Origin of the sequence: Nitrosococcus wardiae, assembly GCF_004421105.1 — a bacterium.
In the GTDB taxonomy this organism is placed as follows: domain Bacteria; phylum Pseudomonadota; class Gammaproteobacteria; order Nitrosococcales; family Nitrosococcaceae; genus Nitrosococcus; species Nitrosococcus wardiae.
Genome location: NZ_CP038033.1, coordinates 57,672 through 172,213, shown reverse-complemented (window position 1 = coordinate 172,213; position 114,542 = coordinate 57,672). Strand labels below are relative to the sequence as shown.

General features: G+C 51.2%; 110 protein-coding genes and 2 tRNA genes (2 of these 112 cut by a window edge). 87 read left to right on the top strand and 25 right to left on the bottom strand.

Going from position 1 to position 114,542, the window contains the following annotated elements:
• The 3 genes in view from E3U44_RS00840 to sufT are tightly spaced (at most 12 nt apart) and all read left to right on the top strand, a layout consistent with a single transcriptional unit that may run on beyond the window.
• On the top strand, nt 1-1,083 hold the 3' portion of the coding sequence (locus E3U44_RS00840) for a cysteine desulfurase (RefSeq protein WP_134356222.1). 180 nt of this gene lie to the left of the window's left edge; only the last 1,083 of its 1,263 coding nucleotides appear in the window; the start codon falls outside the window, past its left edge; it ends in the stop codon at nt 1,081-1,083.
• The gene (gene sufU / locus E3U44_RS00835; RefSeq protein ID WP_134356221.1) at nt 1,080-1,532 is read left to right on the top strand and encodes a Fe-S cluster assembly sulfur transfer protein SufU; all 453 of its coding nucleotides are present in this window, start codon (nt 1,080-1,082) and stop codon (nt 1,530-1,532) included. Before E3U44_RS00840 ends, sufU begins: the two co-directional genes overlap by 4 nt.
• Before the next feature lie 12 nt (nt 1,533-1,544).
• A complete protein-coding gene (gene sufT / locus E3U44_RS00830) occupies nt 1,545-2,090 on the top strand; it encodes a putative Fe-S cluster assembly protein SufT (protein WP_134359613.1) in 546 nt (181 codons plus the stop codon).
• A gap of 6 nt (nt 2,091-2,096) precedes the next feature.
• On the opposite strand, the gene rfaH is transcribed toward sufT, so the two are convergent.
• Both rfaH and E3U44_RS00820 read right to left on the bottom strand, forming a co-directional pair.
• The gene (rfaH, locus tag E3U44_RS00825) at nt 2,097-2,615 is read right to left on the bottom strand and encodes a transcription/translation regulatory transformer protein RfaH (RefSeq protein ID WP_134356220.1); all 519 of its coding nucleotides are present in this window, start codon (nt 2,613-2,615) and stop codon (nt 2,097-2,099) included.
• Nucleotides 2,616-2,693: 78 nt separating this feature from the next.
• A complete protein-coding gene (locus tag E3U44_RS00820) occupies nt 2,694-4,184 on the bottom strand; it encodes a mannose-1-phosphate guanylyltransferase/mannose-6-phosphate isomerase (RefSeq protein WP_134356219.1) in 1,491 nt (496 codons plus the stop codon).
• A gap of 251 nt (nt 4,185-4,435) precedes the next feature.
• On the opposite strand from E3U44_RS00820, the gene cysC reads away from it, so the two are divergent.
• The 9 genes from cysC (at nt 4,436) to E3U44_RS00775 (ending at nt 14,928) form a co-directional block, all read left to right on the top strand.
• Entirely contained in the window at nt 4,436-5,065 is a 630-nt protein-coding gene (gene cysC, locus E3U44_RS00815; protein ID WP_134356218.1) for an adenylyl-sulfate kinase, read from the top strand.
• Entirely contained in the window at nt 5,062-6,474 is a 1,413-nt protein-coding gene (locus tag E3U44_RS00810) for an MBL fold metallo-hydrolase RNA specificity domain-containing protein (RefSeq protein WP_134356217.1), read from the top strand. The genes cysC and E3U44_RS00810 overlap by 4 nt, the downstream gene beginning before the upstream one ends.
• A 109-nt stretch (nt 6,475-6,583) precedes the next feature.
• Complete coding sequence (locus tag E3U44_RS00805) at nt 6,584-8,017, top strand: oligosaccharide flippase family protein (protein WP_134356216.1); 1,434 nt, start codon at nt 6,584-6,586, stop codon at nt 8,015-8,017.
• A complete protein-coding gene (locus E3U44_RS00800) occupies nt 8,014-9,120 on the top strand; it encodes a glycosyltransferase (protein WP_134356215.1) in 1,107 nt (368 codons plus the stop codon). Before E3U44_RS00805 ends, E3U44_RS00800 begins: the two co-directional genes overlap by 4 nt.
• A 34-nt stretch (nt 9,121-9,154) precedes the next feature.
• On the top strand, nt 9,155-10,294 hold the full coding sequence (locus E3U44_RS00795; RefSeq protein WP_134356214.1) for a glycosyltransferase: 1,140 nt from the start codon (nt 9,155-9,157) through the stop codon (nt 10,292-10,294).
• A complete protein-coding gene (asnB, locus tag E3U44_RS00790) occupies nt 10,294-12,288 on the top strand; it encodes an asparagine synthase (glutamine-hydrolyzing) (RefSeq protein ID WP_134356213.1) in 1,995 nt (664 codons plus the stop codon). Before E3U44_RS00795 ends, asnB begins: the two co-directional genes overlap by 1 nt.
• Before the next feature lie 4 nt (nt 12,289-12,292).
• The gene (locus tag E3U44_RS00785; protein ID WP_134356212.1) at nt 12,293-13,429 is read left to right on the top strand and encodes a glycosyltransferase family 4 protein; all 1,137 of its coding nucleotides are present in this window, start codon (nt 12,293-12,295) and stop codon (nt 13,427-13,429) included.
• A gap of 158 nt (nt 13,430-13,587) precedes the next feature.
• Nucleotides 13,588-14,457, top strand: a complete 870-nt coding sequence (locus tag E3U44_RS00780) for an MraY family glycosyltransferase (RefSeq protein ID WP_240761681.1) — start codon at nt 13,588-13,590, stop codon at nt 14,455-14,457.
• Between the two features lie 141 nt (nt 14,458-14,598).
• Nucleotides 14,599-14,928, top strand: coding sequence for an HU family DNA-binding protein (locus tag E3U44_RS00775; protein ID WP_134356210.1), 330 nt, complete (start codon nt 14,599-14,601; stop codon nt 14,926-14,928).
• Nucleotides 14,929-14,973: 45 nt separating this feature from the next.
• Here E3U44_RS00775 and ygfZ read toward each other — a convergent pair whose 3' ends face one another.
• Nucleotides 14,974-16,017, bottom strand: coding sequence for a CAF17-like 4Fe-4S cluster assembly/insertion protein YgfZ (gene ygfZ, locus E3U44_RS00770; RefSeq protein WP_134356209.1), 1,044 nt, complete (start codon nt 16,015-16,017; stop codon nt 14,974-14,976).
• Nucleotides 16,018-16,217: 200 nt separating this feature from the next.
• Between ygfZ and sdhC the strand changes: the two genes are divergently transcribed.
• Genes sdhC through E3U44_RS00740 form a run of 6 tightly spaced genes read left to right on the top strand, consistent with a single transcriptional unit; the run spans nt 16,218 to nt 20,067 of the window.
• Nucleotides 16,218-16,595, top strand: a complete 378-nt coding sequence (sdhC, locus tag E3U44_RS00765) for a succinate dehydrogenase, cytochrome b556 subunit (RefSeq protein WP_134356208.1) — start codon at nt 16,218-16,220, stop codon at nt 16,593-16,595.
• Nucleotides 16,592-16,921 carry a succinate dehydrogenase, hydrophobic membrane anchor protein gene (gene sdhD / locus E3U44_RS00760; RefSeq protein WP_134356207.1) on the top strand — a complete coding sequence of 110 codons (330 nt, stop codon included), beginning with the start codon at nt 16,592-16,594 and terminating at the stop codon, nt 16,919-16,921. Before sdhC ends, sdhD begins: the two co-directional genes overlap by 4 nt.
• Nucleotides 16,918-18,681 carry a succinate dehydrogenase flavoprotein subunit gene (gene sdhA / locus E3U44_RS00755; protein WP_134356206.1) on the top strand — a complete coding sequence of 588 codons (1,764 nt, stop codon included), beginning with the start codon at nt 16,918-16,920 and terminating at the stop codon, nt 18,679-18,681. Before sdhD ends, sdhA begins: the two co-directional genes overlap by 4 nt.
• A 23-nt stretch (nt 18,682-18,704) precedes the next feature.
• On the top strand, nt 18,705-19,400 hold the full coding sequence (locus E3U44_RS00750; RefSeq protein ID WP_134356205.1) for a succinate dehydrogenase iron-sulfur subunit: 696 nt from the start codon (nt 18,705-18,707) through the stop codon (nt 19,398-19,400).
• A 12-nt stretch (nt 19,401-19,412) separates the two neighbouring features.
• Entirely contained in the window at nt 19,413-19,661 is a 249-nt protein-coding gene (locus E3U44_RS00745; protein WP_134356204.1) for a succinate dehydrogenase assembly factor 2, read from the top strand.
• On the top strand, nt 19,624-20,067 hold the full coding sequence (locus E3U44_RS00740) for a protein YgfX (protein WP_134356203.1): 444 nt from the start codon (nt 19,624-19,626) through the stop codon (nt 20,065-20,067). Before E3U44_RS00745 ends, E3U44_RS00740 begins: the two co-directional genes overlap by 38 nt.
• Before the next feature lie 18 nt (nt 20,068-20,085).
• Here E3U44_RS00740 and nadB read toward each other — a convergent pair whose 3' ends face one another.
• On the bottom strand, nt 20,086-21,723 hold the full coding sequence (nadB, locus tag E3U44_RS00735; RefSeq protein WP_134356202.1) for an L-aspartate oxidase: 1,638 nt from the start codon (nt 21,721-21,723) through the stop codon (nt 20,086-20,088).
• Between the two features lie 184 nt (nt 21,724-21,907).
• Here nadB and rpoE point away from each other — a divergent pair, with 184 nt between their 5' ends.
• From rpoE to era, 10 genes are all read left to right on the top strand, one after another.
• Nucleotides 21,908-22,498 (top strand): RNA polymerase sigma factor RpoE, encoded by a 591-nt coding sequence (rpoE, locus tag E3U44_RS00730; protein WP_013031787.1) that lies wholly within the window; start codon nt 21,908-21,910, stop codon nt 22,496-22,498.
• A gap of 56 nt (nt 22,499-22,554) precedes the next feature.
• Nucleotides 22,555-23,121 carry a sigma-E factor negative regulatory protein gene (locus E3U44_RS00725; protein WP_240761680.1) on the top strand — a complete coding sequence of 189 codons (567 nt, stop codon included), beginning with the start codon at nt 22,555-22,557 and terminating at the stop codon, nt 23,119-23,121.
• Nucleotides 23,105-24,166 carry a MucB/RseB C-terminal domain-containing protein gene (locus E3U44_RS00720; RefSeq protein WP_134356200.1) on the top strand — a complete coding sequence of 354 codons (1,062 nt, stop codon included), beginning with the start codon at nt 23,105-23,107 and terminating at the stop codon, nt 24,164-24,166. Before E3U44_RS00725 ends, E3U44_RS00720 begins: the two co-directional genes overlap by 17 nt.
• Nucleotides 24,159-24,623: a SoxR reducing system RseC family protein gene (locus tag E3U44_RS00715; protein ID WP_134356199.1), complete on the top strand. Its 465-nt coding sequence runs from the start codon at nt 24,159-24,161 to the stop codon at nt 24,621-24,623. Before E3U44_RS00720 ends, E3U44_RS00715 begins: the two co-directional genes overlap by 8 nt.
• 126 nt (nt 24,624-24,749) lie before the next feature.
• The gene (locus tag E3U44_RS00710) at nt 24,750-26,165 is read left to right on the top strand and encodes a DegQ family serine endoprotease (RefSeq protein WP_134356198.1); all 1,416 of its coding nucleotides are present in this window, start codon (nt 24,750-24,752) and stop codon (nt 26,163-26,165) included.
• A gap of 129 nt (nt 26,166-26,294) precedes the next feature.
• The gene (gene lepA / locus E3U44_RS00705; protein ID WP_134356197.1) at nt 26,295-28,091 is read left to right on the top strand and encodes a translation elongation factor 4; all 1,797 of its coding nucleotides are present in this window, start codon (nt 26,295-26,297) and stop codon (nt 28,089-28,091) included.
• An 82-nt stretch (nt 28,092-28,173) separates the two neighbouring features.
• A complete protein-coding gene (gene lepB / locus E3U44_RS00700) occupies nt 28,174-28,995 on the top strand; it encodes a signal peptidase I (RefSeq protein WP_134356196.1) in 822 nt (273 codons plus the stop codon).
• Between the two features lie 18 nt (nt 28,996-29,013).
• Nucleotides 29,014-29,388, top strand: coding sequence for a DUF4845 domain-containing protein (locus tag E3U44_RS00695; protein WP_134356195.1), 375 nt, complete (start codon nt 29,014-29,016; stop codon nt 29,386-29,388).
• Nucleotides 29,385-30,080, top strand: a complete 696-nt coding sequence (gene rnc / locus E3U44_RS00690; RefSeq protein WP_134356194.1) for a ribonuclease III — start codon at nt 29,385-29,387, stop codon at nt 30,078-30,080. The genes E3U44_RS00695 and rnc overlap by 4 nt, the downstream gene beginning before the upstream one ends.
• Nucleotides 30,073-30,993 (top strand): GTPase Era, encoded by a 921-nt coding sequence (gene era / locus E3U44_RS00685; RefSeq protein WP_166804977.1) that lies wholly within the window; start codon nt 30,073-30,075, stop codon nt 30,991-30,993. The genes rnc and era overlap by 8 nt, the downstream gene beginning before the upstream one ends.
• A gap of 9 nt (nt 30,994-31,002) precedes the next feature.
• Here era and E3U44_RS00680 read toward each other — a convergent pair whose 3' ends face one another.
• Nucleotides 31,003-31,908, bottom strand: a complete 906-nt coding sequence (locus E3U44_RS00680; protein WP_240761679.1) for an HDOD domain-containing protein — start codon at nt 31,906-31,908, stop codon at nt 31,003-31,005.
• 214 nt (nt 31,909-32,122) lie between these two features.
• Here E3U44_RS00680 and alaC point away from each other — a divergent pair, with 214 nt between their 5' ends.
• The 3 genes from alaC to thrC all read left to right on the top strand — a co-directional run bounded on the left by alaC (nt 32,123) and on the right by thrC (nt 35,852).
• Nucleotides 32,123-33,304, top strand: a complete 1,182-nt coding sequence (gene alaC, locus E3U44_RS00675) for an alanine transaminase (RefSeq protein WP_134356193.1) — start codon at nt 32,123-32,125, stop codon at nt 33,302-33,304.
• A gap of 34 nt (nt 33,305-33,338) precedes the next feature.
• Nucleotides 33,339-34,649: a homoserine dehydrogenase gene (locus E3U44_RS00670; protein ID WP_134356192.1), complete on the top strand. Its 1,311-nt coding sequence runs from the start codon at nt 33,339-33,341 to the stop codon at nt 34,647-34,649.
• A 90-nt stretch (nt 34,650-34,739) separates the two neighbouring features.
• Nucleotides 34,740-35,852: a threonine synthase gene (thrC, locus tag E3U44_RS00665; protein ID WP_134356191.1), complete on the top strand. Its 1,113-nt coding sequence runs from the start codon at nt 34,740-34,742 to the stop codon at nt 35,850-35,852.
• On the opposite strand, the gene E3U44_RS00660 is transcribed toward thrC, so the two are convergent.
• The 6 genes from E3U44_RS00660 to E3U44_RS00635 are packed head-to-tail and all read right to left on the bottom strand — an operon-like array spanning nt 35,842 to nt 43,407.
• Nucleotides 35,842-37,545 (bottom strand): ATP-binding protein, encoded by a 1,704-nt coding sequence (locus E3U44_RS00660; RefSeq protein WP_134356190.1) that lies wholly within the window; start codon nt 37,543-37,545, stop codon nt 35,842-35,844. The two genes, thrC and E3U44_RS00660, sit on opposite strands and share 11 nt — an antisense overlap.
• Nucleotides 37,542-38,006 carry a response regulator gene (locus E3U44_RS00655; protein WP_134356189.1) on the bottom strand — a complete coding sequence of 155 codons (465 nt, stop codon included), beginning with the start codon at nt 38,004-38,006 and terminating at the stop codon, nt 37,542-37,544. Before E3U44_RS00655 ends, E3U44_RS00660 begins: the two co-directional genes overlap by 4 nt.
• A gap of 2 nt (nt 38,007-38,008) precedes the next feature.
• Nucleotides 38,009-39,913 carry a sensor histidine kinase gene (locus E3U44_RS00650; protein ID WP_134356188.1) on the bottom strand — a complete coding sequence of 635 codons (1,905 nt, stop codon included), beginning with the start codon at nt 39,911-39,913 and terminating at the stop codon, nt 38,009-38,011.
• A gap of 32 nt (nt 39,914-39,945) precedes the next feature.
• Nucleotides 39,946-40,827 (bottom strand): carbon-nitrogen hydrolase, encoded by an 882-nt coding sequence (locus tag E3U44_RS00645; protein ID WP_134356187.1) that lies wholly within the window; start codon nt 40,825-40,827, stop codon nt 39,946-39,948.
• Nucleotides 40,828-40,871: 44 nt separating this feature from the next.
• On the bottom strand, nt 40,872-41,915 hold the full coding sequence (locus tag E3U44_RS00640; RefSeq protein ID WP_134356186.1) for an agmatine deiminase family protein: 1,044 nt from the start codon (nt 41,913-41,915) through the stop codon (nt 40,872-40,874).
• Between the two features lie 16 nt (nt 41,916-41,931).
• Nucleotides 41,932-43,407: an SLC13 family permease gene (locus tag E3U44_RS00635; RefSeq protein WP_134356185.1), complete on the bottom strand. Its 1,476-nt coding sequence runs from the start codon at nt 43,405-43,407 to the stop codon at nt 41,932-41,934.
• 113 nt (nt 43,408-43,520) lie between these two features.
• On the opposite strand from E3U44_RS00635, the gene E3U44_RS19780 reads away from it, so the two are divergent.
• From E3U44_RS19780 to E3U44_RS00620, 4 genes are all read left to right on the top strand, one after another.
• Nucleotides 43,521-43,940, top strand: coding sequence for a UDP-2,3-diacylglucosamine diphosphatase (locus E3U44_RS19780; protein WP_240761678.1), 420 nt, complete (start codon nt 43,521-43,523; stop codon nt 43,938-43,940).
• The gene (locus tag E3U44_RS19775; protein ID WP_240761677.1) at nt 43,931-44,344 is read left to right on the top strand and encodes a UDP-2,3-diacylglucosamine diphosphatase; all 414 of its coding nucleotides are present in this window, start codon (nt 43,931-43,933) and stop codon (nt 44,342-44,344) included. Before E3U44_RS19780 ends, E3U44_RS19775 begins: the two co-directional genes overlap by 10 nt.
• Nucleotides 44,345-44,818: 474 nt before the next feature.
• Nucleotides 44,819-46,111, top strand: a complete 1,293-nt coding sequence (locus E3U44_RS00625) for a PAS domain-containing sensor histidine kinase (protein WP_166804976.1) — start codon at nt 44,819-44,821, stop codon at nt 46,109-46,111.
• On the top strand, nt 46,104-46,631 hold the full coding sequence (locus E3U44_RS00620; protein ID WP_134356183.1) for a response regulator transcription factor: 528 nt from the start codon (nt 46,104-46,106) through the stop codon (nt 46,629-46,631). The genes E3U44_RS00625 and E3U44_RS00620 overlap by 8 nt, the downstream gene beginning before the upstream one ends.
• On the opposite strand, the gene hemW is transcribed toward E3U44_RS00620, so the two are convergent.
• Genes hemW through rph form a run of 3 tightly spaced genes read right to left on the bottom strand, consistent with a single transcriptional unit; the run spans nt 46,623 to nt 49,145 of the window.
• Nucleotides 46,623-47,780 (bottom strand): radical SAM family heme chaperone HemW, encoded by a 1,158-nt coding sequence (hemW, locus tag E3U44_RS00615; protein WP_134356182.1) that lies wholly within the window; start codon nt 47,778-47,780, stop codon nt 46,623-46,625. The genes E3U44_RS00620 and hemW overlap by 9 nt on opposite strands.
• Nucleotides 47,781-47,818: 38 nt before the next feature.
• Nucleotides 47,819-48,421 (bottom strand): RdgB/HAM1 family non-canonical purine NTP pyrophosphatase, encoded by a 603-nt coding sequence (gene rdgB / locus E3U44_RS00610; protein WP_134356181.1) that lies wholly within the window; start codon nt 48,419-48,421, stop codon nt 47,819-47,821.
• 4 nt (nt 48,422-48,425) lie between these two features.
• Complete coding sequence (gene rph / locus E3U44_RS00605; RefSeq protein ID WP_134356180.1) at nt 48,426-49,145, bottom strand: ribonuclease PH; 720 nt, start codon at nt 49,143-49,145, stop codon at nt 48,426-48,428.
• 343 nt (nt 49,146-49,488) lie between these two features.
• On the opposite strand from rph, the gene E3U44_RS00600 reads away from it, so the two are divergent.
• The 4 genes from E3U44_RS00600 (at nt 49,489) to mtnC (ending at nt 51,831) form a co-directional block, all read left to right on the top strand.
• Nucleotides 49,489-49,851, top strand: a complete 363-nt coding sequence (locus tag E3U44_RS00600; protein WP_134356179.1) for a hypothetical protein — start codon at nt 49,489-49,491, stop codon at nt 49,849-49,851.
• Nucleotides 49,852-49,984: 133 nt separating this feature from the next.
• Entirely contained in the window at nt 49,985-50,611 is a 627-nt protein-coding gene (locus E3U44_RS00595) for a methylthioribulose 1-phosphate dehydratase (protein ID WP_206054860.1), read from the top strand.
• Complete coding sequence (locus E3U44_RS00590) at nt 50,608-51,150, top strand: 1,2-dihydroxy-3-keto-5-methylthiopentene dioxygenase (RefSeq protein ID WP_134356178.1); 543 nt, start codon at nt 50,608-50,610, stop codon at nt 51,148-51,150. Before E3U44_RS00595 ends, E3U44_RS00590 begins: the two co-directional genes overlap by 4 nt.
• Before the next feature lie 3 nt (nt 51,151-51,153).
• On the top strand, nt 51,154-51,831 hold the full coding sequence (gene mtnC, locus E3U44_RS00585) for an acireductone synthase (protein ID WP_134356177.1): 678 nt from the start codon (nt 51,154-51,156) through the stop codon (nt 51,829-51,831).
• On the opposite strand, the gene pap is transcribed toward mtnC, so the two are convergent.
• Nucleotides 51,828-53,306 carry a polyphosphate:AMP phosphotransferase gene (gene pap / locus E3U44_RS00580; protein ID WP_134356176.1) on the bottom strand — a complete coding sequence of 493 codons (1,479 nt, stop codon included), beginning with the start codon at nt 53,304-53,306 and terminating at the stop codon, nt 51,828-51,830. The genes mtnC and pap overlap by 4 nt on opposite strands.
• Before the next feature lie 607 nt (nt 53,307-53,913).
• Here pap and E3U44_RS00575 point away from each other — a divergent pair.
• From E3U44_RS00575 to E3U44_RS00500, 16 genes are all read left to right on the top strand, one after another.
• On the top strand, nt 53,914-54,390 hold the full coding sequence (locus tag E3U44_RS00575) for a hypothetical protein (protein WP_240761676.1): 477 nt from the start codon (nt 53,914-53,916) through the stop codon (nt 54,388-54,390).
• 138 nt (nt 54,391-54,528) lie between these two features.
• Complete coding sequence (locus E3U44_RS00570) at nt 54,529-56,919, top strand: phosphoketolase family protein (protein ID WP_134356174.1); 2,391 nt, start codon at nt 54,529-54,531, stop codon at nt 56,917-56,919.
• 92 nt (nt 56,920-57,011) lie between these two features.
• Nucleotides 57,012-57,866, top strand: a complete 855-nt coding sequence (locus tag E3U44_RS00565) for a YicC/YloC family endoribonuclease (protein WP_240761675.1) — start codon at nt 57,012-57,014, stop codon at nt 57,864-57,866.
• Nucleotides 57,867-57,954: 88 nt separating this feature from the next.
• The gene (locus E3U44_RS00560; RefSeq protein WP_134356172.1) at nt 57,955-60,354 is read left to right on the top strand and encodes a type I restriction-modification system subunit M; all 2,400 of its coding nucleotides are present in this window, start codon (nt 57,955-57,957) and stop codon (nt 60,352-60,354) included.
• A complete protein-coding gene (locus E3U44_RS00555; protein ID WP_206054859.1) occupies nt 60,347-61,693 on the top strand; it encodes a restriction endonuclease subunit S in 1,347 nt (448 codons plus the stop codon). Before E3U44_RS00560 ends, E3U44_RS00555 begins: the two co-directional genes overlap by 8 nt.
• Nucleotides 61,693-63,162, top strand: a complete 1,470-nt coding sequence (locus tag E3U44_RS00550) for an ATP-binding protein (protein ID WP_134356171.1) — start codon at nt 61,693-61,695, stop codon at nt 63,160-63,162. The genes E3U44_RS00555 and E3U44_RS00550 overlap by 1 nt, the downstream gene beginning before the upstream one ends.
• 308 nt (nt 63,163-63,470) lie before the next feature.
• On the top strand, nt 63,471-64,892 hold the full coding sequence (locus E3U44_RS00545; protein ID WP_134356170.1) for a DUF262 domain-containing protein: 1,422 nt from the start codon (nt 63,471-63,473) through the stop codon (nt 64,890-64,892).
• On the top strand, nt 64,885-66,843 hold the full coding sequence (locus E3U44_RS00540) for a DUF262 domain-containing protein (protein ID WP_134356169.1): 1,959 nt from the start codon (nt 64,885-64,887) through the stop codon (nt 66,841-66,843). The genes E3U44_RS00545 and E3U44_RS00540 overlap by 8 nt, the downstream gene beginning before the upstream one ends.
• A 3-nt stretch (nt 66,844-66,846) precedes the next feature.
• Nucleotides 66,847-69,879, top strand: coding sequence for a type I restriction endonuclease subunit R (locus E3U44_RS00535; RefSeq protein WP_134359608.1), 3,033 nt, complete (start codon nt 66,847-66,849; stop codon nt 69,877-69,879).
• Nucleotides 69,880-69,982: 103 nt separating this feature from the next.
• Nucleotides 69,983-70,594, top strand: coding sequence for a guanylate kinase (gmk, locus tag E3U44_RS00530; protein WP_134359607.1), 612 nt, complete (start codon nt 69,983-69,985; stop codon nt 70,592-70,594).
• Between the two features lie 80 nt (nt 70,595-70,674).
• Complete coding sequence (rpoZ, locus tag E3U44_RS00525; RefSeq protein ID WP_134356168.1) at nt 70,675-70,935, top strand: DNA-directed RNA polymerase subunit omega; 261 nt, start codon at nt 70,675-70,677, stop codon at nt 70,933-70,935.
• Nucleotides 70,936-70,979: 44 nt separating this feature from the next.
• The gene (spoT, locus tag E3U44_RS00520; protein WP_134356167.1) at nt 70,980-73,133 is read left to right on the top strand and encodes a bifunctional GTP diphosphokinase/guanosine-3',5'-bis pyrophosphate 3'-pyrophosphohydrolase; all 2,154 of its coding nucleotides are present in this window, start codon (nt 70,980-70,982) and stop codon (nt 73,131-73,133) included.
• 36 nt (nt 73,134-73,169) lie between these two features.
• Nucleotides 73,170-73,556, top strand: a complete 387-nt coding sequence (locus tag E3U44_RS00515) for a RidA family protein (protein WP_134356166.1) — start codon at nt 73,170-73,172, stop codon at nt 73,554-73,556.
• Entirely contained in the window at nt 73,531-75,669 is a 2,139-nt protein-coding gene (gene recG / locus E3U44_RS00510; RefSeq protein ID WP_134356165.1) for an ATP-dependent DNA helicase RecG, read from the top strand. Before E3U44_RS00515 ends, recG begins: the two co-directional genes overlap by 26 nt.
• A 46-nt stretch (nt 75,670-75,715) precedes the next feature.
• The gene (ubiA, locus tag E3U44_RS00505; protein ID WP_134356164.1) at nt 75,716-76,576 is read left to right on the top strand and encodes a 4-hydroxybenzoate octaprenyltransferase; all 861 of its coding nucleotides are present in this window, start codon (nt 75,716-75,718) and stop codon (nt 76,574-76,576) included.
• A gap of 156 nt (nt 76,577-76,732) precedes the next feature.
• Nucleotides 76,733-77,581: a thermonuclease family protein gene (locus E3U44_RS00500; protein ID WP_166804975.1), complete on the top strand. Its 849-nt coding sequence runs from the start codon at nt 76,733-76,735 to the stop codon at nt 77,579-77,581.
• Here the strand turns inward: E3U44_RS00500 and E3U44_RS00495 are convergent.
• Entirely contained in the window at nt 77,578-78,291 is a 714-nt protein-coding gene (locus E3U44_RS00495; protein ID WP_134356163.1) for a ComF family protein, read from the bottom strand. The genes E3U44_RS00500 and E3U44_RS00495 overlap by 4 nt on opposite strands.
• Before the next feature lie 51 nt (nt 78,292-78,342).
• On the opposite strand from E3U44_RS00495, the gene bioB reads away from it, so the two are divergent.
• The 6 genes from bioB (at nt 78,343) to E3U44_RS00465 (ending at nt 84,122) form a co-directional block, all read left to right on the top strand.
• A complete protein-coding gene (gene bioB / locus E3U44_RS00490) occupies nt 78,343-79,380 on the top strand; it encodes a biotin synthase BioB (protein WP_134356162.1) in 1,038 nt (345 codons plus the stop codon).
• Nucleotides 79,381-79,388: 8 nt separating this feature from the next.
• Entirely contained in the window at nt 79,389-80,546 is a 1,158-nt protein-coding gene (bioF, locus tag E3U44_RS00485; protein WP_134356161.1) for an 8-amino-7-oxononanoate synthase, read from the top strand.
• Complete coding sequence (gene bioH, locus E3U44_RS00480; RefSeq protein ID WP_134356160.1) at nt 80,543-81,310, top strand: pimeloyl-ACP methyl ester esterase BioH; 768 nt, start codon at nt 80,543-80,545, stop codon at nt 81,308-81,310. Before bioF ends, bioH begins: the two co-directional genes overlap by 4 nt.
• 23 nt (nt 81,311-81,333) lie before the next feature.
• On the top strand, nt 81,334-82,263 hold the full coding sequence (gene bioC / locus E3U44_RS00475; protein WP_134356159.1) for a malonyl-ACP O-methyltransferase BioC: 930 nt from the start codon (nt 81,334-81,336) through the stop codon (nt 82,261-82,263).
• 13 nt (nt 82,264-82,276) lie between these two features.
• Nucleotides 82,277-83,014, top strand: coding sequence for a dethiobiotin synthase (bioD, locus tag E3U44_RS00470; protein ID WP_134359605.1), 738 nt, complete (start codon nt 82,277-82,279; stop codon nt 83,012-83,014).
• Nucleotides 83,015-83,474: 460 nt separating this feature from the next.
• A complete protein-coding gene (locus E3U44_RS00465) occupies nt 83,475-84,122 on the top strand; it encodes an MlaC/ttg2D family ABC transporter substrate-binding protein (RefSeq protein ID WP_240761674.1) in 648 nt (215 codons plus the stop codon).
• A 27-nt stretch (nt 84,123-84,149) separates the two neighbouring features.
• Here E3U44_RS00465 and E3U44_RS00460 read toward each other — a convergent pair whose 3' ends face one another.
• Nucleotides 84,150-86,219 (bottom strand): NAD(+) synthase, encoded by a 2,070-nt coding sequence (locus E3U44_RS00460; protein WP_134356158.1) that lies wholly within the window; start codon nt 86,217-86,219, stop codon nt 84,150-84,152.
• Nucleotides 86,220-86,789: 570 nt separating this feature from the next.
• Here E3U44_RS00460 and E3U44_RS19770 point away from each other — a divergent pair.
• The 12 genes from E3U44_RS19770 (at nt 86,790) to E3U44_RS00400 (ending at nt 97,949) form a co-directional block, all read left to right on the top strand.
• Nucleotides 86,790-87,449: a phosphoribosyltransferase gene (locus E3U44_RS19770; protein WP_134356157.1), complete on the top strand. Its 660-nt coding sequence runs from the start codon at nt 86,790-86,792 to the stop codon at nt 87,447-87,449.
• Nucleotides 87,450-87,530: 81 nt separating this feature from the next.
• Nucleotides 87,531-88,193: a dienelactone hydrolase family protein gene (locus E3U44_RS19765; RefSeq protein ID WP_240761847.1), complete on the top strand. Its 663-nt coding sequence runs from the start codon at nt 87,531-87,533 to the stop codon at nt 88,191-88,193.
• Between the two features lie 38 nt (nt 88,194-88,231).
• The gene (locus E3U44_RS00445) at nt 88,232-88,564 is read left to right on the top strand and encodes an ATPase (RefSeq protein ID WP_134356155.1); all 333 of its coding nucleotides are present in this window, start codon (nt 88,232-88,234) and stop codon (nt 88,562-88,564) included.
• A 3-nt stretch (nt 88,565-88,567) separates the two neighbouring features.
• Entirely contained in the window at nt 88,568-89,722 is a 1,155-nt protein-coding gene (locus E3U44_RS00440; protein ID WP_134356154.1) for a V-type ATPase subunit, read from the top strand.
• A 20-nt stretch (nt 89,723-89,742) separates the two neighbouring features.
• Nucleotides 89,743-91,722: a V-type ATP synthase subunit I gene (locus E3U44_RS00435; protein ID WP_240761673.1), complete on the top strand. Its 1,980-nt coding sequence runs from the start codon at nt 89,743-89,745 to the stop codon at nt 91,720-91,722.
• A gap of 26 nt (nt 91,723-91,748) precedes the next feature.
• The gene (locus E3U44_RS00430) at nt 91,749-92,201 is read left to right on the top strand and encodes an ATP synthase subunit C (RefSeq protein WP_134356153.1); all 453 of its coding nucleotides are present in this window, start codon (nt 91,749-91,751) and stop codon (nt 92,199-92,201) included.
• Nucleotides 92,202-92,594: a V-type ATP synthase subunit F gene (locus tag E3U44_RS00425; protein WP_134356152.1), complete on the top strand. Its 393-nt coding sequence runs from the start codon at nt 92,202-92,204 to the stop codon at nt 92,592-92,594. It abuts the gene before it with no gap.
• Complete coding sequence (locus tag E3U44_RS00420; protein WP_134356151.1) at nt 92,591-93,244, top strand: V-type ATP synthase subunit E; 654 nt, start codon at nt 92,591-92,593, stop codon at nt 93,242-93,244. Before E3U44_RS00425 ends, E3U44_RS00420 begins: the two co-directional genes overlap by 4 nt.
• Nucleotides 93,237-95,018 carry a V-type ATP synthase subunit A gene (locus E3U44_RS00415; protein WP_134356150.1) on the top strand — a complete coding sequence of 594 codons (1,782 nt, stop codon included), beginning with the start codon at nt 93,237-93,239 and terminating at the stop codon, nt 95,016-95,018. Before E3U44_RS00420 ends, E3U44_RS00415 begins: the two co-directional genes overlap by 8 nt.
• Entirely contained in the window at nt 95,015-96,430 is a 1,416-nt protein-coding gene (locus E3U44_RS00410) for a V-type ATP synthase subunit B (protein ID WP_134356149.1), read from the top strand. The genes E3U44_RS00415 and E3U44_RS00410 overlap by 4 nt, the downstream gene beginning before the upstream one ends.
• Entirely contained in the window at nt 96,430-97,044 is a 615-nt protein-coding gene (locus E3U44_RS00405; protein ID WP_134356148.1) for a V-type ATP synthase subunit D, read from the top strand. The genes E3U44_RS00410 and E3U44_RS00405 overlap by 1 nt, the downstream gene beginning before the upstream one ends.
• A gap of 140 nt (nt 97,045-97,184) precedes the next feature.
• Nucleotides 97,185-97,949: a BON domain-containing protein gene (locus E3U44_RS00400; protein WP_134356147.1), complete on the top strand. Its 765-nt coding sequence runs from the start codon at nt 97,185-97,187 to the stop codon at nt 97,947-97,949.
• Between the two features lie 85 nt (nt 97,950-98,034).
• Here the strand turns inward: E3U44_RS00400 and E3U44_RS00395 are convergent, their stop codons facing one another.
• On the bottom strand, nt 98,035-98,610 hold the full coding sequence (locus tag E3U44_RS00395) for a BCAM0308 family protein (protein ID WP_134356146.1): 576 nt from the start codon (nt 98,608-98,610) through the stop codon (nt 98,035-98,037).
• A gap of 351 nt (nt 98,611-98,961) precedes the next feature.
• Here E3U44_RS00395 and E3U44_RS00390 point away from each other — a divergent pair, with 351 nt between their 5' ends.
• The 4 genes from E3U44_RS00390 (at nt 98,962) to E3U44_RS00375 (ending at nt 101,434) form a co-directional block, all read left to right on the top strand.
• Entirely contained in the window at nt 98,962-99,234 is a 273-nt protein-coding gene (locus E3U44_RS00390; RefSeq protein WP_013031868.1) for an HU family DNA-binding protein, read from the top strand.
• Between the two features lie 11 nt (nt 99,235-99,245).
• Nucleotides 99,246-99,321, top strand: a tRNA-Val gene (locus tag E3U44_RS00385).
• Nucleotides 99,322-99,341: 20 nt separating this feature from the next.
• A tRNA-Asp gene (locus E3U44_RS00380) sits at nt 99,342-99,418 on the top strand.
• A 102-nt stretch (nt 99,419-99,520) separates the two neighbouring features.
• Complete coding sequence (locus tag E3U44_RS00375) at nt 99,521-101,434, top strand: SurA N-terminal domain-containing protein (protein WP_134356145.1); 1,914 nt, start codon at nt 99,521-99,523, stop codon at nt 101,432-101,434.
• Between the two features lies 1 nt (nt 101,435).
• On the opposite strand, the gene E3U44_RS00370 is transcribed toward E3U44_RS00375, so the two are convergent.
• A complete protein-coding gene (locus E3U44_RS00370) occupies nt 101,436-102,647 on the bottom strand; it encodes a dicarboxylate/amino acid:cation symporter (protein ID WP_134356144.1) in 1,212 nt (403 codons plus the stop codon).
• Nucleotides 102,648-102,742: 95 nt separating this feature from the next.
• Nucleotides 102,743-103,522: an enoyl-ACP reductase FabI gene (locus E3U44_RS00365; protein ID WP_134356143.1), complete on the bottom strand. Its 780-nt coding sequence runs from the start codon at nt 103,520-103,522 to the stop codon at nt 102,743-102,745.
• 125 nt (nt 103,523-103,647) lie between these two features.
• On the opposite strand from E3U44_RS00365, the gene E3U44_RS00360 reads away from it, so the two are divergent.
• The 4 genes from E3U44_RS00360 to E3U44_RS00345 all read left to right on the top strand — a co-directional run bounded on the left by E3U44_RS00360 (nt 103,648) and on the right by E3U44_RS00345 (nt 106,988).
• The gene (locus E3U44_RS00360) at nt 103,648-105,837 is read left to right on the top strand and encodes an ABC transporter substrate-binding protein (protein WP_134356142.1); all 2,190 of its coding nucleotides are present in this window, start codon (nt 103,648-103,650) and stop codon (nt 105,835-105,837) included.
• Between the two features lie 302 nt (nt 105,838-106,139).
• Complete coding sequence (locus E3U44_RS20245) at nt 106,140-106,271, top strand: hypothetical protein (protein ID WP_276321950.1); 132 nt, start codon at nt 106,140-106,142, stop codon at nt 106,269-106,271.
• A 262-nt stretch (nt 106,272-106,533) separates the two neighbouring features.
• On the top strand, nt 106,534-106,770 hold the full coding sequence (locus tag E3U44_RS00350; protein WP_206054858.1) for a type II toxin-antitoxin system HicB family antitoxin: 237 nt from the start codon (nt 106,534-106,536) through the stop codon (nt 106,768-106,770).
• Nucleotides 106,770-106,988 carry a type II toxin-antitoxin system HicA family toxin gene (locus tag E3U44_RS00345; protein WP_134356140.1) on the top strand — a complete coding sequence of 73 codons (219 nt, stop codon included), beginning with the start codon at nt 106,770-106,772 and terminating at the stop codon, nt 106,986-106,988. Before E3U44_RS00350 ends, E3U44_RS00345 begins: the two co-directional genes overlap by 1 nt.
• 215 nt (nt 106,989-107,203) lie before the next feature.
• Here the strand turns inward: E3U44_RS00345 and E3U44_RS00340 are convergent, their stop codons facing one another.
• Nucleotides 107,204-107,473: a hypothetical protein gene (locus E3U44_RS00340; RefSeq protein ID WP_134356139.1), complete on the bottom strand. Its 270-nt coding sequence runs from the start codon at nt 107,471-107,473 to the stop codon at nt 107,204-107,206.
• Nucleotides 107,474-107,535: 62 nt separating this feature from the next.
• Nucleotides 107,536-107,826, bottom strand: a complete 291-nt coding sequence (locus E3U44_RS00335) for a hypothetical protein (RefSeq protein WP_134356138.1) — start codon at nt 107,824-107,826, stop codon at nt 107,536-107,538.
• A gap of 445 nt (nt 107,827-108,271) precedes the next feature.
• Between E3U44_RS00335 and E3U44_RS00330 the strand changes: the two genes are divergently transcribed.
• The 5 genes from E3U44_RS00330 to E3U44_RS00300 all read left to right on the top strand — a co-directional run bounded on the left by E3U44_RS00330 (nt 108,272) and on the right by E3U44_RS00300 (nt 112,275).
• On the top strand, nt 108,272-109,483 hold the full coding sequence (locus E3U44_RS00330) for a hypothetical protein (protein ID WP_240761671.1): 1,212 nt from the start codon (nt 108,272-108,274) through the stop codon (nt 109,481-109,483).
• Between the two features lie 138 nt (nt 109,484-109,621).
• Entirely contained in the window at nt 109,622-110,485 is an 864-nt protein-coding gene (locus E3U44_RS00325; protein WP_206054857.1) for a restriction endonuclease, read from the top strand.
• 453 nt (nt 110,486-110,938) lie between these two features.
• On the top strand, nt 110,939-111,169 hold the full coding sequence (locus tag E3U44_RS00310) for a hypothetical protein (protein WP_134356135.1): 231 nt from the start codon (nt 110,939-110,941) through the stop codon (nt 111,167-111,169).
• Nucleotides 111,170-111,336: 167 nt separating this feature from the next.
• The gene (locus tag E3U44_RS00305) at nt 111,337-111,888 is read left to right on the top strand and encodes a GNAT family N-acetyltransferase (RefSeq protein WP_134356134.1); all 552 of its coding nucleotides are present in this window, start codon (nt 111,337-111,339) and stop codon (nt 111,886-111,888) included.
• A gap of 48 nt (nt 111,889-111,936) precedes the next feature.
• Entirely contained in the window at nt 111,937-112,275 is a 339-nt protein-coding gene (locus E3U44_RS00300; protein WP_134356133.1) for a tRNA-binding protein, read from the top strand.
• 85 nt (nt 112,276-112,360) lie between these two features.
• Here the strand turns inward: E3U44_RS00300 and E3U44_RS00295 are convergent, their stop codons facing one another.
• From E3U44_RS00295 to E3U44_RS00285, 3 genes are all read right to left on the bottom strand, one after another.
• On the bottom strand, nt 112,361-112,771 hold the full coding sequence (locus tag E3U44_RS00295; RefSeq protein WP_134356132.1) for a type II toxin-antitoxin system VapC family toxin: 411 nt from the start codon (nt 112,769-112,771) through the stop codon (nt 112,361-112,363).
• Nucleotides 112,768-113,010, bottom strand: coding sequence for a FitA-like ribbon-helix-helix domain-containing protein (locus E3U44_RS00290; RefSeq protein ID WP_134356131.1), 243 nt, complete (start codon nt 113,008-113,010; stop codon nt 112,768-112,770). The genes E3U44_RS00295 and E3U44_RS00290 overlap by 4 nt, the downstream gene beginning before the upstream one ends.
• A 428-nt stretch (nt 113,011-113,438) precedes the next feature.
• Nucleotides 113,439-113,705 carry a hypothetical protein gene (locus E3U44_RS00285; protein ID WP_134356130.1) on the bottom strand — a complete coding sequence of 89 codons (267 nt, stop codon included), beginning with the start codon at nt 113,703-113,705 and terminating at the stop codon, nt 113,439-113,441.
• 109 nt (nt 113,706-113,814) lie between these two features.
• Here E3U44_RS00285 and E3U44_RS00280 point away from each other — a divergent pair, with 109 nt between their 5' ends.
• Nucleotides 113,815-114,542, top strand: partial view of a ribonuclease T2 family protein gene (locus tag E3U44_RS00280; RefSeq protein ID WP_134356129.1) — the 5' portion only. Its footprint extends 286 nt past the window's final position; the window shows 728 of its 1,014 coding nt (coding positions 1-728); it begins with the start codon at nt 113,815-113,817; its stop codon lies off the right edge, out of view.

Here is a 114,542-nt window from a genome sequence, read left to right as displayed (position 1 = left end):
TATCAGTGGGATAACGCCAATATCCACCGTGCTGTGCATCAGCTCAGCGAACGGGCCACCCAGGCCTACGAGGCGGCGAGGAATAAAGTGCAGCGCTTTATCAATGCTGCCCAGCGGGAAGAGATTGTGTTTGTGCGGGGGACGACCGAAGCAATCAACTTAGTCGCCCAGAGTTTTGGTCGAAATCGGTTGCAAGCCGGTGATGAAATCCTGCTCTCCCATATGGAACATCACTCTAATATTGTACCGTGGCAGCTTTTGTGCGAGCAGACTGGGGCGGTGCTCAAAGTGGTCCCTATCAATGATGCCGGTGAATTGCTCCTAGATGAATATGAAAAACTTTTGTCGCCCCGCACTCGCTTAGTCACTATGGTTCATGCTTCGAATGCTTTGGGGACCATCAGTCCGGTGCGGGAGATCATTGAATTGGCCCATGCCCAAGGAGTCCCGGTGCTGCTCGACGGGGCTCAGGCGGTTCCCCACATGCCAGTGGATGTCCAGGAACTGGACTGTGATTTTTACGCTTTTTCCGCTCATAAAATGGTAGGGCCTACGGGAATTGGTGTACTTTACGGGAAACGGGAGTGGTTGGAAGCTATGCCCCCTTATCAGGGAGGGGGAGATATGATCCTGTCGGTGAGCTTTGACAAAACCCTTTACAATGATCCCCCCTATAAGTTTGAAGCAGGGACGCCCCATATCGCTGGAGCCATTGGTCTGGGTGCGGCGGTGGATTATCTGGAGGCGCTAGGGATGGAGAATGTAGCCATCTATGAGCAAGAGCTTTCTGCCTATGCTGCAGAAGTTTTGGCCCAGATCCCTGGGTTGCGTTTTATAGGGACTGCCCAAGAAAAAGTGGGGGTATTATCCTTTGCCTTGGAGGGGGTTCATCCCCATGATATCGGAACCATTCTTGACCATGAGGGTATTGCCATCCGTACGGGCCATCATTGCGCCCAGCCGGTGATGGATCGCTTTGGTGTTCCGGCAACGGCAAGGGCTTCTTTTGCGCTTTACAATACCAAAGCTGAAGTGGATGCCCTGGCTGCTGGGATCAGGCGCGTAAGGGAGTTATTGGGATGAATGAACTGAGAGATTTATATCAAGAAGTTATTTTGGACCACCGAAAAAAGCCGCGGAATTTTCGTCCCATGGAGGACGCAGATTCTCAAGCGGAGGGTCATAATCCCTTATGTGGAGATCAGATTACCATCTTTCTTAAAGTACGTAATGGCGTGATTGAAGATGTGAGCTTTCAGGGCGATGGTTGTGCCATTTCCATGGCTTCGGCATCTTTGATGACTGAAGTGCTAAAGGGTAAGACTCCCCAGGAGGCTGAAGATTTGTTTGGCAAGTTTCACGACTTGGTGACCGATAATGGGACTCACCGTGGTGAAGGGGCCTCCTTGGGAAAATTGGAGGTGTTGGCTGGAGTTAAGGAATTCCCCATGCGAGTGAAGTGTGCAACCCTTGCCTGGCATACCTTGCATGCAGCCCTAGAGCATAAAAACCAGGTAGTGACCACGGAATAGTTCGAGATGGATATGTACAATCGTGACCCCATTGTCCTCAATCGGGACTGCGAAGCAGTACTCGTGCCGATGGCGGATAAGGTGATTATTCCCAAGGATACGGAAGTGATGATCGCCCAGGATTTGGGGGGTAGTTATACCGTTTATGTTAACGGGAGCCTGGCTCGGATAGCTGGTAAAGATGCTGATGCCTTGGGTTTGGAGCCGGTAGAACCGCCAACATTGCCTGAGGAAGCCTCCGATGAGGAGCTTGAAAAGCTGGCTTGGGACCAGATGAGGACCTGTTTTGACCCTGAAATTCCCATCAATATCGTGGATCTGGGCTTGGTTTATGAGTGTACAATTTCCTCCTTGCCTGATGGTCAAAAGCAGCTAGACATCAAGATGACCTTAACTGCTCCCGGCTGTGGGATGGGCGGGATTCTAGTGCAAGATGTGAAGGAAAAAGTTGAGGCTATCCCCGCTGTTGAGGTGGCTAATGTAGAATTGGTTTTTGATCCCCCTTGGAATCAAAACATGATGTCTGATGCTGCCAAGATCCAGACCGGTATGTACTAATGAGCTTTAAGAGTGCTCCAGCCAGTTTTCGTTCATCTCGGTTTTAATTTGCCTCCCCATGATTTCCAGCAAAACCTGGGCTCGCTCCTTCCCACTGGAAGCTAGCCAGATGCCTTCATGCCCGGCTAGGGGTCCTTCTTCGATACGGATTTTTTGCCCCGGTTGAAAGCTGCGGCTTGGCAGGTCATGGATGCCATCAGGTGACTCATGGGCTTGTAATTCTTTGATTAGCGTATCTGGCACCTGAGCCGGCTCATCTCCAAAGCGGACCAGAGCAGTAACTCCGATGGTAGAACGTATCGAGCTCCAGTTGTCCTTTTCTTTGTCCAGATGAATGAATAAATAGCGAGGAAAGAGTGGTTCGACCACCGTAACGCGCCGGTGAGCACGGCGCCGAACCTGTCGCACCAGGGGTAGATAAGTCTCAAATCTTTGGCGCTCAAGGTTTTCCTGAGCTAAGCGTTCTTGCCGTGGCTTACACCAAACCAGATACCAAGATCTTTTATAAGAAGGAGTGGATTCCATTTCTGAACTACCTGCTTAGCCAGTGCAACGCTATCTATGATTTATAGTCTACCACCATTACCATCATGGCTTTTGGATTCAGAGTTTGTCCAAGGGTGCATTACCCGCCCGGCCGTAATGGTCTTCGAAACGAACGATATCATCTTCTCCTAGATAACTACCTGACTGAACTTCAATAATCTCTAAAGGTAACTTGCCAGGATTCTCCAGGCGATGCTGAATACCTATGGGGATATAAGTCGATTGATTTTCAGAGAGCAGGGTAGTTTCATTACCTCGAATTACACGTGCGGTTCCTCTGACGACGACCCAATGCTCGGCCCGGTGATGGTGCATTTGTAAAGATAGTGAAGCGCCAGGATTTACCGTGATCCGCTTAACTTGGAAACGGGTGCCACAATCGATGCTCTCATAACAGCCCCAAGGGCGATATACTTTTCGGTGCTTGATATATTCTTCTCGTCCTGCTTCTTTGAGTTTTGCCACTACATTCTTGACGTGTTGGGCGTGCTCCTTGTGGACTACGAGTACCGCATCCGGTGTTTCAATGACCATGAGGTCTTTAAGGCCAATACCGGCGACCATACGGTGTTCTGATAGGATCAAGGTATCTTGGGTCTCTTCAAGGTAAACGTCACCCCGTACCATATTGCCATTCTGATCCCGTGGGTTGGCTTCTAGCAGGCTAGGCCATGCCCCTACATCGGACCAACCTGCGTCTAGGGAAACGACGGCAGGAGGGTGGGTGGTGTTCTTAGCAGTAAGCCTCTCCATCACTGCATAATCGATAGAGTTGCTAGGACAAACTTCAAAAGCAGCGGGTTTTATTCGGAAAAACTCACCATCTTGGGTCCCTCCTGTTATGGCCTGACGGCAGGCTTGCTCGATCTCGGGAGCATGGGTTGAAATCTCTTCTGTCCATACTGATGCCCGGAGCATGAACATACCGCTATTCCACAGGTGGTTAGCCGACTGCAAGTAGCGCTGGGCGGTCTCCTGATCCGGTTTTTCCACAAAGGCCTTGAGGATAAAAGCGTGGGGAGCAAACGCTGAAGCAGCGGCCTTTTGGGGTAATGGTTGACCCATCTCAATATAGCCATAGCCGGTTTCGGCCCGAGTGGGAACGATACCAAAGGTCACCACATAGCCGCTTTGGGCCAGCTGATACCCTGCTTGAACAGCGGCTTGGAAGGCGCCGATATCGGCGATAACGTGGTCTGCCGGCATCACCAACAAAATACAATCGTCCTCTGCTTCCAAAACCGAAAAGGCAGCCAAGGTAAGGGCTGGTGCGGTATTGCGGCCAAAGGGTTCCAAGATGAGTTGGCGGGGTGCCACCCCGATTTGCCGCATTTGCTCGGCAACTAAGAAACGGTGCTCTTCATTGCATACCACTAGAGGAGCGGGCAGCGGAGTATCGAAGGCACTGCCGTTAAGTCGGGTGACGGTGTCTTGGAGCATGGTGCGGTCCCCAACTAAGGGCAGGAGCTGTTTCGGAAAATGCTCCCTGGAGAGCGGCCAAAGGCGTGTTCCTGAACCGCCTGAAAGTATCACGGGTTGCAGGCGCATAGTTTTATATCCTTAAAATTGTATCAACCGAGTGGCCGCCGCATTATCACAGATGACTTGCGAATGCGTTTAAGCCCCTATTCTGCCAATGGACACTATCGTACCTCCATCTTGTTTAAAAGTTTAGCGTTTCTAGCCGTAAAAACTTTAAGAAATTGGTTGACAATGCCATAGTCGGTTAATACTGTTCATGTTATGCACCTTCCTAAGGAAGGGATATTTGAGCATAAATTTTATGGAATTAGAGAATCATGTCCTCGAATAATACAGTGTGGCACAAACCGCTGGTGATGCGAGCGGATCGAGAACAGTTAAACGCTCATAAGAGCGCGATTTTATGGTTTACGGGTCTTTCTGGCGCAGGTAAATCCACCTTAGCTCACGCGGTGGAGGCCCGGCTTTTCCAAATAGGATGCCGAACTTTTGTGTTTGATGGTGATAATGTGCGCCACGGCCTTTGCGCTGATTTGGGTTTTTCTGAGCAGGACCGATCCGAAAATATCCGCCGTATTGGAGAAATGTGCAAGCTTTTTGTAGAAGCTGGGGTCATTGCTCTGACCGCATTTATCTCCCCCTTTCGGCACGATCGTCAGCGGGTGCGTGACTTAGTGACCGAGGGCGATTTCCTAGAAATCTATTGCCAAGCTTCTCTTGCCGTCTGTGAACAGCGAGATGTGAAGGGTCTTTATAAACGGGCTCGTGCCGGAGAGATTCCAGAATTTACCGGAGTGTCCTCACCCTATGAAGAGCCAGAAAAGCCAGAATTGGTGGTCGATACGGGTTTTCAGGCTGTAGAAGAAAATGTAGAGATGGTTATCAATTTGCTAAAATGCCGGGGCATTATCCGGGAGGGAGCGGTTAGACCAGTGGCTCAAATGTGACCTCGGGGGTCTGGATTAAGCATCATGGGGCCATTACAGGGGTGACCGGCTCCTGCCATGAACTTTTTATTGATCCTCATTGCTCGGTGCTCATTGATTGTGGCCTTTTCCAAGGGGTTGAGGCTTCTCCTGAAGGGGCCTCAAGTGAGGCTTTGGAGATTGATTTCGATCTTTCAGCGGTACAGGCTCTGCTAGTGACCCACTGTCATATCGATCATGTGGGTCGCATTCCTTATCTTCTAGCGGCGGGTTTCGAGGGTAAAATCTATTGCTCTGAACCTACGGCAGTGTTGCTTCCGCTGGTCCTAGAAGATGCGGTTAAAGTAGGGTTTACCCGCAATAAGGGGTTGATTAGACGCTTTCTTAAGGTCTTGAAGAGTCGAATTAAGCCTGTGGTTTATGGGCGCTGGGTAAAAATACCAGGCAACCATAAGGCAGCTTCTCTGCAAGTGCGCTTCCAGCCGGCGGGACATATCCTGGGCTCGGCTTACATTGAATGTAAGGTGGCGAATGGGCGTCAACAGGCGACCACAGTACTATTTTCTGGCGATCTCGGAGCGCCTTATGCCCCCCTTCTTCCCGCTCCCAAGCCTGCTTACGGTAGCGATATCCTGATTATCGAAAGCACTTATGGGGATAAGTTTCACGAGGGTCGCCAAGAGCGACATGCCCAACTACAAGGGGTCATTGAACGCTGTTTCCGCAATCGAGGTATGGTGCTTATCCCTGCTTTTAGTATTGGCCGTACCCAGGAATTGCTCTACGAGCTGGAACAGGTTATCTATCGCTTTGAAGATCGGGAAGTGGCTTCAGGGCTGCGGTGGAGGGACCTGGAAATAGTGGTCGATTCGCCTCTGGCTAATCGTTTTACTCGGGTTTACCGAAAACTTAGCAAATTCTGGGATCAAGAAGCGAAAAGGGTAAAAATCCAAGGCCGGCATCCTTTAGCCTTTGAGCAACTGACTACCATTGGTAGCCATGAGCAACACTTGGCCACGGTCGCTTACCTGGCTCGAAATCCACGTCCGACAGTGGTGATTGCTGCCAGTGGGATGTGTGCCGGCGGCCGCATTGTCAACTATTTAAAGGCTTTGGTAGAGACCCCCAAGACGGATATTGTTTTGGTGGGCTATCAGGCGGCAGGCACTCCAGGTCGAGCTATTCAGCAATATGGCCCTCAAAACGGCTATGTTGAACTGGATGGACAACGTTACACCGTCAATGCCCAGGTGCACACCTTAGCAGGCTATTCAGCCCATGCGGATCAAAAAGATCTGCTGGGCTTTGTCCGGAGAATGAAAAAAAAACCAAAAGAAATTCGTATCGTCCATGGGGAACAAAAAGCTAAAGTGGCCTTGTCAAGACAACTTCAGCGACTCTTACCTCAAGCACAAGTGAAGATACCTTGAGGGGCCATTCGCAGCTTTTTCTAAGCCTATGTTCCCTCTTTCCCACCTAAAGGACAATAGCGCCTCTGGTCTATGTTGTTGAACCTGCTGAAAGGGGCATCGACTCTCTATGCTGCTACAACATAGCGCTTTATATACCCTTGCCCGGGGTCTGCCTGGACTGATTAATTTTGCTGCCCTAGCCATTTACACTCGCCTGCTTGCCCCCGAGGAATACGGTCACTATGCCCTCGTTATTGCGGCGGTAGGCCTTGCCAATGCGGTCCTGTTTCAGTGGCTGAACTTAGGGCTCCTGCGATATCTGGTGCGGTATCAAGATCGCAAACCGATATTTCTTTCTACCCTGGTGGCTGGCTATCTGGCGGTGGTGCTGCTCAGCGCAATGCTAGGGCTGGTTTTATGGAGTTTCTGGCCAGAGGCCAAGATGCGTGCATTGATTGGTTTGGGGATCCTTTTTTTATGGGCCCAAGCCCTCTTTGACGCTAATCTACAGATGGCTTCCTCTCAGCTGACTCCCCAGCGCTATGGGTTGTTGGCTATCACCAAGTCACTGATTTCGCTCACCTTAGGCGGCGCCCTTGCCTGGTGGGGATGGGGTGCTGCCGGCGTTCTCTGGGGACTCATTGGTGGTCTCATTCTTGCCGTCGTCCTCTGGGCACGGGAGGAGTGGCGCCATCTGAGTCCCCATAATATTGATAAAAGGCTAATGGGACAGCTACTTTCCTATGGCCTCCCCCTGACGGCCACTTTTGCCCTGACCTTTGTGGTGAGCAGTTCCGACCGCTTGCTACTGGGATGGTTGCAGGGGTCCCATTCGGCGGGGCTATATGCGGTGGGTTATGACCTGCCTAACCAGACTCTGGGGGTATTGATGATGGTTGTCCATTTGGCTGCTTATCCCCTTGCCGTTCACGCATTAGAACAGAAAGGGCGGGGAGCCGCGCAAGTGCAGTTGAAAAAAAATGCAATCGGTCTTTTAAGTATCGCCTTGCCTGCTACCGTGGGTTTGGTCCTTTTGGCGCCCAACATCGCCCAGGTAGTGCTCGGTGTCGAATTCAGAAAAGCCGCCGTGGCGCTCAGCTTCTGGATTGCACTTGCTTCACTCCTTGCCGGTATCAAGGCCTATTATTTTGATTTGGCTTTCCAGCTTGGCCAGCGCACCATCGTGCAAGTTTGGATTGCGCTAGTGGCGGCCACCATCAATTTGCTCTTAAACCTTTGGTTGATTCCTAAGCTCAGTATCATGGGCGCTGCCTATGGCACCGTCTGTGCTTATTTGTCGGCATTAGTGTTGAGTATGGTGCTAGGACGACGCTATTTTAAATTGCCTATTCCAGGATACGAAAGCCTGAAAGTGCTTGGTGCCACGCTTGTCATGGGGTTCGCCCTTTGGCCATTACTCTCCCTAGAAGGGCTAATGGGACTTAGCATTCAGGTTTTTGTCGGTATGGTTAGTTATGGGCTTTTTGTTTTGGTGTTCAATGTTGCCGACAGTCGTACCCTGCTATTCAATCGCCTCTTCCCTGAGCGGCGCATTCTATGAGCAAAACCCAGCGTCTCGCTTTATTTTTGCCTTCTTTGTATGGCGGTGGTGCGGAGCGGATGATGTTGACCCTGGCGGGAGGATTTGCTGAGCGGGGCTTGCTTGTTGATTTGGTCCTAGCTAGCGCAGAAGGACCCTACCTTAACCGAGTCCCCGAGGCGGTTCGTGTGGTGAATTTGGGGGCCTCCCGGGTGATAAGAAGCCTCCCAGATTTGGTGCGTTATTTGCAGCGGGAGCAACCTCAGGCCCTGCTTTCAGCTTTGGACCACGCTAATCTTATCGCTTTATTAGCCAAGCGGTTGGCAGCCTCCAAGGCAAGTTGTGTGGTCAGTGTGCGTAGTACACTCTCCGTTGAACAGCGCCATAGCAAGGTTTGGCGGGCCCGCTTTATTCCCTGGCTCATCACCCGCTGGTATCCATGGGCTAATAAAATTGTGACTGTCTCTCAGGGCGTTGCTGAGGACTTGATCCAGACTACGGGTCTGGCCCCTGAGAGGATTCAAGTTATTTATAATCCCGTGGTGATCCCCGATTTGCTGATCCAGGCTCAAGTCCCTATCCATCACCCCTGGTTGGGAGCCGATCAGCCCCCGGTGATTCTTGGGGTGGGACGGTTGACTGCGGCGAAGGATTTCCCGACCCTGATCCGGGCCTTTGCTCGGGTCCGGGAACAGCGTCTGGCACGGTTGATCATTCTTGGCGAAGGGGAGGAGCGCCCAAAATTGGAGGCACTAATCAGGACGCTGAATCTTCAACAGGATGTGGCCTTACCTGGTTTTGCGCACAATCCTTATGCTTATATGAGCCGGGCAGCAGTGTTTGTGTTGTCCTCGGCTTGGGAGGGTTTGCCAGGAGTTCTAATAGAAGCCATGGCAGTGGGCACACCGGTGGTTGCCACCGATTGCCCGAGTGGGCCCGCTGAAATTCTCCATGATAGAACCTATGGGCCTCTGGTTGGAGTGGGGGATGATATCCATATGGCAGAGGCAATGATTGATATTTTAGAGGGCAGGGGCCCCACAGCCTCGGTATTGCGGGGGCGGGCTGCAGACTTTAGCCTAGAGGCGGCAATTACCACCTATCTTGAGGCCCTTAATCTTTAAAAACGCCTCTCTCCTGGAGGAATAGTGGCATCGTATGGTAAACACGGTTCATATCATCACGGGATTAGATGTGGGAGGGGCAGAGAAAGCTTTATTTCGGTTGCTGGCAAAGCGAACTGCACCGTACTTTAACCCCAGCGTGATTTCTTTGTTGGAGAAGGGGGTTGTGGGTCATCAGCTCCAATCTCTCGGGATTCCGGTATATTCCCTGGGGATGAGGCGGGGTCTTCCAGGACCCAGAGCTTTGATTCGTCTGTGTGGCCTGCTCAAAAAGCTCGCTCCCGATCTGATTCAAGGCTGGATGTATCATGGCAACCTAGCGGCCACCGCGGCAACCTCTTCTCTAGGGCTGGAAATCCCGGTGCTTTGGAATATTCGGCAGTCCCTCTATGAACTGTCCAAGGAACGCAGGCTTACCCGGGGGGTGATTTATGGGGGGGCATGGCTCTCCGGGAGGCCACGCCTTATTCTCTATAATAGTAAAACCAGCGCTTTTCAGCATGAGGCGATTGGATTTAAGCCTGAGAAGACCCGGATTATCCCCAATGGTTTCGACTGTACCGAATACCAACCTGACAGGATAAGAAGGAAGCAGGTCAGGCGTGAGCTAGCCATTTCCCCCCCTACCGTCTTGATTGGATTGATTGCCCGCTATCATCCCATGAAGGACCACGCCAATTTTCTTCGGGCAGCCGCAGAACTCATAAGGGGAGGAGCGGGAATGAGGGTTGCTTTTCTATTAGCGGGGCGGGGTATCGATCCGTCCAATGGATCGCTGATCAAGCTTATTCGCCAGTTAGATTTAAGCTCAAAGGTCATTTTGCTGGGGGAGCGGCAGGATGTTCCTAGATTAATGCCAGCATTGGATATTGCCACGGTGGCATCAGCGTGGGGTGAGGGGTTTCCTAACGTGCTGGGCGAGGCGATGGCCTGCGGCATACCCTGTGTCGCTACAGATGTGGGTGATTCTGCTTATCTCATTGGCGGTATGGGTAAAGTGGTGCCGCCCAGAGATTTTCGGGCTTTAGCTGCTGCCTGGCAGAACTTAATCGCAGCCGGGGTTAAGGGTCGCAAACAATGGGGAGATAAAGCGCGTGGACGCATCATTGAGCATTTTAATCTTTCGGAAATTGTGCGCCAGTACGAAAAATTGTACTTGGAAGTGACCTCTTAATGTGTGGCTTTGGAGGATTCTATGATTCTTTGCTACCGGCGGATCGGGCTGAGCATATCCTCACCAAAATGGCTTCGCGCCTGGTCCATCGTGGACCTGACGATCAAGGGATCTGGCTGGAACAGGAGACGGGCATTCATCTCGCCCATAGGCGTTTGGCAGTGGTGGATCTTTCTGCCAGTGGTCACCAGCCCATGCAGTCTGCTAGTGGCCGCTATGTCATTGTCTTTAATGGGGAGGTGTATAACTATCAAACACTCCGGACGGAGCTAGAACAGAGAGGAACTCAGTGGCGTGGCCACTCGGATACGGAAGTTTTGCTCGCAGGGATCGAAACTTGGGGCGTAGATGAAACCCTGCGGCGCTGTGTGGGGATGTTTGCCTTGGCTCTTTGGGATAGAAAGGCGCGGGTGCTTTATCTTGCCCGGGACCGGTTGGGGGAGAAACCCTTATATTATGGTTGGATGAAGGGGGCCTTCCTGTTTGGCTCCGAACTTAAAGCGTTAAAGGTGCATCCGGCCTGGCAAGGGGAGATAGACCGGCAAGCGGTGACGCTTTTTATGCGCCATAATTATATCCCCACCCCTTTTTCTATCTACAAAGGGATTTACAAGCTTCCGCCAGGATGTTTTCTAGCTATGCCCTGGGAAGCGTTAACGACGGGCAAGGCCCCCTTCCCCTTTCCAGAAAAGGAGGGCACAGGAGGTCAGATGATTGCGCCACGGGCCTATTGGTCTGCCTGGGAGGTGGTGGAAAACGGGGGCGCAGCCCCTTTTAGGGGCAGTGATGAAGAGGCCATCGCTGAGTTGGAGGATCGGCTACGGGAAGCTGTGACCGGTAAGATGGTAGCCGATGTCCCCCTGGGGGCCTTTCTCTCTGGAGGAATTGACTCCTCTATGGTTGCCGCCCTCATGCAAGCTCATAGCAGTCAGCCTGTTAAAACCTTCTCCATTGGTTTCCATGAGCAGGGCTATAATGAAGCGGTTCATGCCGCCCAAGTGGCCCACTATTTAGGCACCGATCATACCGAGCTTTATATCAACCCCCAGGAAGCCATAGCCGTCATCCCTCAGCTTCCGATCATCTATGATGAACCTTTTGCCGACTCTTCTCAGATTCCCACCTTTCTAGTTTCCCAATTGGCACGGCAGCATGTCACTGTGGCTCTGTCTGGGGATGGGGGGGATGAGCTATTGGGGGGGTATAACCGTTATTTCTGGTGTAGGCGGATCTGGAGCACGGTGAGGCGGATTCCTCGCTTTGCGCGCCAAATCGCTGCCCAAGGATTGCGGATTCCCCCACCCCGGGTTTGGAATCGGGTTTTTGCAAGTGCGGGTCCTTTTTTACCGGCCCGGCTTCGACAAGTCCATCCGGGCGATAAATTGCACAAGCTGGCAGCCATTTTGGCCTCGGATTCTCCTGCGGTTATTTATGAGCAGCTCATTTCACAATGGCAAAGCCCTAGTAGCATTGTCATCCATGGCTCCGAAACTTCCGGTATTGCGGATAAAGTTTGGTCTCATCTTGCAGTGACCGATCTTACTGAGCGTATGATGTTCCTGGATCTGATGACCTACCTTCCTGATGATATCCTGACGAAGGTGGACCGGGCGAGTATGGCGGTGAGTTTGGAAGTCCGGGTTCCATTGCTGGATCATCGCCTGGTGGAGTTTGCTTGGCGCCTTCCGGTAGGGCTGAAGGTGCGGGATGGGGCAGGCAAGTGGATGTTGCGCCAGATATTACACCGCTATGTCCCTAAGGAACTGGTAGAGCGTCCGAAGATGGGTTTCGGGGTTCCTATTGACATTTGGTTGCGTGGACCGTTGCGTGACTGGACGGAGGATTTGCTCGATGAAAGCAAACTCAAAAGAGAAGGGTATTTCCACCCTGGGCCTATCCGCAAAAAATGGGAAGAGCATCTCACTGGGCGGCGTAACTGGCAATATCCCCTCTGGTGTGTCTTGATGTTTCAAGCATGGTTAGAAGCACAGTAATTTTGTGTACCGCCTTCTTTTTGTTGTTAATGAGGCTGCTTTTTTCCTTTCTCATCGCTTGCCCCTTGCCCAGGCAGCTAGGCAAAGGGGATACGATGTCCATGTGGCCACCCCGGAATCTGGGGCAGTGAAGGAAATTCAGCAGCAGGGTTTTTCTTACCATCCTATTCCCCTCAATCGACAAGGCCGGAATCCAGGGAAGGAAGCGGGAGGATTTATTGCTCTCTATTTTCTTTATCGGCGGTTAAGGCCCGATCTGGTCCATCATGTCACCCTCAAGCCGGTCCTCTATGGCGGTATAGCTGCGCGTTTAGCCCATGTACCTGGAGTGATCAATGCGCTCACCGGGTTGGGGTATACTTTTATTACTCCCGGTTGGAAAGCGGCTTTTTTGCGCCATGGCCTTAAAACTGTCCTTCGGTTAGCGCTGGGACACCACAACGGCTGCACCATATTTCAAAACCAAAATGATCGTTCCCTCTTTGTTAAAAGCGGGATAGTCGCTGAATCTGCGACAGTGTTGATCAGGGGTTCAGGGGTGGATATGGTCGTCTATGCCCCACGTCCGGAACCACTCGGTACACCGCTCGTGCTATTGGCATCACGGCTGCTTTGGGATAAAGGAGTGGGCGAGTTTGTTGAGGCAGCTCGCCAGCTTCGGACAAAAGGTGTACAAGCCCGTTTTGTGTTAGCAGGCGCTCCAGATCCGGGAAATCCTACTGCTGTGCCGCCAGAAATTTTACAGGCATGGGAAGCGGAAGGGATAGTTGAATGGTGGGGCCACCGGGATGATATGCCAGAGGTGTTCGCTCAGGCTAATCTGGTTTGTTTACCCTCTTACCGAGAGGGTTTGCCTAAGGTGCTCATTGAAGCTGCGGCTTGTGGTCGGGCTATTGTGGCGACGGATGTTCCCGGTTGCCGAGAAATTGTCCATCATGGCATCAATGGTTTGCTGGTCTCGGCACGAGATAGCCATAGTTTGGCTCGTACCCTGCAAATATTGATCGAAGATCCGACTAGGCGTAGATCGATGAGCAGGGAAGGGCGGGCATTGGCGATGGCAGAGTATTCGGTAGAGCAGGTCATTGAACAGACCCTTAAATTGTATGCTGGATTATTATCGAAGGGAGCCAGGATATAAATATTAATGCCTATTGGTTTCTAGCTTCGCTGTTGGTCTTTTTCTTTTTATCCTTGGGTTGGGTTGGCTGTTTTCGTCACTACGCCTGGGGTAAGGGACTCCTGGATGTTCCTAATGCACGCTCTTCCCACCAGAGACCTACCCCGCGGGGAGGGGGGATGGTGTTTGTGGTGCTATGGTTGGGAGCCGTTCTGTTGACATGGATGATGGGTGAACTACCTTCCGGTACCGCACTTTTTTTATTGCCAGGGGGCATTCTAGTAGCGGGAATTGGCTACGGGGATGATCTTTATAATTTAAGCCCTCTGTGGCGTGCCCTGGTGCATCTTATTGCTGCTTTAATCGCGGTTTATTTTTTATGGGCTGTAGACGCTAATCCCCATTGGGAGATGTTTTCCTGGTCGGCGTTAGGGGTGTTGGGCGCTATTTTTGCCATAGTTTGGTCTATTAACCTCTTTAACTTCATGGATGGTACTGATGGTCTTGCAGGCATGGAGGCTTGTTTTGTTTTCAGTGTTGGGGGGGAGTGGTTGTGGCAGGCAGGGGCATACGGTTATGCCTATCTGGCTTGGGTGTTGGTGGCTGCAGTCGCTGGCTTTCTGGTATGGAATTGGCCTCCTGCAAGAATTTTTATGGGAGATGGGGGCAGTAGTTTTCTAGGTTTTCTGATTGCTGCTTTTGCCCTTGCTGGACAAGTTTGCTGGGATATTCCGATTGTGCTGTGGATGATGATCTACGGTGTGTTCTGGTTTGACGCCACGGTGACTTTGCTGCGCCGGATTTTGGCCGGCGAGCGTTGGTATACCGCCCATCGTTCCCATGCCTATCAGCGGTTACACCAGGCCGGATGGCCTCATCGTAAGGTGCTTTTAGCTGTTGGCGGCGTCAATACAAGTTTAGTCGCTGCAGCCCTGTGGGCAAATGCGAACCGGGAGGCCCTACCCTGGGTATTTCTCGCCACACTGATGTTTCTTGGGGTGGCCTACGGCGGAATTGAACGTTTACGCCCCATGTATCCAAAAGAATGATTTGTGTTTCTTACTTCCTTGATTTGGGATCAGTGTCACGTCCCTCGGGTTAAGTACTGGCTAGTATCTAACTGACGGTTTATTGGAACGGGTATTGGATTTGATGAAATAATGATCCCGCTAGGGCGGTAAGGAGATAACATGAAAAAAATTATCTTGTCCCTTATGTTGATGATGGTTTCGCTCTCTGTCTATGGGGTTGGCGATAAGGAATTAGCAGGGCGCATTGCAGACCAAACTGGTCTGGCGCCAGACCAGGTAGAAGAAATTCTTGCCGCCTTCAAGAAACAAGTGATTGCCGATTTAGCTTCCGGACAGGAGGTGCGTCTCAGCCATTTTGGCAAATTCTACGCTAAGCATATGGATGCCCGTGAAGCTCGCAATCCTAGAACGGGAGAAATTATTCAAGTTCCCCCCCGTAGTTACTTACGCTTTAGAGCCTTTGATACAGGTCATAGGCGTCTTAATTGATCCGTATGCGGGCGACTTTTTAGAGTCGCCCGCTGTCTTTTGATCTTATCTTCCTAGTTCATAGGGAAGATCCAGAAATGTAAGCTTTGGCCCACTCCCCTTACCCAATATAATATCGCCTTTTTCAAGACTAGTGAGTTGTAACACCACCAGACTGTCGTAGCCTCCTTCCAGTGCCGGTTGGGCAGCGACAATTTCGCCGGCTGTTTGCCCTTCTTTGCCATCGGCTAGGTAGACTGGCTCGCTTGGCTGGGGCCATTTGTCGGTGACAATATGGGCAAGAAACATTCGGCGACTCGGTTTGCCGCGATAATGCATGCGAGCAACCACTTCCTGGCCAGGATAGCAACCCTTAGTGAAGCTTACACCCTCTGTAAGTTCTAGATTAACCTGCTGGGGGATAAAAGATTCTTGGGTCTCAGGATAAATGGTGGCAATACCCGCCCGAATAGTGGCCAATTCCCAGAAATTAGCGCTTACTGGCATGACAGTTTTACTGAGATCATCCCAGAGTTTTTGGAGGGTGTTAAACTCTCCCACCACTTGGAACCGGGGGATATCGCCAGGCAGCTGGAGGACGCAGCAGCTAGAGGTTTGATATACTTCATTAACCGCTGTCGGAGTCTTCCCCAAGCGGTATTTGAGTTTTTCACCCGCCTGCGGGCCGACTAGCCCAAAGCGACAGTATTGCTCGCTTGCGTTTATAAGAGAAACCTGGGCCCTTAAGAGATACATGCTCAGTCTTTTCAGCACTGCTTCTAAGAGGCTATGGGGGAGACTCAGATAAAAATTGGCATTCCATTGGAAAAGCCGTAAAATGGCTAGTAATCGGCCCTTAGGGTTACAGAGTCCCGTTAGTTGGCTGCGCTGTGCGTTGACTTCTCCAACATCATTGGTAAGAAGGTTCTGGAGAAGCGTGCTGGCGTCTTCTCCACTAAGAGCAATCAAACCTAAGTGGGATAAATCAGTCATGAAAGAACCAGCGGCAGCCGCTGTCAATTCCTTCTGAGGGTGTCCAAAATGGAGGACCCTATCCCCATCAAAGACCGCGCCTGCTTGTATCAGAAAAGATTTCCATTCCTGTTGCATTCGTCTGGTTTTCTCCTTATCTGGGTGGAATATCTAGGCTAGAATTATGAATGACTTGCCTAACATCATTTTAATTTGCGAACATCACTAGTGTGCAGCTAAAGACTTCATTGAAACATAGATGCCAATGAGGGAAGAAGGTATGGGGTAGGATAACGGCATGGATGGAGCACGCAGACTTATCAGCTTGAGTGGAACCGATGGCTAATCATCATCGCCCGACTTTTCTTAATTTAGCTTTGATCCGCTTTCCGGCCAATGCAATTGTCTCGGCCCTGCATCGCATTTCAGGGGTCATTCTTTCACTTCTGGTACCGGTTTTAGTTTATTTGCTGGATCTCTCCTTGCAGGATTCTGAGGGTTTTGCCCAGGTTATCGGCTTTTTTAATAACCTCGGGGTAAAACTGCTTGGTGTGGTGGCGCTTTGGGCGCTGCTTCACCACATTTTCGCGGGAATTCGCTTTCTGTTATTCGATATCCATGTGGGCGTGAAGGATTACCGGCCGAGCTGGAGTGCACGCATCGCGAATGTCTCAGCACTCGTCGTAACGTTGTTTATTGTAGGAGTACTGTGGTGAAGGGGGTAATGACCGGCTTGCGCGCTTGGTTGGTCCAGCGGGTGACGGCTGTAATTATGCTGGTGGTGTTGTTACTTTTTTTTATTCGCTTAGTGCAGGATCCCTTTGAATCCTACGAGGACTGGAGCCAGTGGGTGGATGATCCGTGGGTAAGCATTGTGGCTGCCCTTTTTTTTGGTGCCTTATTGCTACATGCTTGGGTAGGGTTACGGGATGTGATTTTGGATTATGTGCACTCTACGCCGCTGCGCTTATTTGCTCATTCTTTGGTTGTGATAGGGTATAGTGGGATTGCATTCTGGGTTGTCAGGATACTGTTGAGATGAATTTGCCTCGACGACGGTTTGATGTGTTGGTTATTGGGGCTGGTGGAGGAGGACTTCGGGCGGCTCTACAGTTAGCCCAAGCGGAAGCGAATGTGGCCGTGGTCTCGAAGGTGTTTCCTACTCGTTCCCATACTGTTGCTGCCCAAGGAGGAATGAACGCTGCGCTTGCCAATGTGCTGCCTGACAATTGGCTATGGCATATGTACGATACGGTAAAGGGAAGCGATTACTTAGGGGATCAGGACGCCATTGAGTATATGTGCCGGGCAGCTGCTCATTTGGTGATTGACTTGGAACATGCCGGGGTCCCCTTTTCCCGTTTGGAGAATGGAAAAATCTATCAGCGGGCTTTTGGAGGTCAAAGCCAAAATTTCGGTGGCGAGCAAGCAGCACGGACCTGTGCTGCGGCTGACCGTACTGGTCATGCCATCCTTCATAGCCTCTATCAACAAAATATTCGGGCCAAAACCCATTTTTTCGATGAATTTTTTGCCTTGGATCTGATTAAGGATGCCAAGGGTTATATCTTAGGTGCGGTGGTACTCGAGATTGAGACGGGTCAGCCTTGGGTTATCGAAGCCAAATGTACTTTGCTGGCTACCGGGGGGGCAGGGCAACTTTTCCGCACCCATACGAATGCCCGGATCAATACCGGCGATGGCATGGCCATGGCTTCTCGCGCCGGAATTCCTCTCCAGGATATGGAGTTTGTCCAATTTCACCCTACCGGTATCGCGGGCAAGGGCATGCTGATCACCGAAGGGGTACGAGGGGAAGGGGGCTATCTGATTAATCGTGAAGGGGAACGGTTCATGGAGCGTTATGCCCCCCACGTTAAGGATCTGGCTAGCCGTGATGTGGTCAGCCGAGCTATTTATACCGAAGTGAAGGAAGGGCGCGGTTGTGGTTCCCATGGCGATTATGTCTTGCTCAAGTTGGATCATCTGGGGGAGAAGGTCATTAAGGAGCGTCTACCGGGCATCCGGCAGACCGTTTTGACTTTTCTGCACATCGACCCCATTGACCAACCTATACCCGTCTATCCTACCTGTCATTACGTGATGGGAGGGATTCCGACTAATCGTTTTGGGCAAGTGGTGGCTCCCTATAATGAAGGTGCCGAGGAGGCCATTCCTGGATTATATGCGGTGGGAGAATGCGCCTGTGTTTCCGTCCATGGTGCTAACCGCCTAGGGGGGAATTCATTGCTGGACATTGTGGTGTTCGGACGGGCCGCTGGCAATCATATTATTGAGTACCTTCAGGGACACCGCTATCACCGGGCGTTAGCGCATGAAAGTGTGGAACAGGCATTAGAACGCCTCGTTCGTTGGGAGCGCTCTGGTGATGGAGAAAGTGTGGATGGATTACGCGCCGAATTGCAAAAGGTCATGGAACAGAACTGCGGTGTATTCCGTAATGAAGAAGTGCTTAAAGAGGGAGTGAGTAAGGTAAAGGAGATTGCGGAGCGTCTACAGCATGTGCGCCTGAAAGACCAGAGCAAAATTTTCAATACTGCCCGACTTGACGCATTAGAACTGGAAAATTTAGTGGATCTCGCTCAGGCGGTCGTACATTGTGCCTTGGCGCGGCAAGAAAGCCGAGGTGCCCACTATCGGGTGGATTATCCGGAGCGGGACGATGCCCGCTGGCTTAAACATTCCTTGTATTTTCAGGAACAAGAACAAATTGAATATAAGCCGGTACGGCTGAAGCCTTTGACCGTGGAAACGTTCCCTCCAAAGGAAAGAGTTTATTAACTGTGAGGATAGGGTGAAACATCGTGCGCTTTCGCATTTATCGCTACAATCCGGAAACCGATACTAAGCCTTACATGAAAGATTACGCGCTGAGTGAGACTCCGCCGGATATGATGCTATTGGATGCCTTAGAGAAGATCCGGGTGCAGGATGAAAGCCTTACTTTCCGCCGTTCCTGTGGGGAGGGAGTTTGCGGCTCCGATGGGATGAACATTAATGGTCGCAATGGTTTAGCCTGCATTACCCCTTTGGCTAGTCTCAAAGAGCCTATAGTCTTGCGCCCCTTACCCGGTAGACCCGTGATTCGCGATCTAGTTGTGGATCTGAGCCAATTTTACCAACAGTATCGGGCAGTGAAGCCTTGGATGATACGAGAAGATCCAGTGCCGGAAGTTGAATTCCTGCAATCCCCTGAAGAGCGAAAGCAATTGGATGGTCTCTATGAATGCATCCTTTGCGCCTGTTGTTCTACCGCCTGCCCTTCCTGGTGGTGGAACCCGGAAAAATTCCGGGGGCCTGCCGCTTTGCTATGGGCCTGCCGCTTTGTGGTGGATAACCGGGATCAGGCCACCGAAGAGCGTTTATCAGAATTGAATGATGCCTATAAACTATTTCGTTGCCATACTATTATGAATTGCGCTGACGTTTGCCCAAAGAACCTTAATCCTGCAGAAGCTATCAGCGTTATTAAACATCGGATGATGAAGGACTCCATTTGAGCACTATAGACTATGTCAAAGGATCCCCTCTGTCGTCTGCGGTGGCGCTGTCGGCGCGGGTTACTGGAATTAGACTTGCTGCTAGGGACTTTTCTTGAAACTTCCTATCATGCTATTTCCGATGAAGAAAAGCAGGCATTTGAGACGCTTTTGTTCCATTCCGATCCCCAGTTATGGCAGTATTGTTTGGGCGAGGACTCTCATCCTGATCCCATAACTGCCAATGTCATCGCTAAAATACGCGACACCCCTTTACCTTAACCGTTATCCCTCCCGTGTTTTGGCCGTCTACCTTGTTGCTGTCCACGGCGGGGTTCTGGCGCTTCTTCCTGGGTTGGCGCTTTGGTGGGGATTGAAAGCGCTCTTAAGTATTGCCATTCTTGTCAGTTTTTACCTAAGTTTACGAAGCCAGGCTTTGCTTTTAAGCCCCAGGGCAATTGTCCAGATTTCCTGGGATGGCCATAATGTTTGGCGTTTGCGTCAGCGCAATGGCAGGGAACAGATAGGTAAATTGCTTTCTGGCGGCTTGGTGGGACCCCGTCTCGTAGTGTTAAATTTTGTGCTTGGCCCCTGGTGGCGACGGGCAGGCATTGTGCTGTTGCCGGATAGCGTTAATCCGGAAGCCTTGCGGCGGTTGCGGGTGCGTTTGCGGATAACTCGGACTTAGGCATAGTGCCTATTGGGGTCATTCATGAGGGATTTTGGTGGAATAGGGACGGGGAAAGTGAGTAGGTTGATGCCCTAAAGGGGTTAATACGGTATTTTGGGCCAAAGGGCTTTTTTGCGGGTAATCTAAGAGATAATGCAATCCCCGGCTTTCCTTGCGTTCTAAGGCTGAACGGATAATGAGATCGGCCACAATTACTAGGTTACGTAGTTCAATAAGATCATTGGTAATCCGGAAGTTTCCATAATATTCAGCGATCTCCTGGAGTAATAAATCAACACGGCGTTTGGCCCGCTGTAAGCGCTTTACTGTCCGCACAATTCCCACATAATCCCACATAAAACGCCGTAGCTCATCCCAGTTGTGGGCAACCACAATCTCTTCTTCAGAGTCAGTCACCTGGCTTTCATCCCAAGGAGGCAGAGATTCGGATAGTGAAATTTCCCCAAGACGAGCATTAATATCCTGAGCAGCTGCACGAGCAAATACCAGGCACTCTAGCAGTGAATTGCTGGCCATGCGGTTGGCGCCATGGAGCCCGGTATGGGCTGTTTCACCAATGGCATAGAGGTTTTCAAGATCAGTTTTCCCCCGAAGATCGGTGATGACGCCGCCACAAGTATAATGGGCAGCGGGAACCACGGGGATGGGTTCTTGGGTGATATCGATGCCAAACTTTAAACAATGGGCATAGACATTAGGAAAATGCTGGCGGATAAACTTGGCTGATTTATGACTAATGTCCAGATAGAGACAGTCAATTCCCAAGCGTTTCATTTCGTGGTCAATGGTTCGAGCCACAATGTCACGGGGGGCCAATTCACCACGTTGGTCGAAGCGGTGCATAAAAGGGCTGCCATTGGGCAGAAGTAACCGCCCCCCTTCTCCCCGCAGTGCTTCTGTGATCAGGAAAGACTTGGCTTGGGGATGGTAGAGGCAAGTGGGGTGGAATTGAATAAATTCCATATTGGCCACCCGGCATCCGGCACGCCAACCCATTGCAATCCCATCTCCAGTGCAAACATCCGGATTGCTGGTATAAAGATAAACTTTACCGGCGCCGCCAGTGGCGAGAACGACACAACGGGCGCTAAAGGTATCTACCCGGTTCTGGGTCCGGTTGAGGACATAGGCCCCCAAGCATTGATTGCCATCCCGCCCTAATTTATGACTGGTAATGAGGTCAATGGCGACATGATTTTCCAATATTTTAATATTGGATCCCATTTTAGCTAGCTGGACCAGTTTGTTCTCTACAACCCGGCCCGTGGCATCTGCCGCATGAATGACCCGGCGGTGGCTATGGCCACCTTCTCGGGTAAGGTGATAACCAGGGCCCCCGTTCCTTTCCCGGGTAAAGGCAATCCCTTGTTCAATCAACCAACTAATGGCTTCGCGAGCCTGTTCGACCGTAAAGCGGACCGCCGCTTGATGACATAGGTCGGCTCCCACCCGTAAGGTATCCTCAATATGGGATTCTGTAGAATCATTTTTGTCGAGAGCAACGGAAATACCGCCTTGAGCATAAAGGCTAGCCCCTTCCTCCAGGGTACGTTTAGACAGGATAGCTACTCGGGTTTGAGGGGCTAGATGCAAGGCTAGCGTTAAGCCAGCAGCACCGCTGCCGATGATCAGCACGTCATAATTATGAATCATGAGGTTAGAGGTACTCCTCGACAAGTTTTTGGACTATTCTCTGGTACGTAGATAGAAAACAGGTCAGAATAATAAACTAGTTAATATTTAATCGGCGAATTTATGGGATACGAACTACTCAATAATGTAACTGTCTATGATGTTGACAGGCCGAGTCGCTTTCCGGTGGGATAGGCAAACCGGAATGAGTGACAAGCAAGTTGATCGTGAATTGGTGCAACGCGTTCAGCGCGGGGACAAAAAAGCATTTGATATGCTGGTTCTTAAGTACCAGCGGAAAATTCTAAGGCTTGTTTCCCGCTACATCCACGATCCTGGAGAGGCTCTAGATGTGGCACAAGAAGCCTTTATCAAGGCTTACCGCGCTTTACCCCGATTCCGGGGGGAAAGTGCGTTTTATACTTGGTTGTATCGCATTGCTATTAATACGTCCAAAAATTACTTGGTGGCTCAAAATCGTCGGCCACCCGAGAACGACATAGATGCAAAAGATGCGGAACAGTATGCCGCAGAAACGGTACTAAAAGAGTATGCCACACCCGAACATCTGTTGCTACGTGACGAAATCGAAAAGACGGTCAATGACACCATCGAGGAATTACCAGATGAGTTACGGATGGCAATTACCTTGCGCGAATTCGAAGGCATGAGCTATGCGGAAATTGCTGAAGCCATGGATTGTCCTATCGGCACGGTGCGCTCGCGTATTTTTCGAGCCCGAGAGGCCATCGACGAAAAGATCAAACCTCTTTTAACTAATCTCACCACCTATTAACGACTCGACGTTGTTTAGGTCTTAATATCAACGGATTATGGATGGTTGGAACTGTGATGAATGATGAAATTGATGAACAACTATCGGCCTTGATGGATGGGGAGCTTTCACCTGAAGAAATAAAATCTGTACTCCAGGCTTTCAAGGCTAAAGAAGAGGTGCGCAGACGTTGGGAAAATTATCACTTGATCCGGGACTCCTTGCAAGGTCACCTGCCTAAAGCGTCGTTATATGATTTAGCAGGGCAAGTCTCTCGGGCTTTGGAAAATGAACCTCATTTATTGGTAGAACAGCACCGTGGGGCCGATGTTTCTCGGCAATTACGTTTGAAATGGCGGTACGGGGCAGGCCTCGCTCTTGCTGCGTCACTCAGCGCAATCGCCGTATTAGGGATACAAGCACTGACCAATGAGCCGTTAGTCCCTGAATCCCAAATTGCGACTACATCACCGGTTGTGCCAGTTTCAGAAGCAATATCGGCTCAAGAAAATAATCGCCGCGTGGCCCTCGAACCTGAAGTTGAAGAACGTCTGAGCACCTACTGGGTTAATCACACTGAATATGTCGATATGCCGGGTATGCTTCGCTATGGACGTATCGTATCCTATGAAAGCTCCCGTTAAGCCCCATCAAGGATTTATTTGCGCCCTTCTCCTGACAATTTTGACCGCACCTCTTCCTGCCATTTCGATAGCGAAGGAATTCGATACCGCATTACAGTTGCTTGATAGAATGGGGCGGGCGGCAGAATCCCTTAACTACCAAGGAGTATTCGTTTACCTGCGGAATAACCAGCTTAAGGCAGTCCGCGTCATCCATAAGGCGGATAAACAGGGAGAATATGAGCGCTTAGTGTCTCTTAACGGCGTGCCCCGGGAGATTATCCGCAATAATGGGTTAGTCACCTGTATACTCCCTGATGACAAAGCCGTATTAGTGAATGAGCATCACTATCCCAGGGTAGTGACTCGGGGTAAGAATTTCCATAATAACAATAATAACAATGAATTTTCCAGGCGCTTGCCCGTTAAGCTGAAAGCTATGCGAGAGCATTATCGGTTCTCCCTTGGGGAACCAGACCGGATTGCAGGCAGGGAAACGCAGCAGGTCGTGATTGTTCCCAAAGACCAGTATCGTTACGGTTACCGGCTATGGGTGGATAAAGAGACTGGACTGTTGTTGAAGACGATACTGGTGGGGGAAGGGGAGCGCGCCCTCGAGCAGATGATGTTTACTTCGCTTTTGCTGCCTGAAGAAATTCCTGATACGGAGTTGGTACCGGCAGTGACAGGAAGAGAATTCTCCTGGCGGGAAGGCGAGCCACTTAGTGTTAATACAGGCGATTATGAAAGCCAATGGCAAGTCGGCTGGATTCCCGCAGGATTTACCCTCGTAGCCCACGGCAAGCATTTGCTGCCCAATGGTGAAGTTCCTGTAGAACATTTGGTTTATTCGGATGGACTTAGCTCGGTATCCATATTTATCGAGCGCATTATGCATATCAAACAGGGCCACTTGCATGGTTTTTCAAACCTGGGAGCGGTTAATGTCTATGGCGCTATCCAAGCGCTCCATTACCTGACGGTGGTGGGAGCGGTTCCCCATACCACGGTAGAACGAATGGGGAAATCCATTCGCTATATAGGCTCTGATCCGGACGATGGTTGAAGAAACGGCGCGTGTCGTAGTAAAAAGCGAAACTTATGCTTGGGTGGAGGCGGAACGTCGCACTAGTTGTCATGCTTGTACCGTTAGTCAAGGATGCGGTACGGGGTTTATTGCCAAGCATTTGATTAGAAAGACCATTGTTGTCAAGGCCTCCAATCCAGTAGGGGCCGAAGTAGGGGATAGGGTGATTGTGGGTATCCCTGAAAGAATCCTCTATCTAGGCCCTTTCGTGTTCTACACAGTGCCTTTGTTAGTCATGTTTCTGGGCGCCGGGGTGGGTGAAGCTTTAGCGCAGCATTGGGGTGGGGGTGAAAGTCTAGTGGTCCTATCAGGGCTTGGTGGGTTGGCAGCAGGGTTGTTAGGGGCGCGATATATGCAGATTGAACGCGGCTTTGAACCTGAAGTCCTGCGTACGGTGAGCAAAGGCAACCGGGAAAGCGAGCCCTATTCACATTGATTGAGTGGTAAAATATCAAGCAAAGACCGCAGCCGTATAATATTTGGGACTAGATTTCAATCCTCTATCATCTTTTCCCTTCGCTAAATCATACGCTTTTTTGCGCGGAAAATATTGGGAGTTAGCATGAAGAGTTTTTTGAATAAACAATGGGTTTTCCTTGTCGTATTGCTGCTATTTGCGAGTGGCGCGCAGGCAGCGGGACTACCAGATTTTACCGAATTGGTGAAAAATAGTAGTCCTGCGGTAGTCAATATTAGTACTATCCAGAAGGTTACCCAACGTGGGCCCCGTTTGCCGCACGGATTACATCAATTTCCAGAAGGAAGCCCCTTTGAAGATTTTTTCCGCCGTTTCTTTGGCGAGGGAGAAGGGGAACCACGGAGCTTTGAAACCCATTCTTTAGGATCAGGGTTTATTCTTTCTTCAGATGGGTACGTGATTACGAATTATCACGTCATCCGTGATGCGGATGAGATTATCGTGCGCTTAAGTGACCGAAGTGAATTGGAAGCTGAGGTTGTGGGAGGAGATGAGCGTAGTGATCTGGCCCTGTTAAAGGTGAAAGCGAAAGGTTTGCCAACCCTGAAACAAGGCGACTCTAGCCAACTTAAGGTAGGCGAGTGGGTGCTTGCCATTGGCTCCCCCTTTGGTTTTGAGCATTCGGCCACAGCAGGCATTGTTAGCGCCGTGGGAAGAAGTCTGCCGAGTGAGAATTATGTGCCCTTTATCCAAACGGATGTGGCGATTAATCCGGGAAATTCAGGCGGACCTCTCTTTAACTTGGCGGGAGAAGTGGTGGGTATCAACTCTCAGATCTACAGCCGCACAGGGGGATTCATGGGGGTTTCCTTTGCCATACCCATTGATGTGGCTATGGAGGTCGTAGAACAACTCAAAGAGAAAGGACAGGTCAGTCGGGGTTGGCTCGGAGTAGTCATCCAAGATGTTACCCGTGAATTGGCAGAGTCCTTTGGACTTAAAAGGCCCCGCGGTGCTTTGGTCGCCAGGGTATTGGCGGGCAGCCCGGCAGCAAAGGGCGGTATCCAAGCAGGCGATATCATTACTCGTTTTGATGGGAATCCAGTCCCTCGATCATCAGATTTGCCACCATTAGTGGGGAGGACCGAAATCGGTCAGAGGGTTGACGTGCAGGTTTTACGTGCCGGCGTCCAGAAGACGCTTAAGGTTAAGATTGGCGAGTTACCGGAAGAAGAAGAACTGCGGGAAGCCGTCGGCGAACCGGGCCAAACTTTCGAGAAGCGACTAGCGATTGAAGTGGCTGAGCTGAGCGAGGAGGAGCGTGCCCAACTTGATTTAACCTCTGGCGTGCAAATCACTAATGTAGAAGAAGGACCCGCCTCTGAGGCTGGGCTTCGGCGGGGCGATATTATCCTTAGTATTAATAATACGGAGGTCAAGGATATTACCCAATTCAAAGAGCTCGTCGGAGAATTGCCTGCAGGGAAGTCTGTGCCACTCCTTCTGCAACGGGGACAAACCACTTCTTTTGTCGCCATAAAAATTCCAGAGGGTGGCTGAGAATATTTCTGTTTTGTTTAGGTAACACAGCGACCTTTATCATTAACGAGGTATAAGATGCCGGTCGGGGAGAGGTCTCCGGCCGGTATTCTGTTTTATCGCCGGTAGGTTGATGCTATCTGCCAACATATGAAAAATATTAGAAATTTTTCCATTATTGCTCATATTGATCACGGTAAATCCACCATTGCTGACCGTTTCATACAGCTTTGCGGTGGTCTCAGCGAACGTGAAATGGCCCAGCAGGTGTTGGATTCTATGGACCTTGAACGTGAGCGAGGTATTACTATCAAGGCCCAGAGTGTTTCCTTAAGCTACCGGGGGCGGAATGGAGAAGTTTATCAATTCAACTTTATTGATACGCCGGGACATGTGGATTTTTCCTACGAAGTATCTCGTTCGTTAGCTGCCTGCGAGGGAGCTTTGCTGGTGGTGGATGCTTCTCAAGGAGTTGAGGCCCAAAGCGTTGCCAATTGCTATACGGCGATTGAGCAGGGCCTAGAAGTCGTGCCAGTACTGAATAAGATCGACCTTCCTTCGGCAGAGCCAGAGCGAGTATGTCAAGAAATTGAAGAGATTATCGGTTTAGATGCCAGCGATGCCTTGCAAGTAAGTGCCAAAACAGGGCAAGGGATTGAAGAGCTCCTAGAAGCGCTGGTCACTCGCATTCCCCCGCCCCAGGGTAATCCAGCGGAACCTTTGCGGGCGCTGATTATTGATTCTTGGTTTGATAATTATCTGGGCGTGATTTCTCTGGTGCGGGTTATCGACGGTACGCTCAAACCTAAAGATAAAATCAAGGTCATCTCTTCTGGTCACCACTATCAAGTGGAGAAGGTGGGGTTGTTCGCTCCCAAACGTAAGGATATTGAACAACTCTCTGCAGGGGGGGTCGGCTATGTGATTGCGGGGATCAAGGATGTGGATGGGGCACCGGTAGGGGATACTCTGACCCATGCCGAACGACCCGCTGCGAAACCGTTGCCGGGATTTAAGGCTGTCAAGCCCCAGGTTTTTTCCGGTCTGTTTCCCGTTAACTCGGATGATTACGGGGATCTCCGAGAGGCGCTTGCTAAACTGCGTCTTAACGATGCAGCTTTGTTCTATGAGCCCGAGACATCTCAGGCTTTAGGGTTTGGTTTTCGGTGTGGCTTTTTAGGCATGCTTCACATGGAGATTGTGCAAGAGCGGCTGGAGCGAGAATACGATCTCAACCTTATTACCACTGCGCCGACCGTGGTTTATGAAGTATTGACTTCTCAGGGCAGCGTTTTGCCTATTGATAATCCCTCCGCTTTGCTAGAGCCTGGGCATATTGCCGAGATTCGTGAGCCCATTATTCAGGCCGATATTTTGGTGCCTCAACAGCATGTGGGGGGGGTGATTGGTCTGTGCGAAGAGAAGCGAGGAGTACAAAAGCGGCTGCAGTATTTAGGGAACCAAATTTTGCTTAATTATGAGTTGCCACTTAGTGAGGTGGTGCTTGATTTCTTTGAACGACTCAAGTCAGTGAGTCGCGGTTATGCTTCCCTGGATTACCATTTCTTGCGCTTCCAAGCTGCGGATCTAGTTAAATTGGATTTGCTGATTAATGGTGAGCGGGTGGATGCGCTTTCGCTGATTGTTCATCGGGCTCAAGCTTACTACCGAGGGCGGGAGTTGGCGGAAAAGATGAAAGAACTCATTCCCCGGCAGCTATTTGATGTGGCTATTCAGGCGGCCATCGGCACCCATGTGGTGGCGCGCACTACAGTTAAAGCTTTACGTAAAAATGTGACGGCGAAATGTTATGGTGGTGATATTACCCGTAAGCGCAAGCTACTAGAAAAGCAAAAAGCAGGTAAAAAGCGCATGAAGCAGGTAGGATCAGTGGAAATTCCCCAAGAGGCATTTTTGGCCGTATTGAAAGTGGGAAAGAAGCCTTGAAAAATATCTAAAGAGAATACTGATATTCCCTATGGGTAAGCTTACTGGATTGTGATTTGGTGAATTAGGGTAAATATTTCCGATGAATTTAGATTTTCCTACAGTAATGTTGATCGCTGCTGTGATCACAGGCATGATTTGGGCTTTGGATGCTTGGCTATGGGCACCTGCACGGCGCGAGGTCGCAGCTAGAAAAACAGCTTCGGGGGGGGTGAGTAAGGCTGACTTAAAAGAGCTCAACAAGGAACCGGTGTTGGTAGAATATGCTCGTTCCTTTTTTCCTATTATTATTATTGTCTTAGTGTTGCGTTCGTTTTTGGTAGAGCCTTTCCGTATTCCTTCAGGATCGATGATTCCAACGCTTATGGTGGGAGATTTTATCCTGGTCAATAAATTTGTTTATGGAATTCGTTTGCCTGTTATTAATAAAAAAATTATTGATATGGGTAAACCGCAGCGAGGTGATGTCGCTGTTTTTCGTTATCCGAAAGACCCCAGTGTTGATTATATTAAGCGGGTAGTTGGGTTGCCTGGAGATCGTATCGGCTACTTTAATAAGACTATTTATGTTAATGGTAAACCCGTGCCCCAGGAGATTATCGGGCCCTACTTCCAAGATGAACATCCCCTTAGCCAGTCTGCTGAGCTTCGGATAGAACGCTTGGGAAATGGCGAACATCAGATTGTAGTTGAGCCTGGGGCAAGTCTGGTAGAAGGTCAATATATTGTTCCTGAAGGCCATTATTTTATGATGGGAGATAACCGGGACCGCAGTAACGATAGTCGTTTTTGGGGAGTTGTGCCCGAAGAGAATTTAGTGGGTAAGGCCTTTATGGTGTGGATGAGTTGGCAGTGGGATCAGGGGGGAGTTATCTGGGATCGCATCGGCGAATCTATTCAATAATCAATTAAGGGAGCGGGGATGCCTGATAGAAAACAACAAGAGGGTATGAGCTTTCTAGGTTGGCTTTTTGTGTTGGCCTTATTGGCTTTGCTGGGGCTAGGAATAATTCGTCTTTTCCCCCTTTACGTGGAATATTTTAGCGTAAAAACTTCTTTAGAAGCCCTAGCTAATCAGTCGGAATTGCATGAAATGAGTCATGCCGAAATCCGTAACGCCTTGCTTCGGCGGTTGGATATCAATGAGGTGGATCATGTTTCCAAGGAGAATATTGACATTGCTAAAACCCGTAATAATTTAACTGTTGCCGTCGATTATGAGGTACGCACCCCTTTTCTAGGGAATATTGACTTGGTAACCCATTTCAACCGCGCCATTGAGGTTCCCTCACGTTGAGCGACGGTTTGAAGCGGCTGTGCGTGAAGTTAGGCTATCGTTTCGCAGAGCCAACCCTATTACGCTGCGCTATCACCCACCGCAGTGCCGCCAAGGAAAACAATGAGCGCCTGGAATTCCTGGGGGATTCTATTCTGAATTTTCTAATTGCGGAATTTCTTTATGTGCGTTTTCCTAGGGCTCAGGAGGGGAAATTAAGTCGCCTTCGGGCAACCCTAGTCAAGGGAGAAACCCTGGCGGAATTAGCCCGAGAGCTTGAAATCGGGGATCATTTGATCCTCGGTCCGGGAGAATTGAAAAGTGGTGGCTATCGCCGTACCTCTATACTTGCAGATGCTTTTGAGGCAGTTATAGGGGCGGTGTATCTAGATGGAGGTTTAGAAGCTTGCCGGAAGTTAGTGGCCTTTCTTTATCAGGGCCGGTTAGAGGCACTGGCCAGCGAAGTTCTCCTTAAAGATCCTAAGACCCGTCTCCAGGAGTATCTGCAAGCCCGGCAGCTTCCCCTACCCGATTATCGGGTCAGTGCGGTAAGAGGAGAAGCTCATGATCAGGTTTTTCAGGTCGAGTGCATTATCAACGACACCTTTCCCCCTGTGGTGGGGACGGGTCGTAGTCGCCGCAAGGCCGAACAGGATGCCGCCATTCAAGCTCTAGAGCTGCTGCTAGCAGCAGGTGAAAATATGAATGCCTGAGATGCCAACCCAAGAAAATACTCCAGGTACTCGTTGCGGCTATATTGCGATAATCGGCCGCCCCAATGTGGGAAAATCAAGCCTACTCAATTGTATTCTAGGTCAGAAGATCAGTATCACTGCACGCCGGCCTCAGACTACCCGTCACCGGATTTTAGGGATTAAGACATCCCCCGCTGCCCAGGCAATTTATGTGGATACCCCTGGCCTTCAGGACAAAGAGCGCCGCCTCATGAATCGGTATTTGAATCGGGCTGCGGATTCTGCTATTGAGGAGGTTGATCTCATTTTATTTGTAGTCGAATCCTACCGGTTTACCGAGGAAGATGAATGGATTTTGCAGCGATTACGTCGGTGTGGGGTTCCCATTGTTCTGGTGCTTAACAAAGTTGACCGAGTCGCTGACAAAAAATCCTTGCTGCCAATTATGGATCAACTCTCAAAGAAAATGGAGTTTGCAGCTATTATCCCCGTATCTGCATGGAAAGGGGATAATGTGGCGATGCTAGAAAAAAAGGTTGCTGAGCTGTTGCCGGAAGGAGTGATGGTATATCCTGAGGATCAGGTGACAGATCGTAGCGAGCGCTTCCTAGCGGCAGAACTTATCCGGGAGAAATTAACACGCCATTTGGGACAAGAATTACCCTATGCACTTACCGTATTTGTGGAATCTATTGAGGAAGAAAAGAATCTTTACCGCATTGCAGCGACGATTTATGTTGAGCGCCCAGGGCAAAAAGCTATCGTGATTGGTAAGAAGGGGGAAGGCCTCAAGCGTATTGGTTATGAGGCCCGCCTCGATATGGAACGGATGTTTGGATGCAAGGTTTACTTGGAATTGTGGGTCAAAGTTCGCGAAGGGTGGTCAGATAATGAACACCTGTTGCGTAGTTGGGGGTACGAAAACACCTAACTATTTAATTTAGAGGGTACTTTTACCCCCAAGCATGGCCTTGACCTCACGAATTTCCGTTTCGTTTTCCTCTAAATTAATGACGCTAATATCTGGGCTAAAGCCTAGTTTGGCAAGAGCGGGTATGGTATGCCAATCTTCATGAGATTCCATCTCCCCGAGATTGCTTTGTAATTTCGCTACGATAACCACATCCACTAAATCCGGTTCTGATTTGGGGTTCCGCTGGAGGTCATTATGCTCGGCGGTAACGGCTACGAGCTCTGGTGGAAAACGCCAACTATCTAGGATGGCTTTACCGAGAGGGCTAGAAAGCTGGGTAATGATTTTATCTAGCACCATCTCGTTCTCTAGTAATTCCGGAGTATCTTCAGCACGCATGAGAATAGGAAGCGAGCCAATTTGGTGAATCAGTCCCCCAAGCAATGCTTCGTCCGCTTTAAACTTGTCTATCCGGCTGGCAAGGACATAGGCAATGGCGGCCACTTGGGTGCTTTGTTCCCAAAGTTTGCGCATGCGCCGATCCACGGACTCGGAGGTCGCTTGGAATATTTGCTCCATCACTAGACTAGTCACGAGGTTGCGTACCAAGGTGATTCCTAGGCGAGCCAGAGCCATCTGGACATTATCAATGGGGTGACGGCCCCGATAGAGAGGACTATTCGCAATTTGAAGCAGACGAGCCGAGAGGGCCGCATCAGTGACAATAATTTTTGCAACCTCGGCTGCCGAGGTATTCGGATCGTCGACCACCTCGCGGATCTTTAGGGCGACCTCAGGCAAGGTGGGTAGCACCAAATGATTATTGGCCAAATCTTCAAGAATTTCAGTACAGAATTGCTCTATTTGAATCACCTCGTTTTCCTCCGGGTGTTGATAGCGTATTGGTGCCTGATAAAAAACCTGGTGAGCCAATACTTCCTAGCACTTTTGCTAGTCCTACATATCGGCCATATAAGGATTTGTCTGAATTGCCAGAGCCAAAACAGCGCTATTGTCTTGATGGGTATAAGGAATAGAGTGCAAAAGCATTTGACACCTTTTTTCTCCATGCGGTATTTTCAGAGGTTTATCTTTATTCAGGATGATATTGGCGGAAACAACGCCATTTAGCTAATAGGTAACTCATTTGATTAGGGAATTTCCACGTATCCAGCGTCTGCCGCCTTATGTTTTTAACATTGTCAATGAGTTGAAAGCCAAGGCTCGGGCTCGAGGGGAAGATATTATTGATTTTGGGATGGGTAATCCGGATCGACCCACGCCTAAGCATATTGTGGATAAGCTGGTGGAAGCTGCGCAGCGTTCGGATACCCACCGTTATTCTGTCTCACGGGGGATTCCTCGGCTACGCCGGGCTATCTGTCAATGGTATCGAAGGCGCTACAATATAGAACTGGATCCTGAAAGCGAAGCCATTGTGACCATTGGCTCTAAGGAAGGGCTAGCCCACTTGGCACTCGCTACTCTAGGACCGGGAGATGCCGTCTTGGTGCCTAATCCCGCTTATCCTATTCATCCCTATGGGGTGGTGATTGCGGGGGCGGATATCCGCCATGTTCCCCTCGTGCCTGGGGGGGATTTCTTTGCTGAGTTGGAAAAGGCTATTAAGGATACTTGGCCTCGGCCTAAGATGCTGGTACTTAATTTTCCTGCCAACCCCACCGCTCAGTGCGTGGATTTACCCTTTTTTGAACAGGTGATTGCGATTGCTCGTGAGCATAAGATCTGGGTTGTGCATGATCTGGCTTATGCTGAGATCGTATTTGATGGCTACTACGCGCCCTCGATTTTGCAAGTCCCAGGGGCCAAGGATATTGCTGTAGAGTTTTACTCTTTGTCCAAGACTTACAATATGCCGGGTTGGCGGGTGGGTTTTATGTGTGGCAACCCCATGTTAATCGCTGCGCTGACTCGCATGAAATCCTATTTGGATTATGGCATGTTCACGCCTATTCAGGTGGCAGCCATCACCGCCTTGGAAAGTTCCCAAGACTGTGTAAGAGTGGTTTGCGACACTTATCGGAGGCGCCGTGATGTGCTATGCCAAGGCCTTGCGACGGCAGGCTGGAATGTGGAGCAGCCCAAGGCCACGATGTTTGTTTGGGCGCCCATTCCAGAGCCATTTCGCCACCTGGGGTCTTTGGAATTTTCCAAAAAATTACTAAATGAAGCTAAAGTAGCAGTGTCGCCTGGCGTTGGGTTCGGCACTTACGGCGATGACTATGTTCGCTTTAGCTTGATTGAAAATGAACACCGTACCCGCCAGGCGATCCGCGGAATACGGCATATGTTCAGGCAGGCTCTGTGAGTCATTTTTTTCATTTTAATTAAGGAGAAGCCTGTTGGAACCAGTCAAGGTAGGTTTGCTCGGCTTAGGTACAGTCGGTGGTGGTACAGTTAATGTTCTCTCGCGTAATGCCGAGGAAATTACCCGTCGTGCCGGGCGTGGTATTCAGGTTTGCTGTGCTGCAACCCGTGACCCTTATAAGATCCGTAGCTGTAATACGGAGGGTATCTGGCTGACGACTGATCCCCATGAAGTGGTGACCGATCCCCAGGCTGAGATTATCGTCGAACTTATGGGGGGAACTGATGTAGCCCGCACCCTAGTGCTGAAGGCGATTGCCGAGGGTAAGCATGTGGTCACTGCAAATAAAGCATTGATTGCCCTTTATGGCAATGAGATCTTTACGGCAGCGCAAAAAGCAGGTGTTATGGTTGCTTTTGAAGCGGCTGTGGGAGGCGGTATTCCCATTATCAAGGCCCTGCGTGAGGGCCTTGCCGCTAACCATATCGAATGGTTAGCTGGAATTATCAATGGCACCAGTAATTTTATCCTTACCGAGATGCGGGATAAAGGGTGTGATTTTGCTGAAGCTTTATTAGATGCTCAGCACCGGGGCTATGCTGAGGCCAATCCCACTTTTGATGTGGAGGGCATTGATGCTGCCCACAAGCTCACTATTTTAGCCTCCATTGCCTTTGGTATTCCGTTACAGTTCGAATTGGTCTATACCGAAGGCATTGGGGGGATTACTCGTGAAGATATTGATTATGCCGGGCAATTAGGTTATCGGATCAAGCACTTGGGTATTGCTCGGCGGGTAGCAGGGGGTATTGAACTTAGAGTTCATCCTACCCTTATTCCCCATCGTCGATTGATTGCTAATGTAGATGGAGTCATGAATGCAATTCTGGTGAAAGGGGATGCTGTAGGACCCACGCTTTACTATGGTCCAGGTGCAGGATCCGATCCCACGGCTTCTGCAGTGGTTGCTGATTTAGTGGATGTGGTGCGGGCTTTAACTTCTGACCCGGAAAATCGGGTACCCCATCTTGCTTTTCAACCCCATGCCTTGGCAGAGATTCCTATTCTTTCCATGGAAGAGGTGAAAACTGCCTATTATCTGCGGATGCGAGCAGTGGATCGACCTGGTGTGTTAGCCGAAGTTACCCGGGTATTCGGAGATCAAAGTATCAGTATTGAGGCTATCCTTCAAAAGGAACCGGCAGCCGGCGAAGACCATGTGCCCATCATCATATTGACCCAGCCAGTGCTGGAAAGGAATATGAATGAAGCCATTTGCCGTATTGAGGCGCTAAAGTTCATTGAAGGATCAGTGACTCGGATCCGCCTAGAGACTCTGTGTTAAAGGTAGTCTCGCAAAGGGCATTTCTAAATAGTTTCTGAGAACTTTTACCCTTACAGTATCCCCTATAAAATTAAAACAGGATTTTTGATTATGCCATTTCGAGCTCGTTATACCGGCCTTATTGATAAGTATCGCGACCGCTTGCCGGTCCATGACGACACCCGGGTAATCAGTTTGGGAGAGGGAAATACCCCCCTTATCAGGTTGAATAATATCCCCCGAGAGTTGGGCCGGGAGGTCGATATTTATGTGAAATATGAGGGGCTCAATCCAACGGGCTCTTTTAAGGATCGGGGAATGACTATGGCCGTCACGAGAGCTGTTGAGGAGGGCAGTCGCGCCATTATTTGTGCCTCTACTGGCAATACTTCGGCCTCGGCGGCTGCCTATGCGGCACGAGCGGGCATTACCGCATTTGTTCTTATCCCGGAAGGCAAGATTGCCCATGGCAAGCTTGCTCAGGCCATGATGCATGGGGCGATAGTGATCCAAATCAGGGGTAATTTTGATAGGGGGATGCAACTGGTCAAGGAAGTAGCGAGTAAAGCGCCCGTGACCATTGTCAACTCCATTAATCCCTATCGGATCCAGGGGCAAAAAACGGCAGCTTTTGAGATTATTGAAGAACTGGAATGTGCTCCCGATTTCCATTGCTTGCCAGTGGGTAACGCTGGCAACATTACCGCCCATTGGATGGGGTACAGTGAATACCATGCCCATGGGATCGTCAACACTCGGCCCTTTATGTGTGGTTATCAGGCCAGTGGGGCGGCCCCCTTTCTAGACGGTAAAATGGTAGACCAGCCGGAAACCATTGCTACCGCTATCCGTATTGGCCATCCCCAAAGCTGGGACAAGGCTTGGGAAGCACAGCAGGAATCTCAAGGTTGGTTTAGTGCTTGCTCTGATGAAGAGATCCTGGCCGCTCAAAAATTACTTGCCGAAAAAGAAGGCGTATTTTGCGAGCCTGCTTCCGCAGCGGCTCTAGCTGGATCGATACGGGATATTGAGGCTGGTAAGATACCGGGGGGTAGCAAGATCGTGTGTACCCTGACTGGCCATGGTCTGAAGGATCCGGATACGGCTATCGCCCAGAGTAAAGCGCCGATGGTGACGGTTGAAGCAAACTTAGAGTCGGTTCAAGCGGCTATCTTAAAAAATTTAGAAAGTGAGCCTAAAGATGAAATTACCCTTAATTGTTAGTCTCTTGATGTGTAGGCTGTATCTCGGATAGGGGTAATGTAAAATGGAAGGTGGCGCCGCCGCCGGGTGTGTCGGAGACCCATAAATCTCCCTGGTGGGCTGTGATGATGGAATGGCTGATGGAAAGCCCCATACCCATTCCCTCATTTTTGGTTGAGAAGCGCCGCTTGAAAATCTTATCATTGAGCGGAGAGCTAATGCCTGGACCGGTGTCCTGAATTTGGACCTCAACGGCATGGTTTTGAGTGGAAATCGTCTTAATAGTGATAAACTTTTTCTCTGTTTCCGCAAGTGCTTCCACCGCGTTGCGAACGAGATTGAATACCACTTGCTGAATTTGGATTTTATCAATGGAGACAAGAGGTAGCTGAGAACTAAATTCGAAATTCACCTTGATATCGCTTTCAGTGGTTTCTCCTAAAGCCAGCCGGCTGGCATCGTAAACAACCGCATTAAGGGCTTCCAGGGTTCGATGTAACTTCCCGGTTCGAGCAAACTCCCGAAGATGATGGATAATGGAGGCTGCCCGTTCCGCCTCAGTGACGGTTTTATCCATCAATTCACAAATAGTCTGGGTGACTTGGCCCTTACCGGCTATGATCATCTGTTGGCAGGCCCGGATATAGTTAATAATGGCCGTAATGGGTTGATTAACTTCATGGGCGAGGGTGGACCCCAGCTCACCCAGGGCGCTGAATTGACTGGCTTGAAGTAAATCATTTTGTAACTTACGCATCCGTGCTTCGGTCTCCTTGCGCTCAATGGCGACCGCCAGGGTGTTTCCCGCCGATTCTAGAAAGCTAATGTCATTATTAGTTATGACCCAAGGTTTGTCTGAGCTGGCCCATAAAACGCCTAGGCATCGATCTGGACTAGAAAGGGGCAGAGCAACTCCGCTGTGTCCGTAGTGTTCAGCTAACCACGAACTATGAAACCGCTCATCGGTATGTAAATCCTCGACAAAAACCCTTTCCCCGGAAACCAAAACATGGGTGATAAGGGGGTTTGAATGGGTGAGGGAAGTGGTTTGACCCACCTGGGAACTCCATTTGCCTGTGGCCGCTCGTAGCAATAGAGTTTGACGATCCGGAAGTAGTTCTAGGATTTTGACGCATTTTATTGTTTTGAGGGTTTGGGTAATGAGGTGGGTAGCCTCTCTCATCAGTGCATCAATTCCTATTCCTGAGAGTACTTGATGGCTGAGATGGGACAGGACCACGAGTTGCTTGGCATGGATTCGGAGTTCTTTCTCGGCCCGCTTGCGCCCGGTAATCTCATGCCACTGTCGGAGGGTACGTTCAGCCACATGGGGTATGTCATTGAGGGTAGCCTCGGATTTCACGACATAGTCCAACGCTCCTGCCTTCATGGCCTCAACTGCCATTTTTTCATCCCCATAACTGGTCATCACGATGACAGGAAAGGAGAAATCGCTGATTCCCGGTGACAACAGTTCGATGCCATTGCCATCCGGTAGGCGGATGTCGGTAATGACAAGATCGGGGAGGGTGCAGTTAAGGTACTCCCGTGCTTCCCGGAGGGTACGCACCACCGTTAAATCAACAGGCATGGCTTGCCCCTGCAATGCCCGTCGCACGAGTTCCGCATGGGCCTCTTCGTCTTCGATTAAAAGAAGATGAATAAGCTTTTGTGGGGAAACTTTCTCCCTGGAAATGAGGGGAGCAGGCTTCATTGGGCTAAGGATGAGGTTTCGGACCAGGGATAATGATTCCAAGCCAACCAATAAAAACCTAAGTCCTCCATCATTCGGTTGAAGCTATCAAAATCCACAGGCTTGACCAGATAACTGTTGACATGCTCGCTATAGGCTCGGGCCACATCCTGTTCTGCCTGAGAGGTGGTCAGTACCACAATGGGAATATTGGTGATCTCAGGGGTGGAGCGGATGGTTCCAAGTATTTCTAAACCATCGATACGGGGCAGACGCAGGTCAAGCAGAATAACATGGGGGCGGGGACTTGTTTTTGTATCGGTATAGTTGCCCTGCCGGAATAGATACTGGAGCGCCTCTTCTCCATGGGAGACATGATAAATGCGATTAGCGATGCGATGTTCTTGAAAACTGCGCATCACCAGTTCTGCATGATCTGCATTATCTTCAATCAGCAAGATATTCAAAACTTCACCTTTCATCTTTAAGCTGGGACCTTTGGGATAGAGAAATAAAATGTGCTTCCTTGGCCTGGACCTTCTGATTCAACCCAGACCCGCCCTTCATGGACTTCAATAATGCGCTTCACAATAGCAAGGCCGATCCCCGTACCCTCCACATTTTGATTGAGCCTATCAAATAGATCAAAAATCTTTTCATGATAGCGGGAACTGATTCCCATGCCATTATCCCGCACATAGCATAGTAGTTCTCCTTCTCGCTCCAGAGCATTGATCTCAATCCGGGGTTCTTTCTGGTCGCCCATGAACTTAACAGCATTTTCAATAAGGTTCTGCATAACCTCTAGAAGCCGTTTCCGATCGCCAATAAGGAAGGGTAAGTTAGGGGCGATCTCAACCTGGACATTTCGCTCAATAATGGCACCTTTAACCAGTTCGATGGCCTCCCGCGCGAGATTCTCTAGGGAAACCTTTTCCGGTGGATTAACCAAACGACCGATGCGGGAGAGCTCTAGCAGGTCGTCAAGCAATAATTGCATGTTATCTGCTGCAGCCTGGATGCGCTTAATATCCCCTTGCATCTGCTCCCTGTCACCCTGGGAGAGGCTACGCTTCAGCATGCCTGAAAAGCCTTTAATGGTGATTAAGGGGCTGCGGAGATCATGGGAGACGGTGTAGATGAAGCGTTCCAGTTCTGCGTTTTTTTCTTCCAATTCTTCGAGGTGATGGCGCTCCTTTTCAATCTGTTGCCGCAGTTTTTTCTGCATATCGCTTAAGGAGAGTAGCATCCGGCCCACTTCGTCATTACTATTACTCTCAATGCTATTCTCCAGATTGCCGCTGGCAATGGCCATGGAAAGAAATTGCGCCCTTTGGATAGGCCGGGTAATCGCGCCAATGACCATAAAGCCAACGCCAATGGCAAATGTTACAAATAAAATTATCCCCCCTAGAGTGATATATTGTTCTTGCTTCACTTTTGCTATTCGCTCTTGCAAGAGCTCATTCAGAGATAAGGAGGCGGTATCGAAAAAATAAAACCCGGCGTTTACCGCTTGCGTTGCGGTGTTATAGGCTTCACTTGCGCTCCTGTTGTTGGCTCCGGCCAGCAAGCTTTTGTTTATTAGATTGAAAAAATGATTGCTGGCTTTAGAGAACTCCTCGGCGGATTGCTCCAGCCTGGGCCTCAAGGCGGGGGTATTTTCGATAACGATGTTGAGGTTTTTTCCAACTTGCCTTTTATAGAGATCCGCTACTTTCTGTAAACCAATCAAATCAGTTTTATCTTTTTCACTGACTTGTGAATTGCCAACTGTTTTTACAGCCACCACCCGCAACATACCGATGGTGTTTATTAAGTTCGGTAGCTGATTTTGTATCGTGTCTACCAAGTAATAACTATCGGTGTGGGGGTCCAGGGTTAAATTGGAGGAATGTTTGACCTTGGCAATTAAATCAATGACCAGGGTAATTAGACTATTGTGTCGAGCAATGCTCTCTTTGGGGGACAAATCGACGACCTGATGTTGCAATTGCTCCCAATGGGCCTGGATATTCCGCCATTCCTCGGTCGTATCAAGGGTCGCACCGTGTTTCGCCTCTTCTTCTTCGACGGCTTGAATACGTTCTCTGATTTCCTTTTTTTTCTGCTCTAGTTGATCCTTTACCTTGGGGTTGCTGCTAAGATAAAGACTGGCCAGACCCCGGTGCTCCATGAAGGCTTGCATTAAATCCCGCAGGGCACGGGTATACTCGATACCGTAGGTTTCCTTCTGGGTAAATTCGATTTCCTGGCCTTTATCCCTGCTCAAAGCATATCCTAACAGGAGGATAGCGATAATCAGGGGAATGGTGACCGAGGTGATTTTCCACTTCAGGGCTAGATCGGAGAATAATCGCTTAAAACCTAAGCTTGCCGATAAGTTCATTGCCCTGTTTCTTTATGAAGTTAATCAAATCCTTAGTCAATATAACGCTGGGTTAAATTTTCATAGGCGTCAATCCGGCGATCCCGCAGGTAGGGCCAGATTCGGCGAATGGCCTCAGTTCGTTGGAGGTCTATTTCGGCCACTAATACTACGGCTTCATCCATTGGCCCTATGGCGAGTAACTCGCCTTGAGGCCCCGCGATAAAACTGGTGCCCCAAAACTGGATACCCGCTGTTTGTTGGCTAGGGTCAGGCTCTATGCTAATCCGGTTGCTGGCGAGAAGGGGTAAGCCATTGGCAATGGCATGGCCCCGTTGCACAGTAATCCAGGCTTCCTGCTGGCGAGATTTTTCCACTTCATCATCTCGGGGATCCCAACCGATGGCACTAGGATAGAGTAGCAATTCCGCTCCCGCTAGGGCCATCAGACGGGCCGCTTCGGGATACCATTGATCCCAGCAGATTAATATTCCAAGGTGCCCCACAGAAGTCTCAATAGGCGTAAACCCCAGATCGCCTGGAGTGAAATAAAATTTTTCATAAAAATTGGGATCATCAGGGATATGCATCTTGCGATAACGTCCAGCAATGTGGCCGTCTGTCTCCAAGACCACCGCCGTATTATGGTAGATCCCGGGCGCTCGGCGCTCGAACAGGGAAATGACCAGGACAACCCCCAGCTCTGCGGCCAAGGTTCCAAAGACTTCTGTTGAGGGACCGGGAATAGGTTCTGCAAGGTCAAAACACTGGCTATTCTCAGTCTGACAAAAGTAAGGTCCGGTGTGCAGTTCTGGCAATAGAATTAGCTTTGCGCCTTGTCCTGCCGCTTCCCGAATCCCCTGGATGCTGTGTTTAAGGCTCTCTTGGTGCTGTTGGCTACAGGCTTGCTGAACGATGGCAACTTTCAATGGCATATCCGATGGTGGTGAAAAATCCGGATTTCAAGAGGAGATCCTAGTTAGAGGATACCCGCTGGTAGCTGCATGGCCATGCAATGGAGACTGCCATATTGTTGAATAAGAGGAAGGCAGTCAATGCCGACCACTTGCCGATCCGGGAAACAGCTTTGGAGAATCGATAGGGCCTGAGTATCGGCTGGATCGTGGTAGGTAGGGACCAATACTGCTCCATTGAGAATAAGAAAATTGGCATAGCTTGCCGGTAGCCGCTGACCTTCGGCATTAAATTTAGGGCTCGGCCAAGGCAATGGCACCAAACAGTAAGGGACGCTTTTAGCCGTTTGCAGGGTTCGTAGGTCTCCTTCCATGGCTTGAAGTTCAGGGTAATGTTGGTCTTTCGGATCATCACAAGCCACATAGCATATGGTCTGGGAGTTGCAGAAACGGGCCAAGGTATCGATATGGCCGTCGGTATCATCCCCAGCGAGTTGGCCGTGGCGCAGCCATAATACCCGCTCAACGCCTAACCACTGCTTAAGCTGTGCTTCCATGGCTTTCTGGGTAAGGTTACCATTACGGGTTTTAGATAACAAGCAGTTTGCAGTGGTGAGTAGGTTGCCTGCACCATCCACTTCAATACTTCCTCCTTCGAGAATTAGCGCTAACTGTTTGAGGGGAGTGTTCCCAAAAACACCTTGCCCATATAGCCGTGCGGTGACTTCATTATCCAACCTAGCTTCATATTTGCCACCCCAGCCATTGAAGATAAAGTCGAGCAGTAGAGGCCGTCCCTTTGGATCTAAGCAGCTGAGGGGGCCATAGTCTCGAACCCAAGTATCATTGAAAGGGGCCACATGAAGGGAAAAGGCGGTCTGATTTATGTTTTGTTGTGCTAACTGCTTTTTCACGTGGGCCAAGTGATCCGAATGGCGGCAAACAATAAGTAGCTTTTCTCGGCTGGCGATCTCGCGGGCAATCTTTAGGTACACCGCCTCGATTTCCTCAAGCCAAGGTCCCCAGTCACTTTCAGCAGTGGGCCAAGTCAGCATGACTCCACTTTGGGGAGCCCATTCTGGAAGTAAGGTATAGGGGGGATTCTTCATAATTCCACGAGTTATCTTAGGGTAGAGGGGGACTAAAGATAAGGGGGACCCACCAATAACTGATCCCGGTGATGGATATCATACCGGCTAAATTAAGATAAAAGCCTGCCCGCGCCATCTGGGGAGTACTAATAAGGCCAGTGCCAAAGACAATAGCATTGGGGGGAGTGGCCACCGGCATCATAAAAGCGCAGCTGACTGCCAGAGTAACGGGGATCAAGAGTTGCAAGGGCGGTTGGCCCAAGCTTAAGGCGACAGAGCCCAGAATAGGTAGGAATACGGAGGTTGTGGCTGTGTTGCTGGTGAGTTCTGTAAGGAATATCACTACCGCCACAATCCCTAGCAATATCACCCAAGGGGGTAAGCCGGATAGTAGGGTGAAGCTATCGCCGAGCCAGTTAGCCAGTCCTGTGTCACTGATACTGGCAGCTAGGCTGAGTCCTCCCCCGAAGAGTAATAAAGTGCCCCAGGGCAATTGCTCTGCGGTGGGCCAATCCATGAGAAAATGCCCCCGTTGCCAATCAATGGGAATGAGAAACAGGAGAATGGCGCCAAAGAGGGCGATTCCCGGATCATTAAGGGCAAGGTAGGGTGCCATCGTCTCGATTAGGGGACGCAGCAACCAAAGGATGGCAACTAGAGCAAAGACCATACTGACTCTGCGTTCAGCCTGAGACACAGGGCCGAGTTGCTTCAGTGCCTGGCGCATCTGGACCCGCTGATCGCCGTGTTCTTTATGAAGGCCTGGGAATACGACTTGGGTAAGTATTAGCCAAGCAAGGGTTAAGAGTACCAACAGGAAGGGGGCCGCCAGCAGCATCCATTCCGCAAATCCTAACTGAAGGCCATAGGTTTCTAGAACAAAGCCCGCTAATAGTGCATTGGGAGCCGTTCCTACCAGGGTTCCTAAGCCGCCTATGCTGGCCCCATAGGCGGTGCCCAACAGGAGGGCCACCGCAAAGGGGGAAGATAGTGGCGCGGATTCTTTAGTTGCCCGAAGCCCTTCAATCACTGAAATGGCGATAGGCAGCATCAGCATAGCGGTGGCAGTATTGCTAATCCAAAGACTGAGAAAGGCACTAGCGGCCATAAAGCCGCCAAGAGTAGCCGCAGGTGAAGCTCCCATGTGACTGAGAATGAAGTAGGCAAGACGTCGGTGCAGGCCGCAGCGCTGCATCCCCAAGGCAATAATGAAACCTCCCATAAATAGAAAGATAAGTGGATTAGCATAAGGGATTGCCGCTTCCCGGATGTCGGCAATGCCAAACAGGGGAAATAGGACCAGAGGGAGGAGTGCCGTAACAGGGATCGGTAAGGCTTCTGTAATCCACCAGATAGCCATTAACAAAGCTACTGCGGCGGTTTGCCAACCTTCAATATCCAGGCCAGCAGGAGACGGCAGCAGCAGGAGCGAAACCATCACCAAGGGGCCTAGGATAAGCCCAATGTATTGGCGGCGATGATAGGGATATTCAGCAATGGATTTGGCCATTATTGTTGCATTAATTTTTTAGAGAGTGATCACGAAAATTTCACCGAAGGGTAACTGCCTAGTCATATCTGCCCATTACAGTCACCAACAGTTTTGGTGGGAGATAGCGACTTATGGCATCGTTACATTACCGTACCGTTTGGCTTTCTGATATTCACCTGGGTTCCCGGGGCTGTAATGCAGAATTTTTGCTAGATTTTTTGACCCAGGTTGAATCAGAACGGCTTTATCTGGTGGGAGATATTATTGATTTGTGGAAGCTTAAAAATGGCTGGTATTGGCCTAAGCTGCAAAATGAAGTGGTGCGCAACGTCCTGCAGAAGGCTGCCAATAGTACTGAGGTGATCTATATACCTGGCAATCATGATGAGTTCTTTCGGGATTATGTCGGTAAAAATTTTGGCGGTATCCGAATCGAGGCGCAAGCAATACACGTTACCCAAGATGGCCGGCGCTTTTTAGTCCTGCATGGGGATAAGTTTGATAGCATCGTTTATCATAGTAAGTGGGTGGTAGTAAGTGGGTGGCTTTGATTGGTGGCCATGCTTACGATATGCTTCTGGTTCTGAATCGATGGTTTAATTTTTTCCGGCGTAAACTGGGCTTCCCCTATTGGTCTTTGTCCGCATATCTTAAACACAAAGTTAAGAATGCGGTTAACTTTATCAGTAATTATGAACAGGCTTTGGTTCATGAGGCTAGTCGTCAAGGGGTTGGTGGCATCATCTGTGGTCATATTCACAAAGCGGCGGTGGAAGATTTTGAAGGGATTTTATACTGCAATACCGGAGATTGGGTGGAGAGTTGTACGGCGCTGGTAGAAAATAAAGTTGGCCAGCTTGCCATTCTTCATTGGGCTGATGAAAGTGTCTTTTTGATTAATGAAGATGCCCCTGCAAATATTGAACGTAAAAGACGTTTAGTCAGTACAAATTAACGGGATTGCCTCGTTTTAGGAGAACCTTTTACCCTGGCTATTGCCCCTCTAGATGATAGCTGGGGTAAAGGAAATCCTCATCCATTCTTCATTTTCCTTTTCCTATTTTTTTCCTACCCCCGCAATTATCGTAAAATAATTGATACACTTCAGCTATCCTTCTAATCTTCCAGATTTTAAAGAATTTTCTGTTATTGCTCTTTTCCTTTATTTTCATTTTGTTAACTTAATATTACAAATATAATTTTAGAAAATTCCTGCTCAGCATACCCTTCCTTATTAAATAATTTAAAGAAAACAATAGTATAGGTTCTAGTGCATTTTTTCTAGAGCTTAATCTAAAAGATCTTCTATTTTTATCTATATAGGCTGGAAAAACTAAAAGGTTCAAAGAAAGGACCGATAGTTGTGATGTGGATTAGGGAAAGCGAACAAAGGACTCACTTTAAAAAATGGAAATGGGATACACCGCCTGTGGCAAATCACGAAGAATGTTCTAAAATACCCTTGTCGGAGGAACAAAAAAACCTTCAGACCCAACCGGCGGCCTCCCCAACCCAAGACATGGAGTGCCTGGTTCAGGAGCTTCAGGCTTCTCAAACCGAACTTGAGATAAAAAAACAGGAACTTCAGCAGTCCCAGCAAGCGCTGGAAGAGTCTCGCAACCGCTGTGCCGAGTTGTATGATTTCGCCCCGATAACTTACCTCACCCTGGATTGCCAGGGCTATATCCAGGAGATCAATCTGACTGGGGCAATGTTGTTGGGGGTAGAGCGTTCACATCTCGTCGGCGAGTTGTTTAGTGTTTGGGTAGTGCAGCGGGATATCCCGGTGTTTCTTTCTTTTCTTAAGGCAGTTTACCAAGGAGGGGGTAAATCAGTTCAGGAACTCCGCCTCAAGCGCTGGGATGGCAAAATCATTTATGCCCATCTAGAAAGTTTACCCCTAAGAAGGAAAAAAAAGCAGGAGTCAAGCTGCCGTATTGCCTTGCTGGATGTCAGCACTGGGGCTCAGTCACAGATTCAGTTACAGCAAAGTCAGGAAAAACTTTTTCAGTGGGCCCAACTCATCCTCTTGGGTGAACTGGGGGCAGGGTTAGCCCATGAAATTAATCAGCCTCTAGCTGCTATTGCTACCTATGCTCAGGAATGTGTGCGTCGATTGCGCGCCAGTATAAGGGATCCGGATTCTTTACTGAGAGCCGTGGAGGAGATTGCTATCCAAGCGGAACGGGCTAGCGGAATTATCCAGCGCTTGAGGCAAAGGGTCCCTCGGGAACTACAGCAGCCTCAGACGATTCAAATCAATAAAATTATTTTGCGGGCGATGGAATGGATGGAGCCTAGACTAGACCATGAAGGGATTTTGGTTTCGTTAGTGATGCCCAAGGACTTACCGCCTATTTTTGTCAATCCCATTGAGGTGGAACAGGTATTGCTAAATTTGCTGAGTAATGTGATAGATGCGATGACAAATGATCCGTCATCTCGCCGTGAATTGAAGCTGACAGCGAGACTAAATGCAGCCCGGGAGATTGAAGTGAGGATAAGTAATACCCGCACTAGGTTTGCCATTGACCGGCTCGAACAGGTGTTTGAGTCCCTATTTACCATCCAACCGAAAGGGGGAGGACTGGGTTTAGCCATTAGTCGTAGCCTTATTGAAAAACATGGCGGACAGCTCTGGGCTATGCTCTGCAGGGAGCAAGGTACCGCTTTCCGTTTTACTTTGCCTGTTTTGCCCGTTAAGGATAATCAGAATGAATAGCGAAATTCATCAAGCAGTTGTGTTTGTTGTTGACGATGATGAGGCGGTGCGGGATTCTTTGCGCTGGGTTATCGAAGCGGCGGGGTTTAAGGTCAAGGCTTACCCTTCGGCAGGGGAGTTTCTGAAGAAATTAGACCCTAGCCAATCAGGTTGTTTGGTGCTTGATGTCCGCATGCCTGAAATGAACGGTTTACATATGAAACCCTTTGACAACCAAATCCTGTTAGAGCGTATTGAGAGAAGTATTGAACTGGATCGAAAAAGGCGTGAAACCAAGCAAAAGCAGGAGGAAATTGCCCATCGGGTGGCCCACCTGACCTCTCGCGAGCGCCAAGTAATGAATCTTATTGTGAAAGGTAAACCTAACAAGGTGGTTGCTGTAGAACTCGGAATTAGCACTAAAACTGTTGAAATTCACCGCGCTCGGGTGATGGAAAAACTGGAGGCCAAAAATTTAGCCGATCTAATCCATTTGGCTCATTTTTTAGAAGACACGAACAAAGAACCCGTCTTACGGTAAAAATAGCTGCAGTAATTCATTAAGCAAAGATAATCCTTTCTCCGTGGGACGAATCTGTTGGAAATCCCACTCAATCCATTCCAAGACCTCTGCCTGGTGTAAGGCTTTTTCCACCACACTAATGGGAAGACCCACCCGCTCCTGAAACAGACGGCTGGGAACCCCCTCAGTCAAGCGCAAGGCATTTAGCATAAATTCAAAGGCTGCCTCTCGGGGAGAGAGAATTGTTTCCCCGCCAATGCCCTCCGGTGTGCCTGCTTTGGCAAGATAGGCTGAAGGATGTTTAATTTTCCAGATTCGAGTGATGCGGTTTTCCATGGCATCGGAGATTTTTTCATGGGCGCCAGCACCTATCCCAAGATAATCCCCAAAACGCCAATAGGTGAGGTTATGTTGACATTGCCGACCTTTTTTAGCAAAGGCGGATACTTCATAGCGGCCATAACCTCCCTGGGTTAACTGGGCTTGGCAGGCTTCTTGCCAGGTATCGATAGCCTCCTCTGAAGGCAGGGGGGGGGGATAGCGATAAAAATAAGTATGGGGCTCAATAGTGAGCTGATAGTGGGAAATATGGCTAGGGGCAAAGTTAATGGCTGTGGTGATATCAGCCAGGGCTTGGGTTTCTGTTTGCCCGGGGAGACCAAACATGAGGTCCAAGTTAATATTATCAAACCCCGCCCTATGGGCTGTTGCTATGGCTTGGTAGGCCTCTTGGGAGGAGTGGATTCGCCCCAGACGTTTAAGTGCCTCATTGTTAAAGCTCTGGATGCCGAGGGAGAGACGGTTGATGCCGAGGCAACGAAATTCAGTGAAGCGACCTTGTTCTACGGTTCCCGGATTAGCCTCCAGGGTAATTTCCACCTGAGGTGCCCAAGGTAGGCGAGCGCGTAAAGCTGAGAGCAGCCGATCTAAGCTTTCTGGAGAAAAAAGACTCGGGGTTCCCCCTCCCATAAAGATGCTGTGGATGCGTCGGCCCCAGATCCGCGGCAGGTCTTGTTCCAAATCTCGGATTAGGGCATCGATATAAGCGGTTTCCGGGAATTCCTCCGGCAAGGGGTGGGAGTTGAAATCGCAATAGGGGCACTTTCGAACGCACCAGGGGAGATGGATATACAGGGCAAGCGGGGGTAAAGCATGGAATTGGAACATGGGTGAATATTTTGCCTGGGCAGTAAAGAAGGGAACCTTTAAGCTTCTTGGCGGAGGGCATCTAGCAGAGCCCTTAAGGCTTTGCCGCGGTGGCTGAGGCGATTTTTTTCTGCTGGTGGCAGCTCTGCTGCGGTACAGTGACGCTCAGGCAGGTAGAAGATAGGATCATAACCAAACCCGCCACTGCCCTGGGGGGGGGAAATGATCTGTCCTTCCCAAGTTCCTTGGCAGATCCGTGGAGTAGGATCTTGCCAATGTCGCATATAGACGATGACACATTGATAACGGACGTTAAGCTGATTTTTAGCTACCTCCTTGAGGTTTTCTAACAGTTTTTCCAGGTTTTCCCGATCGGTGGCGTTTGGACCTGCATAGCGGGCTGAGTGGATTCCCGGCTGGCCATCTAGGGCATCCACCTCAAGGCCGGAATCATCGGCAATGGCAGCAAGCCCCGTATGACGGGCGGCATTGCGGGCCTTAATGAGGGCATTCTCCACAAAGCTAAGACCTGTTTCTGCCACCTCAGGCACTTTGAATGCAGACTGGGAAATGACCTCCATGCTAAGCTTACTTAAAATTTCGCCCATTTCCCGCAATTTGCCGGGATTATTGCTTGCCAAGATAATTTGTAGCGGGGCCATGATTCTAACTCTTGGCAAGGGCTTCTGTCTGTTTGGCAAGTAAAGTGCCAATTCCGGTTTTCGCTAAATCGAGCATGGCTTGCAGTTCGTTCATTCGGAAAGCATGGCCCTCGGCAGTTCCTTGGATTTCAATAAATCCCCCGGCCTCATTCATGATCACATTCATGTCGGTTTCCGCTGTGGAATCTTCTATATAATCTAAATCTAGCACAGGCCTCCCTTCGTAAATACCGACTGATACTGAAGCCACTTGGCCGTGAATAGGACTATGGGCAATGACTCTTTTTTTAAGCAGGCTGCCAACTGCGTCTACCAAGGCCACGTAGGCTCCTGTGATGGCAGAGGTACGGGTGCCCCCATCAGCCTGGATGACATCACAATCGATAGCCACAGTGACTTCCCCCAAGGCAGTCAGATCGACTACCGCCCGTAAAGAGCGGCCAATAAGGCGCTGAATCTCCATGGTGCGTCCTCCTTGCCGTCCCTGAGCGGCTTCCCGCCCCATTCGGATATTGGTAGAACGGGGGAGCATTCCATATTCAGCAGTCACCCAACCTTGTCCTTTGCCTTTTAGAAAGCGGGGAACTCGTTCTTCAACCGAAGCATTACAGATAACTCGAGTATCGCCAAATTCCACCAATACCGAGCCTTCGGCATATTTGGTGTAGTGGCGGGTAAGGCGGATAGGGCGTAGTTCGTCTGGAGCGCGGCCGCTTGGTCTCATGGTTGATTTCCTTTCCGGATTTTAAAAACCCCTATCATCATAACTTCTTCTAAGAGTCATGAGAGGTTCAAGAATCTATATTATAACTTTTAGGTCTCCATGAGGGAGGGAAGGAAGAAAAACAGCGCAGGATAGTGCTTGACTTGATTTATTAATGATAATTATTATCATTTGCACTATAGCGGTCCCTATTTAGATGGAACTTCATCGGGCTTGGGGTCAGCGTGTCCGTGTCCGGTCACGCTCGCCCCAAGCGCCTAACAAGCGCCTAACTAGAAATGTTATATATACGATACTGTCCCTAATTAAACAAAAGCCGAGGCAGCGTCTAAGGAGAGCCAAGATGCCTAACTCAATATCTAATGAAATACCATTAAAAAAGAGCACCAGCCCGCAGGTTGCTTTTTATGGATTAGAAGCTACGGTCTGTTATCTCATGACTCGCTTTATGACCCATCCCTGTTCCCAAACCGCCCGGGCAATTGTTCATCACTTGCAATTGTTGACGGAACACCCAGAAGTGCAAGATGAAGCGGAAAGCGATAAGGTGTATGGGAAACTCTTAGAAGAGTGGCAAGTCATTACTTTATCATTAGATCTTTCCCCCCTTTACCCAGAAGAAGGATTCTGTGGTAGAAAAATACCTCAATCTTGGAGGCAGAAAACTCCGCAGGAATCCACCGCCAGCATCGAGCAGGGTGGGTAGGGGGCTATGAGCTGTCAGTGACCTTCTCCCGTTTAGAAGGGGGAGACCAGTACCCCTAGTCGTGGCGGCGCCAGCGATCGGGCATCAGCCCTGTATAGAGCAAAATATTCCTGTTATAGAGGATTCGTGACATTTGGATGAAAAGAATGCTCTTTGCCAACAAGCTATGGCGCAATTGGTAAGAGTTGGCCGTTTCTTTTTTGAGCGCGGTTGGGTTCCTGCCACCAGCGGCAATTTTTCCGCCCGCATTGATTCCAACGGCATGGTCATCACCGTGTCCGGTTGGCATAAGGGTCAATTGAGCCCTGAGGGGATGCTGCTTGCGAATTTGCAAGGTGATCCCTTAACGACCGGCAAGCATCCCTCCGCCGAGACCCTGCTCCATGCCGCCTTATACCGGCGTGTTCCTGAAGTCAATGCCATTTTCCATACCCATTCGGTTTACTCCACTGTATTGTCCCGTATGCTATCGGGTGAGTTGATATTGAGCGATTACGAGGTATTGAAAGCTTTCCCCGGGATAAAGACCCATCAGGCGACCGTGCGGGTTCCTATTTTCCCTAACGACCAAGATATGGGCCGCTTAGCGGCTGCGGTGGATGATTATTTGGGGCAAAATCCAGACAGCCCTGGGTATCTTATTGCAGGACATGGCTTGTATACTTGGGGGCGTAGTGTAGAGGAAGCCTGCCGCCACGTGGAGGCCTTAGAATTTTTGTTTGAGTGTGAGGTGCTCAGACGGAGGTTACAAAGCCCATGAGCCTATTGAAAATTTACCATGAAAATGACTCCACCCAGGTTGAGAGCTATGGGGGAGTTGAAGAGATTGCTAAATTCATGGACGGGATCGGGGTGTGTTTCCAACGGTGGGAGACACCCCAGTCTTTGGCCCCGGGGGCTTCCCAGGAGGAAATCCTGGCGGCCTATCAAACTTCCGTAGACCGGCTGTGTCGGGAGTATGGTTTTAAGTCAGTGGATGTGATTAGCGTTAAGCCTGATCATCCAGAAAAGCAGGCACTTCGGGAAAAATTCCTGAGTGAACATACCCATAGCGATTTTGAGGTGCGCTTTTTTGTGGAGGGTCGGGGACAGTTTTATCTTCATACTCAGGGTAAAGTATACGCCTTGCTATGTGAGCAGGGGGATTTTATTAGCGTGCCTGCAGGCCTACCCCACTGGTTTGATATGGGGGAAAATCCAAATTTGAAATGTATCCGCCTCTTTACCACACCAGAAGGGTGGGTTGCCGATTTTACCGGTGACGACATTGCGGATCGATTTCCCCGCTTGAGTCAATAAGCCATGATCCGGGCGATTGTTACGGATATTGAGGGGACGACCACCTCCCTGTCTTTCGTGAAGGACGTGCTTTTCCCCTATGCGCGGGAACGGATGGAAGACTTTGTGAAGCAACATGCAGAAGATCCCCAGGTGGCGCCTTTGCTTAAGGAAGTGCAGGCGGAGACGCCAGATAAGCCTTTGAATAAAAAAGGGATTATTCGCCAGTTATTGGCTTGGATCGATGCCGATGCCAAGGTGTCAGCGCTGAAATCCCTGCAAGGATTGTTATGGGAGGCAGGTTATCAGCAGGGTGATTTTACCAGTCACCTTTACCCGGATGTGGAGCGCAATTTGCGTGCTTGGCATGAGGCGGGTCTTAAGCTTTATGTTTTCTCCTCTGGCTCCGTTGAGGCTCAGAGGTTATTATTCGCCCATACCCCTGGGGGCGACTTGACACCCCTTTTTGATGGCTATTTTGATACCCGCACTGGCTCGAAGCGAGCACCCGATTCTTATCGGCGTATTGCTGAAATCATCGGTTTTCGGCCTGAAGAAATTCTTTTTCTTTCTGATGTGGAGGAAGAATTAGATGCGGCAGCTAAGGTAGGAATGCAAACCGTATGGCTGATTCGGGAGGGAGAACTCAATCCCACGGCATCCCACCTCCAGGTGCGTGATTTTGACTCTCTTGCCGCCTAAAGGGCATTAGCTAGCCGCTCACAGAAGATTTTTAAGACCTTAATCCGGGTAAAGCGCTTGTCATTGCCTTCGATTAAATACCAGGGGGCATAGGGGGTATGGGTGCGCGCAATCATCTCGTTGGCGGCCGCCTGGTATTCTTCCCATTTTTCCCGATTGCGGTAATCTTCCTCGGTAATTTTGAATTGTTTATAAGGGGTTTTCTCCCGTTCTTTGAAACGGCGTAGTTGTTCCTCTTGACTAATATGCAGCCAATATTTGATAACCAAAATCCCGTGATCTGTGAGCTCTTCCTCAAAATCGTTAATCTCCCCATAGGCGCGCCTCCATTCTGCATGGGTGGCCAAGCCTTCGATGCGCTCCACCAGCACCCGCCCGTACCAGCTACGATCATAAATGGTGATTCGACCGGCCCGCGGAAGGTGGCGCCAAAAACGCCAAAGATAATGGTGGGCTTTTTCTTCATCCATGGGAGCGGCAAAAGGAATAACGCGGTATTGCCGGGCATCTAGGGCTTGAGTGATGCGCCGAATGGCTCCCCCTTTGCCAGCGGCATCCCAGCCTTCAAATACTAAGAGAGTAGAGACTTTGTTTTTATTAGCCTGCCGTGCTAGCTGGCTTAGTCGCTCTTGGTAGTGCTTGCGTTGAGTTTTGTAGCTTTTTTTTGAGAGAGACTGGGTCAGGTCGAGCCCACCCAGTCGGTCCGTCTCTCTGGCGGAATGGGGTTTTATCAGAGGTGGTGGGGGAGGGGCAGTAGCTGAAATGCGCGTTTCTAGATGAGAGGTAATGCGGTGATAGAGGTCGTTGCCAATTTTAAGATCCCGGTAATATCGATTGCTCCCATTCACGATTAGCCAGGGCGATTCGGTCGTATGGGTTGCCTTTAGGGTATGCTCTGCAATAGCGCAAAACCTATCATAAAGTTTAAGGTGCTTCAGATCGCGCTTGGTGACCCGCCAGCGGGTTTTAGGGTTTTTCATGAGATCCTTGAAATGCTGACGTTGCTGGGTTTTGCTAAGGTGCAGCCAGTATTTGAGAATTAAGGCACCATCCTTAATGAGTTCTTCTTCTAGTTTGTGAATGCGGGCCAGCGCTTTCTCTATCTGCTTGAAATCCATCAGTCCTTCCATATAACGGGAGAGAGGATCGCTATACCAGGAACCGGCGAAGATACCCATGTGTCCGTCGGGGGGTAATGCAAGCCAATAGCGCCAATGGGGAGGACGCTCTCGCTCTTCATCCGAGGGGGGGCCAAAAGCATGGGTTTGAATGTAATGGGGGTCCATCCACTTGTTAAGCCGATTGATAATTGCTCCCTTGCCACTCCCATCAACGCCCGAAATCAGAATAATGACCGGAAAATCTGCTTTGGTTAGCATCTGTTGTATCAGCAATAAGCGGGTGCGTAAAAAGGGGAGCACCTTTTTATACTCTTTTTTGGAGAGCTTATGTTTTTGTTTGGCTGCCTCTAGCATGGGGTTCATTCTTATAATGTAAAAAAAATAAACATTTAATTATTTTTTCTAAATACATGAAGATAATAATAAAAATATATATTGCATTGATAAAATAAGAATAAAGTGTAAAAAATCCTGATGCCTACTCATTTAAGGTAGACATAAGTGTCGAAAATGTAACTATTTTTTTATGTTGGTATGTAATTTGGAAGGTTGCATGAAAGGCTTAGTTTAGATTTTCACCGTCAATGGATCCCAAGCAATGGATCCCAAGCATTGGATTTTATTAGCGCCGTAAGTCGTCGGGATAATACCAATTTAATCAAAGAGTGCAATCTATTAAGGCTTCAAGTGATTGTTTAAACTGAACTTATACAATGCAAAATGACATGAAATTGGTATAAGAATGGATAATAGTGAAATGCGACAAAATTCCTTATCGTCTATTGAGGGGAAGATTCGACCAAGACCGGAGGGGGACAGACCTGCTACAGAGCTTCGCTCTCAGTTCGCTCAACCCTATGTGAGCCGCTCGCAAAGACGGCGTCGAAGCGAGCTAAAAATTAAGTTGCTTAAGATCGCTCTTGGTAGCCTCATTTTTTTATTCTCATTAATAATTCTTATCATGTGGCTCTACACCTCCAAATTGTCTGCGGAAAATGATCAGATTTCAGCAGAATTTTATAAGCAGTCACGGCAGCTAACGGCGACAACCGCAGCATTAGAAAAGCTGCAGGGTGAGATGAAGACCTTGGTTCAAGGGCGGCTGCCGCGTTTAGTGCCTTTAGAGTACGACGAGGCCATCTCTATTACTTACAAATACCTACGGAATATTATTTTTACCCTGATCAAGGCTCAGGGAGAAATAACCACCGAGTACCGGGTAGTACTGCAAAATGATACCTTGTCGGTGATACGTCCTGAAGTAAAAATCCTCCTTTTCGACCATGCGGGTATTCAGATTGGATCAGCAGAGATTACGAATATGATGTTGACTCCCGATGAAGCTGTTCTCGATCCCGGTGAAGTACGCTCTTATTCCGGGTCTATTGAGCTTTTCCATGAAGGAAAGCCTCATTATTTCCTGGTGACAGCCCGTTAAGCCCGAATGTCTCGCTAACACCCTCATTAAAACCAGCTGCAAACGGATTTGCTCTCAAAGCGCCTTCAAAATGGGTAGACCTGGACCCATAATGAAAATAGGTAAAACGCTTAAATACCATGGGAGGATGAAGTCAATATGTCTGCAACAGTAAAATCGGAGGCGCAGCGGGGTCCCTTATCAGAGGAAGAGCTAAGAAAGATCCATGCTTATTGGCAGGCGTGCAACTATCTTGCCGTCGGCATGATTTACCTCCAGGATAACCCCTTATTGCGAGAGCCTCTTAAGCCGGAGCATATCAAACAGCGCCTCCTCGGCCATTGGGGGACAAGCCCTGGGCTCAGCTTTATCTATATTCATTTGAATCGGCTCATCAAGAAGCAGGAGCTGAATATGATCTTCATCGCTGGGCCGGGCCATGGCGCCCCCGGCGTATTGGCACCTGTCTATTTGGAGGGAGTCTATGGAGAGGTCTACCCCAATAAAGGAGAGGATGAAGAGGGGATGCGTCGCTTCTTCAAGGAATTTTCCTTTCCCGGCGGTATCGGTAGTCACTGTACTCCGGAGACCCCTGGTTCCATCCATGAGGGTGGTGAGCTTGGCTACAGCCTCTCCCATGCCTTTGGTGCTGCCTTCGATAACCCGGATCTCATCGTGGCTGCGGTAGTAGGCGATGGAGAAGCTGAAACGGGGGCGCTAGCCACTGCCTGGCACTCCAATAAATTCCTCAATCCGATACGGGATGGTGCCGTTTTGCCTGTCCTCCATTTAAACGGCTACAAAATTAACAATCCGACCCTCCTTGCACGCATTTCCCATGAGGAATTGGATAACTTATTCAAGGGCTACGGCTGGATCCCCTATTTTGTGGAGGGAGATGATCCGGAGCTTATGCATCAGGCGATGGCGGCGACCCTAGAGCAATGTGTGGCAGAGATCCAAAGGGTTCAGGATGAAGCACGCCGCACTGGCATTCCAAGCCGGCCCCGTTGGCCCATGATCGTACTCCATAGCCCCAAGGGCTGGACTGGCCCTAAGGAGGTGGACGGGCATAAGATGGAAGGTTACTGGCGCTCCCACCAGGTGCCTTTGTCTGGCATGCGCGACAATCCGGCGCATTTAAAAATGCTGGAGGAATGGATGCGCAGCTACCAACCGGAAAAGCATTTTGATGCCAACGGCAAGCTCATCCCCGTGCTGAAGGCACTGGCCCCGGCGGGACACCGGCGTATGAGCGCCAACCCCCATGCCAATGGTGGCCTGCTGCGTAAAGCGCTGCGCCTGCCTAACTTTCGCGACTACGGGGTCCAGGTGCCGAAGCCAGGCCAGATTGAGGTTGAAAACACCCCACCTCTTGGTAAGTTTCTGCGCGATACCATGAGCAGAAACCCTGATAATTTCCGGTTATTCGGCCCTGACGAGACGACTTCCAATAAGCTGAACGCCGTTTATGAAGCCAGCAAAAAGACGTGGCTTGCGGATTATCTACCAGAGGATGCCGATGGCGGGGAGCTTGCCCCCGACGGGCGGGTGATGGAGATGCTCTCCGAGCATACCCTGGAGGGCTGGTTAGAGGGATATCTCCTCACGGGTCGCCATGGCTTTTTCGCCACCTACGAGGCCTTTGTCCATGTGATCGATTCCATGTTCAACCAGCATGCCAAATGGCTGGACATCTCCGAGGATATCCCCTGGCGAGCGCCGATTCCCTCCCTCAATTTCCTTATCACTTCAACCGTTTGGCGACAGGATCACAACGGCTTTACCCACCAGGATCCCGGTTTCCTTGATGTGGTGGTGAACAAAAGTCCCACTGTGACCCGCATCTACCTGCCGCCCGATGTCAACACCCTGCTCAGTGTGGCCGACCATTGCCTCAAGAGCAGCAACGATGTCAATGTAATCGTGGCGGATAAGCAAAAGCATTTGCAGTACCTGGATATGGATGCGGCCATTAAGCACTGTACTAAGGGCATCGGTATTTGGGACTGGGCCAGCAATGACCAGGGAACAGAGCCTGACGTGGTGATGGTCGGGTGCGGTGATATGGCAACCCAGGAAGCCCTGGCGGCGACGGCGCTGCTGCGTGAGCACTTCCAGAACCTCAAGATCCGCTTTCTCAACGTGGTGGACCTCTATACTCTTACCTCTGCCAGTGAGCACCCTCATGGGCTTTCGGATCGGGATTTCGATAGCCTGTTTACCGTGGACAAACCCATTATCTTCAACTTTCATGGCTATCCTTGGCTTATCCATCGCTTGGCCTACCGGCGCACCAACCATCGTAATCTGCACGTTCGCGGCTATAAGGAGAAGGGCAACATTAACACCCCCTTGGAACTGGCGATTGAGAACGAGGTCGACCGCTTTAGCCTGGCTATCGATGTCATCAACCGCATTCCGGCACTCCAGGTGGCGGGCGCTCATGCCAAGGAGGCGCTGCGCGACAAGCAAATTGAATGCCGCAACTATGCCCACGAGTATGGTACTGACAAGCCGGAAATCCGCAACTGGAAATGGCCCTTGTAAACCATCTGGTTCTGCTGGTTCTACCTCCCTCTTCAAGTTACTATAAGGGAATTTTATGAAATTGCGCTTGGAGATAGTCTGTGATTTACAGCATGACAGCGTTTGCGCGTCAAGGGAGAGAGGGGGATGCGGGGACTTTCACTTGGGAACTTCGCTCGGTTAACCACCGTTATTTGGATATTTCGGTGCGTTTACCCGAGGAATTGCGTTTTATTGAATCTCAGGTCCGGGCATTAGTCAGCAATCGGCTTAGGCGGGGAAAAGTAGATTGCGCTTTGCGTTATTTTTCTCCTTCAGCGGCAGCGGTAAAGTTTTCTCTTGATGAGCAATTAACCCGCCAATTAGTCCACCTCTGTGAAGAGATCGATGCCCTTGCCCCTCACCCAGCTCCCCTCAATAGCTTGGAAGTGCTGCGTTGGCCAGGAGTGCTGAAGAGCCCAGCGCTTGATGTGGAACGGCTGAAAACGGAGGCCTTATCGGCCTTGGAGGACGCTTTAAATGAGATGTTAGCGACTCGGGCTGCGGAGGGGGCCCGTTTAGTCGTATTTATGACCCAGCGCTGTGGCGAAATTGAGGCAATTGTGGAGCGGGTCCGCGCCCAGTTGCCCCAAGCCATGAGCCGTTTTCGAGAACGCTTGCACGCTCGATTGGAGACAGTTCAAACAGAACTGGAGCCTGGGCGGCTGGAGCAAGAGTTAGTACTTTTTGCCCAAAGAAGCGATATCACGGAGGAACTGGATCGGCTGCAAGCCCATATGGCTGAAGTCCGGCAAGTGTTTCAGCGTAAGGAACCCGTGGGCCGGCGTTTGGATTTTTTAATGCAGGAGCTGAATCGAGAGGCCAATACCTTGGCCGCCAAGTCCGTGGATGTGGCCATTAGCCAAGATGCGGTGGAGCTTAAAGTGCTCATCGAACAAGTCCGGGAGCAAGTTCAAAACATCGAATAATTTCCCCCCGCTTCCGCTTAGTGTTAAGGGTTAAGGAAAACAAAAATTTAATCCCTTAACCCTTAACCCTTAACCCTTAAAGCTTTCAATGAACCACGCATTCCATAACAAGCTGGTGTCCTTTATCTGGTCCATTGCCGACGATTGTCTGCGCGATGTCTATGTTCGGGGCAAGTACCGCGATGTGATCCTGCCCATGGTGGTTTTGCGCCGCCTGGATGCCCTGCTTGAACCCACCAAAGCCGCCGTGCTGGAGGAAGTCCGGTTCCAGCGCAACGACATGAAACTGACCGAGTTGGAGGACAGCGCCTTGCAGGCGGCCTCGGGCTATGTGTTCTACAACGCCAGTAAATGGACCCTGAAACAGCTCTACCAAACCGCCACCAACAACCAGCAGATTTTGCTGGCCAATGTGGAAGAGTACCTCAGCGGTTACAGCGGCAACGTCAAGGAGATCATCGGCAAGTTCAACCTCAAGGCCCAGGTGCGCCATATGGCGGCCAAGGACGTGCTGCTGGATGTGCTGGAGAAGTTTACTTCCCCTTACATCAACCTCACCCACGAGGAAGTCCAAGACCCGGAGGGCAACCGCCTGCCCGCCCTCAGCAACCTGGGGATGGGCTATGTGTTCGAGGAGCTGATCCGCAGGTTCAACGAAGAGAACAACGAAGAGGCCGGGGAGCACTTCACCCCCCGCGAGGTGATTGAGCTGATGACTCACCTGGTTTTCGATCCGGTCAAGGACAAGCTGCCGCCGGTGATGACCATCTACGACCCGGCCTGCGGCAGCGGCGGCATGCTCACCGAGTCCCAAAACTTCATCAAGGACGAAGAGGGCGCCATCCGCGCCAGCGGCGATGTGTATCTCTACGGCAAGGAGATCAACGACGAGACCTACGCCATCTGCAAGTCCGACATGATGATCAAGGGCAACGACCCGGCCAACATCCGGGTGGGTTCCACTTTGTCCACGGACGAATTCGCCGGCAACCGGTTCGACTTCATGCTCTCCAATCCCCCCTACGGCAAGAGCTGGGCCGGCGAGCAGAAATATATCAAGGACGGCGGCGAGGTCATCGACCCCCGCTTCAAGGTGCAGCTCAAGGATTATTGGGGCCATGTGGAGACCGTCGATGCCGCTCCCCGCTCCAGCGACGGTCAGTTGCTGTTCCTGATGGATATGATTAGCAAGATGAAAGCCCCCCAGGCAGGAGGCCTGGGCTCCCGCATTGCCTCGGTCCACAACGGCTCCAGCCTGTTCACCGGCGACGCCGGCAGCGGCGAGAGCAGCATCCGCCGCCATATCATCGAGAACGATTTGCTGGAAGCCATCATCCAGTTGCCCAACAACCTGTTCTACAATACCGGCATCACCACCTATATTTGGCTGCTCAGCAACCACAAGCCGCCGCACCGCCAGGGCAAGGTGCAGTTGATCGACGCCAGCCAGCTCTACCGCAAGTTGCGCAAGAACCTGGGCAACAAGAACTGCGAGTTTGCCCCGGAGCATATCCGCGAAATCACTCAAACCTATCTGGAGCTGGCCAGCATCGACCGCCCGGCGGGGGCCGAAGGCATCGCCGCCCAGGTGTTCGACAATGGTGATTTCGGCTACCACAAGGTCACCATCGAGCGCCCGGACCGGCGCAAGGCCCAATTCAGTACCGAACGCATCGAAACCCTGCGCTTCGACAAGGCCCTGGGGGAGCCCATGGCCTGGATCTATGCACAATGGGGGGACAGGGTTTATGAAAAAGGCGCCCTGGCCGAGCACGAAAAGGCCATTCTCGCCTGGTGCGAAGAACAGGCGCTGAACCTTAACGCCAAGCAGCGCAAGAAACTGCTGAACTTGGAGACCTGGCGGAAGCACCGCACCCTAGTGCAGACAGCCAAGCATTTGATGGCAGCTATCGGCACCGACGAGTTCAACGATTTTAACCGCTTCAAAACGCGAGTAGACAAGGCGCTGAAGGCCCTGGCCAAGGAAACCGGCGTCAAACTGGGAGTCAGCGATAAGAACCAGTTGCTCAGCGCCGTTAGCGGGTATGACGAAAACGCTGAGAAAGTCATCAAGAAGGTGGAGAAGTTCAGCCAGGATCAACTACGGACTTTGCTGCAACGGCTGGGCTGCGAGGAAAGCGAGCTAGCCGATTTTGGCTACTACGCAACCGAAAAGCCCGGCGAATACCTCACCTATGAAAGCAGTTCGGAGCTGCGCGATAGCGAAACCATCCCCCTGAAGAATGATATTCACCAGTACTTCAAAGCCGAAGTTAAACCCCACGTACCTGAGGCTTGGATCAATATGGATTCGGTGAAAATCGGTTACGAGATTAGCTTTAATAAATATTTCTACCGCCACCAGCCCCTACGGAGTATGGAAGAAGTGGCTCGGGAGATTATCGCTCTGGAGCAACAGGCCGAGGGGTTGATTGCCGAGATTCTGGGCGTTGATGTGGAAGAGGTTTCGGGGGTGGAGGGTGAGTGAGTTGCTAAACGCCATGCCCAAGTATCAGGCTTATAAAGACTCCGGGATGGAATGGATTGGCGAAGTGCCGGCGCATTGGGATGTAGTTACATTAGGTTCTATATTGAAGCCGGTCTCTATCAAAAACTGTCCAGAGTTGCCATTGTTATCCATCACTCGGGAACAAGGTGTAATCCTGAGGAATAAGGAAAATAAAGATGAGAATCACAACTTTATTCCAGACGACCTCAGTAACTACAAATTAGTCGAAGAAGGTCAATTTGGAATAAATAAAATGAAGGCATGGCAAGGTTCTTATGGTGTATCAGAGCATATTGGTATAGTCAGTCCTGCCTACTATGTATTCAGCTTTCTAAGACATGTGAATCCACGTTTCTTCCACCTTGCAATTCGAAGCAAACTCTATATTTCTTTTTTCGCAAGTGCTTCTGACGGTGTTCGGATCGGTCAATGGGACTTGTCCAAGACGCGTATGAAAGAAATCCCTTTTCTTATGCCGTCTATGGCTGAACAAACCGCCATTGCCACTTTCCTCGACCGCAAAACCGCCCAGATTGACCAGGCAGCCAGCATCAAGGAACGGCAAATCGCCCTCCTCAAAGAGCGCAAGCAGATCCTGATCCAGAATGCTGTCACCCGTGGCCTCAACTCGGATGCGCCCATGCGGGACTCCGGGGTGGAGTGGATTGGTGAGATTCCGGCCCATTGGGGTGCAATGAAGCTCAAATATCTTTTCAAAGAAGTAAATGAGCGGACGAAAACTGGGAAAGAGGTTTTGTTCTCCTTGAGGATGGAGCAAGGTCTTATTCCTCATGATGAAGTTTCCGATAAGTTCATATCAGATGAAAACTTGGTGGATTATAAGATAGTTCGCCCTGGTCAAATGGTAATGAATAGAATGCGAGCTGCCATCGGTATTTTTGGATTGGTTGCGAAGCATGGTTTGGTTAGTCCTGATTACGCAGTATTTGAAATAGACGCGAAAGCACATCCGGAGTTTTTCCTTCGGTTGTTCAAGCTGCCACTACTTGGTACGCAGTTTCGGCTTAACTCAAAAGGGTTAGGTACCGGATCTTCTGGCTTTATGCGCCTTTATACGGAAAATTTTGGGGATATAAAGGTAGCTGTCCCTCCAAAAGAAGAACAAATTGCTATTGTAAGCCACATCGAAACCGAATCCGCCAAACTGGACAAAGGCATCACCCTGCTGCAACAACAAATCGCCGAACTCAAGGAATACAAAGCCATCCTCATCAACAGCGCCGTCACCGGCAAGATCAAGGTGCCCGGCGTGGAAGAACCAGCCTGCAAGGAAACAAGGGAAGAGGAGGTCGCCTGATGACGGTCGGGCGTGACCCGGCCCGCCTGCAATCCCTGCTGAGGGAGCTGTGCAGCCTGCCTAAGGAAACCGAATGGGTGGAGTTCAAGCGGGATAATGACGACCCGCCTAGGATTGGCGAATACATCTCCGCCCTGGCCAACTCATCGGCACTACTGGGCAAGCAGTCCGCCTATTTGGTGTGGGGTGTGGAAGATGAGGGCCATGAGGTTGTCGGCACGCGCTTTAAGCCCTCCAAAGCCCGGCATAAACAGCAGGAATTGGAAAGCTGGTTGTTGCAGAAGACGGTCCCCAAGATTCATTTCCGTTTTTTCGAGTTTAGTGCAGCCAATGAACAACCGGTGGTGATTCTCGAGATCCAAGCGGCCAGCCATACGCCAGTCCAATTTGATGGCACGGAGTATATTCGGGTCGGCTCCTACAAGAAGAAACTCCGCGAGTTCCCTGAAAAGGAGCGGGGACTTTGGCGGGTATTCGACCGGGTGCCCTTTGAGCGACAGCATGCGGCGGAAAACCTTGAAGCCGACAAAGTGCTCAAGCTGCTGGACTACCCGGCGTATTTTGACCTGACGGACCAACCTCTGCCCGAGGGGCGTGACAGTATTCTCGCCGCGCTGGAAGCGGATCAGCTGATCCAACGCAGCGACAGCGGACACTGGCATATTACCCATCTGGGTGCCGTACTGTTCGCCAAGCGCTTGCAGGACTTCCAGACCCTAGCCCGCAAGGCGGTGCGCTTGATCCTCTACAAAGGCAACAACAAGCTACAAACCGTCCGGGAGCTGACCGGCGCTAAAGGCTACGCGGTGGGCTTTGAGGGCCTGATTGACTACCTGAAAACCCTGCTGCCGGCCAATGAGGAGATCGGTAAGGCATTCCGGGAAGAAGTGCCCATATACCCGGAACTGGCCCTGCGGGAGCTGGTGGCTAACGCCATTATTCACCAGGATTTCAACCTCACCGGCACCGGACCGATGATTGAGTTGTTCGACAGCCGTCTGGAAATCACCAATCCCGGCGTGCCGCTGGTGGATACCCGGCGCTTCTTGGATAGCCCGCCTCGCAGCCGCAACGAAGCCCTGGCGTCCTTTATGCGCCGGATCGGTATTTGTGAGGAGCGGGGTAGTGGGATAGACAAAGTTGTCGCCCAGATTGAGGTCTATCAATTGCCTGCGCCGATCTTTGAGCAGACAGAACAGCATACCCGGGTGGTCCTCTTTGCCCACAAGGAATACAAGGATATGGATATGGAAGACCGTATCCGAGCCTGCTATCAGCACTGTTGCCTCAAGTACGTCAACCGGGAGCCGATGAACAATACATCGCTTAGAGAGCGTTTCCGCATTGATGAGGGGAACAGCGCCATGGCTAGCCGCATCATCAAGCAAACGATCGATGCCGGCCTTATCCGTCTTTACGATCCAAAGGCGAACCGCAAGGTCTATCGCTATGTGCCCTATTGGGCCTGAGGTCAGCTTCATTTGACGGTCATTTGACTCCGAACCTGCCCAAAGCGGTAGATCCTGATAAAAATCACGTAAATTCAATATGTCAGAACCATGTTCTCATTTGATCGTAGGCATGGTAGGCATGCTCCTGAAATAAACTGGTAGGACTGGGAATTTTCTTGATGGATTGTTGATTCCAGGCCCTGTCAGGCCAACACAAAAAACCATAAACAAAAAGGGTTAACCATGGTCAGCCAAGTCTGTGAACAGCCACTAAGGCCTGTCTTTCACGCCAGTCATGTCAGTACCGGTAACGTCAAGGTGGTGGCATGACGGTTGTTGTCGCCAGCTGTACGCTTGCCGAGTTGTTTGCCGGTCGTCCCATAAAAGCCAGCGATGATTCCATGATAGAAGGCCAACTGCACCTGCCGGAATACCAGCGGCCTTACCGCTGGGGTAAAGAGCAGGTGTATCGGTTGCGGAAGGATTTGTGTTGTTATTTCAAGGAAGATGACAAAGCTAGAAAACAAAATCATCTGTTCTATCTGGGCAGCATCATTTTGCATCAACAGGAGCGTGGCCATAGGCTAAATATTATTGATGGCCAGCAGCGGCTGACTACCATGGCGCTGTTGGCATGTATTAAAAAGCTGGGCAGTTATCCCGATTTGGAGTATGACTCTCCCCTCAGCCAGCAGCAGATCCGGGAGAATCTGAGGTTGTTGCGTCAGGAGGAGCATCAGGCCGTTTATCATGCCATCGATCTGACGCGCATCAACATCACCCTGGTGGTCACTCGCAGTGAAGATGATGCCTACCGCTTTTTCGAAACCCAGAATACCGGCGGGGTACGCCTGAGCGGTCCGGATATCATCAAAGCCCATCACCTGCGGGCCACGCCGCGCAACCGCCAGGACGATTACGCCCGGATGTGGGAGGCATTGGGGGACCTCAATCCGCTGGTGGACATCGTGCTAAAAGCCCGGTGCTGGAATGCACTAGACTTCAATCCCTTGCCTTCGCACCGGCAGCCCCAACAGGTGCGTGAAGTGGTGGTGGCCGAACTGGCCGAGCGAACCGGCGAAGAGATCACCGACGTTGCTTACCAGTGCACCTCAGTGACCCGCACCGAAGCTGGGAAAGTATTACAGACATCCCATGCCACCGGTTATGCCATGCGGCAGCCGCTTAACGCGGGCATCAATACCATTCATTACCTAGAATACTTCGAGCGACTTCGACAACGGCTTCTCACCGACCGAACCGAGCCTAACCTTGGGACATTTCACGATTTCTACCGCAACCTTATCGAGACGTTGGACGGTTGCAGCTATCTCAAGAAGCTATATGACAGCACGCTGCTGCTTTATGCCAGTCACTTCGGGCTGGAACGATTCTTTGAGGCCGCCTTAAGGCTATTTCGTGTGGTCTATTCCCCCCGGGTCAGCAATCAAAAGGCAGTGCGCGAAAGTTCCGTTGCCGCTTTCGTGCGCGATAATCCGGTGTTCGACTGGATTTTGATGAACTATACCCAGGAGCAATGCATGGCTCGCTTGCGTCGGTTCGAGGTTAAGGTGAGTCCCGAGAATTTGGAGCCACAGGATAACGGAGTAAAAAAACGTTTCGTGCTGGCGGTAAAAGCTTATCTTGGATTGGATCTGTCCGAGGAGCAATTGGCTAAAGACTATGATTTAGCCCTTCAGAAAGCGATTAAACGTCGGTGCAAGGGGCAGGAGGTTTCAAATGCATGATCGCGTGCTGAGCCAGGTGCAGACGCCGGCTGATATCCGAAAAGGCAACATCGCTTTCGTGATTCCCAGCTATCAGCGGCCCTATGTGTGGCCTGATGAGGATGTGCTCAAACTGTTCGACGACATTGCGCAGGCCCAGAAAACCGGCGAGCCGAATTATTACATCGGCACCGTATTGACCGCGCGACTCCAGGAGGGCAGCTACGAGCTCATTGATGGCCAGCAGCGCATGACGACACTGATGTTGATGGCCATAGCATTTCGATCCCGGAAAAAAGAAATCCCACTGACGCAGTTGGCGATCCACGATAAAAAGCCGAGGCTGACCTTTTCCATACGCCATCAGGTTCAGACGTTGCTTGGTCATTGGGCCAAGCTGGAAGATTACCCATCCCCCGGCAATGAAGCGGTGGAGCATAATCCCTATCTGACCCGCCTGCATGGCGCATTAAAGGCACTGCAGCAGCGACTAGACCAACTGGACAGCCGCCAGCATGGGGAAAAGATAGCAGACTACATTGACAACAAAGTGCAATGGGTCAATAACATCATGCCGGGTGGCATGGATCTCAACCGCCTGTTTGCCACCATGAATACTCGGGGCATACAGCTGGAACAGTCCGACATCCTCAAATCGCTGCTGCTCAAGCAGGTTAAGACCGACAAACCACGCTATGAGGCGATCTGGCAGGCTTGCGAGCACATGGAAAATTACTTCGAGCGTAATGTCCGGCAGCTGTTCAAGGGAACCGATTGGGCGAACATTCAGCCCGATGATTTGAAACAGTACGATCCTGGGCGCTTCCAGCTCCCTGCGGAATATTCTCCGGAGGGGGATGATAACCGGGGAGTGCTTTCCATCAGTAAGCTGGCAGAACAAATACACGAACCGTCAGGGCAAAATAGTGGCGGCAACGGCAATGACAAACCGGAGTTGGATGAGGAGACTGTGTATTGCCGTTCGATCATCGGTTTTCCGCTGCTGTTGATGCACGCTTACCGCATCTACCGAAATTTTTCCGGTAAACCGGATATCGAGGTGCGTCTGCACAGCGACCGCCTGATAGAAAGTTTCAAGGAACTAAAGCAGGCCGGCGAGGAAGAGGTAAAGGCATTCATTGAGTGTCTCTGGCAGGTGCGTTATCAATTCGACCGCTGGGTGATGAAATGGATTGAGCGAGACGACGAAGAGAAAGAGCAACTTCATCTGACCGAGGTTTATCCTAGCAACGATGGGAAAGGATATTTAAATCGTCGTCAGAAAGAGCAGCCTTCAGCGCTGGTGCAACTACAGAGTGTACGTTACTTCACGGGCGAGCGTAGCGCACAGTATTGGTTGACGCCTTTCCTGGGACGATTGCTCAACGATGTTCCCACAACCGAATCCGAGGTACTTGATACCCTTGAAAGCATTGATAACCCATTATCCCGAACCCTGGCTGACACCACCCAAAAAGAGGCCAGTTTCATGCTTTTGGCTGGTGAACTGCCCGAATTACAATCAATAAATGGCATATGTAAATGCCTTCGAAAGCCAAAGGGAACAGGTTATGAGCACTATTGGTTTCAGAAGCTAGAATACCTGCTGTGGAAACATGCGGATAAAAGCGCTGATGAAAAGATGCGCAAATACCACATCGCCTCTCGAAACTCGATCGAGCATGTTCATCCCCAAAATGAAAAGTATGGCAAACAGATGGAGAGAAACTATCTGGATGGCTTTGGTAATCTTGTCTTGCTGAATCCGGGACAGAACTCGTCTTACAGCAACAAGCCGGTTAACGTCAAAAAGGCCGACTTTGAAAGTAAAGGGGTCTATGACTCACTTAAGCTCAAGCGAATATTTGAGTTAAAAGGGGATGATGAATGGTTGTCGGAACTTATCAAACGGCACGAAGATGAAATGATTGAGTTGCTCAGCTCACATTATCGCTCTATAGGTGAAGGGTAATTGGTGGTCAGCCAAACCAATGAACAGGCCCTAGAGGCTGCCATCGAGAAATATCTGACCGGCACCTGTCTGGAAGAACAAAAGGCCATCAGGGAGGGGATAAGGGAAGTGCCCTTCAGCCCGAACCAGGGTTACAAGTTGGGGCAGGCTGCGGATTTCAATGCCCGCTATGGGGTGGATACCCGATTCTTCTGGCAGTTTCTGGAGAGCGCCCAGGCTGAGGAACTGGACAAGCTCAAAAAGCACCACCCTGACTGGCGGAGCAAGATCCTGGAGCGATTCGATCGGCTGGTGAAAAAGCACGGGCTGCTGCACCTGCTCAAACGGGGCCTGAGCATTGATGACGCCCATTTCCACCTGCTGTACCCTCCGCCCCTGGCCAGCAGCTCGGATAAGGTCAAAGAGAATTTTAACGCCAACCTCTTCAGCAGCACCCGTCAGGTGCGCTATTCCCTGACCCGTACGCTGGAAGAAATCGACCTGGTGTTGTTCATCAACGGCCTGCCCTTCGCCACCCTGGAGCTGAAAAACCCCTGGACGGGCCAAACCGCCTGCTACCACGGCCAGAGGCAATATCGCTTGGAGCGGGACATCACCCAGCCCTTGCTGCAATTCGGGCGCTGTCTGGTGCATATGGCGGTGGATACTGACGAAGTGTATATGACCACCAAGCTGGCCGGGAAAAGCACTTTCTTTTTGCCCTTCAATAAGGGGCATCACTTCGGCGCCGGCAATCCGCCCAATCCCGGCGGCCATAAAAGCGCCTATCTGTGGCAGGAGGTGTTCAGCAAGGAGAGCATCGCCAACATCATCCAGCATTTTGTGCGCCTCGACGGCAGCAGCAAAACCTCCCTGGCCAAGCGCACCCTGTTTTTTCCCCGCTATCACCAGTTGGATGTAGTCCGCAAGTTGGTGGCCCACGCCAGCGAACAGGGGGTGGGGCAGACTTACCTGATCCAGCATTCCGCCGGTTCCGGGAAATCCCACTCCATCACCTGGGCTGCCTACCAACTAATCGAGACCTACCCGCTGTCCGTCGATGTCCGGGGAGCCAAGGGATTGGACGCGCCCCTGTTCGATTCGGTGATTGTGGTCACCGACCGGCGCTTGCTGGACAAGCAGTTGCGGGAGAACATCCGCGCGTTCTCGGAGGTGAAGAACATCATCGCCCCGGCCCTCCGCTCCTCGGACCTTAAACAGGCCCTGGAGCAGGGCAAGAAGATCATTATCACCACCCTCCAGAAATTCCCGTTTATCATTGATGGCATCGAGGACATGAGCGACAAGCGCTTCGCCGTCATCATTGATGAGGCCCACGGCTCCCAGGATGGCAGTGCCCACGGCAAGATGAATCAGGCCATGGGCAGGGATGCCGATGACGAAGACGATCAGAGCGACCCTCAGGACAAGATTCTGAACGCCATGCGCTCGCGCAAGATGCGGGGCAATGCCTCCTACTTTGCGTTTACCGCCACCCCCAAGAACAGTACCCTGGAGAAATTCGGCCAAAAACAGCCCGACGGCAGCTTCAAGCCGTTTCATCTCTACTCCATGAAGCAGGCCATCGAGGAGGGCTTTATTCTCGATGTGCTGGCCAACTACACCACCTACCAAAGCTATTACGAGATCCAAAAATCCATCGAGGACAATCCCCTGTTCGATACCGCCAAGGCCCAGAAGAAGCTGCGGGCCTATGTGGAGCGCAATCCCCAGACCATCAACGCCAAGGCCGAGATCATTTTGGAGCACTTTATCCCCCAGGTGGTGAATGCCAAAAAGCTTAGGGGCAGGGCCAAGGGTATGGTGGTTACCCAGAATATCGAAACCGCCATCCGCTATCACCAGGCGATTGGGCGCATCCTTCGGGACCGGGGCAGCCCTTTCAAGGCGCTGGTGGCTTTCTCCGGCGCTAAAGAAGTAGACGGCATTGAATACACCGAGGCCGAGATGAATGGCTTTCCTGAAGCGGACACCCGGGAGAGGTTCGATAAGGACGAGTACCGCCTGCTGGTGGTGGCCAACAAGTACCTCACCGGCTTCGATCAGCCCAAGCTGACCGCCATGTATGTGGATAAAAAACTGCAAGGGGTCCTGGCCGTGCAGGCCCTGTCCCGCCTCAACCGGGCGGCTCCCCAGTGGAGTAAGAAGACGGAAGACCTGTTCGTGCTGGATTTCTTCAACACGGTGGAGGACATCAAGGCCGCCTTTGATCCCTTCTACACCGCCACCAGCCTGTCACAGGCAACGGATGTCAATGTGCTGCACGAACTCAAGGATGCCTTGGGGGAGGTGGGGGTCTACGAATGGCACGAGGTGGAAGCGTTTGTCGGCTTGTACTTTGACAACGCCGATGCCCAGCAATTGAGCCCCCTGATGGATACCGCCGCGGCGCGTTTCAACCAGGAATTGGGCCTGGAGGACGAGGACAAGGCGGACTTCAAAATCAAGGCCAAGCAATTCGTGAAGATTTATGGCCAGATGGCGTCCATCATGCCCTATGAAGTGGTCGCCTGGGAGAAGCTGTTCTGGTTTCTGAAGTTCCTGATTCCCAAGCTGGTGGTTAAAAGCAAGGATGCCGATGAAATCAATGTCCTGCTGGACTCCGTCGATCTGTCTTCCTATGGCCTGGAACGGGTCAAGCTGAATCAGGCCATTGGGCTGGATGAGTCCGAGACGGAAGTTGACCCCACCAATCCCAATCCTCGGGGCGTTCACGGAGGTAGCGAAGAACAGGATCCGCTTGATGAGATTATCCAAAGCTTTAACGAACGCTGGTTTCATGGGTGGGAAGCCACGCCGGAAGAACAGCGGGTGAAGTTCCTCAGTATCATCAAGAGCATCCAGGCCCACCCGGACTTTGAAGCCAAATACAAGCACAATCAGGACGCGGACAACCGCACCTTGGCCTTCGAGAAGATCTTCGAGGAAGTCATGCTCGAGCGCCGGAAAATGGATCTGGATTTGTACCGCTTGTTGGCCAGCGATCCGGCGTTCAAATCATCTCTGCAACAGAGCCTAAGGCATTTGCTGGGGTAGAAGGTCGACACTCGGTGTTCGGATGCGGGATGGTAGAAAATAAAAAAGAATAAGATAATTAAGATAATGTGGGTTTTCAGTATTCCGCTAAAAATAATTAATGATGCCTGGTAGCCTATTCGTTGTTGCGGCCCCTTCCGGCGCTGGGAAAACCAGCCTGGTCAAAGCGCTGGTGGATTCTATGGCGGGCGTTTGCCTTTCAGTCTCCCATACGACCCGTCCGCCCCGCCCAGGGGAGCGGGATGGGGTGGATTATTATTTCATTGATGACGCCACCTTTGAGACCATGCAGCAGGCGGGTGCCTTTTTGGAGCATGCCCAGGTGTTTGATCACCGTTATGGTACGGCTTGGGAGAAGGTGACCGGGCTTCTTGAGCAGGGTATGGATGTTATCCTGGAGATCGATTGGCAGGGGAGACGCCAAGTACAAGCATGCTTTCCCGATTGTGTCAGCATCTTTATTCTCCCCCCTTCCCGGGAGACTCTAGAGCATCGACTGCGCCTGCGGGGACAAGATGGGGAAACCGTGATTGCTCGACGGATGCGGGCCGCCCGGACAGAGATTTCTCACTATAATGAATTTGACTATCTAGTGGTCAATGATGTGTTTGAGACGGCACTCGAAGATCTGATGGCCATTATTCGAGGTCGGCGTTTGTTGCGTCTCCGGCAAGAGGAGCAGTTAACGCCCTTGCTAAATGAATTATTAGGGTAACCATTGGGCATGATATTCTGGGAGTAAAACCGCTTTTTGTTTGGTCTTAATTTACAGTAACAGAGGATAGAGGCGAGATTATGGCACGCTTGACGGTTGAAGATTGTATTGGGAATATTAATAATCGTTTCCTATTAGTCCTGGCTGCAGCGAAGCGAGCCCGGCAATTAGCCCTGGGTGCGGAGCCTACCTTGGCTTGGGACAATGATAAGCCCACCGTAATGGCCCTGCGTGAGATTGCAGAGGGTAAAATTAACGTTGGCGTGATGGATTCGGTGAGTGGCCGTGAGCATGCTGAAGAATCGGTGGTCAGTGAAGGTGAAGTTCGGGAGGAATCCTGAATACTCAACCCCAAACCGCTATTAAGTCCTCTCTCAGGGGGTTTATGCCCCACGATGGGGAGGTTTTGCCGGGGGGTATTGATAGCCTCTGCGTGGCCGTAGCAAGCTATCTTGAGCCGGAGTTTCAAAGCGATATTCGGCGCGCTTACCATTTTGCTGCTGCTGCTCATGGAGAACAGAAACGTCGCTCTGGTGAACCCTACATTACTCATCCCCTGGCGGTAGCGGCCATTATGGCGGAAATGCACATGGATCATCAGTGCATTATGGCCGCCTTGCTCCATGACGTCTTAGAAGATACGGGTGTTTCCAAGGCCGAGCTATCTCAATATTTTAGTGAGGAGGTCGCGGAGCTGGTGGATGGTGTGAGCAAGCTCGCCCAGATTAATGTGACCTCCCGGGAACATGCCCAAGCGGAAAATCTACGTAAGATGTTGCTGGCTATGACCCGGGATATCCGCGTCATTTTGCTCAAACTGGCGGATCGCCTGCACAATATGCGCACTTTACGCTATGTCGCCCGGGAAAAACAGCGGCGTATCGCTCACGAAACCTTGGAGATCTATGCGCCTATTGCGAATCGCCTAGGCATGAATAGCATCCGTACGGAGTTGCAAGGTTTAGGATTTCAAGCCCTCTATCCCCTTCGCCATCGGGTTTTGGAAGCCGCTGTCAAGCGGGCTCGGGGTAACCGCAAAGAAATCGTCAGGGGTATTCAGGATAGTATTGCCCAGCGGCTCGCGCAAGAGGGACTCGAAGGCATTGTTGAAGGACGGGAGAAGAGCCTTTATAGCCTTTATGTCAAGATGCAGGACAAACACCGCTCCCTCTCCGAGGTGATGGATCTTTATGCCTTTCGGATCGTGGTGGATTCGGCGGATACTTGTTACCGTGCATTGGGAATAGTTCACAACCTTTACAAGCCTGTTCCTGGTAAATTTAAGGACTATATCGCTATTCCCAAGGCCAATGGCTATCAGTCCCTACATACTGTTTTGTTTGGTCCCTATGGAGTGCCGATTGAAGTCCAGATCCGGACTCATGATATGGACCGAGTGGCGGAGGCCGGGATTGCGGCTCATTGGTTATATAAATCCGGGAGCGGGCGAGTCAGCGGGAGTGCTCAACGGCGAGCCCGGGAGTGGCTCAAAGGCTTGCTGGAGATACAGCAAGATGCCGGCGATTCCCTGGAATTTCTGGAAAATGTCAAAGTCGATCTGTTCCCGGATGAAGTGTATGTTTTTACCCCCAAGGGCAAGATTATGATTTTAGCTCGGGGAGCGACGGCGGTGGATTTTGCCTATGCCGTGCACACAGATGTGGGCAATCACTGTGTGGCAGCCAAGATTGACCGGCGTCTGGCCCCTTTATCTACTCCCCTAGAGAATGGGCAAAACGTAGAAATCATTACTGCTCCTACGGCCCGACCCAACCCTTCCTGGCTCAACTTTGTGGTGACAGGCAAAGCGCGAGCGAATATCCGGCATTATCTTAAAAACCTAAAACGGGAAGAGTCGATCCAGTTAGGGCGGCGCTTGCTGAATAAACACCTTCTGAGTTATTCCTTGACCTTGGATGATATTCCCCCGGATCGTCTCCAATTTCTCCTCAAGGAATTTGAATTAGAAAGCGTTGACCAACTCTTGGAAGCGATCGGACTTGGCAATCGCCCTGCTTTACTCGTTGCCCGGCGTTTAGTGCCGGCTCTGGAAGAAAAAGAGGGGGAAAAAAAATCAGGAGCCGATCCTACTTACCGGCCATTGAAGATTAAGGGTACTGAGGGAATGGTGGTGACTTTTGCCAAATGTTGCCGTCCGATTCCCGGTGATCCTATCCGTGGTTTTGTCACTGCAGGGCGGGGTGTCGTCATTCATACTGAGCGATGTAAAAATCTGGCAGAATTCCGGCGGCGTCCCGAGCGCTGGACAGAGGTGGAATGGGCCGATGAGGTGCAGGCCGAATTTCCAGTGGAGGTTCGGGTGGATGTGGAAAATCGCCGTGGGGTGCTGGCCACCGTGGCTGCTGCCATCTCTGATACGGATACCAACATTGATAATGTCAGTGTCAATGATCGGGACGGTGCTATCTGTAGCATCCTGTTTACCCTCGAAGTCCGGAGTCGTTATCAACTGGCGCGCCTAATGCGGCGTATCCGAGCTCTCGATATGGTGCTGCGCATTGTTCGCAGCAAGCATTAAATAAGCAATAACACTTGAACACTTGAAGGAGCCACCATGCCCCGCGAAGTGATCCAAACCGATAATGCCCCCCTTGCCATTGGCACCTATTCCCAGGCTGTAAAAGTAGGGGATGTGGTCTACCTTTCTGGACAAATACCCCTTGAACCCAAGACCATGGTGTTGGTGGAAGGGGAGATGGAGGCTCAAATTCGACAAGTTTTTGAGAACCTCAAGGTGGTCGCTGAGGCAGCGGGGGGCAGCCTAGCCCAGGTAGTAAAGCTAAATATTTATCTTACCGATTTGACCCATTTCCCCCTTGTCAATGCCACCATGACCGATTATTTTCAGCCTCCTTATCCTGCCCGCGCGGTTATTGGGGTGGCGGCTCTCCCTCGGGGGGCTGCGGTGGAAATGGATGCCATTGTCCATCTTGGCGACTGAGAAACCCTCTTTTACTCAGGAGGAGGGTGACCCAAAACCTATTACCTTGAGCACTCCAGTCACTGCGCTCAAGGGCGTAGGGCCCAACTTGGCTAGGCGGCTTGCAAGATTGGGCCTCTGCAAGGTCCAAGACTTGCTCTTTCACCTCCCCCAGCGCTATCAGGATCGAACTCAATTAGTGCCCATAGGGACCCTGCAAATAGGTAGGGAAGCCTTGATTGAGGGCGAAATTCAGTTGAGCGAGATCCGCCAGGGTCGTCGTCGTTCTCTGGTTTGCGCTGTCAGTGATGGCACTGGGGAGATTTTCCTACGCTTTTTCCATTTCTCAACCTGGCAGCAAAATTCCTTGACGCCAGCAATCCGATTACGTTGCTTTGGTGAAGTACGGCAGGGAGCCCGGAGCCTGGAAATGGTCCACCCTGACTATCGTCGTCTCCTGGGGGAGGAAGCGGAAGCAATTGAGGCCCACCTTACCCCCATTTACCCCACCACTGAAGGGTTGCGTCAATCCTTCCTCAGGGACCTGATCCAAGGGGTGCTCAAGGAGCTTGGTGAGGAGGGAATCATTGATCACTTGCCGCCGACGTTCCTAGAAGAGAGCGGTTTACCGACTTTAAGCCAAGCGATTGTCTATCTTCACCAACCGCCACCGGATGCCCCCTTAGGTGTGCTGGCTGAGGGGAAGCATCCTATCCAGCAGCGCCTAGCCTTTGAAGAATTGCTGGCGCACCATTTGAGCCTACGGCAATTGCGTTTACGGGCCACCCAACTGCAGGCACCGTCGTTAGCCAGTGAAGGGCAATTGCAAAAGCGTTTTTTGGCGGCGCTCTCCTTTCCGTTGACGGCGGCTCAGGAGCGAGTCGTCCAAGAAATCCTAGAGGATATGGCCCGGGACTCGCCTATGCAGCGCCTCCTTCAGGGGGACGTAGGTTCCGGCAAGACGGTGGTGGCCGCCTTGGCGATTTTGCAGGCGGTTGAGGCCGGTCACCAAGCGGCGTTGATGGCGCCTACCGAGCTGTTGGCAGAACAGCATCTACGGGTTTTACAATACTGGTTTTCCCCTTTTGGGATTAGTGTGGAATGGCTAGCCGCTAAAGGGACTGCAAAGGGACGGCGGGAAAGTTTGGAACGGCTCAGAAGCGGGGAGGCGCAGGTGGCAGTGGGAACCCATGCGCTGTTTCAGGAAGGAGTTAACTTTTATCATTTGGGGTTAGTGGTGGTCGATGAGCAACACCGTTTTGGCGTTGAGCAGCGACTAGCACTCCGGGAAAAAGGCCGTCATGGCAACTGTTGCCCCCATCAATTGATTATGACCGCTACGCCCATCCCGCGGACTTTAGCCATGACGGCCTATGCCGATCTGGACACTTCGGTGATTGACCAGTTGCCTCCTGGACGTATCCCAGTCGCCACAGCAGCCGTCTCCCATCGCCGCCGAACAGAGGTGGTGGCCAAAGTACACCGGGCCTGTCAAGCAGGGAGGCAGGCCTATTGGGTGTGTACGCTGATTGAAGAATCCGATAGCTTGCAGGCTCAGGCAGCAGAAAAAACCGCAGCGGAGCTGGCCGAAGTATTGCCTGAATTGCGCATCGGACTTATCCACGGCCGGATGAAGCCCCAGGACAAGGAAAGTACCATGGCCGCTTTCAAGTCCGGAGCTATTCACCTTTTGGTCGCCACCACAGTTATTGAGGTGGGCGTTGATGTCCCCAATGCTAGTCTGATGATTATTGAAAATGCCGAACGTTTAGGGCTCTCCCAGTTGCATCAATTGCGGGGACGGGTCGGTCGCGGTGCGGCGGATAGTTATTGCGTATTGTTGTACCATGGGCCATTGTCCGAGTTGAGTCGGGCCCGGCTGGCGTGTTTGCGGGCCACGAATGATGGCTTTGAGATCGCACGCCGTGACCTTGAGCTTCGAGGTCCGGGTGAGGTGTTGGGGACTCGCCAAACGGGCCTTCCCCAGTATCGGGTCGCTGATCTCCTGCGGGACCAGGATCTGTTAGTGCGGGTAGGGCAAGTGGCAGATCGCTTCCAACGGCAATATCCTGCCCAAGCGGAAGCTTTAATTCGCCGCTGGCTAGGGGAAGAGAGCCATTATGGGGAAGTGTAAACGAGCAGTTTAGGGCTAGTATCCCTTGTTTCTTTAATTATTTTCTATGACAAGACAACGACTTGCAATATACGCTAAATTGATGCGGTTGGATCGTCCAGTGGGTATCTTTTTATTGTTATGGCCAACCCTCTGGGCCCTATGGATTGCCAGCGCCGGTCAGCCTGATACTAAGGTATTGGGGGTGTTTGTCCTGGGCGTCGTGATCATGCGCTCTGCGGGATGTGTGATCAATGATTTTGCTGATCGTGATTTCGATCCCCATGTCAAACGCACCCTCAATCGTCCCTTGGCCACGGGCCGAGTCCATCCTCGAGAGGCGCTGATCCTATTTGTTGGGTTATGTCTAGTGGCTTTTGGGTTAGTGTTGTTACTTAATCCTCTGACCATCGGGCTCTCTTTTGCCGGCGCCTTTCTGGCTGCCACCTATCCTTTCATGAAGCGTTATACCCATTGGCCCCAGATTTACCTGGGCGCTGCTTTTGGCTGGGCCGTGCCCATGGCTTTTGCCGCCCAGACGGGAACGGTGTCTGCGGTAGCATGGCTGCTATTTGTGGCTACGGTGCTCTGGGCGACGGTGTATGATACTTTCTATGCCATGGTGGATCGAGAAGATGATTTGCTCATCGGCGTCAAATCCACGGCCGTCTTGTTTGGCAACGAAGATCGCTTGATTACAGCCATCCTGCAAGGGATGTTGTTGCTGATCCTATTCTGGGTGGGATATTGGGAAGGGTTAAGCGGGTATTATTACCTAGGGCTGTTAGTGGCGGCAGGGTTCGCTGGCTATCAGCAATATTTGATCCGGGATCGGGAGCCGGCGCAATGCTTTCGAGCCTTCCTCAATAATAACGCCTTTGGGGCCACCATATTCGTGGGGATTGCCCTCCATTACTTGGCGGCGTAGATGGTTGTCTGACCCTTGAAGTAAGATATGAGGTGTTTTAGGAGCGAGCCAGGAAGGGCGCGCATCCAACCTTTTTTTAGGGAGGAAAAACGGGTTTGCGGAACGCCACCGGCTCGCTCCAGGAATACTTCAAAACTTTCACTGAGATCCTTAAAAATGAGAGTATTTGGGCGTTTTGCCGTGACTGGAAGGCTCTTATTGCTGCTGTGGTTGGCTTTTCTCCTTGTTGCCCCCTCAGCAGCGACCGTGTTTCGTTGGGTCGATGGGGAAGGCCATACCCACTATAGCGACCGTCCCCAGCCGGGTGCCCAGGAGATAAAACTCAAGCTCCAAACCCCTTATTACTACGTCCAGCGGGTATATGATGGCGATACCCTCCTTCTCAAGGAAGGGTTGCGAGTCCGGCTATTAGGGATTAATGCTCCCGAGATCGAGGGTCGTTATCGGCCAGAGGAGGCGGGGGCTAGTTCGGCGCGGGATTGGTTGCGGCAACACATTGAAGGCCACAAGGTACAGCTCCAATTCGATAAAGAGCGGCGGGATCACTATGATCGACTCCTAGCCCATGTTTTTACGGTGGAGGGGGAGCACCTAAACCTCCGTCTGGTAGAGGAAGGATTGGCGGTGGTTAGCCTTATTCCTCCCAATCTCAAGTATGATGATTCATTGGTACAAGCCCAGGAGGGTGCCGAAATGGCTAAACGAGGGCTTTGGAAGATGCCAGACTATGCGCCCCAGCCGATCCTGGAGATCCCCGCGGGCAACTATCGGCGGGGTTGGCAGCGCTATCAAGGGGTTCCCGTGGCGATTCGTCCGGGACGCAAATATGTGCGCCTAACCTTTGGCCCGCAGGTGGCGGTGCGTATTCCCCAAGAGCAATTGGGCCTTTTTGGGAAGCTTGAGCGTTATTTGGGAAAGCAGATTGAGGTTCGGGGGTGGGTTTCCCGTCGCCGGAGCAATTATTCGATTCTGGTTCGCCACCCCAGTGGGCTCAAACCGCTTTAAAAGGGCAGGGCTCGGGCACAGGTCCAAACTTCAATTATTTGTACGCCGGCCCGGCGCAAGACTTTGGTCATTTCCCCTACGGTATGCCCGGTAGTGAAGACATCATCCATAATCGCCACATGGCGGGCGGTTAGAGGACCCTGAAGGGCAAAGGCACCGCGCATATTGCGTTTGCGTTCCTGACGGGGCAATTCTGACTGGCTAGTCGTGTTCCGTTGCCGGTAGATCCCCTGATAGTGGATAGGGATTTGCAACCGGGCGGCAATGGGTTGCGCCAGTTCCAATGCCTGGTTGAAACCCCGTTCCCGCAATCGGGTAGGGTGTAAGGGGACGGGAATGATACACTCTGGCAGGGAATGAGCCCGCTGTTCCAGGTGCTCGGCGGTCAATGTGCCTAGCAGCTGGGCGAGATGTAATTTGCCATGGAATTTTAGCTGCAGGATTAAATGATCGAGGGGGGGCGCATAACCGAAAGCGCTGAGGGTCCGGTCTTGAGGAGGCGCTTGGTGTTGACAGGTGCCGCAAATTCCGGGAATGGAGAGGGGGCGCGCACAGCACAAGCAGGCGCTGCCGAGAAGCGGTAAATCAGCCTGGCAGCGGACACAAAGGTCTAGTCCAGCGGCACCCGGTGCTCCGCATAAAGCGCATAATGGAGGGTATAACCTTCTCCAAAAAGCTTCCAGCCAGGTTGGGGCTCGGTTGACAGTCATGGCTTCTCCATAAAGAATCCGGTAGCAGCTTGATGAGTATAATGAGTAATTATGACCTGTTTTCTTCCTTCAACTGAAATATGTGATGGCCTGCGCCATGATTGGTCCGCAGAAGAGGTGAGGGCATTGTTGGCACAGCCGTTTGTGGATCTTATCCATCAGGCCCAGACGGTCCACCGCCAGCATTTTGATCCTAATCAAGTCCAGGTAAGCACTCTGCTAAGCATTAAAACGGGGGGATGTCCCGAGGATTGTGCCTATTGTCCCCAAAGTGCCCGCTACAGTACTCCGGTGAAAGCCGAACCCCTGTTACCTCTGGATGAGGTCTTGGCGACAGCGCGGAATGCCAAAGCTCGGGGGGCGAGTCGCTTCTGCATGGGGGCGGCTTGGCGTAGCCTCAAAGACCGTGAGTTGGCACCTGTGGCCGAGATGATTGCAGCGGTGAAGGCACTGGGGCTGGAGACCTGCGTGACCCTGGGTATGTTAGGCCCCGGTCAAGCGGAACGGCTCAAGGCCGCTGGATTGGACTATTACAACCACAACTTGGACACTTCGCCAGAATTTTACGGAGAAATCATTTCCACTCGCACTTACCAGGATCGACTGGATACCTTGGCCCGGGTGCGGGAAGCGGGCATTCATGTTTGTAGTGGCGGTATTGTGGGGATGGGTGAGGACCGTGACCATCGGGCTGGTTTGCTAACTAACCTAGCTAACTTGCCACGCCATCCGGAGAGTGTCCCTATCAATATGTTGGTTCAGGTTGAGGGAACCCCCTTGGCAGGAGCCCCTGCGCTAGACCCTTTTGAGTTTGTGCGTACCGTGGCTTGCGCTCGGCTGCTGATGCCCGGTTCCTTTGTGCGTCTCTCGGCGGGCAGAGAAGCAATGAGCGATGAATTGCAGGCCTTATGTTTTCTCGCCGGGGCGAATTCCATTTTCTATGGTGAAAAATTGCTCACTACCCCCAATCCAACCACGGATCATGATCAGCAATTGTTCGCGCGCTTGGGGCTTAAGTGTCTGCCCTCCGAGGAGCAGACCCCCGCTACCGTCTCCAATGCAGACAACATGCCCTCTGCCTCTGTCTGAAACGGAGGATGGATTTAAAGGCTGCCCTGGCGCTGGATCTGGAGCAGCGTCAGGCCCAATCTCTTTACCGCTATCGGCGGGTACTGGAAGGTCCTCAGGGGCCGGAGAGCCAAGTGGATGGCCGCCGGGTTTGGACCTTTTGCAGTAACGACTATTTGGGCCTGGCCAATCACCCTAAGATTCGAGTTGCCTTTATGCAGGGAGTCCAGGAATACGGCGTTGGTAGCGGGGCTGCTCACCTGGTGACGGGCCATAGCCGTGCCCATCATCAATTAGAGGAAGCCTTGGCGGAGTTTGTGGGACGGCCCCGGGCGTTGTTGTTTTCTAGCGGGTATTTGGCCAATCTTGGCGTCATTAGCGCTTTGCTGGGGCACCAGGATGCGGTTTTTGAGGACCGTCTTAACCATGCTTCTCTGCTGGATGGGGGGTTGCTTGCGGGGGCCCGTTTTAAACGGTATCGGCACCGGGATTGTCAGGCCCTGGAGGCTGCTTTGGCCGCCCGTGAAGCCCGGCGCAAGCTGGTGGTGACCGATGGTGTCTTTAGCATGGATGGGGATCTGGCCCCCTTGCCGGAATTGGCCACAGTCGCTCGCCGTTTCGATGCTTGGCTGCTGGTGGATGATGCCCACGGCCTAGGGGTCTTGGGTGAAGGAGGGCGCGGGAGTTTGGCCCATTGGGAATTGGGAATGGCTCAGGTGCCCGTCTTAGTGGGGACTTTGGGCAAGGCTTTGGGCACCTTCGGGGCTTTCGTCGCCGGTGAGGAAACCCTTATTGAAACCTTGATCCAGCAGGCCCGGACCTATATCTATACCACTGCCCCGCCCCCGGCAGTGGCGGCGGCTACCTTGGCCAGCCTTCGGTTAGCCGAAGCCGAATCCTGGCGCCGGGAGAAATTAGCCCATTTGATTGCCCAATTCCGCCAAGGTGCAGCCCAGTTGGGACTTCAATTGATGGATTCCCAGACCCCTATCCAACCCCTTTTAGTGGGGGACTCAGCGGCAGCGCTTAAGTTGAGTGAAAGCCTGCTCGCGCGAGGGATGTTGATTACCGCCATTCGTCCGCCTACGGTGCCGGCAGGAAGCGCACGGCTGCGAATCACCTTGACTGCCGCCCATTCTGAGACCCAGGTGGAGCGTCTACTTGAGGCCTTGGCCGAGGCCTTATGAGGCTGTATGTAGAGCAGCAGGGCGCAGGCCCTGATCTGGTATTGCTCCATGGGTGGGGGTTTCACAATGAAGTGTGGTCCCCCCTTGCCGAACGCTTGGCGGCCCACTTCCGGGTGACTCTGGTGGATTTGCCCGGCCATGGTCGGAGCGATCCCCTGCCCCCAGGGAGGGAGTTAGCTGCCGTGGCAGAAGCGGTAATGAAGGTGGCGCCACCCCAGGCCTTTTGGATGGGGTGGTCTCTTGGCGGTTTAGTGGCTTTGCAAGTGGCCCTCAGCTATCCCCTGCAAGTGAAAAAGCTGGTGTTGGTGGCCAGCACTCCCCGGTTTGTGACCGCACCTGATTGGCCTTGGGCCGTTGCTCCGGAGGTATTAATGGCTTTTGCGGAGGCGCTGCAGGCTGATTTAGCGGGAACCCTGAAGCGCTTTGTTGGGTTACAGACTCGAGGTGCTGAACAAGCAAAAGCAGTTGCTCAGGCCCTTTTGGCGCAACTCACTCCTGCTCATCGCTCAGGCAGGGAGGGGTTAGCGGCTGGTTTGGCTTTGCTTAAAGACAGCGATCTCCGGGTAAACTTAGCGACGGTTTGTTGTCCAACTTTGGTAGTGCTGGGGCAACGTGACACTTTGGTCCCGGCCAAAGTCGGCGATTGGCTGTCTGCTCATTTGCCCCAGGCTCAAGTGAGTATTATTCCGGGGGCGGGGCATGCTCCATTCCTTTCCCATCACCAAGCTTTTTGGGACATTGTTCGGCCTTTTTTGGAAATCTAGACTTTGCTGGGGGAAGTGAATTCTTGAATCTGGAATACGGTATTGATAAGCGACAGGTGAGCAAAGCCTTTAACCGGGCTGCCGCCCACTATGACCAGGTGGCGCTATTACAACGCCTGGTGGGGGAGCAGCTACTGGAGCGTTTAGAGTTAGTCAAGCTATCCCCTGCCGTAGTGGTGGACGTGGGGGCGGGGACAGGGCTTCAGACAGGAGACCTTCTACGCCGCTATGGGAAGGCGCAAGTTATCGCATTGGATTTGGCATCAGAGATGCTCCATGAAGCCCGGCGGCGGGTGAAAGGCAGAGTGCTAGAGCGGGTATTGGAAGCGGTGTGGCCTCGCCGCCATTGCCATTTTGTCTGTGGCGATACGGAATGTTTGCCCTTCGCCAATCAAAGTGTGGATCTGATTTTCTCCAACTTGACCTTGCAATGGTGCTCGGCGCTGGACTCTGTATTCACCGAATTTCGGCGAATTTTAAAGCCCGGAGGATTGCTCACCTTCACCACCTTAGGGCCCGATACCTTGAAAGAATTGCGGACAGCATGGTCCCACGCCGATGCTTACCGGCATGTGAATCCTTTTATGGATATGCATGACATCGGCGATGGGTTAGTCCGGGCAGGTCTTGCGGAGCCGGTGATGGATGTCGAACGTTACACTTTCACCTATCCCGACGTCTATGGGTTGATGCGCGACCTTAAACTGTTAGGGGCGCAAACGGTGGGGTCAGGACGACAAGCGGGATTGATGGGTAAGAATAGGCAGCAAAAGATGGTGCAAGGTTACGAGGCCTTTCGTGAGGGAGGGCGCTTGCCGGCAAGTTTCGAGGTAGTCTATGGCCATGCCTGGGGCGTACAACAAGCCTTGCAGCAACGCACTGCGGACGGTGCCGTACAAATTCCCCTCCATGCCCTCAAAGGCCGTTCCAAATCTATTGGAAACCGGTCCTGAAGGTTTTTCCGCCATGGGGACAGGACTGTTCGTTACCGGCACGGATACGGAGGTAGGTAAGACCTGCTGCAGTTTGGGTTTAATGGTCTGCTTGCAGCGGGCAGGTTACCGTGTGGCGGCCATGAAGCCGGTCGCCAGTGGTTGCCAGCGGACAGCAGCAGGGCTGCGCAATGAAGATGCCTTATTGCTTAGTCAATGTGCCAGCTTTTCTCTGGATTACCAGCAGGTGAATCCTTACCCTCTAGCGCCGCCTATTGCCCCTCATATTGCAGCGGCAACGGCGGGTATTGAGATTCAGCCCACCGTCATAAAAGCCGCTTTTGATTCCCTGTCCACCCTTGCGGATAAGGTGGTGGTGGAAGGGATAGGCGGCTGGGCGGTGCCTATCAATAGCAAACACACCATGGCTGATATGGCTGTTTTGCTCGATTTGCCGGTGGTGTTGGTGGTGGGTTTACGCCTTGGATGTCTTAACCACGCCTTACTAACCGCCGAGGCCATCAGCCGAACGGGTTTGCCTTTTGGGGGGTGGATTGCCAATAGGATTGAGGCCACTAAGTTTGCCTGGGAAGAGGAGAATATAGAAACCCTGCGTGAACGCTTGCCGGCTCCTCTGTTGGGAACGGTGCCCTATCTTTCAAGACCGGCACCTGAGAGGGTGGCTTCTTTTTTTGACCTAGAGCAATGCCTTGTTGCGGCCCAAGGGAGTGCAGATAAGGCCCTGTTGGGGCAAAGCAACAAAAATGGGTGATTTGCCACGTCATATCTTTAACGGGCCATGGCCATAAGCCTTAAGGGGAATGAGAGCTTCTAGAAACTTTAAGTTAAAATCCCCTCATAGAACAGAGGGTTATTGGGTTACAAAAAACCTTCCAGTGGATTTTCACCATTTCCCTGATAAATGGCATGAATCCTGCTATAATTTTAACAGCAGTTTTGATAGCTCGTATTTGTCCTCTAAGTCTCCTAGATCAGGGTGCCTTTTTAGTTTTGGCGCCCTTTTTTTTTATTTTTATGATGGCCATTTCGGTAATTTCTGACATTACTTAAATATCTATACTTCCTACTTACCCTAAACAACTTTAACGTTTCCTAGTGGTAAGTCGTTATAGACTGTCTGGTTGTGGACGATGGTTAAGGTGTAAGTGATGAATATAAAAGGTTTCATGCAATACTTTTTAGAGCAGAGAAGAGAAAGGGGTCATCAGCGGATGGCTAAACGGTTTTTGGCTCTAGGGATCATGGTGTGGGCCCTCATGCCATTAGGGATGGCAGCCCAGGCGGCCCTTCTTTCGCCACGAGACATTGTGTTGGAGACTTCGCAACGGGTTCTTGCAGCATTAAAGGATCAGCAAGTGAGCCCTGCGGATAACCCAGAATATTTTTACCACCTTGCCAATGAACTCATTGTGCCGCATTTTGACTTTGGGCGAATGTCACGCCGGGTGTTAGGCAAGCACTGGCGTCAGGCAACAAAAGAGCAACAGCTCGATTTTGTAACCCAGTTTCGCCAATTGCTGGTGCGAACCTATGTCACGGCCCTACACAAGTATAGTACGGAGGATATCCGAAGCTTCCTCAAAGAACGGATCAAAGTGCTACCGGTGAACCTTCCCCCGGAGGCTACCCGGGTCAGCGTCAAGGTGCAGGTGGAGAGCGAAAATGGGGGTCCTCCCATCAATATCGCTTTAAACCTTTACCTTAACCAGGAAAAAAATTGGAAGGTGGAGGATGTGCAGGTAGAAGGAGTCAGCTTGGTGACCAACTATCGGGCCACCTTTTACCGTGAAATCCGGGTTGGCGGGATTCAGGGCTTAATTGATAAGTTGACATCACGCAACCAGCATGCCATGAAATAAGAAGGCCGCGAGCCTTTTGAAGAGTCCCTAATCAGCAATATTGTTAGGGATTTGCTCAAGTTGGGCGAGCCAGGCACGGGCCTCACTGTCGCTGGGGGCGCGGTAATCGCCCCGGGGTGATAAAGCTCCCCCGGAGCCGACCTTGGGTCCATTGGGCAGACAACTGCGTTTGAATTGGCTGAACTTGAAGAACCGCTCCAGAAAGACCCCCAGCCAGCGCTTAATCTCGGTAAGCTCGTATTGATTGCGTTGGGCCTTTGGAATATCAGGCCAGGTGCCGCGAGTCCGGTCGTGCCAAGCAGACCAGGCAAGGAAGGCGATTTTGGGAGGCGTATAACCGAAGCGCAAGGTGTAATAAAGATGAAAATCCTGGAGTTGATAAGGCCCAATGACATCCTCGGAGCACTGGATAGGCTGTTCATTGTTCTCGTGGGGGATAAGTTCCGGACTTATCTCGGTTTCCTGTATTTCTTCCAGGATGCTACTCGTCTCTGTTCCTAGTTGTTGGCTTTTGGCGAGCCAGCCCACTATATATTGAATAAGTGTCTTAGGTACGCTGGCATTGACGTGGTAATGGGCCATGTGATCCCCAACTCCATAGGTGCACCAGCCCAATGCTAATTCACTTGCATCACCCGTGCCTACCACGAGTGCCCCATGAAGATTAGCGAGCCGGAATAGATGGCTGGTTCGTTCCCCGGCCTGCACATTCTCAAAAGCCACATCATAGACGGGCTCGCCCTGGGCATAAGGATGGCCGATATCCTTCAACATTTGTATGCAACTCGGGCGAATGTCGATTTCATGGGCCTGGCAGCCGATGGCGGCCATAAGCCGTCGCGCTTGTTGCAAAGTTTGTTTGCTGGTGGCAAACCCGGGCATGGTATAGGCCAGCACCTGAGTACGAGGTAGCTTCATCACATCCATGGCGTGGGCGCAGACGAGCAGGGCCTGGGTAGAATCAAGTCCTCCGGAAATGCCGATGATCACCTTATCCAAGCCAGTCGCTTGAAGCCGCTTGACCAATCCCTGTACTTGGATTTCATAAACCTCTTGGCAGCGCTGATCACGGCCCACAGGGTCGCTGGGAACATAGGGAAAGCGTTCATAGAATCGTTGGAGCAAGATTTTTTCCTGACCAGGAAGGGGCGCCGAGAAGCGGATGGTCCGGAAGGTTGCCAGCCCGTCTTTATGGCGGTAACGAGTTTGGCCAAAGCTGTTTTGGCGCATTCGATCCTGTTGCAGGCGGTCCAAGTCGATATCGCCCATGACCAGTTGGGAACTATAGCGGAAGCGTTGAGTTTCGGTTAGACAGGTCCCGTTCTCATAGATCATCCCATGGCCATCCCAGGCCAAGTCTGTGGTGGATTCGCCAATCCCCGCAGCGGTGTAGAGGTAAGCGGCTAGGCAGCGGCTAGATTGACTATTGACTAAGAGGCGGCGGTAATCGGCTTTTCCCACAGTAACGTTAGAAGCGGAAAGGTTGATAAGCACGGTTGCTCCGGCCAGGGCTGCATAGGAAGAAGGTGGAATGGGAGACCATAAATCTTCGCAGATTTCGATATAGAAGGTGAAGAGGGGTTGTTCTTCAACCTGAAACAGGAGGCGGTTACCGAAGGGCACATCCTTTTGGCCACAAAGGTGGATGCTCTCCCGTAGGGCATAGTCAGCGGGGGTAAACTGACGTAACTCGTTGAATTCCCGGTAATTAGGTAAATAGGTTTTGGGCACTACGCCTAAGAGACGGCCTTGGTAAAACACTGCGGCACAGTTGAAAAGTAAGTTATCGACTTGCAGCGGCAGGCCCACGATACCAATGATAGGGAGTTTTTGGGAGTGTTTGAGTATTTGACCGAGAGCTTGCTGGCATTCATCCAATAACACTTGTTGCTGGAAAAGATCATCACAGGAGTAGGCGGAAAGTCCTAGTTCTGGAAAGAGGCTCAGCAGGCATTTATGCTCGGCGGCTTGCTGCAGCAAAGTTTGCGTCTCTTTGGCATTAAATGCGGGATCAGCAACCTGCAACTTAGGAACTGCCACCGCAGCGCGAATAAAATTGTGGTAATAAAGGTTAAAAAAGGTGTTTTTTCTGCTCATGTCTTATTGAATATGCCGGCAATTTGAGCGAAGCGCAGGACCATTGTGCCACGCCTCTGCCCATAAGTAACCCTAGGAATAAGCTTATTATCCTAGAAACGGCAGTAGGATGTGCCCCATTGTGTGTGGCTAGTGGGCGGGATGGCAAGGGCGTGACGATGTCCTGGTCCCCCCTCCAGGAGGAATAACGCCGCCAGCCGGCCCCCCAGTCGTGCCATAGGGGCTGGCAGTGGTTGCCAAGGTTTACCCGCCTTGGCATCAACGGTGATTCCTTCCCTAGGGTAGCGATGATTTCCATTCTACCTGCTGGGAGCTTCTATACTTTAAATTGAAGGTGACTAAATTAAAGGCTATTTGTATTAGCACTAAGCGGTATTCAAGGATGTTAAGTACCTATGAATAAAATATGAGGTGTTTTAGGAGCGAGCCGGTGGTGTTCCCCAAACCCGTTTTTCCTCCCTGAAAAAAGGGTTTGGGGAGACTTCCCTGTCCCTTGGCTCCACACTACCGGCTCGCTCCAGGAGTACTTCAAAACTTTCACTAAGATACTTAAAGAGTGAGGGTGCCACTATGCAATTACCTTTTAAAAATCGGGTCGAAGCAGGACGATTATTGGCGGATGCCCTTAAGCCCTATGCAGGGCGTACCGATGTTCTCATCCTCGCATTGCCTCGTGGCGGATTGCCGGTGGCTTTTGAGGTTGCGCAGGTACTAGCCGCGCCTCTAGATCTGATGCTCGTGCGCAAGTTAGGGGTGCCCGGTCAGGAAGAATTGGCCATGGGCGCCATAGCAAGCGGTGGAATAACGTATTTAAATCAGGATCTTGCGGAAAGTTTAAGGATTTCGGACAGTGCTATCGATGGGGTGGCAAGTCGGGAGAAAAAGGAGCTTGAGCGTCGGGAGCAAGCCTATCGAGGCCATCGGCCGATACCTGAGGTTCGCAATCGCTGCGTTATTTTGATTGATGATGGTTTGGCTACGGGAGCCACCATGCGGGCAGCGGTATTGGCCTTACGGCAACGGCAACCGGGGCGAATTGTGATCGGCGTGCCGGTGGCACCAGCCGATACGGTGGAAAACCTCCGAGCTGAAGCTGATGAAGTTATCTGTCTTGCTACTCCCGAGCCTTTTCTTGCTATTGGCAAATGGTATGAGGATTTTTCCCAGACCAGCGATGAGGAAGTACGTGATCTGCTCACCCGTGCTTGGCAGCAGAGGAAGCAGGAGTGATTGAGTTCCTAGTGTGTATGGTAATTTGTAATTAATTGGGAGGTGCCCATGGGAAATCCAACCTCAGTTCAAGCCCGTCCTATGCAAATACAAGCAGGCGAAATTTCCTTGGAGGGGGATCTGGCTATCCCTAAAGGGGGAGCTTCGGGGCTTGTTATTTTCGCCCATGGCAGTGGGAGTAGCCGTTTGAGTCCCCGTAACCGCTTAGTGGCGGAAACCCTTAATGGGGCCGGGTTGGCTACGTTGTTGTTTGACCTCCTAACCCCCGAGGAGCAAGAGGTTGACCAGCAAACTGGGCGTTTACGTTTTAACATCGACTTATTGGCTGAGCGGCTCATTAGCACTCTGGATTGGGTCAAGCAACAGCCGGAGTTACAGAACCTTCGGATTGGCTTGTTTGGCGCCAGTACGGGGGCGGCGGCGGCATTAATGGCAGCCGCGGAGCGACCGACGTTGATAAAGACGGTGGTTTCCCGTGGGGGGCGGCCTGATCTGGCTGGAGAGGCATTGCCTCGGGTAACTGCTCCAACCTTGCTTATCGTGGGCGGTGATGATGCGCCAGTAGTGAAATTAAATCAGGAAGCCATTCAATCGTTGCAGGCTACCCAACCGCTACAGGCAGAGTATTGTATAGAAATTGTTCCTGGGGCTACCCATCTCTTTGAAGAGCTTGGTAAGTTAGAGGAGGTGGCGCGGCTAGCTGGTGAGTGGTTCCAACGGCATCTTTCACCCTCTTTATCCTAGGCGAGATAGGAGCTTACATAAAAATTGAAGGAGAGTTGATGGACGGGGCAAAAGAGACCTTGAAGCGCCTCCTGGAAGCAGAGGTGCGCGCCCAGGCATTAGTGGATCAAGCCAGCCAGGAGCGGGATAAGATAATCCAGCAAGCGCTTGCTGAAGCCCGTCGGGCGGAAGAGCGCTTTGCCAGCCGTATCCCAGAAATTCAGCAATCTTTTGTGACCAGGGCCGAAAAGCGGGCAGAGCAAACCATTAGTGAATTGACCCGGCGCTATGAGGAGCGAGAAAGGCAGCTTGAGGCGTTGGCCAAGGAGCGCAAGGGCGAAGCTAGCGAGATAGTTCTAGCCAGCCTGCTCGATCCTGCTGCTTATCCTTAGGGTATGTACCGCTCTCTCTTAACTGCCCCTAAGAGCCCGTCGATAGCCACTGTTGCCCGCTACGCTTATTTAAATACCTTAGTCTCGGCCCTCTCCGGGCGTCTCCTGTCAGCAGGACAACTGCAAGAGTTGGTGGAGCAATCGGTCACAGATGCCACGGTTTTGCTACGTGCCGCTGGATTAGAAACGATTTCCCTGGAGGAGATGGAGGACCGCTCTTTAGAGCAGGGGTTGGTCGATACCTTGTTGGTAGAAGCCCAGCGGCTTATTCGCCCCCTGGACAGTGAAGCCCAAGAACTGGTGAGCTATTGGCTACGCCGTTTTGAGATAGGTAATCTGAAAGCTGTGGTCCGCGGGAAGTTGACCGGGCGTTCTAAGGAGGCGATCCAAGCCGATTTTATAGATATCGGTGCCATGACAGCATTGCCCTTGAACGCGCTTATGGATGCTGAGGATGCCCAAGAGATGCTGGGTTGTTTAGAGAGAACGCCTTATGCTGGTATTGCGCACCAAGCCCGATCTGTCTATGGAGAACGCTATGAATTGCCCCACCATGGGGAAGATCGGGAACTGTTTCTTATCGAGGCCACTATCGATAGAGAATACTATGCCGGGTTGGATCAGCGGATGAAGGCTATCCAGGAGGAACTAGACCACTACTACCTGCAGCCATTGGTCGGCCATCTTATTGACAAAATCAACTTGGTGTGGCTATTGCGCTACCGGTTTGCTTACCGCCTTGCCTCTCCTCTGACTTATTTTCTGCTGTGTCCTGGTGGCTATTATCTAAGCAGCTCACATTTGCTGGCCCTGGTGGGTGCAGAAAATTTCGAAGAAGCGCTGCGCCGGGTGCCGGCTCCCCTAGAACCTTTGGTTGCAGGAGCCATTTCAGCTTCCGAGGTGGAGGACAGGCTGGGAAAACACTTACTGGGAGTCGCCCGATTTATTCTGAAACGCACTCGTTTCAATCTGGGTCGGGCATTAGCCTATCTGTTTCTTCGGGAAAAAGAGTTATTACATCTTTATGGGGTCATCAAAGGCCGCACCTTGCAGCTTGCGCCTCACCTCATCCGTCAGGCCGTGTGGCTTACTGATGACAGTGCTAGCTTCAGAGAGGGAAAGACTTTTCAGTCCCTTGCTGGTGGCATGGCTCGGTAGCCTGGGAGGTTCTCTAGCAGATGCTTACACCGTTACCGATGCAGCGGATCACCCTTCATATGCTCAAAGAAAAGGCTTGGGTAGCCTGGGAGATCCTCTGGGGGATGTTTACGTTTACACCGTTACCCATGCAGCGGGTCACCCTTTATATGCTCAAGGAAGAGGCTCCGGCCGCTGCCATCGTCTTAGCAGAGAGTGGAGTGTTCAACCCAGAATCCTTTCCTGCCGAAGGGGAGAGTTTGCCAGAGCGTCCCGCCGCCAATTATCAGGAGTTGTTCTCTAGGACCCGGTTGCGCCTGCAAAAGGTGGGGGAATATCTGGGCGTTAACATCCATCTCCCCCCAGAGAAGATGCAGCTCGTTAGCGAGTCGGAATTGGCCGCACTCAATGACTGGTTAGGGGAGCTGTGGCGCCGTTGCGCCCAGTTAGCGGAAAAGGGGCGCCAGTTGGACGAGGAGATCCGCGCCGTCACCCAACTGGACAAGACCCTGGATACCTATGCCCAACTGGATGTGAATTTGGGATTGTTGCAGGGTGAGCTGCAATTTTTAGATGTCCGGCTTGGCGCTATCCCTAAAAGTAATCTCAAAAGGCTCCAGGAAGCCATAGGCATTGCGGGCTATATCCTCAAGCCTTTTGCCGGCTCTGAGGCTACGGCATTGGTGGTGCTTGCAGGGGTGAAGGGAAATGAGCGGCAAGTCCAAAGCGTGCTCCGGGCGGCCGCCTACCGCCCGCTCCAACTGCCCCCCGAATTTCAAGATCATCCTCAAAGGGTTCGCCAGCGGCTGAGAGCACAGCGCCAGCGCCTCCAGGAAGAACGCCTGGCATTGGCCCGGGAGACTGAATCCCTGTGTAAAAAACATGAGCGGGCGTTGCTTGAGGGGGCACAAAAGCTTGTCCTTGCAGCCCCTTATGCAATGTTAGGCGATTCTCTTGCTCTGCGCGGCCGAGGGGGGCTGGCAACAGTTCAAGGTTGGGTGCCTACGGAAGAGATAGGCCTTTTGCAAGAAGCCTTACAAAAACGGTTTGGGAAGCCTTTTGTCCTAGAAACCCGAGATCCGGCCCTAGAGGAGCAACTGATAGTACCTTCTTTGGTACGTTCTCCCCCTTGGCTCCAGCCTTTTACAAAATTGGTGCATAACTACGGTGTGCCCCGCTACGGTGAATTAGATCCTTCCTGGCTGTTTGCTCTGACCTTCATTGCCATGTTTGGCATGATGTTTGGCGATGTGGGTCATGGGGCAACTCTGCTGGCGGTCGGTTGGGGGTACCGCCACCGGCTGGGGAGTTACGCTCCTTTGGTACTCTCCTTAGGGGTCTCATCCTGTTTCTTTGGCTTTTTATATGGCAGCGTTTTTGGGTATGAAGCGGTTATTCCCCCCCTCTGGATGGCGCCTTTGTCTAACCCTCAACGGATGCTTGAGGTGGCCCTTTTTTGGGGGGTGGGCTTTATTCTGCTGGTGACCGGCATTGGGATTCGCAACCGTTTAGCAGCGGGGCGTTATGCTGAGGCCCTGTTAGGCGGGCGGGGATTTGCAGGGTGCTTGATATATTTAAGTGTCCTCTATGGGGCGTTCCGCTGGACGGAGGGATTATTCGGGTCAGCGGAGGCAACGGCCATTCTACTGCCCCTTCTTGCCCTGTGGGGATATCAGTGGCATCAGGTCCAAGTCCCCGGTATGGGAAGGATATTGGTGGTGCTCATCGAGAGTTTGGAGATGTTAATGAGCTATTTTGCTAATACCCTTTCTTTTCTTCGGGTAGCGGCCTTTAGCTTGAATCATGTGGCGTTGGCGCTGGCTGTATTTGCCTTGGCCCGTACGATGGAGCCCGCAGGTCATTGGATCACGATAGTGTTGGGCAATCTTTTTATTTTGATTCTGGAGGGGGCTATCGTGGCTATCCAGGTGTTACGCTTGGAATATTACGAGGGATTTTCTCGATTTTTCAGCGGTGACGGCCGGGCATTTCAACCGCTGACATTGGCGATTCCAAAATAGTTTCTGATTTTTAAAAGGGAGTAACCATGTATTGGCTAATTGCTTTGATGAGTTTAAGTCTCATCGTTTTAGTGGGAGTGGGGGTGTTTTATGTCATACGCCCGCGAAGCCGAGAGCTTGTGGTGCCGCGCTGGTGGGGCGGCGCCATAGGGATGAATTTGTTCACTTTCATGGCTGCCCAAGTCGGCCTCTTGTTTCTAGCCATGGGGGATGCCATGGCTCAGGAGGTAGAGAGCGCTGCAGCGGCACCCCCGGAAATTTCCATGGGAATGGGGCTTGCTCTTTTGGCGGTGGGTCTGCCTACCGCAGTGGCTACCGTGGCTGCAGCCTATGCCGTGGGGACGGTAGGCGCTTCAGCATTGGCCGCAATCTCCGAGAAACCGGAATTGTTTGGGCGTACCCTTATTTATCTAGGTCTAGCGGAAGGGATAGCGATTTATGGGGTGGTGGTCACTATCCTCATGCTAGGTAAGATCTAAATGGCTAAGAAGGAAATTTTGAGGTTTAGCACGGAGCCTAAGTTAGAGCCGTCGGGGGAGGGGGAAGTTGGCACCCGCCTAATAGTGATGGGAAGCCCCGCCCTCACGGAAGGCTTTGCTTTAATTGGCTTTGAAACTTGGCCCAATGCCACTGAAGACGATGTGGAAAAGCTGCTAGAGGAATTGGAAAAAAGTCAAGAAAAAGCATTAGTCCTCTTAGAGCCAGGACTTTCCCGTGGTCAGTCTGGACGGCTCAGCCGGGTGCGGGCAGAGAGTCCGCGGATCATCATCACTGAAGTGCCCCCTTTGCAGGCACCGGGCGATTACCATCCTGCGGTGGAAGATTTAGTAACTAAAGTACTGGGCCAAAGCGCCTTAGAGGAAAAAAAATGAGCACTGAGGCCAATGTGGAAGCATTAGAGGCAGCCCTCCTGACCCGTGCCGAGCGTTTGGCTGAAGAGTACTTATCCCGGGCGCGGCAGAGCCGAGAGCGTATTATCGAAGAGACCAATGAGCGTCTGCGTCTCCGGGAAGAACGGGAAATATTGGCGGCCAAAGCAATGGCGGAGCGGGTCTATCGGCGGCGGGTGCAAGCGAGTGAACTCAAGCTCCAGGGAAAGTTAGATCGTCTCCGCTGGGAATTGGTGCAAGCCGTGGTTCAGGCTCTGCGCCACCAGCTCGCAGCGTTTGCCGCGGAGAAGCCACAATATTTGCCCGTACTACAGCGACTACTGGCGGCCGGGGCAAACGCTATCGAGCAGGAAGAGCTTATTGCGGAGCTCAATCAGCAGGATCTGGAATGCCTTGAGGGAACTTGGGAAGCTTTTGCGGCAGAGGCGGTTCCGGGCAAGCATATCCGGTTATCTCCCGAACCCCTAAGTTGCAGTGGCGGGGTGCAGGTGGTGAGCAAAGACCACCGCATACGCGTGGATAATACCTTTGAAGGTCGCCTGGATCGGCTGGCAGAGGAACTTCATCAAGCCATTATTGAGCGTCTCTTTGCCCAAGCGGTTGCGGTGGAAAGAGTGCTTCATCATGGGTAAGTTGTTGGAAGTCAATGGCCCGCTGGTTCGAGCGCGCCTCCCCCAGGTGCCCAATGGGGAGCAGGTGCAAATTGGAAAAATGGGGCTGGTGGGGGAAGTCATTGGCCGTGAGGGTGAGGAGGCCCTTATTCAAGTCTATGAGGCAACCGAATCGGTGCGCCCTGGCGAGGAAGTAGAGCCTCTCGGTTATCCCCTCTCGGTGGAACTGGGACCGGGCCTTTTAGGGCAAATTTTCGATGGCATACAACGGCCCCTTGACCGTATCTTGGAGGTCAGCGGGGATCGGATCTCCCGTGGTATCCAACTCCAAAGCTTGGACCAAGAAAGGGTTTGGCACTTCCAACCCAATCCCCAGTTAACTACCGGTATGGCGATCTCTGGCGGCGCTCAGCTGGGTACCGTGCCTGAAACCCCAACCATTGAACATCGCATCCTGGTCCCCCCTGGCCTATCGGGAGAACTCCTGGAGCTGGTCGGTGAGGGGGATTATCCATTGGCCGAGGTGATTGCTCGTATACGTACTCGGGATAACCGCTTCCATGACTTGAGCCTTTCTCACCGATGGCCTGTGCGCAAGTTTCGCCCCTATCGGCAACGGGAATACAGTGTAGCGCCCTTGATTACTGGACAGCGGATACTGGATACCTTTTTCCCCCTGCTTAAGGGGAGCAAAGCGGCGGTACCCGGTCCCTTTGGCGCGGGTAAAACCATTGCCCAACAGCAGATTGCCCGCTGGTCCAATGCCGATATTGTGATTTATGTGGGCTGTGGCGAGCGAGGCAATGAACTGGTTGAAGTCCTTGATTCCTTTCCCCAGCTGACTGATCCCCATACGGGTCGCTCGCTGATGGAGCGTACCTTGCTGGTGGCGAATACTTCGAATATGCCGGTAGTGGCCCGGGAGGCTTCCCTTTACGTCGGAGTGACCCTGGGCGAATATTATCGGGACCAGGGCTACGATGTGGTTATCGTGGCAGATTCCACCAGTCGCTGGGCCGAGGCGCTGCGGGAGGTGGCCGGGCGCCTCGGACAGATGCCGGTGGAGGAAGGTTATCCAGCCTATCTAGCCTCCCGGCTTGCTGCCTTCTATGAGCGAGCGGGACGGGTCCAGACCCTGGGGGGAGAAGTCGGTTCAGTGACCCTTATCGGCGCAGTCTCTCCTCCAGGCGGTGATTTTTCTGAGCCCGTGACTAGCCACACCAAAGAAATCGTGGGAACCTTCTGGGCCCTCTCTAAAGATCTGGCAGATGCCCGCCATTACCCAGCGGTGTCTTGGACGGAAAGCTTCTCTGACGATATCTCGGTAGCCGCTCGCTGGTGGGTTGAGCATATTGACAAGCGTTGGCAGGCAGAGCGCGCTGAGGCCATGACCCTGCTTACCCAAGCGGAAGAACTTTCCCGCATTGTTAACCTGGTCGGTCCTGAGGCTTTATCCGGTACCCAGCGTTGGGTTCTGGAGGGAGCAGCTCTTATCAAGGAGGGTGTATTGCAGCAGAGTGCCCTGGACCCCGTGGATAGCTTTTGTACTCCGGAGAAACAGTTTGCCCTCTTAGATCTGATGCTCCAGCTCTACCATCGGGGCGTTGAATTATTGGATCGGGGAGTGCCGGTACAGGAACTTTTAGGACTTCCTATTCTGGCTCGTGCCAAGCGCTGTAAGAGCGATTATGACAATACTCAAGTGGAAAAGTTGCGGGATTTTGCCAAGCAGATAAGGGAAGAATTCGAGCAACTCGGCATGGAATACGGCGAGGCTGGAAAGCATTCAGAATGAAAGAGAAAGAGTACTGTACCGCCTCTGCGGCTCGGGGGGGATTGTTGTTTATGCAAGATATATCCGGTAGCGCTTTTGGGGAGCGGGTGGTGATCAAGGATCACCTGGGGCGGCGTCGCAACGGGCAAGTGATCCTCACTTCCGACGATGGGGTTCTGATCCAGATCTTTGAGGGCACCGATGATCTTGATTTAGAACGCACCTGGGTCCGGTTTTTGGGAGAACCTTTTGAGATCCCTTTATCACCAGATGTTTTAGGGCGTATTTTCGACGGTGTGGGGGCCCCCCGTGATAACCGTCCTCCCATCGTGGCTTCCCTCAAACGCAACGTCAACGGTGCCCCCGTCAATCCCGTTGCCCGTGCCTATCCTCAAGAATTTATTCAGACCGGAATTTCTACCATTGACGGTCTCAATTCCCTAGTGCGCGGCCAAAAACTGCCCATCTTCTCTGGCTCGGGTCTTCCCCACAATCGCCTGGCGGCTCAGATTGTCCGTCAGGCCAAACTGCTGGGTGAGGAGACTCGCTTTGTGGTGGTCTTTGCCGCCATGGGAGTCACCTATGGGGATGCCCGGTTCTTCCAAGAGGAGTTTGAGAGCAGCGGCGTGCTGGGCAATGTGGTGATGTATCTCAATCTGGCGGACGATCCTCCCATCAAACGTTTGATCCTGCCCCGTACCGCGCTGACCTGTGCCGAATATTTGGCCTTTGAGCAGGACTTGCATGTGCTGGTGGTGATGACCGACATGACTCATTACGCGGAAGCGCTGCGCGAGGTGGCCACGGCCAAGGGGGATGTCCCTTCCCGTAAGGGCTACCCCGGGTACCTCTATTCCGATCTTGCCGAGATTTATGAGCGGGCCGGACGAATTAAGGACCGACACGGTTCCATTACCATGGTGCCGGTAGTCTCTATGCCCTCAGATGACATCACCCATCCGATTCCCGACCTGACGGGCTATATTACGGAAGGGCAAATTGTTCTCTCCAGGGAGCTCTATCACCAAGGAATCTATCCTCCGGTCACCATCCCTCCTTCCTTGTCCCGATTGATGAAGGATGGGATTGGCAAGGACTTTACCCGAGAAGACCATCCCCGGGTCGCCAGCCAGCTCTATGCAGTCTATGCCAAGGCTTTAGAAGTGAGAAATTTGGCTTCTATTATCGGCGCCGAGGAGCTTTCTGAGGCTGACCGGCAGTATCTTAATTTTGCTGACCAATTCGAACAGCGTTTTGTCAAGCAAGAGGAAGAGGAGGAACGGTCCATCATTGAGACCTTGGATTTGGCTTGGGATTTGCTTTCCCTACTTCCCCAGATAGCTCTCACCCGAGTGACTGAGGCGGATCTTGAAAAATATCATAAATGGGGCGGCGACTCTGGTCAGGAGACGCCGACGGCAGAAGAGGATTGATGGCGCGCCAGCCTCCGACCAAGAGCGCTTTGCTCGATCTTAAACGGCAAGTCACTTTTTTGCAGGAAGGGCATGACTTGCTGGAACGCAAGCGGGAGTTGCTGACCCGGTTGGTTTACGAGCATTTAACCCGCTACCGCCAATTGCGGCATGAAGCCCGGGCCGCCTTAGAAGATTCTTACCATTGGCTGTCCATTACCCACATGCGGATGAATAGTCGTCAGTTACGCCAGGCTGCTTTAGGAATACATCCCAGCCTGTCAGTGAAGATCCTTCCCCGTTCTAGCCTAGGGGTGGAATATCCGGCGGTGACTGTTCAACGTTTGCCCTTGCAGCCCATCAGCCTGCTTTGGACGGATGCCAGTCTGGATGAGACTCGGGCCCAGCTGGCGGAACTGGCCATGGTTTTAGCGCGGCTTGGAGAAGCAGAGACTTCTCTGCGCCGCATGCTGGCTGAACAGCGCAAAACCCAGAAACGCGTTAACGCACTCAAATATAATGTGATTCCCCGCTACCAAGCGGCCATTCGCTACATCCAATCGGCCTTGGAAGAAGAAGAGCGTAATGCTTTATTTCAGATTAAGGTGTTACAGGAGCAGGGCAAGCAGGGTTAGCCCGCTCAGCCGCTGTAGGGCGGATAAGTATAGCGCATCCACCGAAACCCACGCTAAACAATTCACTTCAAAAATTCCCCAAAACCTGGGCTAAGGGACTAACTTTGTAGGCATAGGCTAGTTGAAAATAGGGGAAAAAAATGAGTATACAGGATGACATCATTAAACAGGCAAGAGCGATTCTTGAATACGATGAACGCATCAATCTCCATCGCTCTCCTATTGAAATAAGCATCCGCAACGGGACTCTTATGCTTGCAGGCGAAGTGGAAGATCTCACCACCAAAAAATGCGCCCTGCAACTTTTGCGCAACCAACAATTGGCCGGTGTGAGTACGTTTGTTGACCGGCTCACCGTTAGGCCCACGGAGCAGCGAGGGGATGGTGCTCTGCGGGATACCCTGTGTCGAGCGTTACTGGAGGAATCAACCTTCCGTAATTGCACTCTTCAGGGACGGGCCAAGGAGGTCGCTGGACAAGGACAAGGGTTTAAAAAGGTAGACTTTGAAACTTGGCAGCAGGCAGACCGTGAACCGAGCGGCTTGGTCCAGATCTCAGTGGAAGAGGGCGCGGTGATTTTGGAAGGTCATGTTCCCAGTCCCTCTCATAAGTACCTCATTGGGACAATGAGCTGGTGGTTAAGGGGGGGTCGAAATGTTGAAAATCGCTTGGAGGTAGTGCCCGCCCGGGAAGAGACAGAAGAGGAGCTTGTCGATGGCCTCCGTTTGATCCTGGAAAAGGATCGCTTAGTAGAAGCGGATCAAATTCGAATAGATATTCGCAATCGCGTGATCACCTTAACGGGGTGGGTGGCCACTGAGGAAGAAAAAGGCATGGCAGAGGCCGATGCCTGGTGTCTGTCGGGGGTCGCAGATGTTGTTAACCAGATAGAAGTGAGAAAATAAAAAGGATAAAAGGATTTGCCTGGAATATCACCGCCTGCCAAAGTGGCTAAAAGCCGCTTTGGCAGGCTATGATTTCCCGTATTCCCTAGCGGTGCCACCGTACGCGGAGAATACTGGTCTGATCCGCGTACTGATAATCAATTTCACCTTCATAAGCTCGATTCAGCGCCTCCCCTATTCCCCTGGGGAGGTGGACTTCCGTAAAGGTGATTACGGTTTCTCCTTCTTGTTCCTCAATATCCATGATCCGCTTTAAGGGGTGTTGCGCTTTCTCGCTTTCCTCTTTGTTGCGAATAAGGTTAATGATTTCCTCCCGATGCTCTTGGAAAAACGCTCCACTCAGTGTTAAGAACCCGGCGGGAACCCGGTCCCGTATTCGTTGACAGGCAGGGCATAATTCCTGATTAGCGTTGGGGGGAATTTCAGCCCAAGTCCATCTGCCCTGCTGAAATAGGGCCTGGCATTCTGGACAGATGGTAGGTTCCGGTAATTTTTTCTTGGTTTTGTAAGGATCATGGATCCTTTCCTCGATCAGCCGATCTCCTCTATTCCCTCCAGGACCTGGTGTTCCCTTTTGACCTCTTCTGTTCCTTACAGGACTTGGTGTTCCCTTGTGGTGAGCGATATTAGAGGTATCTTTAGAAGAGCCCCCTTTTCCCATAAAATTCTCCTTAACTGCCTGAAAAGACGGAAAATGGGTTGATAAAATGTCCATGACGCATTGTAGTTACGCCTACAATTTCTGTTAAGTTTGCTATGGAATATCTATATATAAATATAGACTCATCCCCTCTCCCTGGGAATGGATAATTTTACTCCCATAAGAAGTGGAAACAGCCTCGGGGGGGAGGGACAGCTGGAGATGCGCTTGACTCGGCTTCTGGCCAATTGGTATAGAATCTGGCGTGGTTTGGAGTTAATCGCGCCGGTTTTAGCCAAGGAGCTTCTGTAGCCAGCTAACCGTCGAATAAATTCAAAGTTAAAATAATTGGCAAAATAGGGGAATAACTTAGTGAATAAATCGGAGCTTATTGAATCGGTAGCGGAGTCAGGGGACTTGACCAAAGCCGCCGCAGCTCGGGCCGTGGATTCTGTTATCGAAGCGGTTACCGATGCGCTAAGGCGTGGTGACCAGGTTACAATCGTAGGTTTTGGCACCTTTTCCGTGCGGGATCGTGCCGCCCGGACGGGGCGCAACCCACAGACGGGTGAGGAGATTAAGATCAAAGCTTCGAAGATACCTTCGTTTAAAGCTGGAAAAGCCCTCAAGGATGCTGTAAACTAAGATGTTTATGTGGGTGCTTAGCTCAGCTGGGAGAGCGTCGCCCTTACAAGGCGAAGGTCGGGGGTTCGAACCCCTCAGCACCCACCATGGGGGATAGATAGTTTTTAGGAGTGGTAGTTCAGCTGGTTAGAATACCGGCCTGTCACGCCGGGGGTCGCGGGTTCGAATCCCGTCCACTCCGCCATTTTTTAAGAGTTATAAATAAAAAGGCGCATTTTACAGGATTGTAAATTGCGCCTTTTTTGTTCCTTTAAGTGGTCGCCCTGTTGAAGAGGTAGCTAAATCCATGTTGGAAGCCATACGGAGTCGTGCCCAAGGTATTTTTGCCTGGGTAATTGTTGGGCTTATTACCATTCCTTTTGCCCTGTGGGGTATTAATAACTATTTCCGTGAAGGGGGGGAAGCCCTGGCCGCCTCTGTGAACGGTGAAGAGATTACTACCCGTGAGTTCCGTGCGGCATTTCAGCGCTATACTCAACAATTGCGTTTCTTGATGGGGGAAGGTTTCTCGGAAAAAATGTTGGATGATCCGGCGACCAAACAGCGCGTTTTAGACGGGTTGATTGAGCAGCGCTTAGTTTTGGATGCGGCAGATGAGCTTGGGTTAGGCATGAGTGACTCGGAGCTCAGTAAAGTCATTCATAATAATGAAGCCTTTCAAGATGAGACGGGTCAGTTTGATTTTCAGCGTTACGAGAGTGTGCTAAATAGCCAGGGATTGACGCCTGCAGCTTACGAGGCTCGTCTGCGTTTGAGCCTCCTGAGTGAACAGTTAGCCTCCACCTTGCAGCTATCGGCATTTGCGACCCAGCAGGAAATGGAGGATATCGCCCGTCTTCGACACCAGGAGCGGGAAATCGGTTACAGCATTGTGCCTTTATCCAAATTCCGGGATGCTATCCAAATCAGCGATGAGGAGTTGCGCCAATATTATGAAGATCATCCGGATGAGTTCCGCACCCCAGAGCAGGTAACTGTGGATTATTTGCGCCTTACTGCTGAATCTTTAACGGCCGATATCCCGGTGGATGAGCAGACCTTGCGTGATCTCTACGAGGAGTCCAAAGATCAATTCGGAGCGCCGGAGCAGCGTCGGGCCAGCCATATATTGATACAAGTTCCCCAGGAAGGAGATGAGGCTGCCCGCCAGGCAGCTCGGGAGAAAGCTGATCAAGCGCTAAAACGTTTACAACAGGGTGAACCTTTTGAGGAGCTGGCCAAGGAAGTCTCTGAAGATCCCGGTTCAGCCCAACAGGGAGGGGATCTGGGTTTCTTTGGTCGAGGGGTGATGGATCCGGCCTTTGAAGAGGCGGTCTTTTCTCTGGAAAAGGTGGGCGATCTTAGCGAGCCGGTATTGACCAAATTTGGTTACCATATTATCCAACTGACCGGTATTCAGCGCGGCGAAACCCCCTCCTTTGAAGAGGTCCGTGAAGAACTGGCGCAAAAGTACCGCCAGCAGCTGGCGGAGGAACACTTCTACGAACAAGCGGAGATTCTGGATAATCTTACCTACGAAAATCCCTTTACCTTGGAGGTTGCCGCAGAGGCCCTTGAGCTCCCCATTAAAACCAGCAAACCTTTCTCGCAAAGGGGGGGCAGCGGGATTGGGGCAAATCCCAAGGTGGTAACCGCTGCTTTTAGTGAAGAAGTGCTGCAGGAAGAGATGAACAGTCGAACCCTTGAATTAGGGCCCAATGATCTGGTGGTGTTGCGGGTTAAAAAGCATTTCCCGGCGGATATTGAGCCCTTTGAGCAAGCCCGCGAAAAAATACAGGAAACATTGACCTTAGAGCGGGCCAAAGCCAAGGCTCAAGAACGGGGAGACGCCTTGGTTGAGCGTTTGCAACAGGGGGAGTCTCCGGAAACTGTTTTTGCTGGGGAAGAGACTTGGAATGAGAAGAAGTTTTATGGCCGTCGCAGCGAGGATATTCCTCGGGAAGTCCTGAACATGGCTTATGGGTTGCCGCACCCCCAATCGGAGAGCCCTGTTTTTGCGGGACAGCCCTTGGGAGCGGGAGATTATGCGGTAGTGGGCCTCTATACGGTCAAAGATGGGGACCTGAACCAGCTAGATGAGAAAGCGCGCCAATCCCTGGCCCAAGAAATGGAGCAGATGCACGGCCAAGTGGCCTATCAGGGCTTTATCGATGAGTTGAGAGCGGAAGCCGAGATTAAAATATATAGGGATAACCTGTAATTTAATCTTTGGGTAGGAAACGGGCTAACACGGCTGCTCCCACAGAATCGCCCCAAACATTCACCGAGGTGCGGAAACGATCGAGAAACCAGTCGACGGCAAGTAGCAGCCCAATACCTTCGAGGGGGAGGCCCACCGCATTCAACACGATGACCAGGGTAACCAAGCCTGCCTCGGGAATGCCGGCAGCGCCAATAGCTGCTAAGGTGGCCGTGACAAAGATAAGGGCCTGTTGTTCCAGGCCTAGTTGGATTCCATAAGCTTGGGCAATGAACATTACCGCGGCGGCCTCGTAGAGGGCGGTGCCGTCCATATTGATAGTCGAACCTAAGGGCAGCACAAAGCGAACAGCCCGGGGGTCAACGTCATTTTCCCGCACGCACTCCATGGTGAGCGGTAGAGTAGCGGAGGAACTAGCAGTGCCAAAAGCGGTCAGTAAGGCGCGGAGCATGTTAATCAGGTAATCCCACCCTCGGCCAGCAATAAAAAACAAGAGCAGCAGCAGCACCACAAAGTGCAGGGCCAGCCCGGAAAGCACCGTCACCACATGCCAGCCCACAGCACTGATCTCCCTTAGAAAAGCCTCGCCGCCACCACTTTGGCCCAGGCGAGCAGAGATCAGGGCGAAGATGCCCACCGGCGCTAGGTACATGATCCACACCACTAGTTTCATCATGGCTTCATTTACGCCCTCAAAAAAGGCCAGTACCGGCTGACCTTTCTCCCCCAATGTGGTGAGTGTGGCGGAAAACAAGATAGCGAAGACAATCAAAGGGAGGAGTTGCCCTTCGGCAGCAGCGTTGATGAGATTGGGGGAGATGAGGGAGAGCAGAATATCCTCAATTCCTGTGTCTCCCTTGGCAGCAATGCTTGCTGGGACCGAGCCATCGCCAATAGCGATACCACTACCGGGCTGGATAATATTGACCACCAGGAGGCCAATGGCCACCGCAATGGCGGTAGTGCAAGCGTAGTAACCAATGACAATAGCGCCCACCCGCCCTAGTTTGCGGACGTCCCCCAAACTAGCGACACCGGTAATGACAGCAGACAGGATCAGGGGGATGATGGTCATTTTGAGGGCATTGAGAAAGAGAGTGCCAAGCCAAGCCAGGGCTTCCATGCGGGGGCCGGCATACCATCCCGCTAGAACACCTGCAATCACGCCAATAATAATCAATCCAAGAAGTATAAGAGCCGCGCGATGGGACATAATTTAGAGAACCTGGTTTTAAGTTGTGCTTAATTAAGGGCAATTACATGTTGTGGCGCCCCAAGGGCCGGGGCCAATCCGATAGCGGTTTACAGTTATTCGCCCATGCCGACAATATGGTAGCCTCCATCCACATAGACGATTTCACCCGTAATTCCCGAGGCCAAATCGGAGCAGAGGAAAGCAGCCACATTGCCCACTTCTTCCGTGGTGACATTGCGTCTAAGGGGAGTATTGCGCTCGGAATAAGTCAGGAACTTATTGAAATTATCAATGCCTGCTGCCGCTAGAGTCTTAATGGGGCCAGCGGAGATGGCATTGACTCGGGTTCCCTCTGGCCCCAGGGCGGTAGCCATATAGCGCACATTAGCCTCAAGACTGGCTTTCGCCACCCCCATGACATTATAGTTAGGAATGGTCCGTTCCGCCCCGAGATAGCTGAGGGTCAGGAGGGCGCCCTTGCGGCCATGCATCATGGTTCGGCCTGCTTTCGCAAGGGCGGCAAAACTGTAAGAGCTGATGTCATGAGCGATGCGAAAACCATCCCGGGTGACGCTTTCGAGGTAATCCCCTTGCAATTGGTCACGGGGGGCAAAGGCCACCGAGTGGACAATGATATCCACATGGTCCCAATAATCGTCTAGGTGGGTAAATAGGGCTTCGATTTGCTCGTCGCTGCTGACATCGCAGGGCAGGGTAATGTCGGTATCACATTGGGAGGCTAGCTTTTCAATTCGCCCTTGGAGCTTTTCGTTTTGGTAGGTCAACGCCAATTCGGCACCTTCTCGCCTCATGGCTTGGGCGATTCCCCAGGCAATGGAGCGGGGGCTGGCAACGCCCACAACGAGGACCTTTTTATCTGCTAGAAAACCCATAAGTATGACTCCTCAAATTTTTTTTCTCAGAAGTTGGCGGGTAAAACTACCCGAAATTGTCCCTTTCCGAAAGGGGAGAAAGGGGACTTTTCTCTGAATGAGCTTATAGTGAACGTTTTGCAAACATGTTAATAGCTTTTTTGCTCTCTGCTCTCCGGCGTTGGATAGGAAGCTTCTGCCTTCTGTGGCTAACGGCTTGTACGGGGGAAATCTGGAATAATCCCTACCCCCATACTGAGGGTGCCCATAACGTGGCCTATTCAAGTTTTAATTTGCGTCCCAAGACCTTAGATCCGGCCCGTTCCTATAGTGCCAACGAGGTGATCTTTACCGGCCAGATCTACGAGCCTCCCTTGCAATATCACTATCTGCTGCGCCCCTATACCCTAGCGCCTTTGACCGCCGAATCCCTGCCCCAGGTCACTTACTTAGACGCGGCGGGTAATCTTCTCCCCGAGGAGGCCTCCGCCTATGAAGTTGCTTATAGCGTTTATGAGATTCGGATCCGACCGGGAATTTATTACCAACCCCATCCGGCATTGGCCAAAGACGAAGCGGGCCGGTTGCTCTACCATAACCTAACTCCGGGGGAGCTGGAGGGAATTTATAGGCTTGGCGATTTTCCTCGCACCGGCACCCGGGAATTGGTCGCGGCGGATTATGTCTACCAGATTAAACGTTTGGCTCACCCTAAGGTCCATTCCCCCATTTTGGGCCTGATGAACCACTATATTGCGGGATTGAAAGAATATACCCAAACTTTGGCCGCAGCCCAAGCCGGTACCCAGGATGGGTATCTAGATCTTCGTGCCTATCCCCTAGCAGGGGTAGAGGTCGTGGACCGCTATACTTATCGATTGACCATCGAAGGCAAATACCCCCAATTGCGCTATTGGCTGGCCATGCCTTTTTTCGCCCCCGTACCCTGGGAAGCGGATCGGTTTTATTCACAGTCGGGCATGGCCGAGCGCAATTTGAACCTGGATTGGTACCCTGTGGGGACGGGACCCTACATGCTGACGGAAAATGATCCTAACCGCCGTATGGTGCTGGAACGCAATCCGAACTTTCATGGGGAAACTTATCCCACTGAGGGGGAGCCCGAGGATGAGACCGCAGGTCTCCTGGCGGATGGGGGCGAACCCTTGCCTTTCATTGATCGGGTGGTGTTTAGTCTGGAGAAGGAAAGCATTCCCTACTGGAATAAATTTTTGCAAGGATACTACGATGCTTCCGAAGTAGCTTCGGACAGTTTTGATCAAGCTTTGCGTATTTCCGGCGGAGGCGAGCTCAGCTTGACGGCAGAGATGGAGGCTAAGGGCATCAAGCTGGTCACGGCCATTGGCACTTCCACCTATTATGTGGGCTTTAATATGTTGGACCCGGTGGTGGGAGGGTATAGCGAGCGGGCCCGTAAGCTGCGCCAGGCCATTTCCATTGCCATCGACTACGAGGAATTTATCTCCATCTTTGCCAATGGTCGTGGGATTGCCGCCCAAGGTCCCTTGCCTCCGGGAATTTTCGGCTATGAAAGCGGCGAAAAGGGGATTAACCCTTATGTATACGAATGGGAACAGGGGCAACTTCGCCGCAAGTCTCTGCAAACAGCCCGCCGGCTGTTGACTGAAGCCGGTTATCCCAATGGCCGGGACGCCGAGACCGGCAAACCCCTCTTGTTGCATTTTGATACCACCAGCAGAGGCCCGGACAGCGCTGCTTTACTGAGCTGGATGCGGAAGCAATTTCGGAAATTAAATATCCAGTTGGTGGTGCGCGATACCGACTACAACCGCTTTCAAGACAAGATGCGCCAGGGCAATGCCCAGATCTTCCAATGGGGGTGGAACGCGGATTATCCCGATCCAGAGAATTTTTTATTTTTGCTCTATGGACCCGAGGGCAAGGCCAAACATGGGGGCGAGAACGCAGCCAACTATAGCAACCCGGAATTCAATCGCCTTTTTGGGCAGATGAAAAGTATGGAAAACGGTTTAGAGCGTCGGATGATTATCCAGGAAATGGTGGCTATTGCCCGCCAGGATGCCCCTTGGGTTTGGGGCTATCATCCCAAGCAAGTGAACTTGCTCCATGCTTGGAATTTCAATGTCAAACCTAACTTGATGGCGAACAATACCTTGAAGTACCGCCGCATTGATCCGCAACTACGGGCCCAGTTGCGGGCTGAATGGAATCGCCCGGTGATCTGGCCCTTGTGGGTGATTTTGGCGGTCTTGGTGTTAGTGGCCATGCCTGCAATGATGCTCTACTGGCGCAAGGAGCGTCAGCCTGGGCGAGTGGTATTGGAGGAGCATTAGCAAGAGGGAAGGGGATAAAAGGAGGAACCGGGATGACGCTCGCCAAAGATCGGCAAGGGGGGACACCTACGGGGATTATCTCACATGGCCGAAAGAGAAACGGTGGGAACTGATTGACGGTGTGGCTTATGGCATGGCACCAGCGCCAAGCCGAAAGCACCAAGAAATACTATTGGAACTGTCCCGACAGAGGTTGCCAACTTTTTCCTTGATCGACCCTGCCGCGTCTATGTAGCTCCCTTTGATGTGCGCCTACCGAAGAGCGATGAGGCTGACGAGTAGAGCACCCCACCGATAAGCTGGTGACGGTATGGTTAAGGGATGGGAAGGGCGGCTATGGCAAGCCTAACATTATGGAAGGCAAGGGGACGTTAACCGTCGCCACCTTTCCTGAGCTTGAGATCAATCTGAATCAGATGTTTGTCAACAGGTGAGGAAAAAGAATGAAAGATTCCTGCGCTGAAGAGTTTCGGAAAGCGGACGGCCCTATCTCCGCACCTTTTAGAAAATCTCAACTGCCCCTATGGAGTAGGGTGTGCAGAGCACGGCGATGCACACCATCGAAAGGGAAAGGGGGAGCAGCGATAGGGTTCGCTGCACTCAACCTATCCTAGCAAAAGGGTTTTCCAGCAGCTTCTAAGCAATATAGGTGCCAAATAAGCGCGATATTTTAATAGGGAACAGTTGCCAATGCTAATGCAATACATGCAAGCGGCTATGCGCCATGCACAGTATGAGATTCTTTCCGATGATGGCTCATTTTATGGCGAAATTCCGCCATGCAGAGGAGTTTATGCGAATGCCGCTTCACTGGAAGAGTGCCGGGAGCAACTAGAAGAAGTGTTGGAAGAGTGGATCTTATTTAGGGTTCATAAAAATTTAGACATGCCAGTGATCGATGGAATTGAATTAACAATAAAAGAAATTGTTTAATGCCTGTTTTCGGACCCATCAAACGGCGGGAATTAATCTATTACCTACGGCAGTTTGGCTTTGAGGGTCCTTATTCAGGTGGAAGGCATCAGTTTATGATCAGAGGTAGCGTGACTATCCGTATTCCCAATCCACACCAAGGGGATATTGGCAAGGAGCTTCTGGCAAGAATATTGAGGCAGGCACAAATCAGTAAAGAAGAATGGAAAAAGCTATAAATGGCCTAATATAACGGAGCCAGGTCTTGCGCTGTACATTTAAAAAGCGTCTAAGCCCGGGAATATTAAGGGTCTTGAATCATGCATTAGTAATGGGCTCAGGGTTCAGCCATTGCTTATCCTTGTCGGACAATTCCAATTGGGCTCTAAGTATATATAGATGAGGGGAGATGCCTCAACACCGCAGCCCCCGTGAAGGGGGCGGTGGCGGTATTTTAGGTAAAGAGGTTGGTGGTCACGGGCGCGCCTTGGCTCAGCGTCGGGCTGATATTGGGGGCAAACAAGCCAAAGTTAGCCACGTTATTGGCGGCATTGATATTCAGGGACTGGAACTGGTTAATCTCCTGGTTCAAATCGATATCAACGGCCACATTGGCAAAGTTCAAGCCGGGAAGCCCGAGGGCCTTTCCACCCCGCAGGGTGGTCATCTGCCGGGAGTCCAGGGTTTTACTTATAGCTAAATCGGCAATGGTAATGGACGTCATGTTACTTTCCTCCTTCAAGCGGGGGGCTTTGGCCCCCCTCGTTCATCTAGGCCGGATTGAGTTTAGAGAAGAAACCCACCCACATTCACATTGTTCTGAGCATGCTGGTTCTGAGTGTTGGTGTTGCGCACATCAGAGAACCCGAAGTTGGCCACATTGTTGCCTACCGCATTATTAATGCCCTGGAACTGGTCAATGGACTGGACTGGGTTGACGGAAACGAAGCGGTCCCCCCTAGGTCCCCAGTAAAGCTTCCGGCTCTCAAGGGCGCGCATACCGCCGCGGATGGAAGTCATGGCGTCCTGGTCCAGGGTTTTGCTCTCGGCTAGATCGGCGATAAAGAGTGTGCTCATGGTGTGTTCTCCTTTAAATAAAAAGTTAAGTCATTCATCAAGCTTTAAATTGGGAACCGAAAGTTTTTTCGGTGCTTGCCCAACAAATTGCAGGTGCCGTGCCAAGTGGGTGATCGAAGGGGCGTGATATTTTCAAGACTCTGATTTAAAAAATATTATATTTTAATCCAGGATATGCCTGATGACTTAATGGAAGAGGGATGTTTATAAAGTTGGCTTGATAGCAACATTAAAAACGGGGTGTTTGTTGGTGGGTTGCTCTTGTGGATAAAAAGCAAAGAAAAACGGAAAGGGGTTATGGGTGGGGGATTGGAGGGAAGTAAGTACCCGCCTCTTGGAGGGCGTTGACTTATCCATAACAATCCTAGAGAAATTGTGGCTCTCTGTATAACTTGTTGTTGTTGCTGGATAATTAAGGCCATACTGAGTAAAGTATCAACTTCTTATGGCTAGAAAGTTTCTGTTAGGCTTTAAATCAGCAATGGCAAAGACGTACCAATTTCTAAATGATGTGGCTGACCTTAAGGATAAGGTGTTGAAGGCTATATCTCCTATTGCGCCAATTACTGACCAGACAAAGGCAGAAGACAAATTCCTGTTCAACGCCCAAAGAACGGATACAGGTCGTTCTTTGCCAGAGTATTACCTTTGTTATTTCTTGTTGGTAGAACTGCTCGGTTTTAAGAATCTCGGTCAATTTGAAAAAATCTCATGGTCAGTGCCAATCGATTTCAATGGCGTGGCATTTCTCATTGAGCATAGAAAATTTGGTGTTGGTGTGTTTGCGCATGATGCCAAGAGCCAAGAATGCGAAGCAAAGGAGATTGTTAAAAGAATCCACAAGGGTGTGAAATTAGCAAGACCTTATTTTGAATGGCTAGCCCAAGAAGCAGCAAAGGAATCAAAGCTGAATGTAAAAAACCATCATCGGCGCCTGTTTGAAAAGCTTCAGTACTTCTTGGAGAGGTATAGAGAACTAAGCCGTGAGGCTAAGGAGCGAGCTGAGGAGCGAATTATCACCAAGCATGAAGGGGGTAATACTTCAATTCATATGCCAAATTTTGAGCTAAGAAGAAATGCTGAATGGTTAGCTCTATCAGCAATTGATTCGTTTTTTAGCTGGACTGAGCATGTATTCACTCATTGCGCCACTTTGAATGGAAGGGCAGTTACTGGCGAAGATGTGGCGGACTTGGCAGACAATGAGTGGGCTAACAAATTCAAGGCCGCGATAGATATCAATAAAAGAACGGCTAAAGAATTCTACGACCAATTAGTAGTAGTAAAAAGGCAGTTAAGAAACTACATGGCCCATGGAGCGTTTGGCAAGAATAGTGAAGCTTGTAGCTTTCATTCTGGGGCAGGCGCGGTTCCGCTGCTACTACCGCACCAAAAGGGAACCAGTCGTTTTTCATTCTACGGTGATCTTGGGTTCAATGAAGAAGACGTGATAGCCTTCATTGAAAGGTTTATCTTGTTCTTTTGGGCGGAAGAAAGAGAACCAGCTAAGCTGTATATCGAAAGTGATTTACCGCTGATACTGACTATGGCCAAAGATGGCTCGTATGCATCAGCTATGAAGTCGGTGGATGAAATGGAACAGCTTGTAGAGCACTTGAGCTGGGAATTTGATCGAGCTGCAAATATGGATTGGTAGCAATGATTCATTATAAGCCTAACAATCGCATGCACTCGGACAGCAAAAAGCGCCGCTCCTCGTACCTCGTCGCTCTGCTTTTTGCTGCCGGTGATGCAAAGCGTTAGGTGAATAAAGGTGTACTGAATGTCAGACCGAATGCCAACATTCGATTCACTAATGAACCCGCTACTGGAGGCGCTATTCGAGCTCGGTGGATCAGGTTCAATAGATGAAATCTACGAGACCGTCATTGAAATGCAGGACATCGATGACGAGCTGGCCTCCGTGCCTCACAATCCAGAGAAAAGCAACCTGACAGAGATAGGTTATCGAATGGCTTGGGCTCGGACCTACCTGAAGAAGTTCGGGTTCCTGGAAAATTCTACGCGTGGCGTCTGGGCCCTGACACCGCTTGCCCGCGAAAAGCGAAAGGTAAACCCTAAAGATGTGGTGAAAACGGTACGCGAGGCAGACAAAAAAGTATCTCGACAAAAAGCCCGAAAGACTAATCGAAGCGAATCGATTGAGTTAAGTAATATTGACAGCGTTGACAGCGACTCGTGGCATGAAGAACTTTATCATCTGCTTACAAAAGAGATCGCCCCCGATGCCTTTGAGCGGCTTACTCAGCGGCTACTGAGAGAGTCTGGATTCGTGCAGGTTGAAGTTACGGGTAGAACCGGTGATGGAGGAATCGATGGTCGGGGAATTGCCCGAATTCACGGCTTCATGAGATTTCACGTCATATTTCAATGCAAGAAATACCAAGGGTCAGTCTCAGCCGGAGAGATACGCGATTTTAGGGGCGCAATGGTTGGTCGCGCAGATAAAGGCCTCTTTATCACGACCGGTACATTCACCCCAGCTGCAATTAAGGAGGCAACGCGTGATGGCGCCCCCCCGATTGACCTTGTGGATGGGGAAGAGCTAGCCGAAAAACTCAAAGAGTTCCGATTGGGCGTCAATACAGAAATGATCGAGAAGGTAACTTTGAACAAGAAGTGGTTTCACAAGCTGTGAGCTGCATATCGTCTAACAAAAGCGTCAACGCGGGCCGGCTTTTCCGCTGGCGCTCCAAAGCCGGCCGGTTACGCTAAACGTGTGTGCCAGGCATGGCACTTAACTAGTCGGGTGAAAGTCCCGATACCAGGTATTCGCAGAGCCGAAGGTTAGCTAAAGGGCAAGGGCCAACATGTGAGGGGAGGTCTGGAGGAAGCCCAAGGCAAAATCGCGGGGCGATGGGCAAGAACCCAATAAGAGGTGTGACGTACTCGGGGCCAGTGGGCACGTGACCATTAAGCCCTCCATCTGCAACGGGAGTGCGTTTTATAAATTGGGCGTCTACGCAAGGGGAAGTCATAGGAACTTTAAACACCCCAAAGGCATGCGCGTCACTCTCTCTGGAAAACCCGGTACAGACGCTAAGCCCTATCAAGAACGTGAGGTGAAACAAAGGATTCAAGAGTTACAGCAATGAAAGAAAGTGCCCGGTATATCAAAATCGTGGAATGGTCTGATGAAGACGAAAGCTTTGTTGGTCAATGTCCAGGCATCATCGGTCCATGTTGTCATGGCCCCGACGAAGCACAAGTCTACGCAGAGCTTTGTAATATCGTAGATGAATGGATTGAGCATATGAAGCAGGAAGGAAAACCACTGCCACCTCCTACCGCTGGGAGGAATGTGGCCGAGAAAATCACCTAACCAACGCTTCCAGCCGGACGAGGCAAAGCTGTGCCGCTGAAGCAGAAAAAGGGGACGCTTCCCTCGTACGTACGAAATGACGTACAGTAGGTGTAGGTAGCCTAGTGGAGGTGTGTCATGGGTTGGCCTTCTCAAGTAAGCCGGCATTTTGCCGGAAGAGTTTATTTATGAATTTACAGGTGCGGAAGGCGCTTGAATCGGATAGGCAGAGCATCTCGATTGTTGTGATTGCCGCCTTTGGCACTGCGCAAGAAAACGAGATCACGGATCTTATTATCGATCTATTGGCAGATCCAAGTGCCCAGCCATTATTGTCCCTTGTTGCAACTGTCAATGATCATGTTGTCGGGCATATTCTTTTCACGAACGTAAGAATTAAGCATTCTCAACGGCTAGTTCCCTCAGCAATTCTTGCTCCTCTATCGGTGCACCCAGAATACCAAAATCAGGGCATCGGAGGTCGACTTATCAAAGAAGGACTCAAACAACTGAAGGCGGCGGGTATTGAACTAGTATTTGTACTCGGACATCCTGGCTATTATCTAAAGTATGGCTTTTCCGCCGCTGGGATAAAAGGATTCGACGCACCGTATCCAATTCCACCTGAAAATTCCGATGCTTGGATGGTCCAGGAACTCCATCCGGGAGTTATTGGGCATGTTAAAGGGCAAGTGATATGCGCTGATGTCCTCAATAATCCAAAGCATTGGCGAGAATGAATATCCGCGAAACTACGAGAAAGGCATGCAAACTATTTAGGAATTGATATGAACCCTATTGAATGGAGTGATTTTCAAAAAGTTGAACTGAGAGTGGGGACCATTGTCGAGGTTGAAGACTTTCCTGAAGCAAGAAAACCTGCTTTCAAGCTGAAAGTGGATTTTGGTGATGAAATAGGAATCAAGAAATCTAGTGCACAAATTACCAATCTTTATGATAAGCGATCATTGTTTGGTAAACAGGTGGTGGCGGTTGTAAATTTTCCACCCAAGCAAATAGGGCCAATCATGTCTGAGTGTTTGGTTACGGGATTTCACTGCGATGATGGCGCGGTTGTACTGGCAGTGCCAGATACCGAAGTGCCTAATGGTGCAAAGCTAGCATAAATAAGGAATGTTCACTCGGATGCCAAAAAAGCACGATTTTGAAAGCACTAAAAATGAAGCATTTTGGGGATCTTCTATAGCCCCATTAGGACTTTCTATCAAGAAACTCAGAAATAGAAATAGCAATGGAGGGAAATTCTTTTAACAATTTGTTGTCTTGGGTTATGAGCGGTGTGTTTAACTGGTGAGCAAGTGCAACAAATTCACAATCGTATGATGAACACTTGCTTTCATTTACGAGCGCAAGGATATGAGGAGAAGGTACATCAAATTCATTATTTATCATCATCAATTCAGCATTCTCTTGGAGTCGAAGTGCCTTTTCAAGAGTAATGAGGCCCTTTCTGAGGTAAAGAGTTAATACATTTTTGAATTCACTCTTCCAAAGAGAGGGGGCAGCCCAGACGGGATCTATTCTGTACAGTGTATCCACTGAATCAGAAAATAGTGTGGGAAGTAGCAGAGATGAAATAACATTTGTATCGGCAACGATCATGGCCTGCCTTCATTAATCGCTTGATCTATCTCCTCTGTTGAAATCACTCCAGGTGTTATCTGGGAGCGTAGAGATTGGATATTCTGGAGTCTCTCATTTGGAGAGATACGGCTAGGCAATAGTGTTTTTTTCAGACAAACAATGACTTCGCTGTTGATGCTCCTATGGTGCTGTTCTGCAATATGTTTCAACGCATTGTATAAATCATCTGGGATGTTTTTTATGGTCAGTGTGGGCATATTGAAAATGCTCCAATCCATATTAATGGTTTCATTATGGTACCATAATCAAGTAATGCATAATAGTAGCCGGTGAGTTTGTTAGGTTTTAATTATGAGTGGCATGGATGGTCTTTAGAAGATAGGCGATGTTCTCGGAAGCGTAGACGAGAATAGATTGTATTCTTTGGTTAAATGGGTATGAGGAGTTGTTCCTCCTGGCCTTTTATCCCAGCAGGTGATTCCTCCCCGTGTGCCCAGCGCACGCTACTTGCCGGCTTGTAGTAGCGGTTGAGCCGTGCGAAACCGACCGCATTCTTAAATCACCGGATCAACAGCCTTAAGTTTCCGGGCGGCAAGAAGCTCCACTAGATACGGGAAAAAGTACTGTTCAAACCGGAACACCACCCTCCTGAACCGAAGGAATACCTGTCTGGTGAGTATTTCGCCTATCTATTTTGAAGTTTTTTGGAAATGTTTATGCCGAGCCAGGCACCGACTCCTGAAGCGAGTATTAGAGGTGGCGTCATAACGAGAAATAGGGCATAGGCGAACCCCACAAGGCTGCCGGACTCAACCCCATAAAAAAAAACGGCGGCAAGAAGCGGTGCGATAAAGCCCCATAAAAAACGACGAGAGAAAATCCCAATAATTACGCCGAGAACAAAAACAATGAGTATATAGGGAAGTAAATCTGAGGGTATTAAATTTTCCATTTGTGGCCACTTATTAAGTGCTTAGTATTCATTTTTGACCCATTTGAGCCCCAAGTGTAGATGACTGAGCAGTTCCCACATTAATACAGAGATTAAGGATAGAGCAAGTATGATGTCCCGCTGGATAAAAAACGCTGCTCTGGTATGCTCCGTAGCCGTTGGCTTTTTTTATGCTCAAGTCCTTTGGGCAGCCCCGGTGAGCGGTATTTTTACCGCCGAGCGGTTTTGTCCCGCCTATGTTTCAAAAAATAAGCAGACCAATCCAGATAGCGCCCAGATCGTGGCGGGGGAGCGTTACCGGGCATTTGAGGCCAACAAGTCCGATAATCCAGGTTGGTACCGAATCCGGGTCCCTTCCGCCGAGCCTAAGGAACGCTGGGTCAGTGTCGACTGTGGCAAATTTCAGGCAGGAGACCCAGGGGGGAATGAAACGGGAGGCAATGCTTGCAATGTTGCCGGTCAAGGGGATAGCTATGTGCTGGTCTTGAGTTGGCAGTCAGCTTTTTGCGAAACTAAGCCCCAAAAACCGGTTTGCCGCCTAACTGATCCGAGTGCTTATCAAGCTCGTCATTTCACCCTCCACGGTCTCTGGCCTAACAAGCAGGCGTGCGGCGGGAGCTATGGTTTCTGTGGAGAGATCAAAATGCAGGAACGGGATTTTTGCGACTATCCGGAGGTTGTCCTTACCCCTCTTTTCCATTATGCACTGGCCCAGGTGATGCCCAGTGTGGAAGTCGGCTCTTGCCTTGAGCGTCACGAGTGGCACAAGCACGGTACTTGCCAAACGGACTGGTCAGCGGAGGAATACTTCCAGGTGTCGGTGGATTTGACGCGCCA

What these genes read in the sequence shown, in the direction of transcription:
- sufU (WP_134356221.1), top strand. Translation starts at nt 1,080, where the DNA reads ATGAATGAACTGAGAGATTTATATCAAGAAGTTATTTTGGACCACCGA.
- sufT (WP_134359613.1), top strand. Translation starts at nt 1,545, where the DNA reads ATGTACAATCGTGACCCCATTGTCCTCAATCGGGACTGCGAAGCAGTA.
- rfaH (WP_134356220.1), bottom strand. Translation starts at nt 2,615, where the DNA reads ATGGAATCCACTCCTTCTTATAAAAGATCTTGGTATCTGGTTTGGTGT.
- E3U44_RS00820 (WP_134356219.1), bottom strand. Translation starts at nt 4,184, where the DNA reads ATGCGCCTGCAACCCGTGATACTTTCAGGCGGTTCAGGAACACGCCTT.
- cysC (WP_134356218.1), top strand. Translation starts at nt 4,436, where the DNA reads ATGTCCTCGAATAATACAGTGTGGCACAAACCGCTGGTGATGCGAGCG.
- E3U44_RS00805 (WP_134356216.1), top strand. Translation starts at nt 6,584, where the DNA reads ATGCTGCTACAACATAGCGCTTTATATACCCTTGCCCGGGGTCTGCCT.
- E3U44_RS00800 (WP_134356215.1), top strand. Translation starts at nt 8,014, where the DNA reads ATGAGCAAAACCCAGCGTCTCGCTTTATTTTTGCCTTCTTTGTATGGC.
- E3U44_RS00795 (WP_134356214.1), top strand. Translation starts at nt 9,155, where the DNA reads ATGGTAAACACGGTTCATATCATCACGGGATTAGATGTGGGAGGGGCA.
- asnB (WP_134356213.1), top strand. Translation starts at nt 10,294, where the DNA reads ATGTGTGGCTTTGGAGGATTCTATGATTCTTTGCTACCGGCGGATCGG.
- E3U44_RS00780 (WP_240761681.1), top strand. Translation starts at nt 13,588, where the DNA reads ATGGTGTTTGTGGTGCTATGGTTGGGAGCCGTTCTGTTGACATGGATG.
- E3U44_RS00775 (WP_134356210.1), top strand. Translation starts at nt 14,599, where the DNA reads ATGAAAAAAATTATCTTGTCCCTTATGTTGATGATGGTTTCGCTCTCT.
- ygfZ (WP_134356209.1), bottom strand. Translation starts at nt 16,017, where the DNA reads ATGCAACAGGAATGGAAATCTTTTCTGATACAAGCAGGCGCGGTCTTT.
- sdhC (WP_134356208.1), top strand. Translation starts at nt 16,218, where the DNA reads ATGGCTAATCATCATCGCCCGACTTTTCTTAATTTAGCTTTGATCCGC.
- sdhA (WP_134356206.1), top strand. Translation starts at nt 16,918, where the DNA reads ATGAATTTGCCTCGACGACGGTTTGATGTGTTGGTTATTGGGGCTGGT.
- E3U44_RS00745 (WP_134356204.1), top strand. Translation starts at nt 19,413, where the DNA reads ATGTCAAAGGATCCCCTCTGTCGTCTGCGGTGGCGCTGTCGGCGCGGG.
- E3U44_RS00740 (WP_134356203.1), top strand. Translation starts at nt 19,624, where the DNA reads ATGTCATCGCTAAAATACGCGACACCCCTTTACCTTAACCGTTATCCC.
- nadB (WP_134356202.1), bottom strand. Translation starts at nt 21,723, where the DNA reads ATGATTCATAATTATGACGTGCTGATCATCGGCAGCGGTGCTGCTGGC.
- rpoE (WP_013031787.1), top strand. Translation starts at nt 21,908, where the DNA reads ATGAGTGACAAGCAAGTTGATCGTGAATTGGTGCAACGCGTTCAGCGC.
- E3U44_RS00725 (WP_240761680.1), top strand. Translation starts at nt 22,555, where the DNA reads ATGAATGATGAAATTGATGAACAACTATCGGCCTTGATGGATGGGGAG.
- E3U44_RS00720 (WP_134356200.1), top strand. Translation starts at nt 23,105, where the DNA reads ATGAAAGCTCCCGTTAAGCCCCATCAAGGATTTATTTGCGCCCTTCTC.
- E3U44_RS00715 (WP_134356199.1), top strand. Translation starts at nt 24,159, where the DNA reads ATGGTTGAAGAAACGGCGCGTGTCGTAGTAAAAAGCGAAACTTATGCT.
- E3U44_RS00710 (WP_134356198.1), top strand. Translation starts at nt 24,750, where the DNA reads ATGAAGAGTTTTTTGAATAAACAATGGGTTTTCCTTGTCGTATTGCTG.
- lepA (WP_134356197.1), top strand. Translation starts at nt 26,295, where the DNA reads ATGAAAAATATTAGAAATTTTTCCATTATTGCTCATATTGATCACGGT.
- lepB (WP_134356196.1), top strand. Translation starts at nt 28,174, where the DNA reads ATGAATTTAGATTTTCCTACAGTAATGTTGATCGCTGCTGTGATCACA.
- E3U44_RS00695 (WP_134356195.1), top strand. Translation starts at nt 29,014, where the DNA reads ATGCCTGATAGAAAACAACAAGAGGGTATGAGCTTTCTAGGTTGGCTT.
- era (WP_166804977.1), top strand. Translation starts at nt 30,073, where the DNA reads ATGCCTGAGATGCCAACCCAAGAAAATACTCCAGGTACTCGTTGCGGC.
- thrC (WP_134356191.1), top strand. Translation starts at nt 34,740, where the DNA reads ATGCCATTTCGAGCTCGTTATACCGGCCTTATTGATAAGTATCGCGAC.
- E3U44_RS00660 (WP_134356190.1), bottom strand. Translation starts at nt 37,545, where the DNA reads ATGAAGCCTGCTCCCCTCATTTCCAGGGAGAAAGTTTCCCCACAAAAG.
- E3U44_RS00655 (WP_134356189.1), bottom strand. Translation starts at nt 38,006, where the DNA reads ATGAAAGGTGAAGTTTTGAATATCTTGCTGATTGAAGATAATGCAGAT.
- E3U44_RS00650 (WP_134356188.1), bottom strand. Translation starts at nt 39,913, where the DNA reads ATGAACTTATCGGCAAGCTTAGGTTTTAAGCGATTATTCTCCGATCTA.
- E3U44_RS00645 (WP_134356187.1), bottom strand. Translation starts at nt 40,827, where the DNA reads ATGCCATTGAAAGTTGCCATCGTTCAGCAAGCCTGTAGCCAACAGCAC.
- E3U44_RS00640 (WP_134356186.1), bottom strand. Translation starts at nt 41,915, where the DNA reads ATGAAGAATCCCCCCTATACCTTACTTCCAGAATGGGCTCCCCAAAGT.
- E3U44_RS00635 (WP_134356185.1), bottom strand. Translation starts at nt 43,407, where the DNA reads ATGGCCAAATCCATTGCTGAATATCCCTATCATCGCCGCCAATACATT.
- E3U44_RS19780 (WP_240761678.1), top strand. Translation starts at nt 43,521, where the DNA reads ATGGCATCGTTACATTACCGTACCGTTTGGCTTTCTGATATTCACCTG.
- E3U44_RS00620 (WP_134356183.1), top strand. Translation starts at nt 46,104, where the DNA reads ATGAATAGCGAAATTCATCAAGCAGTTGTGTTTGTTGTTGACGATGAT.
- hemW (WP_134356182.1), bottom strand. Translation starts at nt 47,780, where the DNA reads ATGTTCCAATTCCATGCTTTACCCCCGCTTGCCCTGTATATCCATCTC.
- rdgB (WP_134356181.1), bottom strand. Translation starts at nt 48,421, where the DNA reads ATGGCCCCGCTACAAATTATCTTGGCAAGCAATAATCCCGGCAAATTG.
- rph (WP_134356180.1), bottom strand. Translation starts at nt 49,145, where the DNA reads ATGAGACCAAGCGGCCGCGCTCCAGACGAACTACGCCCTATCCGCCTT.
- E3U44_RS00600 (WP_134356179.1), top strand. Translation starts at nt 49,489, where the DNA reads ATGCCTAACTCAATATCTAATGAAATACCATTAAAAAAGAGCACCAGC.
- E3U44_RS00590 (WP_134356178.1), top strand. Translation starts at nt 50,608, where the DNA reads ATGAGCCTATTGAAAATTTACCATGAAAATGACTCCACCCAGGTTGAG.
- mtnC (WP_134356177.1), top strand. Translation starts at nt 51,154, where the DNA reads ATGATCCGGGCGATTGTTACGGATATTGAGGGGACGACCACCTCCCTG.
- pap (WP_134356176.1), bottom strand. Translation starts at nt 53,306, where the DNA reads ATGCTAGAGGCAGCCAAACAAAAACATAAGCTCTCCAAAAAAGAGTAT.
- E3U44_RS00575 (WP_240761676.1), top strand. Translation starts at nt 53,914, where the DNA reads ATGTGGCTCTACACCTCCAAATTGTCTGCGGAAAATGATCAGATTTCA.
- E3U44_RS00570 (WP_134356174.1), top strand. Translation starts at nt 54,529, where the DNA reads ATGTCTGCAACAGTAAAATCGGAGGCGCAGCGGGGTCCCTTATCAGAG.
- E3U44_RS00565 (WP_240761675.1), top strand. Translation starts at nt 57,012, where the DNA reads ATGACAGCGTTTGCGCGTCAAGGGAGAGAGGGGGATGCGGGGACTTTC.
- E3U44_RS00560 (WP_134356172.1), top strand. Translation starts at nt 57,955, where the DNA reads ATGAACCACGCATTCCATAACAAGCTGGTGTCCTTTATCTGGTCCATT.
- E3U44_RS00550 (WP_134356171.1), top strand. Translation starts at nt 61,693, where the DNA reads ATGACGGTCGGGCGTGACCCGGCCCGCCTGCAATCCCTGCTGAGGGAG.
- E3U44_RS00545 (WP_134356170.1), top strand. Translation starts at nt 63,471, where the DNA reads ATGACGGTTGTTGTCGCCAGCTGTACGCTTGCCGAGTTGTTTGCCGGT.
- E3U44_RS00540 (WP_134356169.1), top strand. Translation starts at nt 64,885, where the DNA reads ATGCATGATCGCGTGCTGAGCCAGGTGCAGACGCCGGCTGATATCCGA.
- gmk (WP_134359607.1), top strand. Translation starts at nt 69,983, where the DNA reads ATGCCTGGTAGCCTATTCGTTGTTGCGGCCCCTTCCGGCGCTGGGAAA.
- rpoZ (WP_134356168.1), top strand. Translation starts at nt 70,675, where the DNA reads ATGGCACGCTTGACGGTTGAAGATTGTATTGGGAATATTAATAATCGT.
- spoT (WP_134356167.1), top strand. Translation starts at nt 70,980, where the DNA reads ATGCCCCACGATGGGGAGGTTTTGCCGGGGGGTATTGATAGCCTCTGC.
- E3U44_RS00515 (WP_134356166.1), top strand. Translation starts at nt 73,170, where the DNA reads ATGCCCCGCGAAGTGATCCAAACCGATAATGCCCCCCTTGCCATTGGC.
- recG (WP_134356165.1), top strand. Translation starts at nt 73,531, where the DNA reads ATGCCATTGTCCATCTTGGCGACTGAGAAACCCTCTTTTACTCAGGAG.
- ubiA (WP_134356164.1), top strand. Translation starts at nt 75,716, where the DNA reads ATGACAAGACAACGACTTGCAATATACGCTAAATTGATGCGGTTGGAT.
- E3U44_RS00500 (WP_166804975.1), top strand. Translation starts at nt 76,733, where the DNA reads ATGAGAGTATTTGGGCGTTTTGCCGTGACTGGAAGGCTCTTATTGCTG.
- E3U44_RS00495 (WP_134356163.1), bottom strand. Translation starts at nt 78,291, where the DNA reads ATGACTGTCAACCGAGCCCCAACCTGGCTGGAAGCTTTTTGGAGAAGG.
- bioB (WP_134356162.1), top strand. Translation starts at nt 78,343, where the DNA reads ATGACCTGTTTTCTTCCTTCAACTGAAATATGTGATGGCCTGCGCCAT.
- bioF (WP_134356161.1), top strand. Translation starts at nt 79,389, where the DNA reads ATGGATTTAAAGGCTGCCCTGGCGCTGGATCTGGAGCAGCGTCAGGCC.
- bioH (WP_134356160.1), top strand. Translation starts at nt 80,543, where the DNA reads ATGAGGCTGTATGTAGAGCAGCAGGGCGCAGGCCCTGATCTGGTATTG.
- bioD (WP_134359605.1), top strand. Translation starts at nt 82,277, where the DNA reads ATGGGGACAGGACTGTTCGTTACCGGCACGGATACGGAGGTAGGTAAG.
- E3U44_RS00465 (WP_240761674.1), top strand. Translation starts at nt 83,475, where the DNA reads ATGGCTAAACGGTTTTTGGCTCTAGGGATCATGGTGTGGGCCCTCATG.
- E3U44_RS00460 (WP_134356158.1), bottom strand. Translation starts at nt 86,219, where the DNA reads ATGAGCAGAAAAAACACCTTTTTTAACCTTTATTACCACAATTTTATT.
- E3U44_RS19770 (WP_134356157.1), top strand. Translation starts at nt 86,790, where the DNA reads ATGCAATTACCTTTTAAAAATCGGGTCGAAGCAGGACGATTATTGGCG.
- E3U44_RS19765 (WP_240761847.1), top strand. Translation starts at nt 87,531, where the DNA reads ATGCAAATACAAGCAGGCGAAATTTCCTTGGAGGGGGATCTGGCTATC.
- E3U44_RS00445 (WP_134356155.1), top strand. Translation starts at nt 88,232, where the DNA reads ATGGACGGGGCAAAAGAGACCTTGAAGCGCCTCCTGGAAGCAGAGGTG.
- E3U44_RS00440 (WP_134356154.1), top strand. Translation starts at nt 88,568, where the DNA reads ATGTACCGCTCTCTCTTAACTGCCCCTAAGAGCCCGTCGATAGCCACT.
- E3U44_RS00435 (WP_240761673.1), top strand. Translation starts at nt 89,743, where the DNA reads ATGCTTACACCGTTACCGATGCAGCGGATCACCCTTCATATGCTCAAA.
- E3U44_RS00430 (WP_134356153.1), top strand. Translation starts at nt 91,749, where the DNA reads ATGTATTGGCTAATTGCTTTGATGAGTTTAAGTCTCATCGTTTTAGTG.
- E3U44_RS00425 (WP_134356152.1), top strand. Translation starts at nt 92,202, where the DNA reads ATGGCTAAGAAGGAAATTTTGAGGTTTAGCACGGAGCCTAAGTTAGAG.
- E3U44_RS00420 (WP_134356151.1), top strand. Translation starts at nt 92,591, where the DNA reads ATGAGCACTGAGGCCAATGTGGAAGCATTAGAGGCAGCCCTCCTGACC.
- E3U44_RS00415 (WP_134356150.1), top strand. Translation starts at nt 93,237, where the DNA reads ATGGGTAAGTTGTTGGAAGTCAATGGCCCGCTGGTTCGAGCGCGCCTC.
- E3U44_RS00410 (WP_134356149.1), top strand. Translation starts at nt 95,015, where the DNA reads ATGAAAGAGAAAGAGTACTGTACCGCCTCTGCGGCTCGGGGGGGATTG.
- E3U44_RS00405 (WP_134356148.1), top strand. Translation starts at nt 96,430, where the DNA reads ATGGCGCGCCAGCCTCCGACCAAGAGCGCTTTGCTCGATCTTAAACGG.
- E3U44_RS00400 (WP_134356147.1), top strand. Translation starts at nt 97,185, where the DNA reads ATGAGTATACAGGATGACATCATTAAACAGGCAAGAGCGATTCTTGAA.
- E3U44_RS00395 (WP_134356146.1), bottom strand. Translation starts at nt 98,610, where the DNA reads ATGGGAAAAGGGGGCTCTTCTAAAGATACCTCTAATATCGCTCACCAC.
- E3U44_RS00375 (WP_134356145.1), top strand. Translation starts at nt 99,521, where the DNA reads ATGTTGGAAGCCATACGGAGTCGTGCCCAAGGTATTTTTGCCTGGGTA.
- E3U44_RS00370 (WP_134356144.1), bottom strand. Translation starts at nt 102,647, where the DNA reads ATGTCCCATCGCGCGGCTCTTATACTTCTTGGATTGATTATTATTGGC.
- E3U44_RS00365 (WP_134356143.1), bottom strand. Translation starts at nt 103,522, where the DNA reads ATGGGTTTTCTAGCAGATAAAAAGGTCCTCGTTGTGGGCGTTGCCAGC.
- E3U44_RS00360 (WP_134356142.1), top strand. Translation starts at nt 103,648, where the DNA reads ATGTTAATAGCTTTTTTGCTCTCTGCTCTCCGGCGTTGGATAGGAAGC.
- E3U44_RS00350 (WP_206054858.1), top strand. Translation starts at nt 106,534, where the DNA reads ATGCAATACATGCAAGCGGCTATGCGCCATGCACAGTATGAGATTCTT.
- E3U44_RS00345 (WP_134356140.1), top strand. Translation starts at nt 106,770, where the DNA reads ATGCCTGTTTTCGGACCCATCAAACGGCGGGAATTAATCTATTACCTA.
- E3U44_RS00340 (WP_134356139.1), bottom strand. Translation starts at nt 107,473, where the DNA reads ATGACGTCCATTACCATTGCCGATTTAGCTATAAGTAAAACCCTGGAC.
- E3U44_RS00335 (WP_134356138.1), bottom strand. Translation starts at nt 107,826, where the DNA reads ATGAGCACACTCTTTATCGCCGATCTAGCCGAGAGCAAAACCCTGGAC.
- E3U44_RS00330 (WP_240761671.1), top strand. Translation starts at nt 108,272, where the DNA reads ATGGCTAGAAAGTTTCTGTTAGGCTTTAAATCAGCAATGGCAAAGACG.
- E3U44_RS00325 (WP_206054857.1), top strand. Translation starts at nt 109,622, where the DNA reads ATGCCAACATTCGATTCACTAATGAACCCGCTACTGGAGGCGCTATTC.
- E3U44_RS00310 (WP_134356135.1), top strand. Translation starts at nt 110,939, where the DNA reads ATGAAAGAAAGTGCCCGGTATATCAAAATCGTGGAATGGTCTGATGAA.
- E3U44_RS00305 (WP_134356134.1), top strand. Translation starts at nt 111,337, where the DNA reads ATGAATTTACAGGTGCGGAAGGCGCTTGAATCGGATAGGCAGAGCATC.
- E3U44_RS00300 (WP_134356133.1), top strand. Translation starts at nt 111,937, where the DNA reads ATGAACCCTATTGAATGGAGTGATTTTCAAAAAGTTGAACTGAGAGTG.
- E3U44_RS00295 (WP_134356132.1), bottom strand. Translation starts at nt 112,771, where the DNA reads ATGATCGTTGCCGATACAAATGTTATTTCATCTCTGCTACTTCCCACA.
- E3U44_RS00290 (WP_134356131.1), bottom strand. Translation starts at nt 113,010, where the DNA reads ATGCCCACACTGACCATAAAAAACATCCCAGATGATTTATACAATGCG.
- E3U44_RS00285 (WP_134356130.1), bottom strand. Translation starts at nt 113,705, where the DNA reads ATGGAAAATTTAATACCCTCAGATTTACTTCCCTATATACTCATTGTT.